We start from the raw sequence: 90,818 nt of genomic DNA, 5'->3' as shown, positions 1-90,818 counted from the left end.
CGGCCCGCGGCCTAAATGTTGGGGGCCCTCGCATGGGGGGCGGAGGCCAGGGGGGGGGCCATGCATTCTCGGCCGCGCGAGCGCTGCCCCCCGGGGGCCGCCGGTCCCCGGGGGGGCGGCCGGGTTGGGCCTGCGCCGCGCGCTGCTGCAGGCGCTGCGCGAGGCACCGGCCGGCGACTTCGACTTCCTCGAATGTGCGCCGGAAAACTGGATCCACGTAGGCGGCCCGGCAGGCGATGCACTGGCCGAACTGGCGGCGCGGCATCCGCTGAGCTGCCACGGCCTGTCGCTGTCGCTGGGCGGCAGTGCACCGCTGGACACGCAGCTGCTGGCACAGGTTGGCCGGTTCCTGGACGAGCACCGCGTGCCGCTCTACAGCGAGCACCTGAGCTACTGCAGCGACGACGGCCATCTGTACGACCTGCTGCCGATTCCGTTCACCGATGAAGCCGTGCGCCATACCGCCACGCGCATTGCCCGTGTGCAGGACCTGCTCGGCCGGCGCATCGCGGTGGAGAACGTGTCCTACTACCTGGCACCGGAACCGTCCATGGACGAACTGTCCTTCACCAACGCGGTGCTTGCCGAAGCGGACTGCGACCTGCTGCTGGACGTCAACAACGTCTACGTCAACGCCTGCAACCATGGCTACGACGCCGACACGTTCATCGCCGGCCTGCCGGCACAGCGCATCGTCTGCCTGCACGTGGCCGGGCACCTGGATGAAGCGCCGGACCTGAAGATCGACACCCATGGCAGCGCCGTGATCGATCCGGTCTGGGAGCTGCTTGCACGTACCTATGCGCGCATCGGCCCCCGCCCCACCCTGCTCGAACGCGACTTCAACTTCCCCCCATACGCCGAGCTCCAGAGCGAGCTGCAGACCATCCGCCGCCTGCAGGCCGACCCAGCCGGAGGCAGCACGCATGGCTGAAGCGCCGGAACGGCTGCGTGCGCAGCAGCACGCGTTCACCGCCCATCTGCGCGACCCGGACACCGTGGCCGCGCCGGCCGGCATGGAGCCGCGACGCGTAGCGGTGTACCAGCGCCTGCTGTTCAACAACCTGCTGGGTCTGTTGAGCAACGGGTTCCCGGTCTGCGTGCGCCTGCTCGGTGAACCGGGCTGGAGTGCCCTGGTGCGCAGCTACTTCGCGACGCATCGCTGCCGCAGTCCGCTGTTCACCGAGCTGGCTGCCGAGTTCGTGCAGTGGCTGCAGGCACAGCCGCAGCTTCCGCATCCGGCGCTGGCCGAGCTGGCCCACTACGAGTGGGTGGAAACGGCGTTGTACCAGTTGCAGGCCGAGCCGCTGCCGGTGGCCGGCGCGATCGATCCGCGGGTGGTCGCCCTGCAGCGTTCGCCGCTGGCCTGGCCCTTGCTGTATCAATGGCCGGTCCACCGGCTTGGCGCGGACGATGCGCCGCGCACGGCTCCGGCCGAGCCGACCGGCCTGCTGGTCCGGCGCGATGCTGACGGTGAGGTGCGTTTCGCCAGCCTCAGCCCACTGGCGGTGCATCTGCTGGCCCGCATCGGCGAGCAGCCCGGCGCCGATGGCAACACCTACCTGCGGCAGCTGGCACTGGCACACGGGCTGGAGGAGCACGCGTTGGACGAGGCCGGTGCCGCCCTGCTGCAACAGTTCCTGCAAGCCGGCGTAATCGGCCCGATTACGCCGCCGCCCTGACGCCCCACTCCCGGAGATTCCCGATGAACTACCCGATCCTGGCCACCGCGCGTGGCCAGCTGGACCGTCTCGCCCCCTGGTTGGCCCCGCTGGGCCTGCGCGTACTGCTGGCCTGGGAGTACTTCGAATCCGGCCTCGAGAAACTGCACGGCCAGAACTGGTTCGCTGACCTGCAGCAGGCCTTTCCGTTTCCATTCGACCACTTGCCGGCCGCGCTGAACTGGCAACTGGCCACCTGGTTCGAACTGCTGGGTGCCGCCTGCCTGCTCGTCGGTTTCGGCACCCGCTTTGCCGCTGCCAGCCTGCTGGTGCTGACCGTGGTGGCGACCCATGCGGTGCACTGGCCGATGGAATGGCACTCGCTGGGCGACCTCGCCATGGGGTATGCAATCAGCGACCAAGGCTTCGGCAACTTCAAACTGCCCGTACTATTCATGGCGATGCTGCTGCCGTTGCTGTTCGCTGGCGCCGGCAGGCTGAGCGTCGATGCACTGCTGGCCCGGCATGGCGCTGGCGGGGGCACCTGGGCGGGAGCCGGTCCGCGATGCCGCTGATTGGCGCGCCGCCCGCAACGCCCCATCCGGCTGCGCGCACCGGGCGCTCAGGAACGCTCTGCTAGAATCCACGCATGACCGACCCCACCCCCGCACCTGACGTCGCCCCCGTTTCCGCAGTACCGCAGGCGCAGCGTGCGATGTCACAACGCTTCCGTGGCTTCCTGCCGGTGGTGGTGGACGTGGAGACCGGCGGCTTCGACGCCCAGCGCAACGCGCTGCTGGAGATCGCGGCGGTGCCGATCGAGATGGACGAGAACGGCCTGCTCTTCCCCGGGCAGACCGCCAGCGCGCATGTCGTGCCGGCCGAAGGGCTGGAAATCGATCCGAAGTCGCTGGAAGTCACCGGCATCATCCTGGATCACCCGTTCCGGCTGGCCAAGGAAGAGCGCGCCGCGCTGGACCATATCTTCACCCCGGTTCGCGCCGCGATGAAGAAGTACGGCTGTCAGCGCGCAATCCTGGTCGGCCACAACGCGCATTTCGACCTCGGTTTCGTCAATGCCGCCGTCGCCCGGACCGGGCACAAGCGCAATCCGTTCCACCCCTTCAGCGTATTCGACACGGTGACGCTGGCCGGCATCGCATACGGGCAGACGGTGCTGGCACGTGCTGCCAATGCGGCGGGACTGGGCTGGGATGCCAACGAAGCGCATAGCGCGGTGTACGACACCGAGCAGACGGCACGGCTGTTCTGCACGATCGCCAACGCCTGGCCGCGGTAACCGTCAGCGCCCCTCTCGCCGCGCAGGCGTGGGTGCCGACCGTGGGCCGGCACCGCCGGCGCGTCAACCGATGCTCGTGCGATCCCGCCCGTCGCTCTTGGCACGGTAGAGCGCGCGGTCGGCGCGCTGGTACAGCAGGGCCGGGGTGCGGTCTTCGGCCTCCAGTTCGACCAGTCCCGCACTGAAGGTCACCCTCAGTCCATCCACGCCCGCCCAGTCCGGGTGGTCATGGAACAGCCCCCGCAACCGCGCGCACAGCTGCGCGGCTTCCTCCAGCCGGGTGTCGTTGAGCAGCAGCGCGAATTCTTCGCCGCCTGTGCGCGCAGGCAGGTCCGAGTCACGACAGGCCGTGGCGATCACCCGCGCCACCTCGACCAGTACCGCATCACCGGTACTGTGGCTGTAGCGATCGTTGACAGCCTTGAAGTGATCGATATCCAGCACCACCAGGCATAGCGGGTGGCCGCTGCGCTGGGATCGTGCGAAGTCACGCGCCAGGGTTTCATCAAAGCCGCGGCGGTTGGCCAATCCGGTCAGCGCATCCTCCCGCGCCTGGCGCTCGAACGCTTCGGCCTGCCGTGCGAGGCGTTCGGCCAGCTCGGTCTTCTCCTGGTTCACCGCCTGCAGATGGACGGTCTGGGCCTGCAGGTCGAAGGTGGCCTCGTCCACGCGGCGAGCCAGACGCAGGTTGCTGGCCTTCAGCTGCTGCAGCAGGAAGCGGTACAGCGCCACCAGCCCGGCCAGCAGCAGGATGCCGCCCAGCGCCTGCACGCTGCGCCGTTGCCACCAGAACGGCTCCACGCTGAAGCTCCATACGGCTTCCTGCTGGCCCCAGGCGCCACTCGGGTGCGCGGCGGCCACGTGCAGCGTGTAATCGCCCGGTGGCAGGCCAACGAACTCGACGCTGCGCTGTGGACCGCGCTCGACCCAGCCGCTGTCCAGTCCATCCAGGCGCGTGCGGTAGCGGATCCGGTCCGACATCAGGTAGCTCAGGCCGACATAGCTCACCGCGAGGCGACGACCACCGGGAATCAGATTGCGTTCGGCGCCCTCCCAGTGCACCGGCGCGCCGTCCACCTGCACGTTCTCGATCGCCGCTGGCGGTGCCCGCCGTTCGCGGAAGCGCTGCAGGCGCTGCGGATCGACCGTACTCAGGCCCCCCGCGGTGACCACCCAGAAGGTGCCATCCTGGCGCAGGATCGCCGAGGGGCCGGAGCTGCCGTTGGCCTGTGCATTGGCCATGCCGTCGATCTCGTTGTAGCGCTCCACGCTCACCCGCGGCGCGCGGCCGTCGGCCACGGCATTGAGAGTCGCCATGTCGGTGCGCAGCACGCCACGGTTGCTGCTGATCCATACGTTGCCCAGCCGGTCGGGTACCAGCTGGAACACCGCGTCGACCGGCATGCCCTGCTCCAGGCCGACGCGGGCCAGCCGCCCGCCCTGCCAGCGGTACAGGCCACGATCACTGCTGATCCACATCGCGTCACCGAGCTGGTGGAAGCCGAACACACTGCGTCCGCCCCCCAGCGGCGCCAGATCGATCGCCTGCACACGGTTGCCGCGCAGCACGCGGATGCCCTCGATCGTGCCGATCCACAGGTTGCCCTGGTGATCGTGTTCCAGCGCTGTGATCAGCCCGGTCGGCATGCCCGCCACCGGCGACACCTGCACCCGGTCGCCGTCGATGCGCACCACTCCCTTCTGCGTTCCGGCCCAGACCGCCCCGCTCGAATCCACGCTGATCGCGCGGATGTTGCCACCCGGCATGCCATCGTCGGCGGCGTAGTTGTGGCGCAGGCGGCCGTCCCGGGACAGGCGGTAGACGCCGTCACCGAAGGTTCCCACCCAGAGATCGCCGTCCGGCCCCTGCGCCAGGCTCAGCACCGACGGCGCCTTGCCACCGCGGTTGTGCAGCGGCATGGCCTGGAAACGGCCATCGGCATTCTGTCGATCCAGGCCACTGGCACTGCCCACCCACAGCTGGCGGTCACGATCTTCCAGCACGGTGCGCACGTAATCGCCGCTGAGCCCATCGCGCTCGGTGTAGCTGCTGAACAGGGTCTCGCGCAGGCGGTACAGGCCGCCGTTGGCCCCCACCCAGATGCTGCCCTCGTCATCCTCGCGCAGGCTCACCACGCGCCCGCCCGGCAGGCTCAGGCCCGCAGGCAGCCGCTCCAGTCCATGCGAGGAAATCCGCAGCAGCCCCTGGTTCTCGGTGCCCAGCCAGAGATCACCGTGGCGGTCCTGCAGCATCGAGGTCAGGTGCAGCTGGCCCGGCAGCCGGTGCACCAGCACCAGCCGGTCATCCTCGACCCGGTACAGGCGCTCGCCCGCCACGATCCACAGCGCACCGTCCGGCGCCCGGTACGGCCAGGACAGGCCACTGCCCGCGCCCAGCCCCCAGGCGGCGGGCGCGCGCTTCAGCACGCCATCGTTGTCACGCAGTACCAGGCCATCGAGCGTGCCGACCCAGACCCGATCCTGCGCATCCACCACCAGTTTGGTGAAGCTCATCGCCATCGGCAGATCGGCAGCCGGCGCCTGATAGACAAGGCCTTTGTCCGGCGCGAGATAACCCAGGCCCTTGCCTTCGTAGAGCAGCCACAGGCGCCCCTGGCTGTCCATCTGCATCGACTGGATCAGTACCTGCGGGGTATCCGGCTGGTGCTCCCACACACGCCACTGGCCATCACTGCCACGTCGGCTGACATTGCCGCGCGAGTCGCTGATCCACAGCCCGCCCTGACGGTCGACGAACAACGCGCCGATGCCGTTGTCGCGCAGCCCGGGCCGCGTGCTGCGGTCGTACACGGTGAAATCCAGGCCGTTGTAGCGCACCAGGCCTTCCCAGGTGGCAAACCAGAGATGGCCTTCCGGCGTCTGCGCGATGTCGCGCAGCGAGTTGTGCGGCAGGCCGTTGCGCGAGGTCCACACATCGATGGCGTAGTCGCGCAGCGGCGGTGCACCGCTCTGTGCATGCAACGGCAATGCAGCAGCCAGCAGCAGCCACAGAAGGCTGTGTCGCAGCACCGCCCTCCAGTCCCACGCGTGACGCTCCACCCAGCGCCCGTCGTCCCCCTGCCCGCCCATCACCGCAGCAGTGGCGGCCGGGTACTGCGGCCAGGCGGGGCGGCAGGTGGAAATGCCCAGGCAGCGCGGGGCGGCGTGCCGACGGGAACAGGCTGGCTCATCGGGGGGCGTCTGGGGAGATGCGCGAATGATAGGGCAAACGCCAGCCCGCCGCGCCTGCCCAGCCGTGCCCCCCCCTCCCCCGGGCAGCAACGGCGGGCTTTCTGGCTCACCCGTGCAGGCGGTACGGATTTCTGGCGGAAGGGCGTGGTCCGGCACACCTTCCCGAGCCCAGGCGGTGACCACAGGCAGGACCAGAAGACCCCTCGCCTGGCGCCTCTGCGGAGGGACAGCTACGTCCTGTCGCCAGCACGACGCCTGTAATGGGCCACCAGATCCGCCGGGTAGTACTCGTGGTCGCGGAAGCTCGCATCGTCGATGTCGAACAGCATCACGACCAGCGCGGCCTCGAAGGCCCAGTAGCCCCATGTAGCCGCTGTCGTCGTCACGGTGATTCCCGTGCCAGTACACGTTGCGGCTGCCTGCATACCAGCCGTCCAGGAACTTCTTTACGAGCCCGGGCCGGTCCGAGGGTGAGGCGATTGCTTCCATGAGCGGAAGGTAGTGCCGATACAGTAATTGATCGGGGATGGACCTTTTTACTCCGCCCGAAGCAACGGCAACGCTGTCGAGAAGTTTGTCCTTCCCCGTATTGCCTATCAATACCCACATTTCATGCAGATAGTCGCGCGAAGCTCCAACTGCAACCGTGAATGCCAACCACCAAAGGTACTGGACGTATCTATCCAGTCGCAGATCCTCCCACAGAGATCGGATTGCTTGGCCTTCCAAAGGAAGTCCGTCTGCGCATCGCCTGATCCTGACTCTAGCGGCGAGAACCTCGTCCAGATCCGCAGACAGGCCACCGATGTCATCACCCCTCGAGTAACGCATCACCATCACTTGAAGCTGCTTGGTAAAAATGCTGCCTGAGCACTTGAGCGCCCCCTCAGTAGGGTAGCGCCCTGCTCGAATACCAGACACGAAGTCAAGAATGGATCGCGACTGAAAAGCTATTTTTTCCGAGAAGTAGTCATATGACTTCTTGGTATCCCGCAACATCGTAAGCCACCGATTAGATTGATGCTGGACCGACAACGCGTCCGCAGGCTGATCACATCGCCGCCGCGCTCGATTCGTCCCCGCACGCGGTGCAAACATCTGAGCCGCCTGACCATCAGATTCCTGCGCCAGCACGACGCCTGTAATAAGCCACCAGATCGGCCGGGTAGTACTCGTGGTCGCGGAAGCTCGCATCGTCGATGTCGAACAGCATCACGACCAGCGCGGCCTCGAAGGCCCAGTAGCCCATGTAGCCGCTGTCGTCGTCACGGTGATTCCCGTGCCAGTACACGTTGCGGCTGCCTGCATACCAGCCGTCCAGGAATTTCTTTACGAGCCCGGGCCGGTCCGAGGGTGAGGCGATTGCTTCCATGAGCGGGAGGTACTGGCGATACAGCACCTGCCTCCCCGGAACTCTTCCGTCTTCAACCAGCAGTATCGCGATTTCGTCAAAGAGTCGATCCTTTCCCGCATTCCCAATCAGCGTTAGGGCCTTCGCAAGGTAGGTCGAACCCATACCGGCGCTGACCGCGATCGCCAGCCACCAGAGGTGATCGACGTAGTGATCTTCACGAAGATCCTCGAACTGTGCACGATAGTTCTGGTCCTCCAAAGGCAATTGATCACACTGATGCAGAAGCTGCGCACGCGAAACAAGCAGCTGGTTCAGCTCATCATGAAGCAAAACAATAGCGTCGCCCCTTGAGAATCGCATGACCAACCGACGAAGGATGCGACCGGACACGTCCGACGCGCCGAGAACACATCCCTTGGGAGGATAGGCTCGAGTCGCGATTGAATGATCAATACGCGCCACCTCCACGGAGTCATAATCGATCCAATCCGTGAAGTACGGCTCCAGCATCCGGGTGTCACGCTGCGCACTCATGCGCCATCGTCCCACGGGCCGATCAAAGAAACGGTGTCGCCGATTTTTTCCTCACCAATGTATGTCAGGCGGCGGATCCGGGTAGCTGTAGGCCCCATCGATGCCATTCTCTCCCGGACGATACACGCCATCGGTCTTTCCCACTGGCGTCAGGCCCTTGCCCAGCATCGCCTGATGCGCCATCGCCTCGCCGAACGCGGCGCCTGCGGCACGCGTGCGCCGCCCTCGCCATCCATGTGGCCGCTGAGCACTCGGTATCGGGTAGGGGCGCCGTAGTGGCGATGCAGCACCACCTCACCTCCGGCGACCGCGTCGCGGGCGACGAAGCCGCTGGCTGATCGCATCGCCGCCGCGCTCGATTCGTCCCCGCACCCGGTGCAAGCATCTGAGCCGCCTGACCATCAGATACCTGCGCCAGCACGACGCCTGTAATAAGCCACCAGATCGGCCGGGTAGTACTCGTGGTCGCGGAAGCTCGAATCGTCGATATCGAACAGCATCACGACCAGCGCGGCCTCAAAGGCCCAGTAGCCCATGTAGCCGCTGTCGTCGTCACGGTGATTCCCGTGCCAATAGAGGTTGCGGCTGCCCGCATACCAGCCATCCAGGAACTTCTTTACGAGCCCCGGTCGGTCCTGGATCGATGCGACGGCCTTTGCTAGCGGAAGGTACTGGCGATACAGCACGTGATTGGCAGCGGGTCGGCCTGTGTCTCCCAATGCAATCGCAACTCTGTCGAAAAGCTCGTCTTCCCCGGCGTGCTTCATCAAGCCAAGTGCACTTCGCACATAAGAGCCCTCCATACCCGCGGCAACCGAGAATGCCAACCACCAGAGGTACTTTGTGTACCTGTCCGGCCGAAGATCCTCCCACACTGCACGAATCATCTGATCCTGTGCGCCCAAGGCATCGGCGCACAGATCAACGCGCCGCCTTGCAAGCAGCAATTCTTCCAGCCCCCCCAGTACTTCAACCAGATCGTCGCCACGCGAGTAGCGCATGACCATTATCTGAAGGAGCAGGGAAAACACGGAACTCGATGCATTGGCGCGTCCGACGTCGGTGTACCTGTGTGAATCAATACGATCAACGACCTCTGCAACCTCATCCAGCCGGAACTCGATGATTCCAGAGAAATATGCCTTGGATTTCCTGCTATCGCGCATCATCGGTCCAGTTCAACTGGCGTCAGGCCCTTGTCCAGCATCGCCTGATGCGCCCTCGCCTCACCGAACGCGGCACCTGCGGCGCGCGTGCGCGGCCCTCGCCATCCATGTGGCCGCTGGGCACTCGGTATCGGGTAGGGTCGCCGTAGCGGCGATGCAGCACTACCTCACCTCCGGCGACCGCGTCGCGGGCGACGAAGCCGCTGGCTGATCGCATCGCCGCCGCGTTCGATTCGTCCCCGCACGCGGTGCAAACATCTGAGCCGCCTGACCATCAGGTTCATGCGCCCGATTGACGCCTGTAATAGGCCACCAGATCGGCCGGATAGTACTCGTGGTCGCGGAAGCTCGAATCGTCGATGTCGAACAGCATCACGACCAGCGCGGCCTCGAAGGCCCAGTAGCCCATGTAGCCGCTGTCGTCGTCATGGTGGTTCCCGTGCCAGTACACGTTGCGGCTGCCTGCATACCAGCCGTCCAGGAACTTCTTTACGAGCCCGGGCCGGTCCGAGGGTGAGGCGATTGCTTCCATGAGCGGGAGGTAGTGCCGATACAGTAATTGATCGGGGATGGACCTTTTTGCTCCGCCCGACGCAACGGCAACGCTGTCGAGAAGTTTGTCCTTCCCCGTATTGTCTATCAATACCCACATTTCATGCAGATAGTCGCGCGAAGCTCCAACTGCAACCGTGAATGCCAACCACCAAAGGTACTGGACGTATCTATCCAGTCGCAGATCCTCCCACAGAGATCGGATTGCTTGGCCTTCCAAAGGAAGTCCGTCTGCGCATCGCCTGATCCTGACTCTAGCGGCGAGAACCTCGTCCAGATCCGCAGACAGGCCACCGATGTCATCACCCCTCGAGTAACGCATCACCATCACTTGAAGCTGCTTGGTAAAAATGCTGCCTGAGCACTTGAGCGCCCCCTCAGGAGGATAGCGCCCTTCTCGAATACCAGACACGAAGCCAAGAATGGATCGCGACTGAAAAGCTATTTTTTCCGAGAAGTAGTCATATGACTTCTTGGTATCCCGCAACATCGTAAGCCACCGATTAGATTGATGTTGGACCGACAACGCGTCCGTTGACGTCAAGTTCGTAGAAGTCTGCCGTGCCATCCTCCGAAGTGCGGATCAATACGCTCTTGACCCTCCCACGCGCCGTCGAATCTCTGATTCTGTCCCCTTCCACTTCACCCACTTTTGCATCCAAGCGTTTATCGATCCATTCACTATCCATCTGCCGCGTACCGTCCCTGTACGGTCCACCCAACCGGCCCGTGTTGTACTTCGCTTCGGTGATCACATAGTCGGGCGGCGGATCCGGGTGGCTGTAGACCCCATCGATGCCATTCTCTCCCGGACGATACACGCCATCGGTCTTTCCCACTGGCGTCAGGCCCTTGTCCAGCATCGCTTGATGCGCCCTCGCCTCACCGAACGCGGCACCTGCGGCGCGCGTGCGCGGCAGTCGGGTTTCCACCACCCTATCGGCGTCCGGCGCCCGGCTTTCCGTGTGCCGACGCTTGCGCAAGCGCAATGCCCGCGCCAATGCGGTGAACGCCTCGCCCAGCTCGTCCAGCAGCGCTGCCAGACGCTGCCCCAACCGCCCGATCCGGGCCGCCCAGGTTGCGCCGCCATAGGCGGTTCCGGCCGTGCCTGCGCTGAACGCGCCCAGCAGCACGCTGATCACGACATCGAGCGCAAACTGGCTGCCGTAGCGCTGGGTCAGCTCCTGCAGCTCGTCTGGCGGCACCGCCTTCGCCCAGTCCGCGGGGAACGCCGCCAACAGCTGCCAGGTCGGGCCGTCGTCGAACAGCAGGATCAGCTGCTCCTTGATCGCACTGGCCTTGTCCAGCACCTGCTCGCCTGCTGCACGATGCCCCGCGATGCGTGCATCCAGCCCGTCCCAGTCGCCCGTCAGCAGCAGTCCGCTCAGTTCGCGCAGTTCCGCATCGGCCTTGAAGCGCAGCACCGCCAGCCGCCACACCGCTTCCACGCTGCCGCTGGCCCAGTCCCATGTGCCTCTGGCCTGGCCTTCGATGCGATTCAGTTCCATCAGGAAGGCCTGATGCGCAGCGCTGGCACTGTTCCATTGCCGCCAGTCCGCAGCAAAATCCTGCCGGGTCTGCTGCACGATGCGCTGCAGGGCCGCGCGAAGGCGTTCGCGGCAGGCCTCGATCTCAGCCGAGTCGGTGCTGTCGGCCTCGTGCTGGTAGATCACCTGCACCGGCCCCACGCTTACCTGCGGCAGGCGTGCACGACCTTCGTCATCGAGATGGCCGCTGAGCACGCGGCCATCGGACAGGGTCGCCCGGTAACTGACACCGCGCGCGGGCGTGCAGTCCAGGTCGCCGTAGTGGCAATGCAGCACGACCTCGCGCGTAGCGACCGCATCGCGGGCAACGAAACCGCTGGGCGGCGGCGTGGCGTTCCACAGGTTCACTGCTGCCGGCGCGGCCGGCGCCGCGGAGACCGACGCACCGCCACCGCCACCGCCGTCAACCACGTACACCAGCGACTGAGCGCCTCCGAGCAGCCTGCAGCCACAGGCCAGCGAATCGCCTTCGCGCGCGATCGGCTTGCCGTCGAGGATCAGCGTCGGGTCACCGGTGACGATCTCGAACGCGCCGCCATGCTTCGGGCACGTTGCCTTGTCGCCCACGCAGGCGACGGCCTTGCCTTCGATATCCGTATTCGACGATCCGGTCAGCACCCGCCCGCCGCCCGTGGTGGCGTCGCCCACCACGATCCACATCCGTGCCATCTGCCATCCGCAAGGAACTTCGATGGCTTCAGGTGACCGGCCGCACGCAGCGCAGGCAATTCAACGCTGACGCAATTGCCTCGACTGCCTGTAAAACGCCTTGCAGCGCAGGCAATTACCGTGGGTGACGCATTCGCCCTATCGTGCTGCAGGCAGGGCTATCGCGTCAGTTTTGCGTGGGGCCTGCCGGAACGCAGCCCCCACCGCGTCTGCTCAGCCTGCCCGACCCGGCGCCACCACCTGTGCACTGGCCGGCCATTGCACCACGGCTTCCAGTCCGCCCTCGGCACGGTTGCGCAGCCACAGCCGCGCGCCGTCCTTCTCGGCCAGAGCGCGCGCAATGGTCAGGCCCAGCCCGGCCCCACCGGTTTCGCGCGAACGCGAGGTCTCCACCCGCACGAACGGGTCGAACACGGCTTCCAGCTGGTCGTCGGCCAGGCCGGGGCCATCATCGGCCACCACCACGGTGATGCTGCCGCCGCCCCGCTCGATGCGCACCCGCACGCGCTGGCCGTACATCACCGCGTTGTCCACCAGGTTCGAGAACAGGCGGTGCATCGCCAGTGGCCGCAGCATCAGCACCGCATCGCTCCTGCCCTCGAAGACGACATCGGCACCACCTTCTGCGGTGTCCTCGACGATGCTCTCCAGCAGCGAATCCAGGTCCAGTGCAGCGCGCTGCTCGGCGCTCTCGGCACTTCGGGCCAGTTCCAGGCCTTCGCGGACCAGTGCCTGCATCGCAGCCAGATCGCCGATCAGGCGCTCGCGCAGTGCCTCATCGGTCACGTTCTCCAGCCGCAGGCGCAGGCGGGTCAGCGGTGTCTGCAGATCGTGGGTGATCGCCGCCAGCATCTGCGTACGCTCGGCCAGGTGTCGCTGCAGGCGGTGCTGCATGGCATTGAAGGCCTCGGCGGCGCGCTGCACTTCACGCGGACCGCGCAGCGGCAGCGGATCGCGCTGCAGGTCGTCGCCAAGATCCTCGGCGGCGGCGGCCAGCTCCTGCAGCGGTGCGCTGGCCATGCGGGCCACGATGTAGGCCAGTACCGCGATGGCCAGCACAAGCAGGGTCAGGAACAGCGGGTCCACGGCCAGGATGCCGTTGTGGGCCACCGCAGGGGAATCCAGTGCCAGCTTCAGCAACGTACCGTCGTTGAGGGTGACGTCCACCGCGCGGCATTTGGGCGGGATGAACGCCGGATCGCGCTCGCGAGGATGCTTGCGGTAGCCGGGCGGCGGCGGTGGCAGCAGTTCCTGCAGCCTGGGAATGCAGGAGCGGAACGAAGTGAAGTGCACCTGCGCCCGCGCGACCGGGCCCGGGCGGTCCTCCAGCACTTCCATCAGCGCAGCATCGGCGCGTCCCACGCGCGCACCGGACTGCAGCGCGCGCACGCTCGGCCCGCCCACTTCCAGCAGGCGCTCGCGCAGCTCGGGATTGCCGTCGAGCAGATTGACGTAGCCCTGCAGGCGATCGGCGATGCGGTTGAGGTTCTGCCGCTCGAACTCCTGCTGCCGCTTGGAGGTGGCCAGCATGGTCGCGCCGATCGCCGCCACCGACATGCCCAGCAGCAGGATCACGAACAGCCGCCCGACCATCGAGGACAGAAAGTGGCGCAGGCGATTCATCGCGGCTTATTCCAGGTTGACGGCCGAGGCGAGGACATAGCCTTCGTTGCGCACGGTCTTGATCAGCCCATCGGGACCGCCATCGTCACCCAGCTTGTTGCGCAGGCGGCTGACCTGCAGGTCGATCGCGCGATCCTGCGCCTCATAGTTACGGCCGCTGCTGAGCGCGACCAGCTGCTCGCGCGACAGGACCTTGTTGGCATGTGCGATGAACACCCGCAGCAGGCGGAACTCCGCGCCGGACAGCACCACCACGCGCCCGTCCGGATCGACCAGGTGGCGGTGCTCCAGATCGAACACCCAGCGCGAGAATCGTGCACGGCGCACCGCCAGTGGCTCCAGATTGGCCGGCAGGGCTTCGGTACGGCGCAGCACGTTGCGGATGCGCGCCAGCAGCTCGCGCGGCTCGAACGGCTTGGCCAGATAGTCATCGGCGCCCATTTCCAGGCCCAGCACGCGATCGATCGGTTCCGCGCGGGCGGTCAGCATGATCACCGGCGTGTTCGAGCGAGCGCGCAGGTCACGGCACAGGGTCAGGCCATCCTCGCGCGGCAGGTTGAGGTCGAGCACGATCAGGTCCACGTGTTCGCGCTCCAGCAGCTGGCGCATGCTGGTGCCGTCGGCCGCCGTGCTGACCTGGTAGCCGGCGCGGCCGAGCTGTTCGGCCAGCAGGGTGCGGATGTCGTTGTCGTCGTCGACGATCAGCAGTCGATGCATCGGGTTTTCAGTCTCCATGTCGCGGATCATCCCGTGTCGGGAGCTGAACCGCATCCTGGCCAATGCGTACCACTGTATCCACCCGCGGGCCGGATACCTGTCGATACGCGCTTTCGCCGACAGTGTTACACACAGACACACCCTGAGGATTGAGCGGTTGATCGCCCGGTCTTCACAATGCCCACCATCGCCGCCATCGCGGCACCGAGAGTGAAGCCACCACGTGATCCGCCGCCTGTTGCCCGCAACCCGCCGGGGCCGCCTGATGCTGGCCGCCCTGCTCGTCCTGATCGCTGCCGTGGCCGCCTGGTGGCTGCTGCGCAAGCCGGCCGCTCCGGCCCTGGCCACCACCCCCGTAGGCCGTGGCGACATCGAACAGACCGTTGAGGCGACCGGCGTGATCGACGCCTACAAGCTGGTCAGCGTAGGTGCGCAGGCCTCCGGCCAGATCAAATCGCTGAAGGTGCAGCTGGGCGATACGGTGAAGGAAGGCGACCTGATCGCCGAGATCGACGCCACCACCCAGCAGAACCAGGTACTCAACGCACAGGCCTCGCTGGACCAGGTGATCGCGCAGCGGGCGGTGCAGCAGGCGACACTGCGCCAGGCCGAGCTGGAATTCGCACGCCAGCAGCAGATGCTGGCCGCCGAGGCCACCTCCCGCCAGGAGTACGATGCCGCCGAAGCACAGCTGAAAACCGCGCGCGCCCAGCTGCAGTCCTACGAGGCACAGATCAAGGGTCGCGAAACCGAGCTGGGCACCGCCCGGGCCAACCTGGCCTACACCCGGATCACCGCGCCGATGGACGGCACCGTGGTCGCCGTGGTGGCCGAGGAAGGCCGCACGGTGAACGCCAACCAGACCGCGCCGACCATCGTCATGCTGGCGCGCCTGGACGTGGTGACGGTCAATGCCGAGGTGTCCGAGGCGGACGTTGTGAAGATCAAGGCCGGCATGCCGGTGTACTTCACCACGCTGGGCGACCCGGACCGGAAGTATCACGCCACGCTGCGGCAGATCAATCCGGCACCGGCATCGATCGCCAATGAAAGCTCGTCCAGCTCCAGCAGCTCTTCCAGTTCCAGCTCCAGCAGCGCGGTGTACTACAACGCCCTGTTCGACGTGGAGAACCCGGACGGCACCCTGCGCATCGACATGACCGCGCAGGTGTCGGTCCTGCTCAAGCAGGCCAAGGGCGTGCTGATGGTACCGGCGGTGGCACTGGGGCCGAAGACCCGCGACGGCGAGCGCGTGGTACGGGTGGTGGATGATCGGGGCCAGCCACAACCGCGCAAGGTCAAGGTCGGCATCAACAACGGTGCATCGGCTGAAATCCTCTCAGGCCTACAGGAGGGCGAACGCGTGGTGGTCGGCGAGGCCAGCGCCGCAGCAGCGTCTGCGGGCGGCGGCAACCGGGGAGGCATGCAGATGCGCGTCGGCGGCCCGGGCATGGGCCCGCGCCGATGAGCACGACGGCGCCGTTGCTGCGCCTGCGTGACCTGCGACGCGAGTTCCCGGCCGGCGACGACGTCATTGCCGTACTGCGCGACGTCAACCTGGACATCCACGCCGGCGAAATGGTCGCCATCGTCGGCCAGTCCGGTTCGGGCAAGTCCACCCTGATGAACATCCTCGGCTGCCTGGATCGCCCCACCCGGGGCAGCTACCAGGTGGCCGGCCGAGAAACCGGCCGGATGCAGCCGGACGAGCTGGCCGAACTGCGGCGCGGGCATTTCGGCTTCATCTTCCAGCGCTACCACCTGCTCGGTGACCTGGATGCACGCGGCAACGTGGAAGTGCCGGCGGTATACGCGGGCAGCCCCGGCCCGGTACGCAACGCGCGGGCCGAGCAGCTGCTGCAACGGCTCGGGCTGGGCGATCGCATGCATCACAAGCCGGGCCAGCTGTCCGGTGGCCAGCAGCAGCGCGTGTCGATCGCGCGTGCACTGATGAACGGCGGGGAGGTGATCCTGGCCGATGAACCCACCGGCGCCCTGGATACGAAATCCGGCGAAGAGGTGATGGCAATCCTGGGCGAGCTGCATGCCGAGGGACATACCATCATCATCGTCACCCACGACATGAGCGTGGCCGAGCATGCCCAGCGCATCATCGAGATCCGCGATGGCGAGATCATCGCCGACCGCGCCAATCCTGATGCGCCGTCCTACCGCGCGCGACGCGAGGCCAGCACCGGTGTTGCCCACGGCAACAGCTGGCGCGCAGCGCGCGACCGATTCACCGAAGCGTTCCGCATGGCCCTGCTGGCGATGAACGCGCATCGCCTGCGCACGTTCCTGACCATGCTCGGCATCATCATCGGCATTGCTTCGGTGGTCTCGGTGGTCGCGCTCGGCAACGGCTCGCAGCAGCAGATCCTGCAGAACATCAGCGCGCTGGGAACCAACACCATCGATGTGTATCCCGGCCGCGGTTTCGGCGACATGCGCTCTGCACGGGTGCAGACGCTCAAGGCCAGCGATGCCGATGCGCTCTCACGGCAGAGCTACGTGGACAGCGCCACGCCCAGCGTGTCGACCTCGGTCACCGCGCGTTACCGCAACCAGTCCTCCACCGCCCAGGTCAGCGGCGTTGGCGAGCAGTTCTTCCGGGTGAAGGGCGTGACCCTGCTCAGTGGCAGCTTCTTCGATGCCGATGCGGTGCGAGGGCTGGCCCAGGTCGCGATCATCGACGAGAACACCCAGACCCAGTTCTTCCCCGGCGTCGATCCTGTCGGCCAGGTCATCCTGCTCGGCAACGTTCCGGTGCGGGTGGTCGGTGTCGCCAAGCGGCAGAGCTTCGGTTTTGGTGGCAGCACCAGTCTCAGCGTCTGGGTGCCGTACACGACCGTGATGTCACGCATGCTGGGCCAGAGTCACGTCTCCAGCATCACCGTGCGCGTGGATGACGCCACACCGATGGACGCCGCGCAGGAGGCGATCACCCGCCTGCTGACGATGCGCCATGGTACCGAGGATTTCTTCCTCAGCAACAGCGCCGAAATCCGCGAGACCATCGAGCAGACCACACGCACGATGACCCTGCTGATCGGCGCGATCGCCGCCATCGCACTGCTGGTCGGTGGCATCGGCGTGATGAACATCATGCTGGTCTCGGTCACCGAGCGGACCCGCGAGATCGGTGTGCGCATGGCCGTGGGCGCCCGGCAGAGTGACATCCGCCAGCAGTTCCTGATCGAGGCGGTGCTGGTGTGCCTGCTCGGAGGCCTGCTCGGCGTCGGCCTGGCGCTGCTGCTGGGCTCGATGATCGGACGTTTCGCCAGCGACTTCCAGGTGCTGTTCTCCACCGCTTCGATCATCGCCGCATTTGCCTGTTCCACCCTGATCGGCGTGGGCTTCGGCTTCCTTCCCGCGCGCAATGCCGCGCAGCTCGACCCGGTGGAGGCCCTGGCCCGCGAATGAAGACGATGCCCATGCTCCCCTTTCCTGCTCCCTCGCGCCTGCTGCTGGCCGGCGCCGTACTGATTGCCCTGTCCGGCTGTGCCTCGGTCGGCCGTTATCCGGTTGCCGATCCCGACGTGGCTGCTACTTATGGGCGTGGCAATGCCGCACTCAACGCACCGGTGGACGCTCCGCGCAGCAGCCTGGATACGCCTGCCCGCGACATCCGAGAGGATGTCTGGTGGAGCGGTTTCGGCGATGAACGTCTGGACCGGCTGGTAGCCCGGGCGCTGGCCGCCAACAGTGACCTTGCCGCCGCCGGCCTGGCCGTGCAGCGTTCCCGCCTGCAGGCCGGGCTGGCCAGCAACGCGCTTTGGCCACAACCGTCCTCGTCGGGCGTCAGTGGCAGCGGCAGCCGTGCCACCGACCAGGCCGACGACTGGCGCCGCAGCTATTCCACCGGCGTTTCGCTGGCCTGGGAAGTCGATCTGTGGGGCCGGCTGAGGACCCAGCGCGACATCGCACGCTGGGAGGCTGAAGCCACCGAGGAAGATCGACAGAACACCGCCCTGCTGGTGATCGGCGATGCCATCAGCCAGTACTGGGCGTTGGCGTATCTCAACCAGTCGATCAGCACCGGCCAGGCCAACCTGGAGCGGCTGGAACGCACCCGCGAACTGGTCCAGGCCCGTTTCGACGCCGGTGCGGTTTCGCGCCTGGAAGTACGCCAGGCCCTGCAGAACCTGCAGTCGCAGCGCGCTGCGCAGAGTGCGCTGGAACAGCAGCGCGTGGAAGTGCGCAATGCGCTGACCGTGCTGCTCGACGGCACCCCGTGGCCGCAACAGGACGAGCCGCAGAACCTGCTGCAGGCACGCAGCCCTGCCATCGCTGAAGGCCTGCCGGCGGACCTGCTCGCTCGCCGTCCCGACCTGCGCGCGGCCGAGCTGCGGCTGCGCAACAGCCTGAAGACGATCAGGGTCACCGCCACCCAGTACTACCCGGCGTTGAGCCTGACCGGCAGCCTCGGTTCCAGCGCGACCTCGCTGGGCGATGTCCTGCGCAATCCGGTGGCCACGCTCGGTGCCGGCCTGTCCCTGCCCTTCCTCAACCTGCAGCGCGCACAGCTGGATACCGACGTGGCCGGTACCAACTACCAGATCGCCGCGACCGGGTTCCGCAAGACGCTGTACACCGCGCTGTCGGAAGTGGACAACGCGCTGTCGGCACGCGAGCAGCTGGCGCGCCAGGTGGCGGCGTCGCAGGCCTCGTATGACGAGGCGGTGGAAGTGGAACGCATGCAGGAAGTGCGCTACCGCGTCGGTGCCACCGACCTGCGGACCTGGCTGGAAGCCCAGCAGACCCGGCGCGATGCGGAGTTGTCACTGGCCCGCGTCCGGCAGAGCCAGTTGACCAACGATGTGACGCTGTTCAAGGCGCTGGGCGGCAGCGCGGGGTAGCGCCGGGCCATGCCCGGCGGCGTGGAGCGCGGCACGCCATGAGCGTGGTCGGACTGGATCCGCCGGGCATGGCCCGGCGCTGCCACGGGACGATCAGCCGCGCTGGCGCACGGTCTCGAACAGGCTGACGCCCGCGGCGACCGATACGTTCAGGCTCTCGATCTCGCCCGGCATCGGGATCTTGACCAGTCCATCGCAGTTCTCGCGGGTCAGGCGGCGCAGGCCGTCGGCTTCACCCCCCAGCACCAGGGCGATGTTGCCCTTCAGGTCCAGATCGTACAGCGACGCGGTCGCTTCACCGGCCAGGCCGTAGATCCACACGCCCTGCTTCTGCAGATCCTTCAGGCAGCGCGACAGGTTGGTCACGGCCACCACCGGGATACGGTCGGCGGCGCCGGCCGAGGTCTTGCGCACGGTGGCATTCACCGTCGCCGACTTGTCCTTGGGAATGATCACCGCAGTGGCACCGGCCGCCGCGGCCGAACGCAGGCAGGCGCCCAGGTTGTGCGGGTCCTGTACCTCATCCAGCACCAGCAGCAGGGCCCGGCCTTCAGCGGCAGTGACCAGGCCTTCCAGTTCATTCTCGCTGTAGGTGCGCGCAGCGGCATAGCGCGCGGCCACGCCCTGGTGGCGGACCGCACCGCCAACGCCGTCCAGCGCCTGCGCGGTGACCCGGCGGACATCGATCCCCTTGCGGCGCGCGTTCTCTTCGATTTCGGTCAGGCGTGGATTCTTCGCACCGGCCTCGACCAGCACTTCGCGGACGTTCTCGGCGTCGTTCTCGATGGAGGAGGCGACGGCGTTGACGCCGACGATCCACTGGCTGTTCTTGCTCATGCGGGCGGGACCGGAAAGGGGGTGGCTATGGTAGAGCATCGGCGACGGCCGCGCTTCGCGCTCGCCGGGCAGGCCCGGCGCTACCCGCCGTTCACCCGTCGGCTGAACGGCTGCGCGGCGGCCAGTGTGGCGTGTCGTGGTCGGGATGCTGGTGGGAAACGATCGCAGCCAGGAAGTCCAGTGCCGCCACGTCCTCCTCCGTCCGCCGTGCCGGCAGGCTGCCCAGGGCATCGACGAAGGGCAGCTTGCGCTCGACACCGTACTGGATCGTCGGCGGCAACCGGTCCGGCTGGTCAAACGCCCCCGCCGCCACGGCCATGCCGTCGGGGGCTTCATAGGTCAGCGGCGTGCCGCAGTCGCCGCAGAAACCGCGCCGGACCACATTGGAGGACTGGAAGTAGCGCGGCTGGCCGCGGGTCCAGCTGAACTGCACGCCGCGCACCGAGACCAAAGGCGCGTAATACGCGCCAAAGGCCTTCTGGCACATCCGGCAGTGGCAGATCGAACTGTCGGACAGCTCACCGCGCACCTGGAAGCGGATGGCACCGCACTGGCAGCCGCCGCTGTACTCGGGTTGGCCCTGCATGCTGCTTTCCTCCGGAACGGGCTCTACGGATCAGTACTTCTCTTTCCTGCGCTTGGCCGGTTTGCCGCGTTCGGGCAGCGGCGACAGTCCTGCCTCTTCTTCCTCGCCCTTGTGTTCGACCAGCCGGAAGTCGATCTTGCGCTCTTCCATGCTGGCCTTCAGTACGAGGATGCGCACGCGGTCACCCAGCCGGTAGCTGCTGCCACGACGTTCACCGGTCAGTGTCTTGCGGGTCGCATCGAACTTGTAATAATCCTGCGGCAGCTGGGTGACATGGACCAGGCCCTGCACCTTGGAATCGTCCAGTTCCACGAACAGACCGAAGCTGGTCACGCCACTGATCACGCCATCGAACTGACCGCCGACATGCTTCTCCATCCACGCGGCCCGGTAACGCTCGTCGACCTCGCGTTCGGCCTCGTCAGCGCGGCGCTCGCGCTCGGAGCACTGCAGCGCCAGCGCTGCCATCTCGCGTGCGGTGTAGGTGAACTTGTCCAGCGGCTTGCCCGACAACGCATGCTTGATCGCGCGATGCACCAGCAGATCGGGATAGCGGCGGATCGGCGAAGTGAAGTGCGCGTACGCCTCCAGCGCGAGCCCGAAGTGACCGTGGTTGTCCGGACTGTAGACGGCCAGGCTCTGGCTGCGCAGCAGCACCGACTCCAGCAGGGTGGCATCGGGACGGTCGCGGATCTTCTTCAACAGCTTGGTGTAGTCACCGGGGCGCACCTTCGACCACGGCGGCAGACTCAGCTTGAACTCCTTGAGGAATTCCAGCAGGTCGGCGTACTTGGTCTCCGGCGGCTTCTCGTGGACGCGGTACGGCGCCGGCACATGGTGCGACAGCAGGTACTTCGCCGCCTCCACGTTGGCGGCGATCATGCATTCCTCGATCAGCTTGTGCGCGTCGTTGCGCACCAGCATGCCGGCCTGGGTGACTTCGCCACGGTTGTCCAGCACGAAGCGCACTTCGCTGCTCTCGAACTCGATGGCCCCCCGCTTGGCACGTGCCTTGGCCAGCACCTTGTACAGCTGGTGCAGGCGCTGCACCTGGGGCAGCAGATCGCCGATGACGGCCTTTGCGCCGGCATCGTCCTCGCCCACGGCCTGCCACACCTGGGTGTAGGTCAGGCGTGCGTGCGAATTCATCACCGCTTCGTAGAAGCGCGAGTGGACGACCTGGCCATCGCGGTCGATCTGCATGTCGCAGACGAAGCACATGCGGTCGACCTTGGGCATCAGCGAGCAGATACCGTTGGACAGGGTCTCCGGCAGCATCGGTACGACGAAGCCCGGGAAGTACACCGAGGTAGCGCGCTTCTGCGCCTCCTCATCCAGCGGCGTGCCCGGACGCACATAGTTGGAGACATCGGCGATGGCCACCACCAGACGGAATCCCTCCGCGTTCGGCTCGCAATACACCGCATCGTCGAAGTCCTTGGCATCCTCGCCATCGATGGTCACCAGCGGCGTGCGACGCAGGTCGACGCGGTCGCCGATCATCGCCGGCTCGACCACCAGCGGCACCGCGGCGGCCTCGTCCAGCACCTCCTGCGGAAACTCGAACGGCAGCTCGTGGCCGTGGATGGCGGTCTCCACCACCAGCGAGGCGGTCAGCTTGTCACCCAGTACCGCGATGATGCGGCCGATCGGCGGACGGCGGCTGTCCGGCGCCTGCGTCAGCTCGCAGACCACCAGCTGGCCATCACGCGCACCTCCGGTCTGATCAGGCGGCACCTGCACGTTGCGCTGCACGCGCTTGTCATCAGGCACCACGTAATTGATGCCCATCTCGATGCTGAAGCGACCGATCAGGCGGGTCATGCCGCGCTCGAGCACGCGGGCGATGCTGCCTTCGCGGCGGCCGCGATGATCGATGCCGGTGACACGCGCCAGCACCTTGTCGCCGTGCATCACCTTGCGCATTTCATAGGGCGGCAGGAACAGGTCGTCGCCGCCCTCGACCGGGCGCAGGAACCCGAATCCTTCCGGATTGGCGATCACCACACCGGTGACCAGGCTCAGCGCCTGCACCGGCGCGAAACCTCCACGGCGGTTCTGCACCAGCTGGCCATCACGGACCATCGCACCCAGCCGGCGCGACAGCGCTTCGGCCCGGTCCGGCGCGGTCAGGCCCAGGCGGGCACCCAGCTCCTCGGCAGTCTGCGGCCCTTCGCAGCGCTCCAGCAGGGCCAGAATGGCCTCGCGGCTGGCGATGGGCTGTTCGTATTTCTCGGCTTCGCGGGACGCGTAGGGATCCTCGATCACCTTGCCGGCCGGCGGCAGCTTGCGGCCCGGCGCCGGTCCCGGGGCGTCGCCACCACGGCCCGGGCGACCGCGCGGCGGTGCGCCGCCCCCCCCCAGTTCCGGGAACCAGCCCGGCAGTGGCTTGCCCGGCTGGGAGGTACGGGCTGCACCCGTCTTGGCGCCCTTCTTCGGGGCCTGGCTGCGGGACTTGCTCCCGCCCTTGCTTGGTTTTTTGGTAGTCATCGCCCTCCATGGTAGCCGCTGACGGCGTGCAGAACCGGTCAGCGACCCGCTTGCAGGCGCCACGTGAAAAAACTCCGCGAAGTCGTTGACAGCCTGCGGATTCATCTTCACAATTGCGCCTCTGGAACGCCCAGGTGGCGGAATTGGTAGACGCACTAGTTTCAGGTACTAGCGGGTAAAACCGTGGAGGTTCGAGTCCTCTCCTGGGCACCAACGAAAAATCTCCTCGCCTCGGCGGGGATTTTTTTTGCCCGCGTTTCCTGCCGTCGTTCCGCAGCGTGGCCGGGCGTTCACAAGGGTGTTGACACCCCCGTCACGGCACCCCATAATCTCGCTCCTCGACGCCCAGGTGGCGGAATTGGTAGACGCACTAGTTTCAGGTACTAGCGGGTAAAACCGTGGAGGTTCGAGTCCTCTCCTGGGCACCACGTCGAGACTGAGAAAAACCCGCGAAAGCGGGTTTTTTCATGTCCGGGCGCCAGCCAACGGGATCAGAACAGCGGTCGCAGCACCAGCTCCAGGCCCAGCAGCAGCAGGAAGCCCAGGAAGCACACGCGGAACACCCGCGCACTGATCCGCTGCCGGATCACCTGCCCCAGCCACATGCCCGCCAGCGCCGGCAACACCGCCAGCGCGCTCAATCCCAGCTGCTGCACACCGAATGCGCCGTGCAGCACCAGCCCGCCCGTCAACGAGAGGGTCGACACCGTGAACGCCAGGCCCAGCGCCTGCACCAGCTCTTCGCGTTGCAGCCCCAGCGACTGCAGGTACGGCACCGCCGGCATCACGAACACTCCGGTCGCCCCGGTCACCACGCCGGACATCGCCCCCACCAGCGGGCCCAGCCAGCGCTCACGCCGCTGCGGCACACGGAATACCGGCGCAACCAAGGCGTACAGCGCATACACCACCAGCGCCACGCCCAGCGCCACGCGCGACCACGTGCGGTCGACCCGCACCAGCAACGTCGCCGCGCCCAGGGTCACCACCACCACGGCCAGCATCATCGGCCACAGGCGTCGCACGATCGGCCCCAGTGATGGCCCGGCCAGCAGTTGCCAGGCGTTGGTGACGAAGGTCGGAATGAACAGCATCGACGCCGCCGCCACCGGCGACAGCGCCCCTCCCAGCAGGCCCATCGCCACGGTCGGCAGGCCCATGCCGGTCACGCCCTTGACCACCCCCGCCAGCATGAACACGGCGACCAGCAGACCATAGAAGAATGTCGTCTCGCTCATGCCGTCATTGGAACCGGCGCGCCTTCCGCGCACAATGCGGCTTATGCGCCTCACCCTTCGGCTGACCCGAAGGCAGGCGGCACGCAACGAGGGCCGTGACATGCGGATGGACATCGCCGACCTGCGCCTGTTCCTGGCCGTGGCCGACGCCGGCAGCATCACCGCAGGCGCCGCGCAGGCGAACCTGGCGCTGGGCTCTGCCAGCGAACGCCTGCGGGCGATCGAGAACGACGCGGGCACCGCGCTGCTGGTGCGTCACCCGCGCGGCGTGAGCCTGACCGAAGCCGGTGCCGCCCTCGCCCACCACGCGCGCCAGATCCTGCATCAACAGGCACAGCTGCGGGGCGAACTGCAGGCCTTCGCGAAGGGCGCGCGCGGCACCCTGCACCTGTATGCCAACACCGCCGCACTGACCAGCTACCTGCCTTCCCGGTTGGCTCCCTGGCTGGCCGAACGCCCACGCCTGCACGTCGAACTGCACGAACGCACCAGCCCTGAAGTGGTCCGCGCCCTGACCGCTGGCCAGGCCGAAGCGGGAATCATCAGTGATGCGGTCGAGGCAACCGGCCTGCAACGCCATGTCGTTGCCGAGGATCCCCTGGTGATGCTGCTGCCCGCAGGCCATCGTTTCGCGGCCCGTCGCACGCTGGCCTTCGCCGATGTGGCCAGCGAAACCTTCGTCGCGCTGGCCGATGGCAATGCGCTGCAGACCTACATCGAAACGCAGGCACGCGACATCGGCCATCGGTTGGACGTGCGCATCCGCATGAAGACCTTCGAAGGCGTGTGCATCATGGTGGGTCACGGCATCGGCGTGGGTATCGTGCCGCGCACCATCGCGCGCCAGCACCGCCGCGCGACACAGGCGCTGGCAGTGCCCCTCGCGGATGCGTGGGCACAGCGCCGCCTGTGCGCCTGCTTCGCCGACTGGACACGGCTGTCGACAGCGATGCGCAGCCTGCTGCTGCACCTCGGCGTGGAAGCGGAGAAAAAAGCATGAAATGGTGTTGACACATCCGATGCCGTACCGCAGAATTCCCCTCCTGAGTCGCCCAGGTGGCGGAATTGGTAGACGCACTAGTTTCAGGTACTAGCGGGTAAAACCGTGGAGGTTCGAGTCCTCTCCTGGGCACCACGACTCATGATGATGAAACCCGCGAAAGCGGGTTTTTTCGTTTCCGGAATCCGCAGCGTCAACGCAAGGGCGACGCCTTCCGCGCGTTGCGCGAACGCCGCCTGGCAGAACTCACCACAGACAAAAACCCCGCCTTGCGGCGGGGTCGACATACGGCGCCGTGTTTGCGGGCAGTTTCAGTGCCCGCCACCGGCCGCTGCACCAGCACCGGCACCGAACGGCGGCTTGGCCAGCCACAGGAAGGTGATGATGGCCAGGAAGATCCAGCCCAGCAGGAAGAAGATGTCGTTGAAGCCCATCTGCGATGCCTGGTGGTTGATCATGGTGTTGAGCACCGCTGCACCATGCTGCAGGTCACCCTGCCCCATCGCCGCAACCTGGTCCTGCATGCCCGGCTGATAGGCCGAAATGTGTTCGGTCAGATCGGCGTGGTGCACCTGCGTGCGACGTGCCCACAGCCAGGTGGTCAGCGATGCTGCAAAGCTGCCGCCCAGCGTGCGCAGGAACGTGGCCAGGCCCGAACCCGCGGCAATTTCGCGACCATCCAGATCCGACAGCAGGATCTGCAGCACCGGCATGAAGAACAGCGCCACGCCGATGCCCATGATCAGCTGCACGCCGGCCACGTGCTGGAAGTCCACCTGCAGATTGAAGCCCGAGCGCAGGAAGCTGGTCATCGACAGGAACACGAAGGCGATGGTCGCCAGCATGCGCATGTCGAAGCGCGAGGCATACTTGCCCACGAACGGCGTCATGATCACCGGCAGCACGCCGATCGGCGCCGTCGCCAGCCCTGCCCAGATCGCCGTGTACCCCATGTCGCGCTGCAGCCACTGCGGAATCAGCAGGGCCACGCTGAAGAATGCGGCATAGGCCACCACCATCGCCAGCGTGCCGGCGCGGAAGTTGCGGTGGCGGAACAGTTTCAGGTCGACGATCGGGTCCTTGTCGGTCAGTTCCCAGATCAGGAAAACTGTCAGCGCCACGACCGCCACGCAGGCCAGCACCACGATCCGGGTGGAGGAGAACCAGTCCTCGTCGTTGCCCAGGTCGAGCACCAGCTGCAGTGCGCCGACGCCGATCACCAGCGTGATCAGGCCGACGTAGTCCATCTTCGGCTTCTCCACGTGTTCCGGACGGCCCTTCAGCTGGTTGCCCACCACCAGCGCGGCGAAGATGCCCAGGGGCACGTTGATCAGGAAGATCCATTCCCAGCTGTAGTTGTCCGTGATCCAGCCCCCGAGGATCGGCCCGCAGATCGGCGCGACCACGGTGATCATCGCCAGCAGCGCCAACGCCTGCCCGCGTTTCTCGCGTGGATAGATCGAGACCAGCAACGACTGCGTGATCGGATACATCGGGCCGGCCACGAAGCCCTGCAGGGCGCGCGATACCACCAGCATGCCCATGCTCTGCGCCAGGCCACACAACAGCGAGGTGATGACGAAGGCCAGCGTGGCCCAGACGAACAGCTTGCGCTCGCCGAAACGGCGGCTGAGCCAGCCGGTCAGCGGCAGTGCGATGGCCGTGCTGACCGCGAACGAAGTGATGACCCACGTCGCCTGCTGCGAACTGGCGCCGAGATTGCCGGCGATGGTCGGCAGCGAGACGTTGGCGATGGTGGTGTCGAGCACCTGCATGAAGGAGGCCATCGCCAGGCCCACGGTGCACAGGGCCACGCTAGGCGGCAGGAACCCGGCGGCCGCACCCGGCGCCGCCGGTGCGCCCGGGCTTCCGGGCGCGGCTGGAGCTTGGGCGGACATGGCGACCTCAGCCCACCTTCGACTGCTGCGGCACGTTGCCCTGGATGATCGAGTGGATCACCTCGTCGGCATCATGCAGCTGCTTGGCATAGACGTCGGTGTCGAACACCGTGCCCTTGGCCGGGGCGCTCGGCAGCACCTCGCCCTTCTGGTCGCGCAGGCTCACCTCGGCCTTCATCGACAGGCCGATACGCAACGGATGTTCGGCAAGCTGCTTGGCATCGATGGCGATGCGCACCGGAACGCGCTGCACGATCTTGATCCAGTTGCCGCTGGCGTTCTGCGCCGGCAGCAGCGAGAACGCCGAGCCGGTCCCCAGACCCAGGCTCTGCACGCGGCCCTTGTACTTCACATCGCCGGCGTACAGGTCAGACTTCAGCTCCACTTCCTGGCCCAGGCGCATGTGGCGCAGCTGGGTTTCCTTGAAGTTGGCCTCGACCCACATCTGCTCGGTCGGCACCACGGCCATCAGTGCGGCACCCGGCTGCACACGCTGGCCCACCTGCACCGAGCGACGGGCCACATAACCGGTGACCGGCGCGACGATGCCGGCGCGGGCATTGTTGAGGTAGGCCTGGCGCAGCTGCGCGGCGGCCGCCTGCACGTCGGGCTGGGTGGCGATCACCGTATCGTCGACCAGCGCACGGTTGCGCTCGACGGTCTCGCGCGAACCGGCCACCGCTGCTTCCGCCGCCGCCAGCTCATCGCGGGCATGGGCGAGTTCTTCGTTGGAGATGGCACCGGTGGCGGCCAGATCCCTGCGGCGTGCGAAGTCCTCGCGCACGCGCTTCAGGGTCACCTGACGGGCATTCAGGTCTGCCTGCGCGCCTTCCACGCTGCGATACAGGCCACGGGTCTGGCGAACGGTCTTGGCCAGGTTGGCTTCAGCCTGCTGCAGGGCCACGGACGTATCGGCCGGGTCCAGCTGCACCAGCAGCTGGCCACGCTCCACGCGCATGCCGTCATCGGCATTGATGGCGACCACGGTGCCTGCCACCAGCGGGGTGATCTGTACAAGGTTGCCCTGCACGTAGGCATCGTCGGTTTCTTCGAACCAACGGCCGAACATGAAATACCACAGCGCCAGTGCGGCAAGCAGCAGCACGACGATGACGAACAGGCCCCGCAGCAGGTTGCTGCGGCGGTTGGAGGCGGCCGGGGCCGCAGTGTCTTGGGTCTGGCTCATGGCGGGGATCTTCAGGAATGCGAGGAATCGGAATGGGAGGCAAGCGGCGCGCGATCGGCATCACTGGGCTGGAAGCCCCCGCCCAGCGCTTTGCTCAGGCGCACCGAGGTCTGCACCTGCTGCGACTGCAGGCTGGCCAGCTGCTGTTGTGACTGCAGCAGGGTGGACTGTGCGGACAGCACATCCAGGTAGCTGCCGATGCCGGCGCGGTAACGCTGCCCGGCCAGGTCGAACGCTGCACGCGCCGTGTCCACGGCCTGCTGCTGCGACTGCGCCTGCTGCGCCAGCGAGCGCACCGCATTGACCTGGTCGGCCACGTCGCGCAGTGCGTCAAGCACCGCCTGGTTGTAATTGGCCACCGCCAGGTCGTACTGCGCATCGGTGTCGGCCAGGTTGGCGCGCAGCTTGCCGCCTTCGAAGATCGGCAGGCTCAGCGCCGGGCCGATGTAGGCGAAGGTGGAACTGCTCTGCAGCAGATCGCCGACATTCGGCGCAACCACGCCGGCCAGGGCGGTCAGGTTGAGGCTCGGGTAGAACTTCGTCCTGGCGACCTTGATCTGCTTGTTGGCCGCTTCCACGCGCCAGCGTGCGGCGACGATGTCAGGACGACGGCCGAGCAGCTCGCTGGGCAGCACGCCTGGCAGCTGCAGGGCCGTCGGATTCAACGGATGCGGACGCTCGATCGTCAGGCCACGGTCGGGGCCCTTGCCGACCAGGGCGGCCAATGCGGTGCGGGCGGCGTCGATACGTTGCTGCGCGGCCTGCACCTGCTGTTGCGCGGCGGGCACGCGGGCTTCGGCCTGGCGCACCTGCAGATCGCTGTCGATGCCAGCGCGGCGACGCTGCCGGGTCAGTTCCAGCGACTTCTGCGACCGCGTCAGTTCTTCCTCGGCGACATCGTCGAGCTGCCACGCGTAAGCAAGGTCCGCATAGGCCTGGGCGATGCCGGTGGACAGATTCAGGCGTGCGGCCTGGGCCTCCACGGTGGCGGCATGCGCGCCATCCACGGCCGCTTCCCAGGCGGCGCGCTTGCCGCCCCACAGGTCGATGCCGTAGCTGAAGTCGAAAGCGACCTGGCTGCTGCCTGCGTAGTGGCCACCGATCTCGTCGCCGGCCATCGACTCGGGCAGGCGAAGCCCGGTATAGCCGCCGGAAACGGAGAGACTGGGCAGGCGGTCAGCGCGTGCGGTACCGACCTTGGCCTGCGCCTGGCGCAGACGTGCGTCGGCGGCGTCCAGGCTCGGATGACCGGCCAGGCCTTCGGCGATCAGCGCGTCCAGCTGCGCATCGCCCAATGCCTTCCACCAGTCCTGTGCGGGGAAGCCGGTGGCACTGAGATCGGTGTCGGCCAGGGTGCGCTCGCTGTGCAGGCTGTCCACATCGAGCAGGCGGGCCTGCGGTTCGAGGCCGCGGCTGCTGGCACAGGCGGCCAGCGCCAGCGCCAGCGCCGACAGCAGCAGCGCGCGCCCGGACCGGCGGAATGAGGAATGCGGGATCGGGTTCATGGGGTCGTCAGGGAATCACGGATTCGGGTCAGGAGGGACAACAGCAGCGTGCGCTCGTCGGCGGACAGATCGCGCAGGGCGTAATCCATCACCGCGTCGCCGCGCAGCTTCAAGCGCGCCCACAGTGCGCGGCCTTCATCGGTCAGCACGATCTGCAGCGCACGGCGGTCCTGCGCATGTGCCTCGCGGCGAACGCAGCCCAGGGCTTCGAGCTTGTCCAGCAGGCGGGTGACGGCACTGGGTACCTGGTCGATGGCCTGGGCCAGTTCGTTGGCGGTACAGGGGGCCATGTTCGAGAGCACCTTCAACCCGATGTAGTGGGTGAAGCCGATGCCCAGGTCTTCTTCGGCCATGGACGCGTCAAGCTGGCGGACCAGGCCGTCGCGCACCTGGCGCAGCAGCAGGCCGAAGCTGGGGGGAGTGGTTGCAGGACAGATCATGGGAGTGCATTCTCTTCCAAAAAAAATATTTCTCAATGGAAATATTCGATCTGGCATCGAATGCTGTGTTGCAGCAGCGGGCTGGATCAGTGAAGGCGCCTACCTTAATGGCGCCCCAGGATGGCCCGGTAGTACCATCAAGCCAATGAATGACACATTCCAGCCAGCGGACAGGATGAACAAGGAGCACATCGCGCCGGCCCGGCAGCTGCTGCACAACGAGGCGCTGGACTGGTTCGAGCGCAACGATGGCCCGCCGGTCGTCGGTTTCCGCTTCGACAGTCCGCAGGGGCTCGCCCGTGAAGTCGACTGGCACCATCACCAGCGTGCGCAGCTGATCTGTGTCGAGCGCGGCCTGCTGACCACCCGCACCTCGCATGGAACGTGGTCGCTGGCGCCCGGTTCGGCCGGCTGGATGCCGCCCCTGGAACCGCACACGGTCGCCCTGGACGGCCCGCTGCGTGGCTGGGGCATGGCGCTGGCCGCGCCGGCCTGCACTGCCCTTCCCGCCGCCCCCTGCGTGCTGGGCCTGTCCAGGCTGGCGCAGGCACTGGCGGACCGGATCTGCGGCTGGTCGCTCGACCAGGTCGCCACGCCCGAGCACCAGCACATCATCGAGGTTCTGCTGGATGAGATCCGCACCGCACCGCGCCAGCGCATGCACCTGCCGATGCCGCACGATCGGCGCCTGCTGAAAATCGCCTCGCAGCTGCTGGCCGATCCCTCCGACGAGCGCAGCCTGGCCGAATGGGCGCATTGGGCCGGGCTTTCGCCGCGCAGCCTGACCCGCCACTTCCGCGACGAGACCACGCTGAGCTTCGCGCAGTGGCGCCAGCAGGCCCGTCTGTCCGAAGCGCTGCGGCAGCTGACCGATGGCCGCAGCGTGGCCGATATCGCCCATGCGCTGGGCTTCAGCAGCGCCAGCGCCTTCGTCACCGTGTTCCGCCGCCATTTCGGCCTGCCGCCCGGGCGCTACCTGGCGCGGGCCGGGAATGGGCTCGAAACCGGCCTGGACCCTGCGCGCGGCTTGGCATCCCCGGCCGCATCCGGATAATCACAGGATTGCGAGCGGCGACCGCCGTCGCCGCCTCCCGACATAGGTAACAACGCCGCATGACCGAACTTGCCCGCCCCGTGTTCCACGGATTCGAACAACTGCCGTTGCGCGAGTACGCCGAACGCGCCTACCTCGACTACTCGATGTACGTGGTCCTGGACCGCGCCCTGCCGTTCGTCGGCGACGGCCTGAAGCCGGTGCAGCGCCGCATCATCTATTCGATGAGCGAGCTGGGGCTGAATGCCGCGTCCAAGCCGAAGAAGTCCGCACGTACCGTCGGTGACGTCATCGGTAAATACCACCCGCACGGCGACAGCGCGTGCTACGAGGCGCTGGTGCTGATGGCCCAGCCGTTCTCCTACCGCTATCCGCTGATCGAGGGCCAGGGCAACTTCGGCTCCAGCGACGACCCGAAGTCGTTCGCGGCGATGCGCTACACCGAATCCAAGCTGACCCCCATCGCCGAAGTGCTGCTGGGCGAACTGGGCCAGGGCACCACCGACTGGGCGCCCAACTTCGATGGCACGCTGCAGGAGCCGACGTGGATGCCGGCCCGCCTGCCGCACCTGCTGCTCAACGGCACCACGGGCATCGCCGTGGGCATGGCCACCGATGTGCCGCCGCACAACCTCAACGAGATCGTCAGCGCGCTGCTGCACCTGCTGGACGATCCGGACGCCACCGTGCGCGACCTGTGCGAGCACGTGAAAGGCCCGGACTATCCCTCCAGCGCCGAGATCATCACGGCCGCCAACGATCTGCGCACCCTGTACGAGACCGGCAACGGCAGCGTGCGTGCGCGCGCGACGTTCAGCCGTGAAGCCGGCAACATCGTGGTCACCGCACTGCCGTTCCAGGTATCGCCCTCGAAGGTGATCGAGCAGATCGCCGCGCAGATGCGCGCCAAGAAGCTGCCGTGGCTGGAAGACATCCGCGATGAATCCGACCACGCCAATCCGGTGCGGGTGGTGCTGGTGCCGCGCTCGAACCGCGTCGATGCCGAGCAGCTGATGGGCCACCTGTTCGCCACCACCGACCTGGAGCGCAGCTACCGCGTCAACCTCAACGTGATCGGGCTGGACGGCCGTCCGCAGGTGAAGAACCTGAAGATGCTGCTCAGCGAATGGCTGACGTTCCGCAGCAACACCGTCACCCGCCGCCTGCAGCATCGCCTGCAGAAGGTCGAACGCCGCCTGCACCTGCTGGAAGGTCTGCTGGTGGCCTTCCTCAACCTGGACGAGGTGATCCATATCATCCGTACCGAGGACGAACCGAAGGCCGCACTGATCGCGCGCTTCGGCCTGTCCGAAGAACAGGCCGAGTACATCCTGGAGACCAAGCTGAAGCAGCTGGCCCGCCTGGAGGAAATGAAGATCCGCGGCGAGCAGGACGAGCTGGCCAAGGAACGCGAGAAGATCATCGGCATCCTCGACAGCAAGGCCAAGCTGAAGAAGCTGATCCGCGACGAGCTGCAGGCCGATGCGAAGAAGTTCGGCGACGAGCGCCGCTCGCCGCTGGTCCAGCGCCAGGCGGCGCAGGCCATCGACGAGACCGAGCTGGTGCCAAGCGAGCCGATGACGGTGGTGCTGTCGCAGAAGGGCTGGATCCGCGCCGCCAAGGGTCATGACGTGGACGCGTCGGCCCTGTCCTATCGCGATGGCGATGCGCTGCAGGGCGCCGTGCGCGCGCGCAGCACCCAGCAGGTCGCATTCCTGGACAGCGAAGGCCGGGCCTATTCAACGGCGGTGCACACCCTGCCTTCTGCGCGGGGCAACGGCGAGCCGCTGACCGGCCGTTTCTCGCCGGCGCCCGGCACCAGCTTCGTCACCCTGGCCAGCGCCGAGCCGGACGCACGCTTCGTGCTCGCGTCCAGCCATGGCTACGGCTTCGTCACCCGCTTCGAGAACCTGATCAGCCGCAACAAGGCCGGCAAGGCGATGCTGAACCTCTCCGCCGGCTCATCGGTGCTGCCGCCGGCGGTGGTCGCCAATGTCGAGAGCGACCGCATCGTGGCGGTGACCAGCTCGGGCAACCTGCTGGCGATTCCGGCCAGCGATCTGCCCGAACTGGACAAGGGCAAGGGCAACAAGATCATCGAGATCCCCAAGGCCAAGCTGGCCACGGAACGCGTGGTCGCCATCGTGGCGATCGGGCCGGGGCAGACCCTGCAGGTGCGCGCCGGCCAGCGCACGATGGGCCTGAAGTTCAACGAGCTCGATGCCTACCTCGGCGCGCGGGCGACCCGCGGCCACCTGCTGCCGCGTGGCTGGCAGAAGGTCGAAGGCCTGTCAGTGGAATGACGCAGCGGGGTCGGATCCCTTTCCAACGGAAAGGGCTCTGACCCCAGCTCTGCCCGCCGGGCATGGCCCGGCGCTACCGAAACGCAGCACCAGACACGAAAAAGCCGGGGCATTCCCCGGCTTTTTCGTTGTCGGCTGGCGGGCGGTGGAGCGGCTGGCGGGCGAAGGCTGGCGAGCGATGCTCCGGTGCTGGCGGGCGACGGTACCGGTTCAGTGCGCCGGGGCGCCGCTGCCGTCGATCTTGCTCAGCTGGTACAGCTCCAGGCCGATGCGCTTGATCAGGCCCAGCTGCTGCTCCAGCCACCAGGCGTGGTCCTCTTCGGTGTCCTTCAGCTGCGCCAGCAGGATGTCGCGGCTCACGTAGTCGCCCTTCTCTTCGCACAGCTTCATGCCGGCGGCGAGGTTGTTGCGCACGGCGTACTCGGTGTCCAGATCCTTCTGCAGCATCTCCTCCACCGTCGTACCCGGCTCGGTCAGGTGCGGGCGCATGTCAGGATCACCGCCAAGGAACAGGATGCGGCGCAGCAGCGCGTCGGCATGCTGGGTCTCTTCCTCCATCTCGTGGTTCAGGCGCTCATACAGCGCGAACAGGCCCTGGTCCTCGTAACGGCGGGAGTGGATGAAGTACTGGTCACGCGCGGCAAGCTCGCCGCGCAGCAGTTCCTTCAGGCAGGCGATGACGTCCGGGTTGCCTTTCATGGGGGGCTCCTTTGAATCGATGCGGCATAGGGTGCCCCATTTCGGGATACGGTGATCTAATCGGAATCAGTCGCAGTTGCGCCTGCGGCTACAATCGGCCCCGGCGTTCGGAAAGGACCTGCAATGCGACGTACATGGCGTTGGCTGCTCGGCGTGCTGATCGCCATCCTGCTGGTGGTGGCCCTGGCAGCGTGGCTGCTGCTGCGCGGCAGCCTGGCCGATCTGGAAGGTGAACATGCCCTGCCCGGCCTAAGCGCAGCAGTCACTGTCGAGCGCGACGCGCTGGGTGTGGTCACCATCACCGCGGGCAGCCAGGCCGACGCCATGCGTGCGCTCGGCCGTGTCCACGCGCAGGAGCGCTACTTCGAGATGGACCTGATGCGGCGCAGCGCGGCCGGCGAACTGGCTGCGCTGTTCGGCCCGAAGGCCATCGAGGTGGACAAGCGCATGCGGGTTCATCGCCTGCGCGCGCGGACCGACGCCCATCTGGAGGCCGCCCTGGGCAGCAACGCCGCGGCGGTGAACGCGTATGTCGATGGGGTCAACCAGGGCCTGGCCGATCTCTCCGTGCGCCCGTGGGCCTACCTGCTGCTGCGGCAGGCGCCGCAGCCGTGGACCGCCAGCGACAGCGTGCTGGCCGGGCTGGCCATGTACGCCGATCTGCAGGATCCGGGCAACCGGACTGAACTGGCGCTCAGCCGCATCCAGGCGGTGGTGCCACCGGCGCTGCATGCGCTGATCGCGCACCAGGGCAGCGAATGGGATGCGCCCCTGTTCGGCGAGCCGCGCGGCAATGCCCTGCTGCCCGATGCAGGGCAACTGGATCTGCGCACGCTGGCCGCCTCGCCCGCCCCCGTGCCGGTGGAAGCCGGCGCAGTGGGCAGCAACAACTTCGCCGTGGCCGGCGCCCTCACTGCCGATGGCCGTGCGATCGTTGCCGACGACATGCACCTGGGCCTGCGTGCACCCGGCCTCTGGTTCCGCGTGCGCCTGCGCTATCCCGATCCGCAGGCGGCCGGTGGCCAGGTCGACATCAGCGGCTTCTCGCTGCCCGGTCTGCCAGCCGTCATCGTCGGCAGCAACGGGCATGTCGCCTGGGGGTTCACCAACAGCTACATCGACACCGCCGATTTCCGCAACGAACCGGCCACGGCCCCGGTGACGGTGCATGAAGAGCGCATCGCCGTGGCCGGCCAGGATGACGTGGTGTTCCCGGTGCGCGAGACCGCCTGGGGGCCGATCCTGCACACCCACGCCGATGGCAGCGGCGACGCACTGCGCTGGGTCGCACATCTGCCCGGCGCGGTGCGCCTGGATTTCGCCGACATGGCCCGCGCGGGCGACCTGGACCAGGCCCTGCGCGTGGCCGACCGCGCCGGCATTCCTGCACAGAACCTGGTGATCGGCGACCGCAGCGGGCGCATCGCCTGGCGTCTGATCGGCGCCCGTCCGGACCGTGGCCCCGGATGTGCGGCGGCCGGCTACGCGCCAGCGCGCAATGACGCCTGCGCACCCTGGTCGCTGCGCAGCGACGCTGCTCCCGCACTGATCGATCCCGCCAACCACCGTCTGTGGACCGCCAATGGCCGCGTGCTGGACGGCGGCGCACTGGCAGTGGCCGGCAATGGCGGCTACGACCTTGGCGCCCGCGCGCGGCAGATCCGCGACCTGCTGGCGGTCCAGGACCGTTTCGATGAGCACGACCTGCTGGCGATCCAGCTCGATGACCGCGCGGTAATGCTGCAACGCTGGTGGGCGCTGCTGCAGCAGATCACCGCACACAGCAGCGACCCTGCACTGCAGCGCCTGCATGCAGCCAATGCGCACTGGGAAGGACGGGCATCGGTGGACTCGGTGAGCTATCGCATCACCCGCGGCTTCCGTGGCAAGGTGCTCGATGCGGTGGAAGGTGCGCTGCTCGCGCCTGCCCGCGCACAGCTGGGCGCCGATTACCTGCCGCCGCGGCTGCCCGAGCTGGAAGGCGTGGTCTGGCCGATGCTGGAACAGCGCCCGGCACATCTGCTGCCACCCGGTATCGACAGCTGGGATGCGTTGCTGGCGAAGGCCGCACGTGAGCTGGAAGCAGATCTTGCCAGCCAGGGACCGCTGGCCCAGCGCCGCTGGGGAGAGCGCAACACCGCGTCGATCTGCCACCCGGTCAGTCGCGCCCTGCCCGCCTTCGCACGCCGCGCGTTGTGCATGCCGGCCGAGCCGTTGCCCGGCGACCGCGACATGCCACGGGTGCAGGCCCCGGATTTCGGTGCTTCGCAGCGGATGGTGGTCTCCCCCGGTCACGAAGCCGACGGCATCGTGCACATGCCCGGTGGCCAGAGTGGCCACCCGCTGTCCCCCTACTGGGGCGCGGGCCACGAAGACTGGGTGCATGGCCGCCCCTCGCCGTTCCTGCCGGGCAAGGCCCAGCACGTGATGACGCTGGTGCCGGCGAGATAGAGGGGTAGCGCCGGGCCATGCCCGGCGAGCGCGCAGCGTGGACGGACAGCAAAGCCGCCGGGCATGGCCCGGCGCTACCGGCTCAGGTGCGGCGGCGCTCGATCAGGTTCAACAACGGCCCGGTCATCGCAGTGGTCACCAGTGCCATGATCACCAGCACCGCGAACAGGCGATCCCCGAGCAGGCCCAGCTCATAGCCCAGGTTGAGCACGATCAGTTCCATCAGGCCGCGCGTGTTCATCAGCGCTCCCAGCCGCCATGCCTCGCGGGCCGGCAGGCCGGTGCTGCGGGCGGCACTGAATGTGCCCAGCAGCTTGCCGGCCGTGGCCACCGCGATCACCACCAGGCACAGCACGATGTCGCCGGCGTGCAGTGCGTCGGCGCGCATGCGCAGGCCGGTCATGGCGAAGAACAGGGGCAGCAGCAGGGTCACCGCGAACGGCTCGACGCGGGCCATCAGCAGTGCGCGCAGCGGCGCATTGGATGACACCGCCACGCCCGCAGCGAATGCACCGAACAACGCATGGATGCCCAGCATCTCGGTCACCAGCGCACTGGCCAGCGACAACAGCAGGATGCCCAGCAACCACCGTCCTTCGCGTCCTGCCACGACCTGCTGGCGGGCAAACCACGGTCTCACCAGGCCAAGCATCAGCGCCACGAAGGCCACCACGCCCAGCAGGTTGAGGCTTGCCGGCAGCCAGCCACCGGCCTGTGCAGCCGCCACGATCAGCGCCAGCAGGCACCAGGCCGTGGCGTCGCCGAGTGCCGCGCAGGCAATGGCGGTCTGTCCCAGCGGCGTATGGGTGATGCCGCGATCGGCGAGGATCCGCAGCAGCACCGGGAATGCCGTGATGCTCATCGATATCCCGACGAACAGCGCGAAGGACGTGAAGCCCACGCCCTGCGGACCGTGCTGCGGGTACAGCCAGATGGCCAGGGCCACGCCCAGCACGAACGGCACGGCGATACCGGCGTGGCTGACGGTGAACGCGAACCGCCGTCGTCCGCGCAGTGCGGCCAGGTCGAGTTCGGCACCGGCCACCAGCAGAAACATCAGCACACCCAGCTGGCTGAGCAGGCCCAACGGCGCCAGCGACGCCGCCGGGAACAGCGCGCCATGCAACTGCGGCAACAGGCTGCCCAGCACCAACGGGCCCATCATCAGGCCTGCCGCCATTTCGCCGATCACCGCCGGCTGGCCGAAGCGCTTGAGCAGCGCTCCCGCGCCCTTGGCCACCAGCAGCAGGACCAGCAGCTGCAGCAGGAACAGGCCCAGCGGCGATGACAGATGCCGGGCCCAGCTGCCTTCGTCGGCAACCGTGGCGCGTGCGACCGCTTCAGGCGCCGCCGGCCCGGCATACCGCGCCAGCAGCAGGCCGGCCAGCAACGGCAGCCCGGCCCAGGCCACGTAGCGCCACCCCCACTTCATCGGCGGCGCCCGGCCCTCGCTCTGTACGTCCATGAACATTCCCCAATGTGCAGGGGGGCGATGATACGTCCTTGCCTGCGCCGACGCTGCGCGCCCGCCGGGCGTAGCCTGGCGCTGCCGGTCACGCCAGGGCCTGCTCGTGTACCCCGGCAATCGCCCGGCCGGACGGATCGGCCGCTGCGGCGAAACTCGCGTCCCAGGCAATCGCGGCCGGCGAGGAACAGGCGATCGATTTTCCACCCGGGACCGTTTCGGCCGCGGCCCTGCTCGGGAAGAACTGTTCGAACAGGTGGCGATAGTAGTACGCCTCCTTGGTCTGCGGCGGGTTGTGCGGGAAGCGCTTGTCGGCGGCGGCCAGTACCCGGTCGCTGACCTGCGCCTCGGCGTGCGCCTTCAATCCATCGATCCAGCCATAGCCGACGCCATCGCTGAACTGCTCCTTCTGGCGCCACAGGATGCTGTCCGGCAGATAGCCATCGAACGCTTCACGCAACACCGCCTTCTCGATACGGCGACCGCCGAAGCCGCTGCCGACCATCTTGTGCGCGGCGTCGATGCGCATCGCCACATCGAGGAAGTCGCGGTCCAGGAACGGCACGCGAGGCTCCACGCCCCAGGCCATCATTGACTTGTTGGCACGCAGGCAATCGTAGTTGTGCAGGGCATCGAGCTTGCGCACCAGCTCCTGGTGGAATTCGCGCGCGTCCGGTGCCTTGTGGAAGTACAGGTAGCCGCCGAAGATCTCGTCGCTGCCTTCGCCGGACAACACCATCTTCACCCCCATCGCCTTGATCCGTCGTGCCAGCAGGAACATCGGCGTGGACGCGCGGATGGTGGTGACATCGTAGGTTTCGATATGGCGGATCACCTCGGGGAGCACGTCGAGGCCTTCCTCGAAGGTGTACTCGAAGCCGTGGTGCACGGTGCCCAGCGCTTCGGCGGCGACGGCGGCGGCGGCCAGATCGGGCGATCCCTTCAGCCCGATCGCGAACGAATGCAGGCGCGGCCACCAGGCTTCGCTCTGGCCGCCATCCTCGATGCGGCGGCGGGCATAGCGGGCGGCGACGGCGGCCACCAGCGACGAATCCAGTCCACCAGACAGCAGCACGCCGTACGGCACGTCGCTCATCAGCTGGCGTTCCACCGCATGTTCAAAGGCCTGTCGCAGCTCGGCCAGATCGGCTTGGCGCCCTTCAACGTCCGCATACTCGCGCCAGGGCTGCTGGTAGTAGCGCACCAGTTCGCCACTGGCACTGTCGTAGTAATGACCCGGCGGGAACTGGGCAACGTCGGCACAGGTATCCACCAACGCTTTCATCTCCGAGGCCACACGCAGGCGCCCCTGCGCGTCGTGCCCCCAGTACAGCGGCACCACGCCGACCGGATCGCGCGCCACCAGTACGCGACCGGCATCGCGGTCCCACAGCGCGAAGGCGAAGATGCCGTTGAGCTGCTCCAGCCAGCGGGACGGCGAGCCTCCCTGCCGGTACAGCGCGTTGATCACCTCGCAGTCCGAGCCGGTCTGGAAGTCGTAGGGGTGGGCCAGCGCGGCCTTGAGCAGCTGATGGTTGTAGATTTCGCCGTTGACCGCCAGCGCCAGCTGACCGTCCGCCGACAACAGCGGCTGCGAGCCACCCGCCGGATCGACGATGGCCAGCCGCTCGTGCACCAGCAGTGCACCTTCATCAAGGTAGACGCCGCTCCAGTCCGGGCCACGATGACGCTGCCGCTGCGACAGCTCCAACGCATGCCGGCGCAGGGCGGGAAGATCATCACCGGCCTGCAGGCCGAAGATTGCGAAGATCGAACACATGGGGGAACTCCTGTTGTCGGTTCTACGAGGGGCAAGGTGTTCGACCGGCCATCCAGGCCCGGGTAGCGCTGCGCCCGGGCACAAAAAAACCCGCATCGGCCGATGCGGGTTTTCTGGTGTCCGGGCGTGTGTTGCTGTCTATCTACCCAGGGCGCAGTCCCGCATCGGCCGCGCACGATTATTCGCGCGCAGATTATTGCGGTTGTTGTTGACGGCGGTGGCCAGGCGGATCGACATGACCCGACCCTAACCCGGTTTCCGGGGCCGCGCAACAGTTGCGTTGGCAACCAGGGGGGGGGTCCGCCGGGGCTGGCCCGGGCGAACCCGTCGCCAACGGGGGGCGCCGGGCCTGGCCCGGCGTCGTGCCTCACACCAGCAGGCGCTCGACCAGCCGCAGGTACAGGCCCGGCAGGGCCTCAAGCTCGTCCACACGCACGTTCTCGTCCACCTGGTGAATGCTGGCGTTGACCGGTCCCACTTCGATGCACTGCGCGCCCAAGGGCGCGATGAAGCGGGCGTCGGACGTTCCGCCACCGGTGCTTTCTTCCGGCGCACCGCCGATGTGATCGGCCAGCACGGCGCGCGCGGCGGCACGCAGCGTGCCTTCGGGCGTGTAGAACGGCTCGCCGCTGCGGTGCCACTTCAGCGTGTACTGCAGGCCGTGACGGTCCAGCACCGCGATGATCTCCGCTTCCAGTTTCGGCGCATCCCAATGCGGGTTGTAGCGGACGTTGAAATCCACTTCCAGCTCGCCCGGAATCACGTTGTTGGCACCGGTGCCGCCATGGATGTTGGAGATCTGCAGGCTGGTCGGCGGAAAGCTCTCGTAACCCTCGTCCCAGCGCCGCGCACTCAGTTCGGCCAACGCCGGCGCCGCCTGGTGGATCGGGTTGCGTGCCTTCTCCGGGTAGGCCACATGGCCCTGCACGCCCTGCACGCGCAACTTCGCCGACAGGCTGCCGCGGCGGCCGACGCGGAGCAGATCGCCCAGCGTTGCGGTCGACGAGGGTTCGCCGGTGATGCACCAGTCGATGCGCTGGCCACGCTCTGCGAACAGGCGCGCGACATGGCGCACGCCGTCGATCGCATCGCCCTCCTCGTCACTGGTCAGCAGCACCGCCAGCGTTCCCGCATGATGAGGGTGGGCTGCGGCGAACTGCTCGGCCGCGATCACGAACGCGGCTACGCTGCCCTTCATGTCGGCCGCGCCACGGCCGTACAGCACGCCATCGCGGATCTTCGGGACGAACGGATCGCTCTGCCAGGCCTCGCGCGGTCCCGGTGGCACCACGTCGGTGTGGCCCAGCAGGACCAGCACCGGCGCACCGCTGCCATGGGTCGCCCAGAGGTTGTCGACGTCGCCCAGGCGCAGGTGCTCGCAGTCGAACCCTGCACGCTGCAGCCGCGCCGCAAGCAGCGCCTGGCAGCCGGCATCGTCCGGCGTGACCGATGGCCGTGCGATCAGCTCGCAGGCCAGGTCCAGCACCGCGCTCACGCGCCACCCACGCCGAAGCGCGCCTTGAACCCGTTGTCGCTGAATCCCTGGCTGACCTTGCCGTCGGACGTCACCACCAGCGGGCGCTTGATCAGCTGCGGGTACTCGCGCAGCAGCAGCTTCCACTCGGCATCGGAGGCGGCCGCCTTGCGGTTGTCCGGCAGTTGCCGCCAGGTGGTCGATGACCGGTTGACCATCGCGGACAGGCCGCCCAGCTGCGCGGCCCACTCGACCAGCGTTTCCGGGCCGGGCTTGGTCTCGCGGTAGTCGACGAAGGTGTATGGCACGCCGAAGCGGTCCAGCCACTTGGTCGCCTTCTTGCAGGTATCGCAGTTCTTCAATCCGTAGACAGTGGTGCTCATGGCCATCGGCAATGCTGGAAAACAGAGGGTCAGAATCTCACAACAGACGCTCGGACACGACCCGGAACAGCACGCGTGGCAGGTGGAAGGCCAGCCCGTCGGGCAGCGCAACGCCCATCGCCTGCAAGCGTGGGCACTGCAGCGTACCCTGCAGGTGCAGCGGCCGCAGATGGGTCAGCTCCACCGGCAGGTCGATGCGGGTGCTGGCCCAGTGCCCGTCACAGGTACGGGCGATGGCCTCGTCCTGGCAGGTCAGGAAACGCAGCAGGGCGTGATGGCCGCCAAAGGCCGCCGACCACGTGGCATCGTCCCAGCCTGCGGCAACCTGCCACTGCAGTCGAAGCGCCGGCGCGCTGCCGTGCCCACCTTCGATCAGGGTATGGCCGCCGCCATCGGCCTCGAGCACATGCGCGAAGCGCACGGAGAGGTGAGGTTGCATGGCATCGCTGAAGGCACGCGCACCGGCGACGAAGGCCAGCTGATCCATCACGTTGCGGTCGAACAGCACGACCGGCGTGCCGTCCGGATCGTCGTCGCGGCGCAGGTACCAGCGCCAGTTGCTCTGCTGCGGCGATGGCATCAGCGCCCGCAGAGGGCCGGCCAGGGCCGGCCCGAAGTGACCGTGCCGATAGCTGAGGATGGTGTAAGGCGTACGACCGGCATGGACCACGTAGTGATGGCCAGGTGGCGGTGACGGCGCATGGCGCACATCGACCCACCAGCTGGCGTAGATCACATCGCGCACATCGCTGGCCAGCGCCGGCATCGGCCAGCGCCGCGACAGTGCGCGGCGCAGCCGGGTCCAGCGCGGTGCGTGCAGCAGGCGCGGCAGCATCCGCGCGAACACGTTGTCGAACGGATGCCGGTAGATCGCGGACTGCGCCAGGTCGTCCGGCGCAGTCATCGTCAGTCCGCCAGGCCGCGCAGAAGATCGTTGACGCTGGTCTTGCTGCGGGTGCGGGCATCGACCTGCTTGACGATCACCGCGCAGTACAGCGAGTGCGTGCCGTCCTTGCTCGGCAGCGAGCCCGACACCACCACGCTGTACGGCGGGATGTAGCCGTAGGTGATCTCGCCGGTGGCGCGGTTGTAGATGCGGGTGCTCTGGCTGAGGAACACGCCCATGCCGATCACGCTGTGGTGGCCGACCACTACGCCCTCCACCACTTCCGAACGCGCGCCGATGAAGCAATGGTCTTCGATGATGGTCGGGCTGGCCTGCAGCGGTTCGAGCACGCCGCCGATGCCGGCGCCACCGGACAGGTGGCAATGCTGGCCGATCTGCGCACAGGAACCGACGGTGGCCCAGGTATCGACCATGGTGCCCTCGCCGACATGGGCGCCGATGTTGGTGAAGCTCGGCATCAGCACCACATCCTTGCCGAAGTAGGTACCCCGGCGCGCGATCGCGCCCGGCACCACGCGTACCCCGGCACGACGGAACTTCGCTTCGTCGTACCCGGCAAAGCGCGATTCGACCTTGTCCCAGAACGGGGCCGGACGGGCGTCGACCACTGCCATGTCATTGACACGGAAGTACAGCAGCACCGCCTTCTTCAGCCATTCGTTGACTTTCCAGCCCCCCTGCCCGTCCGGCTCGGCGACACGGAACTCGCCGCTTTCCAGGCCGTCGATCACGCGGTTGACCAGCACCCGGGTCGAGCCCTCCAGTTCATGCAGGGTCAGCGTCGCGCGGCGCTCGAAGGCGCTTTCGATGCCGAACTTCAGTTCTTCCACGCCCGGCGCGGCCGGCCTGCGCAGCGACTTGCGGGCGATGGTCTCGGCGCGCGCGGCTTCCGCGCTCTTGGCCGGGGCCTTCTTCGGCGCCGGCTTCTTCGCGGCAGCCACCTTCTTCACCGGGGCAACGGTCTTCTTTGCGGCCGTCGCGGCAGTGGTCTTTCGGGCCGCCGCGCTCTTGGCGGTCGCGGCGGTCTTCTTTGCAGGCTTGGTGGCCATCAGGTGGGGTCTCCGGCGTTTCGATCAGGGTCCAGGCAGGCCAGCATCGCGTCATGCAGCTGCTGCCGGGCGGGTTCGGTCAGGGGGAGGTCGTGTTCGTCACTGATCACGAAGGTGTCTTCGGCGCGTTCGCCGAACGTGGCAATGCGCGCGTCATGCACGCGCAGGCCCTGGTTGCGCAGCACGAACGCCACGTCGGCCAGCAGGCCGGGGCGGTCGGGTGCGACCAGGGCGAATCGGGTTGCGCCGGGCTCATCGCGGAACTCGATGCGCGGCACGAAGCGGAAGTGACGCAGCTGCCGCGGCACCACCCGCCGCGACGGGCGCAGACGGCCCAGGTCACCGGCCAGCGCCTCGCGCAGCGCAGCTTCCAGGTTGGCGCTGCTGCCATCGGCGAAGGTATCGGCGGGGCTGACCTCAAAGGTATCGAAGATGGTGCCCGCGGGGCCGTCCAGTACCCGTGCGCGATGGATGCCGTAGCCCTTGCGGTCCAGCGTCATCACGATGGCAGCAAACAGGCCGTCGCGATCCGGCGAATGCACGAACACTTCCAGCGCGGGGTCGTCGACGCTGATGCGGCGCACCTTCACCAGCGCCTGGCCCTGCTTCACCGGCACCAGCGCAGCGGCCTGCCAGGCCAGCTGCTCCGGACGCAGGCGGATGAAGCCTTCATCAGGCATGACGGCGAACTGGCGGTCGATCGTGGCGTCGTCATAGCCCTGTTCGCGTACCAGCGCGCGCACGCTGTCACGCGCCTCGGCAACGCGCTCGGCGGCCGGCACCGGATGCTCCAGGCCCTCGCGCAGTGCGCGCCGCGTGGCGAAGTACAGATCGGCCAGCAGCCGGTCCTTCCAGGCGTTCCACAGCTTGGGGCTGGTGCCGGCGATGTCGGCGCAGGTCAGCAGGTACAGGTAGTCGAGGCGGTCGCGGCTGCCGACCAGGGTTGCGAAACGATGGATCACGGCCGGATCGGCGATGTCCTGCTTCTGCGCTGTCACCGACATGCGCAGGTGCTGTTCGACCAGCCACGCCACCAGTTCGGTATCCGAGGCACTGAGCGCATGCGCCTGGCAGAACGCGCGCGCATCCACCGCTCCCAGCTCGGAATGATCGCCGCCGCGGCCCTTGGCAATGTCATGGAACAGCCCGGCCAGCAGCAGCAGTTCCGGCTTGCGCAGCCGCGGCCACACTTCATGCGCGATCGAGAAGCGCTCGTCGGCACGGCTGCTGGCGAACTGGCCGATATTGCGCAGAACCATCAGCGTGTGCTGATCGACGGTGTAGACGTGGAACAGGTCGAACTGCATGCGCCCGCTGACCTGGGCGAACGCGGGAATCCACTGGCCCAGCACACCCAGCCGGGCCATCCGCGAGAGCGTGTCGACGGGGCGCTGGCCACGCAGCAGCGCCATGAACTGCTCACGCGCATCGGCATCGGCCTGGTCATAGGCGGGCAGCAGCGGCAGCGACTCGGCCAGTGCGCGCGCGGTCAGCGAATGCAGGCCACGCACCTGCGGGTTGTTGGCCCAGCCGGCGAACAGGGCGAACACCTGGCCGATGTCGCCGCGCGGCCACGCCGCCTCGTTCGCCGCCAGATAGCCGCGGCGCAGCGAGAAACCCACGGTCAGCGGTTCCGGCAGCGCTTCGCCGTCGAACTGCTCCTCGAAGCGTTGCAGCAGGCGGTCGCTGATCCGGCGCACCACCGAAGCGGCGCGATAGAACCCCTGCATCATCTTCTCGACGCCCAGGTTCTCGGCGTCGTCCTCAAAACCCAGCCGCGCGGCCAGTGTCTTCTGGTAATCGAAGCGGAGGCGCTCCTCCGGCCGCCGTGCCACCAGGTGCAGGCCGAAGCGCAGGCGCGCCAGCACCGCGCGCTCGCGCTGGAGCGCCGCGGCTTCGTCGGCACCCAGATGGCCCAGCCCGACCAGCGCCTCAAGGTCGCGAACGCCGAACGCGCGCAGCGCCATCCACCCCAGCGTATTGAGATCACGCAGCCCGCCGGGGCCATCCTTCAGATCGGGCTCGAGGTTGTCGGCGGTATCGCCGAAACGCTGGTGGCGGTTGCGCAGTTCCTCCAGCTTGGCCAGGAAGAAGGTGCGCGCCGGCCACAGTCCGCTGTCGTCGTCGGTTGCTTCGCGCAGCGCCCGGCGCGCCGCATCGTCGGCCAGGATCGGGCGCGCTTCGATCAGCGCGGTCAGCACGGTCTGGTCGGCGGCCGCCTCGCGGCACTGCGCCGCCGAGCGCACGGCATGGCTGACCGCCAATCCGCAATCCCACAGCAGGGCGAACAACCGCGCCAGGCCCGCTTCGTGGGCGAGCTGCGCTGGCGGCGCGCCGAACACCAGCAGATCGATGTCAGAACGTGGGAACAGCTCCCCACGGCCGTAGCCGCCCACTGCGAACAGGGACAGCCCGCTGTCGGACGGCAGGCAGCGCTGCCACGCCAGCCGGATCAGGTGATCGGCCGCGCGCGCACGCAGCGCCAGCAGGCGCTCGATGTTGTCGCCCTGGTCGAAACGGCGGTACAGCCGCGCATCGGCCTGCTGCAGCGCCTGCCGTGCAGCGGAAGCCCAGTCCGGGTCGTTGAGCGACGCGGCCGGCGTGTCCAGCAGCGAACTCGCCGGCAGCATCCTCAGGAGACCTGCGATTCGCCCGGCGACAGGGTCAGCACGTCAACGCCGGTCTCGGTGACCGCGATCATGTGCTCCCACTGCGCCGACAGCTTGCGGTCCTTGGTCACCACGGTCCAGCCATCCGGCAGCACCTTGTTGTAGCGGGTGCCCTCGTTGATCATCGGCTCGATGGTGAAGGTCATGCCCGGCTGCAGCACCAGGCCCTGCCCCGGGCGACCGTAATGCACCACCTGCGGCTCGTCGTGATAGACCTTGCCGATGCCGTGGCCGCAGTACTCGCGCACCACGCTGAAGCGCTCGCCTTCGGCATAGCTCTGGATCGCGTGGCCGATGTCGCCCAGGGTCGCCCCCGGACGTACCGCGCGGATGCCGCGCCACATCGCTTCGTAGGTGGTCTCCACCAGGCGGCGCGCCATCACCGACGGTGTGCCGACGAAGTACATGCGACTGGTATCGCCGTGCCAGCCATCCTTGATGACGGTCACGTCGATGTTGACGATGTCGCCGTCCTTGAGCACCTTGCCTTCGCTCGGGATGCCGTGGCAGATGACATTGTTGACCGAGGTGCACACGGTCTTGGGGAAGCCGCGGTAGCCGACGTTGGCCGGAATGGCGCCCTGCACGTTGACGATATGGTCATGGCAGATGCGGTCCAGTTCCTCGGTGGTGACACCGGGCTTGACGTGGGGGGTGACGATGTCGAGCACTTCGCTGGCCAGGCGGCCGGCGATGCGCATCATCTCGATTTCCTGCGGGGTTTTCAGATTCACGCTCATGGCGCCCATTATCGCCGATCCGGCCGCAATCTGAACGAACGCCACCCAACTGGACGTTCCCGGCCATGCACAGTTCCGGCAAGGCGAGCGAAAGCGTGATCGCGCCCACATTCCGCAGCCCCTGTTTATCACGGATTACAGACACTTGGCGGTCCTAAGCTGGCGCCAGCGTCGCCGAAGCGGCCCCGAACGTGCCGCCTTCGCCTTGTTCAACGGACCTTCGGGTCAAGGAGGTTGTCCATGCGAATCCCACTGCGCTCCTCCCTTGCCGGGGCCATGACCGCGCTGCTGCTGGCCGGCCCGGCGCTGGCGGCCGATACCACCACCTTCAACGTCACCCTCGTGGTCACCAAGGCCTGCACGATCACGGCCGCGGCCGCCACCAACGTCGACTTCGGTACCGCCGCATCGACCACCGCGATACCTACCCTGGGCCAGGGCACGGTGACCGCCCAGTGCTCTGCGCTGACCCCGTATACGATCGCGCTGAACGCGGGTGCGAACGCCGGTACGGCCGGCGACGTCACCACCCGGCGCATGAAGAACACCGACGCGGCGGTGACCGCCAACAACTACGTCGGTTACCAGCTGTACCGCGACGCGGCACACAGCCTGGTCTGGGGGTCGACGACCGGCACCAATACCCAGGCCGGCATCGGCACGGGCCTGGCGGTCCCCTACATCGTCTACGGCCAGATCCTGAACCTGAGCACCAACAACGCGGCCGCCGGCAACTACCTGGACACGATCACCGCCACGATCACTTATTGATGGAGCACGCCTCCATGTCCAGACCCCGCCTGTGGCGCGCCGCCGGCGTGGCGTTGCTCGCCTGCCTGCTGGCCAGCGCCATGGCCACCTCCGCCGCCACCAGCCTGCAGGTCGCGCCCACCACCCTGCAGCTGGAGCCCCGCCAGCGTGCCGCCGAGCTGTGGCTGACCAACAGCGGGACCGCGCCGGTGAAGCTGCAGGTGCGGGTGTTCCGCTGGGTCCAGCAGGATGGCAATGAGCAGCTGCTGCCTGCCGATGGACTGCTGGCCACCCCACCGATGCAGGAACTGGCCGCAGGCCAGCAGCAGCTGGTGCGGGTGATGCGCACGGACAGCGAGGCACCGGCCTCCCAGCAGCATTACCGCCTGATCGTCGACGAAGTGCCGGACCTGGCCACCCGCGCCAGCGGCATGCAGTTCGTGCTGCGCTATTCGATCCCGGTGTTCATCCAGCCGGCCGGGGGCACGCCGGCGCCGCGCCTGCAGGCACGCCTGCTACGGCTGGACGACGGTCGCAGCGGCGTCGAGATCGGCAATTCCGGCGACAGCTACGCGCAGATCGCCGACCTGGCGCTGGGCAGTGTCGAACGCCCACGTATCGTCCACCCCGGCCTGCTGGGCTATGTGCTGCCCGGCCAGGTGATGCGCTGGCCCGTGGAGCGCACGGCGGTCGACCGGGACAACGACCAGATCACGGCCAAGATCAATGGCGAGTCGACGCAGACACCGCTATCGCCGCCACCGGCTCGCTGAGGCGGTGGTGGGCACGGTGCTCGCTGCCGCGTGGGTTCCCGCGGCTCCGGCCGCCGACGTGTCCGGCATCTCCGGCGTCTCCGCCGATGCCCTGCTGCCTCCCCCGACACCGCTGACGGCCAGCCAGACGCTGTACCTGGACGTCTCACTGAACAGCACGCCGCGCGGCCTGCTGCCCTTCACTGAAGCACGTGGCCGCCTGCAGGCCAGTCCGGAGGTGCTGCGCCAGCTCGGCTTCAGCGCCACCGGCGATGCACCGGTGTTTCTGGATCAGATCAGCGGCGTGGTCGCGCGCTACGACGCCCAGCTGCAGACACTGGCGCTGGATGTGCCGCTGGACCAGCTGACCCTGCCCACCACCCTGCTCGGCCGCCCGCAGGTGCGTACGCCGGCCGGCAGCGCCTCGCCGGGCCTGCTGCTCAACTACGACGTGTACGGCAGCCGCATCGAAGCACTCGGCAACCTTACCCTGAGCTCGGAACTGCGCCTGTTCGGCATCGGCAGCGGCACCTTCGAGAACACGGCGGTCACCCGTCGCTACCAGCAGCCGGACGACCGTCACTGGCGCAGCGAAAGCGTGCGCCTGGATACGCACTGGACACTGGATTTTCCCGAGTCGGCGACCACGCTGGAGATCGGTGATTTCTACAGCGGCTTTGTCGACTGGACCCGGCCGGTGCGCCTGGGCGGCGTGCAGGTCGGACGCAACTACGGGCTGCAGCCCTACCGCGTGCTGACACCGACGCCCGGCTTCCTGGGCGAGGCGGTGGTGCCGTCAACGGTGGAGCTGTACGTCGACGGGTTGCGCCAGTACAGCGGCCAGGTGCCGGTCGGACCGTTCCAGCTGGCGGCACAGCCGGGCATCAGCGGCACCGGCACCGCGCAGGTTGTGGTGACCGATGCCTTCGGCCGCATGCAGACGCTGGATTTCAGCTTCTATGGCACCCAGCAGCTGCTGGCCAAGGGCCTGTCGGACTGGTCGGTCGGTGCCGGACAACTGCGCGAAGCGTTCGGCGAACGCTCCTTCGAGTACGACAGCCGCACGGTGGCCAGCGCCAGCTGGCGTGGTGGCATCAGCGACACCTTTACCGGCGAAGCGCACGCCGAAGGCGGTGGCGGCCTGCTGCAGGCCGGCGTCGGTGGCTGGTGGTTGGCGGGCGAGGCCGGCGTGTTCAATGCCGCCTACGCGCACAGCCGCCTGCAGGGCCTGCAGGGCGGCCAATGGGCACTGGGCTACAGCTGGAACAACCGCCGCTTCAATTTCAATGTGCGCAGCGTACGCACCCACGGCGACTACCGTGATCTCGGCGCGCTGCAGGACAACCTGCCCCCGCGCATCAGCGAACAGGCCACTGCCGGTCTCGATCTGCTGGGGCTGGGAACGCTGAGCGCAAGCTACCTGCGGCTGCGCTACCCCGATGGCGACGACAACCGCTATGCCAGCCTGTTCTGGTCGCGCACCTGGAGCCAGCGCTGGTCGGCCTACCTCTCGGTCAACCAGAATCTGGACAGCAGCGACGACCGCAACATCTACCTGTCAGTGAGCGCGAGCCTCGGCAACAACCGTCAGGCCAGCCTCTCCAGCCAGCGCAACGGCGACAGCCAGGCCTGGGTGGCCGATATCACCCAGCCGGTCCCCGGCGATGGCAGTGCCGGCGGCATCGGCTGGCGCGCGCAGGTGCGCGGGGGTGACGAGGGCACAGGCGGCCTGGCCGAGGTCGGCATCCTCAACGACGTGGGGCGCTACGCGCTCGGCGCATCGCGCCAGGCCGGCATTGACTACGCCTATGCCAGCGCCAGCGGCAGCCTGGTGTGGATGGACGGGCACACCTTTGCTACCCGCGAGGTCTCCGACGCCTTCGCGGTGGTCAGCACCAGCGGCGTCGCCGGTGTGCCGGTACGGCTGGAAAACCGCCTGATCGGCGTCACCGACGACCGTGGCCTGCTGCTGGTCAGCCCCCTGCTGTCGTGGCAGCGCAACCGGGTCTCCATCGACACTCTCGACCTGCCGGCGGACATGCGCGCCGACCGCGTCGAGGACTGGGTGACACCCCGCCAGCGCGCCGGCACCGGCGTGACGTTCCATCTGCGCTCGCGGCCGTCGCTGACCCTGGTCCTGCAGGACATGGCCGGACAACCGCTGGAGGTGGGCAGCGAAGTGCAGCTGCCGCAGGGTCGCCAGGCCACCGTCGGCTACGACGGCCTGCTGTACCTGGAGGACGTGGCGCCGGGCAGCGTGCTGTACATCACCACCAGCCGCAGCCAGTGCCGGGTGAAGGTGCCGGCCACACCGGAAGTGGCTGCCAGCGGCGCCCGGCCCCGCCCGGCACCGGTACCGTGCATTCCCGAGGTGGCGCCATGAAGGTGCCCCTGCTCGGCCTGCTGCTCGTGCTCGGCCTGCTGGCCGTCACACCGGCGCACGCGGCGGCGGTGTGCACGGCCACCGCCAACCCCACCCTGCCGTTCGGCAACGTCAACAGCAATGCCCCCGGCCCCACCTCGGCCACGCTGAACATCACCGTCACCTGCACGACGGCGGCGCTGAGCCTGCTGGCCACTACCGGCGTGCGCGTGTGCGTGGGCATCGGTGCCGGCAGCGGCGGTGGCAGCAGCAGCACCTGGCGGACCCTGCGCACCAGTACCGGCACCCCTCCCGACACCCTGAACTTCCAGCTCTACAACAATGCCGGCTACAGCCAGGTCACCGGCCTGGTCCCCCGCGGTACACCCCCGGCGCAGGAGCTGGCCATGACCTACAACGTGCCGCTGGTGACAGGCGGCAGCGGCGCGCAGGCCACCCAGCTGTTCGCGCAGATCCCGGCCAACCAGGTGCTGGCCGCGGGCAACTACAGCAGCACCTTCAGCGGCGCCGACGTGGTGCTGACCTGGGCCTGGAACGAAGTGCTGCTGGGCAACGCGACCGTGCCGGCCACCTGCAACGGTGGCGCCACCGGCACCAACAGCGCCAGCGCGGCCTTCAGCTTCATCGCGACCGCGACCGTGCTGCCACAGTGCGGCAGCTACCTCACCACCCCCCTGGACTTCGGCAACGTCACCGGCAGCATCACCAGCAACATCGACCGGACCGCCACCCTGACCCTGACCTGCCTGAAGAACACGGCATTCCAGATCGGCCTGGACAACGGCCAGAACAATCCCCCGGCCACCCCGACCCGGCGCATGCGCACCACCATCGGGGGCAGCAGTTACTACCTGGCCTATGAACTGTACCGCGACAGCGCACGCAACCAGCGCTGGGGCAACACGCTCACGGTCGATACCGCCAGCGGAACCGGTACCGGCAGTGCCCAGCAACTGACGATCTACGGCCGGGTGCCGCCGGTCACCGGCCAGCCGCCGGCAGGTACCTACAACGATGTGGTGCAGGTGACGATCACCTACTGACCGGTGCCGCGAGCACCTGCCCCTACAGATCCGGCGCGCCCGGCCGATAGCGTCCAGCAGGTATCCCGGCACGGTGGATGACAGGTGGTTCGCGCAGTTCCGATCCTGGCGATGATGCTCGCCGCCCCCCTGGCATGGGCCGAGCCGGCAGCCCCGGTGCAGGTGCGCCTGGTCGTAGTGGAAGCCTGCCAGGGCGATGCCGGCGGCCGCGCGTGTGCCGTTCCGCACCAGCGCAGCGATGCCCCGCAGCTGCCGGCACAGCTGCGTGAACTCGCCCCCGCGCCAGCCGCGCCCACCGACGACGCTTCCGCCGCGCCGACATTCATCTACTGATGCCGATGCGCGCACTCCTTGCCCTGTTCCTGCTGCTGCCGGGGCTGCCTGCCGCCGCACTGGACCTGCTGCCCACGACCCTGCAGCTGCCCGCCGAAGGGGGCCGCACCGAACTCTGGCTGCACAACCCCGGCCCCGAGCGCTGGCAGGGCGAGGTGCAGATCCTGGCGTGGGAGCAGCAGCTGGACGCCGAACGGCTGCAGCCGAGCGACCGCATCCTGGCCAGTCCGACCCGACTGGATCTGGCGCCCGGCGCCCGCCAGCGGGTCTGGCTGCTGCCCCGCAGCGCCGTCCCGGTCGCCGCCGAGCAGGCCTACCGTATCGTGCTCGCCCCCGGCAGAAGCAGCCTGCCACGCTACTCGCTGCCGCTGTTCCAGGGTGCGGCTGCGTCGTCAGTGCGCCCGGCCGTGCGTGCCCGCGTCGAATCCAACGGGTCGCAGACTCATCTGCGACTGGACAACCCGGGCCGCCTGCATGCGCGCCTGGACGGGCTTTCATTCGAGTCCGTCGGCGGCCATCGCAGCGTGCTGCTGCCGGGCCTGGCCGGCTATGTGCTGGCAGGACGGGAAAGGCGCTGGACGTTGCCGGCACGCCGCGACGGCTATCTCGGCGGCCGCTTCCGGGCCCGCCTGCAGGACGGCCGGGAGGTCGTTCTGGACGCATGGGACCCGTCAATTGCGGTGAACCCGCCCGCCGGGCTATAATCGCCGGGATGTCCTGCCGCCCCGTGCGCGGGACCCCGTCCACACCGGACGTCACCGGTGAATCCACACCTGCTGCCCCCATCCGTGCCGGGGTGCTCCGCAAGGAGTTCGGCCACGGAGGCAACAGGGAAGCCCAACCCCGGAACCGATCGCGCTTCCACGCGTCCCGCATACCTGTCCCGCGGGCGGAATCGCTGGTTCCATATCAGGAGTACTGCAATGCCCCAGGTCACCATGCGTCAGATGCTGGAAGCCGGCGTCCACTTCGGCCACCAGACCCGTTACTGGAACCCGAAGATGGCTCCGTACATCTTCGGCGCCCGCGGCAAGATCCACATCATCAACCTGGAAAAGACCGTCCCGCTGTTCAACGACGCGATGAACTTCATCTCGTCGGTTGCCCAGAAGCGCGGCACCGTCCTGTTCCTGGGCACCAAGCGCAGCGCCCGCGAAACCATCAAGGAAGAAGCCGAGCGTTGCGGCATGCCGTTCATGAACCAGCGTTGGCTGGGCGGCACCCTGACCAACTTCCGTACCGTCAAGCAGTCGGTTGCCCGCCTGAAGGAACTGGAAGCCGGTGAAACCGACGGCACCTTCGAGAAGCTGGTCAAGCACGAAGTGCTGGGCCTGCGTCGCGAGCGCGACAAGCTGGAAGCCTCGCTGGGCGGCATCAAGGACATGAACCGTCTGCCGGACGCCATCTTCGTCATCGACATCGGCCACGAAGACATCGCCATCAAGGAAGCCAAGAAGCTCGGCATCCCGGTGATCGCCGTGGTTGATACCAACTACAACCCGGAGCTGGTCGATTACGCCATCCCGGGCAACGACGACGCCATCCGCGCCGTGCAGCTGTACGCCCGTGCCGCCGCCGACGCCGTGCTGGAAGGCAAGGCCGCTGCTCCGCACGCCGCCTCGGTGCGCGAGGAAGAGTTCGCTGAAGCCGCCGCTGAAGGCGAAGAGAAGCCGGCCCGTCGCGCTCCGGCCAAGAAGACCGCCAAGAAGGGCGACGAAGCCCAGGCCTGATCCAGGCCCCGGGGTGGGCCCCAGCGCCCACCCCTCCTGCATGCCGCCCTCGGCGCGTGACAGGACCATGTCATACGGGCCGGCCACCATGCCGGCCCAACCCCTTTCTTTCGTGAGGTAATCCCGTGGAAATCACTGCTTCCCTGGTCAAGGAACTGCGCGAGCGCACCGGCGCCGGCATGATGGAATGCAAGAAGGCGCTGACCGAAGCCGCCGGCGACATCGACGCTGCGGCGGAACTGCTGCGCAAGTCCGGCGCTGCCAAGGCCGACAAGAAGGCTGACCGCGTGGCCGCCGAAGGCCGTCTGGGCCTGGCACAGGACGGCGGCAAGGCCGTGCTGGTCGAAGTCAACTCGGAAACCGACTTCGTCGCCAACGACGTCAACTTCAAGACCTTCGTCGACGCCGTTGCCGCTGCCGCCCTGGCATCGGGCGCTGCCGACGTCGAAGCGCTGAAGACCGCCAAGCTGGCCTCCGGCGAGACCGTCGAAGAAGCCCGCGCCCTGGCCGTGCAGAAGCTGGGTGAGAACATCCAGATCCGCCGCATCGCCAAGGTCGACGGCAACAACACCGTGGGTGCCTACGTCCACACCAATGGCAAGGTCGGCGTCCTGGTGGACCTGGTCGGCGGCGACGCCGAACTGGCCCGCGGCCTAGCCATGCACGTGGCTGCGCTGAAGCCGCCGCACAACAAGGCCGCCGACGTTCCGGCCGACTTCGTCGAGAAGGAAAAGGAAATCGAACTGGCCAAGATGTCCGAGAAGGACAAGTCGAAGCCGGCCGATATCCTGGAAAAGATCATCAGCGGCAAGATCAACAAGATCGTCAGCGAAGTGACCCTGTACGGCCAGGCCTATGTGCTGGACGGCGACAAGACCGTCGAGCAGGTGGTCAAGGCCGCCGGTGCCGACGTCGCTGGTTTCCAGCTGCTGGTCGTCGGCGAAGGCATCGAGAAGGTGGTGGAAGACTACGCCGCCGAAGTTGCCAAGGCGATGCAGGTCTGAGTCCAGCCTTCCGGCTGTGAAGCGACCACAAGGAGCCGCGGGGGACCGCGGCTCTTTTTTTATGCCGTCGGTGAACTTTGCGTTGCGCGCGAATCAGGCCGATACTCGGCGCAGGGAATCCTCAGTCACATAGCAGGATAGAAAGTCGCAGACTGTGATGAATTCCTAGGTATTCTTGCCCTAATGGAATTGAACGATCCGCCATGCCTCCCGAGCTGACAGCTGCCCTGGCGCTCTGCCGCAACCTTCCCTCGCCACCCGGTATTGCCCTGCGCATCATCGAACTGGCCCAGGATCCGGAAGCGGACATCGCCACCGCCGCCGACATCATCGCCATCGACATGGCGCTCAGCGCCCGCATGCTGCGCATCGCCAACTCGCCGCTGTATGCCAGCCGGCGGCGCATCGAGAATCTCGGCCAGGCACTGACCATGCTGGGCCTCAACGCCACCATCAGTCTGGCGCTGGGTTTCACGGTCACCCAGGGACTGACCGGAAGCGGTACCGATCACGACCTGCGCCAGCGGGCCTGGAAGCGCAGCATCCTCAGTGCACTGGCTGCCAGCCAGCTTGGCCAGGCGCGCGGGCTGCGCCGCCTGGAAGAACTGATGCTGGCCGGACTGCTGCAGGACATGGGCGTGCTGTGCCTGGCCCAGGCCGAAGCCGAGCGCTACCTGCCCCTGCTGCGTGAAGCACGCGACAACCTCGACCTGGTTGCCCGCGAGCGCAACGTGCTGGGCTGCAGCCACGCCGATGTCGGCGCCTGGGTGGCCGAGCAGTGGGGCCTGCCGCGCTACCTGGTGGAGAGCATCAGCCACAGCGAAGACGAGGACGCCGCCGATTCGCCCTTCCAGGCGTGCGTGCAACTGTCCGGCGCGGTCGCCGACATCTGGCTGGACGGCGACGCCGACGCGGCCCGCGAACGGGCGCTGCAGCAGGTGCATGACCGCCTGGATCTGGACAGCGCCCGCTTCGACCAGGTCCTGGCCCGCATCAGCGATGCCCTGCCCGATATCGCCAGCCTGTTCGAAGCCGGCCTGAATTCTCCGGCGCGGGTGCACGAACTGATCGATCACGCACAGGAGCTGGCCACCCTGCGCAACCTGCGCGAACTGCAGGATGCCGACCAGGCACGGCGACGCGCCGATGAATTCGAGGCGCGCGCCAAGCGGCTGGCCGACCAGGCCCACCGTGACGCGCTGACCGGCGTACTCAACCGGCGCCAGCTGGAAGCGGTGCTGGAGCAGGAATTCCTGCGCGCCGGCCGGCATGGCTGGCCGCTTTCGGTGGCCTTCATCGACCTGGACGACTTCAAGAAGATCAACGACGCTCACGGTCATCTGACCGGCGACGAGGTGCTGCGCGCCTTCGCCGGCAAACTGCAGGGCCAGCTGCGCAACAGCGACACCGTCGCCCGCTTCGGTGGCGAGGAGTTCGTGGCGCTGCTGCCCAATACCAGCGAATCGGTAGCGCTGGAGGTGATCCGGCGCGTACTGGCGAACATCGTCGCCACGCCGATGGCCGAACTCGAGGGAGGGCCGCTGTTCGTCACCTTCTCCGCCGGCGTGGCCACGCAGGGGGGCTACGAACGCTTCGCCGACGTGCAGGACCTGCTGCGCGCCGCCGATGACGTGCTGTATCGATCCAAGAACCTGGGCCGCAACCGGGTGATCGCCCGCTCCCCCGGCGCGCTGGGCCACGACGAACTGTCCGCCACTGCCGGCCTCGAAGCGGGCTGAACGGGACGCCCCGATGAGCGGGGCGATCCAGCCGATTTTGCGCCGCAGTGCACAAAACACTTTGGCCGGGCGCCGCATGCGCGTAGAATCGCCCGCGATTTCCACGCACCCGAGGTCCCCATGTCCAAGCTCGCCTATCGCCGCATCCTGCTGAAACTCTCCGGGGAGGCGCTGATGGGAGACGAGGACTACGGCATCGACCCGAAGGTCATCAACCGCCTGGCCCGTGAAGTGATCGAGGCCCAGCAGGCAGGGGCCGAAGTGGCACTGGTGATCGGCGGCGGCAACATCTTCCGCGGCGCCGGCCTGGCTGCCGGCGGCATGGACCGGGTCACCGGCGACCAGATGGGCATGCTGGCCACCGTCATCAACGCGCTGGCCATGCAGGACGCCCTGGAGAAGCTGGGCGCCAAGGCCCGCGTGATGAGCGCGATCAAGATCAACGACGTGTGCGAGGACTACATCCGCCGCCGCGCCATCCGCCACCTGGAAAAAGGCCGGCTGGTGATCTTCGCCGCCGGCGTCGGCAGCCCCTTCTTCACCACCGATTCCGGCGCAGCCCTGCGTGCCATCGAGATCGGTGCGGACCTGCTGCTCAAGGCCACCAAGGTCGATGGCGTGTACGACAAGGATCCGAACAAGCACAGCGACGCGGTCCGCTTCGACAGCCTGAGCTACGACGAAGTGATCCGCCGCGGGCTGGAAGTGATGGACACGGCCGCCTTCGCACTGGCCCGCGACAGCGATCTGCCGATGCGGGTGTTCGACATGGGCCAGCCGGGCGAGCTGCTGAAGATCCTCAGCGGCGAGAACATCGGCACCCTGGTCCAGGGCCGCGACCCGGCCTGAGCCTGAGCGCAAGACGACGCCCGGGCCGATCCAGGCCCGGCAGCGTCCCGTATTCGCCTATAATCGCCCGATTCCAGTTACATCCAGGACCCGGGCGATGCTCAACGACATCAAGAACAACGCGCAGACGCGCATGGCCAAGAGCATCGACGCTCTGAAGCACACCCTCACCTCGATCCGCACCGGGCGTGCCACTCCGGCCCTGCTGGACCGCGTCACCGTCAATGCCTACGGCAATGCCAGCACCCCGCTGAACCAGGTCGCCTCGATCTCCAACGCCGACGCCCACTCGCTGCTGGTCACGCCGTTCGACAAGAGCATGATCAAGGAGATCGAGAAGGGGCTGTACAACGCCGAGTTCACCCCGAATACGCTGGGCACCGCGATCCGCATCAACATGCCGCCGCCGACCGAAGAGCGCCGCAAGGAACTGGTCAAGCAGGTGCAGAAGGAAGGCGAAGGCGCCAAGATCGCGATCCGCAACATCCGTCAGGACGCGAACAAGGAAATCGCCAAGCTGGTCAAGGACAAGGCGATCAGCGAAGACGAGAAGAAGCGCGGCGAAGACGATATCCAGAAGCTGACCGACAGCAACATCAAGGATGTCGACAAAGTCGTCGCGGACAAGGAAAAGGAACTGTTGTCGGTCTGAAGTCGATGCCTTCAGTCCCGCCTCCCCTGCCGGCCGCCCTGCCCCGCCACGTCGCCATCATCATGGATGGCAACGGACGCTGGGCACAGCAGCGCCGCCGCCCGCGCGTGATCGGCCACCGTGCCGGCGCGCGCGCGGTCAACCGCACCATCGAGCGCTGCCTTGAACTGGGCATCCCGGCGCTGACCCTGTTCGCCTTCTCCAGCGAGAACTGGGGCCGGCCGCAGGACGAAGTCGATGCGTTGATGAAGTTGTTCCTGGGCGCGCTCGACCGCGAAGTGGACGAGCTGCACCGCCGGGGCGTGCGCGTGCGCTTCATCGGCGAGCGCGAGCGCTTCGGCGCCTCGCTGGTCAGCCGCATGCAGCTGGCCGAACAGCGCACCGCCGGCAACACCACGCTGACCCTGTCGATCGCCGCCAGCTATGGCGGCCGCCAGGACATCGCCCGCGCGGCGCGCGCACTGGCTGCCGAAGTGGCGGCCGGTCGCCTGCTGCCCGAACAGATCGACGAGGCGCTGCTGGGCCGGCAGATGGCCCTGGCCGACCTGCCGGCACCGGACCTGTTCATCCGCACCGGTGGCGACACCCGCATCAGCAATTTCCTGCTGTGGCAGCTGGCCTACACCGAGCTGTGGTTCACCGAGGCACTGTGGCCGGACTTCGACGCCGCGATGCTGCAACAGGCGCTGGATGCCTATGCGGGCCGTGAGCGCCGCTTCGGCCTGACCAGCGCCCAGATCGCCGCCCTGGCCACTGAGACGTCCAGCCCATGACCAAGACCCGAGTCCTCGCCGCGCTGATCATGGCGCCGGTCGCCATTGCCGCGATCCTGCTGCTGCCGACGCAATGGCTGGCCGCCGCGGCCGCCGCCGTCCTGCTGATCGGCCTGTGGGAATGGCTGAAGCTGGCCGACGTTGAAGACACCCTGGCGCGCACCGTGCTGCTGGTATTGAACCTGCTGCTGATGGTGCTGCTGGTGTGGGCCGACGGCAGTACCCTGGTGCTGTTCCAGATCACCACGCTGGTCGGCGTCGCCTGGTGGCTGGCGGCGCTGGTCTGGCTGCGCTTCTTCAACTTCGGTGCACAGCCGGGCAGCCCCGCGCGCATCCTCAAGCTGCTGGCCGGCACACTGGCCATCGTGCCGGCCTGGGCCGCGCTGGTGCTGATCCACGCCGGCGGCGACCCGCCCGGCCGGCAGGGGCATCTGTGGCTGCTGGCCGCGCTGGCGCTGGTCTGGGCCGCCGATTCGGGCGCCTACTTTGCCGGTCGCCGCTTCGGCAGGCACAAGCTGGCCCCGCGCATCAGCCCGAACAAGACCTGGGAAGGCCTGGTCGGCGGCCTGCTGGCCGGCGTGGCCGTGGCCGTCGGCCTGGGCTGGCTGGCCGGTATCGACCTGGCCCACCTGCCGGGCCTGCTGATCACGTCCGTGGTCGCCGTGCTGGCCTCGGTGCTGGGCGATCTGTTCGAGAGCCTGATCAAGCGCCATGCCGGTGCCAAGGACTCGGGCAACCTGATCCCGGGCCATGGTGGCGTGCTCGACCGTGTCGACGGCGTCCTGGCAGCCGTGCCGGTGTTCGCGCTGGGCAAGGAAATCTTCGGATTCTGACCATGCATGCAGCAGCAGACCTGCGCCGGGTCGCCGTGTTCGGCGCCACCGGATCGATCGGTGCCTCCACCCTGGATGTGATCGCGCGCCATCCGCAGCGCTACCGGGCCACCGTGCTTGCCGCCGGCCGCCAGGTGCAGGCGCTGCTTGCGCTGTGCCGCCAGCATCAGCCCCTGCACGCGGTGATCGCCGACGAGGCCCTGTACCCTGCGCTGCGCGACGGTCTGCGCGAGGCCGGCCTGGCGACCCAGGCCCACGCCGGCCAGGCAGCGCTTGACCAGCTGGCCGCCAGTGACGCCTGCGACACCGTGGTGGCCGCCATCGTCGGCGCGGCAGGGCTGTCCTCGACCCTGGCCGCCGCCGCCGCGGGCAAGCGCATCCTGCTGGCGAACAAGGAATCACTGGTACTGGCGGGCGAACTGCTGACCCGTACCGCCGAACGTGCCGGGGCCGAGATCATCCCGATCGACAGCGAGCACAGCGCCATCTTCCAGTGCCTGCGCTCGCGCGACGCCAGCCTCGAAGGCGCCGGGGTGCGCCGGATCCTGCTCACCGCCTCCGGTGGCCCGTTCCGTGGCCGCAGCCGCGCCGAACTGGCGCAGGTCACCCCGGCCCAGGCCGTGGCCCACCCGAAGTGGTCGATGGGGCCGAAGATCTCGGTCGATTCCGCGACCCTGATGAACAAGGGCCTGGAAGTGATCGAGGCCCACCACCTGTTCGCCGTGCCGGGTGAACGCATCGAGGTGCTGGTCCATCCGCAGAGCCTGGTCCATTCGCTGGTCGAATTCGTCGACGGCTCGACCCTGGCGCAGATGGGCCTGCCGGACATGCGCACCACCCTGGCCGTTGGCCTGGGCTGGCCGCAACGCATCGCCTCGGGCGTGGCCGGGCTGGATCTGCTGGCGCAGGGCCGGCTGGATTTCGAGGCGCCCGATACCGAGGCCTTCCCCTGCCTGGCGCTGGCCTGGCAGGCGATGCGCGCCGGTGGCACCGCCCCGGCGATGCTGAACGCCGCCAACGAAGAGGCCGTTTCAGCGTTTCTTCAGGGCCGGATCGGTTTCCTGACCATCCCGGCGCTGGTTGCTAACGCTCTTTCAACACTGCCGACCGAGCCAGCCGATACACTGGAGGTCCTGTTGTCCGCCGACCAGCGCGCACGCCTGCTGACCCTGAACGCCATCGACGCCGCCTGAACCGCCCGCCTGCCCAGCCCTGCATGACGACGCCGCCCCTGCCCGCCAACGTGAGCCTGCATGACTGACTTCATCGGATCGGTCTGGTGGATGATTGTCAGCCTGGGGCTGCTGGTCACCTTCCACGAGCTCGGGCATTACTGGGTCGGCCGCCTGTGCGGAGTCAAGGTGCTGCGCTTCTCTGTCGGCTTTGGCCGGCCGCTGTGGTCGCGGCGCGACCGGCATGGAACCGAATTCGCCATTGCTGCGATTCCGCTGGGCGGCTATGTGAAATTCCTCGACGAGCGCGAAGTCGAGGTGCATCCGCAGGAACGCGGCCAGGCGTTCAACCACAAGACGGTCTGGCAGCGCATCGCCATCGTTGCTGCCGGGCCGGTCGCCAACCTGCTGCTGTGCATCCTGCTGCTGTGGGCGATGTTCGTGATCGGCAAGCAGGACTATTCGCCCACCCTCGGCCGCACCAGCGGCATCGCGGCGACGGCGGGGCTCAACAGTGGTGACCGCGTGCTGCGCGTGGACGACCGCCCGGTCAGCACCCTGGGCGAGGCCAGCATGGCCCTGACCGCGGCAGCGATGGACCGTCGTGATGTCACGCTGGACGTGATCGACCGCAGTGACCAGGTGCATGCCCGTACCCTGCCGCTGTCGCAGCTGCCGGCAGGCTTCGATGAACGGCGGGTGCCGATCCTGGCGGGCCTGTACTGGCAGTCATGGCTGCAGCCAGCCCTGGTCGACAGGCTCACACCGGATTCCGTTGTTGCGGGCCAGCTGCAGCCGGGCGACCTCATCGTGGCCATCGACGGGCAGCGCATTGACAGCGTCGACCAGGTGATCGGCGAAATCCAGGCCCTGGGCCGCACCGGCGGCCCCGGCATGATCGAAGTCCTGCGTGGCGGCGAGCGGCTGGCACTGGAAGTGACTCCGCGCCAGGGCAAGGACGGCAAGGGCGAGCCGGTCTGGCAGATCGGCGTCGGTTTCCCCACCACCTACAGCCCGGCCTACGACACCCTGCTGCGTTACGGGCCCCTGGACGCGGTCACCGTGGCGGTGCGTGAAACCGGCCGGCTGGCCGCCGACTCGCTGGGCATGATGGCCCGCATCGTGACCGGCAAGGCCTCGCTGCAGAACGTTTCCGGCCCGGTCACCATCGCCCGTGTGGCCAATGTATCGGCCAAACGTGGGCTCGACTGGTTCCTGCAGTTCCTCGCGCTGCTGTCGCTGAGCCTGTGCATCATCAATCTGCTGCCGATCCCGATCTTGGACGGCGGCCACCTGCTGTATTACCTTATCGAGTTGGTCAAGGGCAGCCCGCTGAGCGAGCGTGCCATCGCCGCCGGCCAATACATCGGCCTGGCGTTGCTGGCCGGGCTGATGGGGTTGGCGTTCTACAACGACATCCTCGGCCTGGTCCCGCGATGAACTTTTCCACGTTGTTGCCGTCTACAGCGTCGGCATCCCGCACCAATGAAATCGACCTTCCTACCGGACGTGACATGACGCGACTCCCCAATCGCCGCCTGCTGGCCCTCGCCCTCGCCGCCGTCACCGGCGCTCCCGCCCTGGCCCAGGCAGCCGAGCCCTTCACTGTCAGCGACATCCGCGTCGACGGCCTGCAGCGCATCAGCTCGGGTACGGTATTCACCTACCTGCCGGTGGAGCGTGGCGAGACGGTCACCGACAGCAAGGTCGGCGAAACCATCCGCGCCCTGTACAAGACCGGCTTCTTTGAGGACGTGCAGCTGGACCGCCAGGGCAACATCCTGGTGGTGACGGTCAAGGAACGCCCGGCGATCAACAAGCTGACCGTGACCGGCAACAAGGACATCAAGTCCGACCAGCTGCTGAAGGGCCTGTCCGACATCGGCCTGACCGAAGGTGGCACGTTCGATCGCCTGAGCCTGGACCGCGTGACCCAGGAACTGCGCCGCCAGTACAACGACCGCGGCAAGTACAACGTCGAGATCACCCCGACGGTGAGCCCGCTGGACCGCAACCGTGTGGACATCGCCATCGCGATCAAGGAAGGCAAGGCGGCCAAGATCCGCCATGTCAACCTGGTCGGCACCGAGAAGTACGACAGCAAGGACATCCTGGAAACCTGGGAATCCAAGGAGCACAACTGGGCCTCGTGGTACCGCCGCGATGACCAGTACTCCAAGGAAAAGCTGTCCGGCGACCTGGAAAAGCTGAACTCGTGGTACCTCGACCGGGGCTATGTCGACTTCAGCATCGACTCCACCCAGGTGTCGATCAGCCCCGACAAGCGCGACATGTTCCTCACCGCCGGCGTGACCGAGGGTGAGCAGTACAAGATCTCCGAGATCAAGGTCAGCGGCGACACCATCCTCCCGCAGGAGGACGTGGAGCGCATGGTGATCCAGAAGTCCGGCGACACCTTCTCGCGGGCGCTGCTGGAATTCAGCTCGGACACGATCACCAACTCGCTGTCCAACATCGGCTACGCGTTCGCCAAGGTGAACCCGATCCCGACCACCAACCGTGCTGACCAGACCGTTGCCATCAACATGCAGGTGGTGCCGGGCCCACGCGTGTCGGTGCGTCGTATCGTCTTCCGCGGCAATACCCGCACCTCCGACGAGGTGATGCGTCGCGAAATGCGCCAGTTCGAGAACAGCTGGTACTCGCAGGCCGCGATCGACCGCTCCAAGATCCGCCTGCAGCGCCTGGGCTATTTCGAATCGGTGGATGTGGAAACCCCGGCCGTCAGCGGCAGCAACGACCAGGTCGACGTCGTCTACAACGTCAAGGAAACCACTTCCGGCAGCTTCGTGTTCGGCCTGGGCTACTCGCAGTCCTACGGCATGACCACCTCCGTGCAGCTGTCGCAGAACAACTTCCTCGGCGGCGGCAACCGCGTGTCGGTGGAAGCCTCGCGCAGCAGCTACCTGCAGCGCTATGGCTTCAGCTACACCAACCCGTACTTCACCGATGACGGCGTGTCGCTGGGCTACAACCTGTCCTGGCGCGAACTGGACTACTCCGACTTCAACACCGCGCAGTACAACAGCACCAACGGTGCCGCGCAGGTGGTGTTCGGCGTGCCGCTGACCGAAACCGACTCGGTCTCGCTGATGTTCGGCATCGACAGCAACCAGATCTCGACGTACCAGAACGCAACGCCGCAATCGATCATCGACTACATCAACGCCGTCGGCCGCCGCACCTTCCATGCCTGGCGCACCGAGCTCGGCTGGGCACGCGATTCGCGCAACGACTACTTCATGCCGACCCGCGGTACCTACCAGCGCATCGGCCTGGAGACCACGCTGCCGGGTTCGACCGTCGAGTACTACAAGCTGAACTACCAGATCTCCAAGTACTGGCCGATCATGCCGTCGCTGGTGATCAACACGCGTGCGGAAATCGGCTACGGCGACAGCTATGGCAAGGACACCTCGCGTGATCTCTGCTACACCGCGCCGACCGAGGCCAACCCGAACCCGACCCAGACGGTCAACTGCAACCCGGGCTCACCGGATTACAGGAAGACGGTGACCGCCAGCGGCCTGCCGTTCTACGAGAACTTCTACGCCGGCGGTACCAACTCGGTGCGCGGCTTCGAGGACAACACGCTGGGCCCGCGCGAAGTCACTTCCGGCTATCCGGAAGGCCAGCCGCTGGGTGGCTCGCTGAAGACCGTCGGTTCGATCGAAGCCTACTTCCCGCGTCTGTTCGACAGCCCGTCGGCCCGCGTGTCGGCCTTCGTCGACTTCGGCAACGTCTACAACGGCGCCGACAACTTCAAGGCCAACGAACTGCGTGTGTCCACCGGTGTGGCCCTGCTGTGGCGCGCCCCGGTCGGCCCGATCTCGATCAGCTATGCGTTCCCGCTGAAGAAGGAAGACGACGACAAGATCGAGCGCCTGCAATTCACCTTCGGCGGGCAGTTCTGACGAACCGCCCTGCGGCTCATCAGAACTGCACGCGCATTCCTCCTATCCCCCGCGCCGCTGGCGCGCCCCCCTTAACAGAAGGGGGGCTCTCCACCAGACGGGGTACGAAGCGCCGGGCTCTGCCCGGCGTTTTCGTTTAACCCGGATGGCTGAAGCGCACGATCCGCTTTTGATCTTTTCTGTTTTCCGCGGCTGGCACTCGCGCCACGCTGTCAGAGGTCGGGCGGATCGGGGCTGCGGGGGTGTGAGCCGCATGGATGCGGCGATCAAGGCTACAGGGACGTACTTGCGCCGTCCCCCGCAGCCCCGACCCGTCCGACCCAGCCCATGAGCCTGGCTCTGCCGGCCGCGAGGGGCCCCGCCGTTGGCTGCACAACTGCCCCCCCGCATGACCGCAATGGCGTCACACGTTAAACTCCCGCCGTGAATACTCCCTCCTACACCGCCCAGCAACTCGCCGAGCAGTTCGGCCTGCAGGTCCATGGCGACCCCGCCACCGCCATCCATGGCGTGGCCACCCTCGCCCATGCCGGCCCTGGCCAGCTGACCTTCCTCGCCAATCCGCGCTACCGCACCCAGCTGGCCGACAGCCAGGCCTCGCTGGTGGTACTGCGTGCCGACGATGCCGAGGCGGCTCCCGGCGCCGCGCTCGTGGCCAAGGACCCGTACACCACCTTCGCCAAGATCGCCGCGCTGTTCGACATCGCACCGACACGCCCGCCGGGCATCCATCCCAGCGCCGTCATCGATCCCACTGCCCAGGTCGCAGCCAGCGCCCATATCGGTCCGTTCGTGTCCATCGGCGCCCGCAGCGTAGTCGGCGAGAACTGCATCATCGGCACCGGCAGCGTGATCGGCGAGGATTGCAGCCTGGACAACGGCTGCGAACTGATCGCCCGGGTCACCCTGGTCACCCGCGTCCGGCTGGGCAAGCGTGTGCGCGTCCACCCCGGCGCCGTGCTCGGCGCCGATGGCTTTGGCCTGGCGATGGACGCGGGCAAGTGGATCAAGGTGCCGCAGCTTGGCGGCGTGCGCATCGGCGACGACTGCGAAATCGGCGCCAACACCTGCGTGGACCGCGGCGCGCTGGAAGACACCGTGCTGGACGAAGACGTGCGCCTGGACAACCTGGTGCAGATCGCACACAACGTGCAGATCGGCGCGCACTCGGCCATCGCTGGCTGCACCGGCATTGCCGGCAGCGCCAAGATCGGACGTTACTGCCTGCTCGGCGGCCACGTAGGCGTGGTCGGCCACCTGGAGATCTGCGACAAGGTCGTGATCACCGGCAAATCGGTGGTGCGCAACTCCATCCATGAGCCGGGCGAGTATTCGTCCGGCACCCCGTTGACCGACAACCGCACGTGGCGCAAGAACGCCGCGCGCTTCAAGCAGCTCGATACGCTGGCCCGGCGCATCCTGGCTGTGAGCAAGGAGAAAGAATGAACGACACGCTGCAGCTTCCGATCGATGTCCTCCAGATCCAGGAGCTGATCCCGCACCGCTACCCGTTCCTGCTGGTGGACAAGGTCCTTGAGCTGGACGTGGACGCCAAGCGCATCCTTGCCCAGAAGAACGTGAGCATCAACGAGCCGTTCTTCCAGGGCCATTTCCCGGGTCGCCCGATCATGCCCGGCGTGCTGATCATCGAGGCACTGGCGCAGGCCGGCGGCGTGATGACCCAGCTCTCGCTCGGCCGCGATGCACAGTCCAAGCTGTTCTACATGGTCAAGGTGGAGAACGCCCGCTTCAACAAGCAGGTGGTGCCGGGCGATGTGCTGCTGCTGGACGTGCAGATGAAGCGGCTGATCCGCAACATGGGCTGGTACTACGGCGAAGCCAAGGTCAACGGCGAAGTGGTGGCCTCTGCCGAGGTCATGTGCGCCGGTGCCAAGGGCTGAGCCATAACGGAGCCAGGAATGACTGACAACGCCCCACGGATCCACCCCACCGCCGTCATCGACCCGTCCGCCCGGCTGGCCGACGATGTGCAGGTCGGTGCCTTCACCCTGATCGGTGCCGATGTGGACATCGGCGCAGGCACGGTCGTCGGCCCACACTGCAGCATTCTCGGACCGACGCGGATCGGCCGCGACAACCGCTTCATCGGCCACGCAGCCATCGGCGGCGAGCCGCAGGACAAGAAGTTCGCCGGTGAACGCACCGAACTGGTGATCGGCGACCGCAACGTGTTCCGCGAGTTCGTCACCGTCAACCGCGGTACCGGCGGCGGTGGTGGCATCACCACGATCGGTGACGACAACTGGATGCTGGCCTATACGCACGTGGCACACGACTGCCACGTCGGCAACGCCTGCGTGTTCTCCAACAACACCACGCTGGCCGGCCACGTTACTGTCGGCGACTACGTGATCATCAGCGGCTTCGCCGGTGCCCATCAGTTCTGCCGCATCGGCGCCCACGCCTTCCTCGGCATGGGTGCGCTGACCAACGGCGATGTTCCGCCGTTCACCATGGTGGGCTCCGATTCGCTGGGCCGCCCGCGCGGCATCAACAGTGAAGGCCTGAAGCGCCGCGGTTTCGATGCCGAACGCATCTCCGCCATCAAGCGTGCCTACCGGACCCTGTACGTGGCCGGCCTGCCGCTGGCCGAAGCCAAGCAGCAGCTGGTTGAACAGGCGCGCGACAGCGAGGACGTGAAGTCCATGCTGGAGTTCATCGAACACGCAGAGAGGCCCCTGCTGCGATGAGCAGCACGCCCGGCCAGGCGCCGGCCGGCGCCGCTGTCATTCCGCTGGCCTCCCTGGCCGGCAGCGTGCCTGCACAGCGGGTGCTCAGCGAGCGGCCGTTGCGGATCGCACTGGTGGCCGGTGAGGCCTCCGGCGACCTGCTCGGTGCCGGCCTGGTGCGCGAGTTGAAGGCCCGCTTCCCGAACGCCGAGTTCGCCGGCATCGGCGGCGATGCCATGCGCAATGCCGGTTGCCAGACCTGGCACGACGCCAGCGAACTGGCGGTGATGGGGCTGACCGAAGTCCTGCGCCACCTGCCGCGCCTGCTGAAGTTGCGCTCGGCCTTCCGCCAGCGCGCGCTCGAGTGGCAGCCGGACGTGTTCATCGGCATCGATGCGCCGGACTTCAACCTGGGCATCGAGCGCTGGCTGAAGCAGCGTGGCGTGCGCACCGTGCATTACGTCAGCCCTTCGGTCTGGGCGTGGCGCGAGAAGCGCGCCGAGAAGATCGGCAACAGTGCCGACCTCGTGCTGTGCCTGTTCCCGATGGAACCCCCCATCTACGCCCGGCACGGAATCGACGCGCGCTTTGTCGGTCATCCGATGGCCGATGACATTCCGCTGCAGGGCAACCGCGACGAAGCCCGTGCCGCGCTGGGCCTGCCGGCCACGGCCAAGGTGCTGGCGGTGCTGCCGGGCAGCCGCCTGGGCGAGATCTCGCGCCTGGGCGAGCCGTTCTTCGAGGCCGCGTGGCAGGTTTCCGAACGGATTCCGGGGCTGCACGTCGTGGTGCCTGCCGCCAATGCCGCCTGCCGTCGCCTGATCGAGGAACAGCTGTCGCGTTCGGCGCTGCCGGTCGCCTACTCGCATGTGCTTGATGGCCAGGCCCGCGACGCCATGATCGCCGCCGACGTGGTGGTGCTCGCCTCCGGTACCGCGACCCTGGAAGCCATGCTGGTGAAGCGGCCGATGGTGGTCGGCTATCGCGTCAACGAACTGACCTACCGCCTGGTCAAGGCGCTGGGCCTGATCAAGGTCGACCGCTTCGCCCTGCCCAACATCCTGGCCGGCCAGGACCTGGCACCGGAGCTGATGCAGCACGACTGCACGCCGGACAAGCTGGCCGCCGCCATCCAGCAGTGGTTCGACCATCCGCAACGGGCCGCCGACCTGCAGGGAACCTATTCGCGCCTGCATGAACGCCTGCGCCGCAATGCCTCGGCACGCGCCGCCGACGCTGTCGGCGAGCTGCTGGTACGCGAACTGGACAAGGCATGAGCCGCCGCCACGCCGCCGCAGCCAGCCTGGCCCTGTTCGACGGTTCACTGCGGGTTGAACCGGACCGCCTGGTCGCCGGTGTCGATGAGGCCGGCCGTGGCCCGCTGGCCGGGCCGGTCGCCGTCGCGGCGGTGGTATTCGATCCTGCCCGCCCGCGCATCAACGGCCTGGATGACTCCAAGCAGCTCACCGCCGCGCGCCGCGAGCAGCTGTACGATCGAATCATCGATCGCGCCCTGGCCTGGCATGTGGTGCTGGTGGACGTAGCAGCGATCGACCGCCTGAACATCTACCAGGCCACCCTGCAGGGCATGCGCGACGTGGTGGCGGCCGTGGCCCACGTGGCCGGCTTCGCCCGCATCGACGGCAACGTGGTTCCGAAGGGGCTGGTACTGCCGGCGCAGGCGCTGGTTGGTGGCGATGGCATCGACCGCGCGATCATGGCGGCGTCGATCCTGGCCAAGGTGTCGCGCGACCGGTACATGCAGGACCTGCACGTACAGCATCCGCACTACGGTTTCGACCAGCACAAGGGCTACGGCACTCCGGCCCACCTGGCGGCACTGCGTGAACACGGCCCCTGTGGCGAGCACCGGCGCAGTTTCGCCCCGGTGCGTGAATGCCTGGAAAACCCGGCGGCCGCGGCCATCGCCTGAACAACCGCCGCCGGGCATGGCCCGGCGGCATCGTGCGCCCACATTGCCGCGGTAGCGCCGGGCCATGCCGGGCGGCACCGTGCGCTCACATTGCCGTGGTAGCGCCGGGCCATGCCCGGCGGCATGTTCGCGCAATCGACGTGCCGTCAAGAGCTTGTCGCCTCCCCCTGCCCTCGCTACCCTGACCGGGCATTCCAGCGCTTCCCGACCCCGGCGACGAACTCCCGTCGGCACCCGGGGCCCCCGCGCTCCAACCTGGTCCGGCATGTCCAACTCCCGCTTCGTACATCTCCACGTCCACACCGAGTTCTCGCTGGCGGACTCGACCATCCGTGTGCCGGCCAAGCCGGACCAGGCCGACCCGAAGAAGGCCAAGCAGCCCAACCTGCTGTCACGCTCGGTCGAGCTGGGCCTGCCCGCGCTGGCGGTGACCGACCTCAACAATCTGTTCGCCCTGATCAAGTTCTACAAGGCAGCCGAAGGCGTGGGCATCAAGCCGATCGCCGGCGCCGACGTGATGATCGCCGAGGAGGGCCAGGACCCGTGGCGGATGACCCTGCTGTGCCGCGACCGCGAAGGCTACCTGAGCCTGTCACGGCTGCTGACCCGTGCCTGGATGGAGGGCCATCGTCCGGAAGGCGGCGTCGCCGTGCATCCGGACTGGTTGAAGGCGGGCAACGCCAACCTGTTCGCGCTGGCCGGGCGCGAGAGCCTGGCCGGGCGCCTGGCGCTGGACGGCAAGCACGACCTTGCCGAGCAGCATCTGGCCGACTGGCAGCGGGTGTTCGGCGATGGCCTGCACCTGGAGCTGACCCGCACCGGCCGCGATGGCGAGGAGGCCTTCAACCGCTTCGCGCTGATGGCCGCCGGCCAGCGCGGCCTGCCGGTGGTGGCCAGCAACGATGTGCGCTTCCTTGCACCGTCGGACTTCAGCGCGCATGAGGCACGTGTGTGCATCTCGACCGGCCGCGTGCTGGACGATCCCAAGCGGCCGCGCGAGTACAGTGACCAGCAGTACCTGAAGTCGGCCGAGGAGATGTGCGCGCTGTTCGCCGACATCCCCGATGCGATCGACAACACGCTGGCGCTGGCCGAGCGCTGCAACATCGAGATGCGGCTGGGCACCTACTTCCTGCCCAACTACCCGGTGCCGGACGACGAGACCCTGGATACCTGGATCCAGAAGATGTCGCGCGACGGCCTGGAAGAACGCCTGCAGAAGAACCCGCTGGCGCCGGGCAAGACCCGCGAGGAGTACTTCGAGCGCCTCGAATTCGAGCTCGATACCATCATCAAGATGGGTTTCCCCGGCTACTTCCTGATCGTGGCCGACTTCATCCAGTGGGGCAAGAACCAAGGCATCCCGATCGGCCCGGGCCGTGGTTCCGGTGCCGGTTCGCTGGTGGCGTGGGCGTTGAAGATCACCGACCTGGATCCGCTGCCCTACAACCTGCTGTTCGAGCGGTTCCTGAATCCGGAACGCGTGTCGATGCCCGACTTCGACATCGATTTCTGCATGGACCGCCGCGACGAAGTGATCGACTACGTCGCGCGCAAATACGGGCGCGAACGCGTCAGCCAGATCATCACCTACGGCACCATGGCCGCCAAGGCCGTGGTGCGCGATTCCGGCCGCGTGCTCGGTTTCCCCTATGGCCTGGTTGACGGCGTCTCCAAGCTGATCCCGAACATCCTCGGCATCCACCTGAAGGATGCGCTCGGCAAGGGCAAGGAAGGCCCGGGCTCGGAGATGGCATCGGCCGAGCTGATCCAGCGTTACGAAACCGAAGACGATGTCCGTGACCTGATCGATCTGGCGCTGCAGCTTGAAGACCTCACCCGCAACGCCGGCAAGCACGCCGGTGGCGTGGTGATCGGCCCCGAGCCGCTGAGCGAGTTCTGCCCGCTGTACGCCGAACACGACGAGAACGGCATCGGCAAGAACCCGGTCACCCAGTTCGACAAGAACGACGTGGAAGAAGTGGGCCTGGTGAAGTTCGACTTCCTTGGCCTGCGCACGCTGACCATCATCGACTGGGCGGTGAAGGCGATCAACAAGCGCCACGCGCGCGCCGGCATTCCGCCGGTGGACATCGCGGCGATCCCGCTGGACGACGCGCCGACCTACAAGGACATCTTTGCCAACGGCAACACCGGTGCGGTCTTCCAGTTCGAATCCTCCGGCATGCGCCGCCTGCTGAAGGACGCACGCCCCGACCGTTTCGAAGACCTGATCGCGCTGGTGTCGCTGTACCGCCCCGGCCCGATGGACCTGATTCCGTCCTTCAACGCGCGCAAGCACGGGCAGGAAGAGATCATCTATCCCGATCCGCGCACCGAAGCCATCCTCAAGGACACCTACGGCATCATGGTGTACCAGGAGCAGGTGATGCAGATGGCGCAGATCGTCGGCGGCTACTCGCTGGGCGGCGCCGACCTGCTGCGTCGTGCGATGGGCAAGAAGGTGCCGGCGGAAATGGCCAAGCACCGCGAGATCTTCCGCGAGGGCGCGGCCAAGGGCGGCGTCGACGGCCCCAAGGCCGACGAGATCTTCGACCTGATGGAGAAGTTCGCCGGCTACGGCTTCAACAAGTCGCACGCCGCTGCCTACGCGCTGGTCAGTTACCAGACCGCGTGGCTCAAGCGCCATTACCCGGCCGAGTTCATGGCGGCCACGCTGTCTTCGGACATGGACAACACCGACAAGGTGGTCGGCTTCCTCGACGAGGTGCGCAACCTCGGCCTGACCGTGCTGCCGCCGAAGGTGAACCAGTCCGCCTTCATGTTCGAGGCAGCCACGCCGGACACCATCCAGTACGGCCTGGGTGCGATCAAGGGTGTCGGCCAGGGTGCCTGCGAAGCGGTGGTGGACGAGCGGCTGCGGGGCGGAAACTACACCGACCTGCTCGATTTCTGTACCCGCGTCGGCTCGGCCAAGCTCAACCGGCGCACCCTGGAAGCGATGATAAACTGCGGCGCACTGGATGAGCTGGGCCGCAACCGCGCCTCGCTGATGCTGCAGCTGCCGGAAGTGATCAAGGCCACCGAGCAGATGGCACGCGAGCGCGCCTCCGGGCAGAACTCGCTGTTCGGTGGGCCGGACCCGAGCGCGGCGACGATCCAGCTGGACCTGCCGGAGGCCGAAGAGTGGCCCCTGCTGCAGCGCCTGAACGGCGAGCGCGACACGCTGGGCTTCTACCTCAGCGGCCATCCATTCGATCCGTGGCGCGACGACGTGCGCGATCTGGTCGGCAACGATCTGGGCGCGGTGGAAAAGATCTGGAGCGCCAACAGCGGCGGTGGTGGTGGTGGCGGTGAGAAGCGCTGGCGCCCGGAAGTGCAGACCGTGCTGGCCGGCCAGGTGGTCGGCGTGCGCCGCAAGGGCGAAAGCCAGATCTTCATCCAGCTCGAGGACGGGCGTGGACGCGTGGAGTGCAGCGCGTTCTCCGACACCCTGGCCGAGTTCGGCCACCTGATGACCAAGGACCGCATCCTGGTGGTCAAGGGCGGCCTGCGTGAAGACGAATTCAACGGTGGCTACGCCCTGCGCATCCGCCAGTGCTGGGATTTCGATGAGGTCTGCGCCAACTACGCTACGCGCCTGTCGCTGCGGCTGGACCTTCGCCAGCAACGGCCGGTGTGGGAGCGCATCGATGCCCTGCTCGACCGCCATCGCCCCGGCCGCACGCCCCTGCGCCTGGACCTGCTGCTGAAGGGCCCGCACGGCGGTATCGCCGGCATGCTCGACGTGTCCGGACAGAGCGCCGTGCGCATCGACTCGAAGCTGATGGAAGCGCTGCGCGCCGACCCGGCCGTGCGCACCCTGAAGGTGCGCTACAGCCCGCCCTGGGCCAGCTGATCCCGCCCCGCCAGGTCCCGCGTCCAGCTGGCGCGGCCAAGGCAGCGCGCTGCCTGCCGGCCAGCCCCTCCGTACGCTCCAGACAGGGGCGTACGGGGAATTTCACCGGGTTCGGCTACACTTTCCTCCTTCTTTACACGACGGCTTCCGATGAATCCGAACTACCTCGACTTCGAGCAACCCATCGCCGACCTGGAAGCGAAGATCCAGGAGCTGCGCAACGCCAGTGCCGGTCCGGCGGTCAATGTCGAGGCCGAAGTGCACGCGCTGCAGGACAAGCTGCGCATGCGTACCGCACAGATCTTCCGCAACCTGACCTCCTGGCAGGTGCTGCAGCTGGCCCGCCACCCGTCGCGGCCCTACACCGCCGATTACATCCGCATCATCTTCGATGAGTTCCAGGAACTGGCCGGTGATCGCGCCTTTGCCGACGACAAGGCCATCATGGGCGGCCTGGCCCGCATCAATGGCCGCGCGGTGATGGTCATCGGCCACCAGAAGGGCCGCGACACCAAGGAGAAGATCAAGCGCAACTTCGGCATGCCCAAGCCCGAGGGCTACCGCAAGGCGCTGCGCCTGATGAAGATGGCCGAGCGTTTCGGCCTGCCGGTGCTGACCCTGATCGACACCGCCGGCGCCTGGCCGGGCATCGACGCCGAATCGCGCGGCCAGTCCGAAGCGATCGCGCGCAACCTGATGGAAATGGCCGAACTGAAGGTGCCGGTGATCTGCACCGTGATCGGCGAAGGCGGCTCGGGCGGCGCGCTGGCACTGGGCGTGGGCGACCGCACCGTGATGCTGGAGTACGCGGTGTATTCGACCATTACCCCGGAAGGCTGCGCCTCGATCCTGTGGAAGGACGCCGGCAAGGCCAAGGACGCGGCCGAACAGCTGGGCCTGACCGCCCCGCGCCTGAAGAGCCTGGGCCTGGTCGACAAGGTCGTGCGCGAGCCGACCGGCGGCGCCCACCGCAACCCGACGCAGATGGCCCGGCGCCTGAAGGCCGTGCTGCTGAACGAGCTGGACGCGCTGGACAAGCTGTCCACCGGGGAACTGCTGGAGCAGCGCTACAAGCGCCTGCGCAGCTACGGCACCTACGAGGCGGCGTAATCGCTGCTTCCGCTGCACGGTAACGCCTGAAGCCGGGCAATGCCCGGCTTCAGTGCCACATCCGTGTGGCGATACGTCCCTGTTCCTGCGCGTACGGGCCCGCCGTACGCCGATCTGCTTACCAGTTGTAGGACATGCCCAGCGTGGCGCTGACTTCGCGGTAGCCGGAGTCACCGCGGCTCACGTCCAGACCGCCCCAGCCCGTCCAGCCCTTGGTGAATTCCACCCGCGCGCCTGCACCCAGCGCGTAGCGGTTGCGCGGCGCGTCGCTGTCCATGGCCACGTCATCGAACGCCATGCCACCCGTGCGGGCGTCGCGATACCAGTTGGCGGTCAGGTACGGGGTCACCACGGCGCCATGCGTGCCGGTCGATTCCGCTTCCAGGCGCAGGCCGAGGCGGCCGGACAGGCCACTTTCGCCCAGGCCACGCACCACGGTGCCGTTCTGCTCGGTATGTCGATCCGTGCTGACGTTGGTGTAGACCAGCTGCAGCTCCGGCTGCAGGCTGACCCTGCTGTCGCCCAGCGTGCCGACGCCGAAGCGGTAACCCGCCTCCAGCGAACCCTGCCACAGGTCGCTGTCGTAGCGCTCCGCGGCCAGGCCATCGCCTTCCACCCGGTTGTTGAAGCGGCCGTGCTGCACCCAGCTGTCCACATAGGCACGACCAGTGTTCCAGCTGCCGTACACCCCTGCGGCCACGCCGGCGACCTTGCCGCGTGCCGCAAAGCCGGTCAGCGCCGAGGTGCTGGTGCTGTCAGCACGCCCACTACCGAGCATCACGCCCAGGCGGCCACGCCCTTCATCGAACAGCCCCACGTCTGCGCCCACCTGCACCACATGGCGCTGCGTGCGCAGATCCAGCTGCTCCTGCATGGCCCCCAGGCGCGCCTGCTGGCTGTCCACGCGTGCCCACCCGTGCACACCCTCGGCAACGGCCGCATTGCCGTCGCGATCACTGCGCTGCAGGCGGAACAACTGCCCTGCGGCGTACTGGTTGGCCAGGTACGCGCCGGTCTCCGGGCGCAGCACCGGCTTCGGATCCGGATTGATCGGACCGGTCGGGTCGCAGTCGGGCAGCGACGGATCCAGGTCACAGGGATCCGGCGGCGTCACCGGCAGTTCCGAACGCAGGTACCAGTTGCCGTCGGCCTCATCCTTGAACAGGAAGTACTCGTACTGCCCGCCGACCGCACGGCCGACCAGGTCGAACTGGGCGTCGGACGCGCCGTTGATCTCGATCAGCTCGATGCCCTTGTCGGTCTGCGCGCCCTGGCCGCCGGCGTTGAGCACCCGCACATTGGCCTGCCCGGTCGCATCACCGGCGATCACCAGGCGGTCGGTCTGCGAGTCGTCCTCGCCAAGCACCGTGTTGAATACCAGCGTGCCGCCGTTACCGACGAACTCGTCCAGGGACAGCGTGTTGAAGCCGCCCGCGCCGTCGCCCAGCTTGACCATGCTGCCCGCATCCAGCTGCAGACGGCCGACACTGCTGTCGCCGGTCAGCTGCCAGGTGCTCTGCTCCCCCACCGCCACCGAGCTCGCATCGACGATGCGGCCGATCAGCGTGGCGCGGTTGCGCAGCGAGACATCCAGCTGGCCCGTGTAGGAGGTGCGATCGGCAATGATGTCGCCGGTCAGCGCCGCGTTCTCCACGTTGAAGCGCACAGCAACGTTGCCGACCTGCCCCTCCTCGCCATGCTTGACCAGCAGCAGCGTGCCATCGCCGGCAATCAGGCGCGCACCGTTGCGGATGTTGATCTCGGCGGATTCGCCGTCGACGTCGGCATCGGGACTGCCCCAGTCGACATCGGGATTGACCCAGATCGCCGGGCCGGTCTGCGACTCCAGGGTGGAATTGTCGACGTTCAATACCAGGTTGTCCGCACCCCGATATTCGAAGTACATGACGGCACCGTTGCGGCTGGCCCGGATCGTCGAACCGTTGACAATGTCAGCCCGCCCGGCACCCATCGCCAGACCGACGTTATGGTTCCAACCCGTGCTGTCGCGGTGCGCTACATCCAGGTGGGAGTTGTCCATCAGAAGGTACACGTCGCCCTGTCCACCGCGGAATTCCGGGAACAAGGCGATGGCACCACCGATGGAATCGATCCGCGTGTTGTAGAGGCGTGCCGACGAATCAACCGAGATGTTGAACTGGGTCATGCCCAGGTCGATGCGGCTGTTGCGCGCGATCAGGCTGGAACCCGATTGCACGTGAATGTTCTGATTGGCATTGCGGACCAGCACATCCGCACGCGTGAGCACGACGTTGGAGCCGTAGGTCGCATTGATGCCGTAAGTGGACGCGTCGGTCACCGTCAGGTTGGCCCCATTGGTCAGCTGCCATGCCTCGGTCGGGTCCCCCTGCACGACGTCGTAGTCCTCGTCGTTGAGATAGCCGGCAGAAGCGTGCTGGGCCAACGGCAGGGCCAGTGCCAGCAGCAGGCATTGCGAGAGCGGACGCAGGGCAAGGGAACGCCCGCCTGCGGCGGAACGATGGGCATGTTTCATGATGGATCTCCAGAGGGGACACGTGAGCGGCACAGCGTGCGTGCAGTACCTGGCATTCCCATCCATGCCCACGCGGAGCAATGGCGGGACTGTTGCAGGCAGCCGCTGTGTCGAAGGCGCGCAGTATCTGGAGACGCACGGGCGGGGCCCATGCAATTTGTTGCAAGGCGCGCCGCGCCGCTCGTCAGGTTACGCGGCGATTCATCTGGAGGTGCGCGATGTGCGCCGGCTCAGAAGGGTTTGGCCAGCACCAGCCAGACGATCGGAATGAAGGCCAGCAGCGGGATCTCGTTGATCCAGCGCAGCGCGCGCGAGGACGGCAGAGGCCGGCCCTTGGCGACGCCCTTGAGCAGGCGGCCGGTCCAGCCGAAGTAGACCAGCAGCAGCACCACCAGGCCGAGCTTGGCATGCAGCCAGCCGGCACCGCCCGGCGCGACCATCGTCGGGAAGTCCGGAATGACCCGGTAGCCCAACCACAACACCAGTCCCAGGACGAAGGCCAGGCCGAACATCGAGTGGCCGAAACGGTACAGACGCAGGCCCATCAGCTGCAGGCGCTCGACCACCGCGGATTGTCCCGCCGCCTCGGCCAGGTTCACCAGGATGCGCGGCAGATAGAACACCGTCGCCATCCACGCCACCACGAACACGATGTGGAAGGTCTTGACCCAGTAGTAGCTCTGCATGCGCTCGCTCCAGCGGCTGGCGTAGGTGGCGGCCATTCTCGCATGGCGAGCCGGTGTACCGGCTGCGGTCGGCGCGACCGATCGACGCACGGCGAGCGGCAACGCCGTACGATAGGCACCGTTTTCAACGAAACCTCCTTCTGCGTGGACAAGACCTACGACGCCGCCTACTTCCAGCGCTGGTACCGCCGGGCCGACATCGGCGGCAGCGCCCGCCTCGCCCGCAAGGTGGCATTGGCGGTGGCCACTGCCGAGTACTACCTGGAGCGGCCGATCCGCAGCGTGCTGGACATCGGCTGCGGCGAGGGGGCCTGGCGCGCGCCGCTGCGGAAACTGCGTCCGAAGGTCGAGTATCTGGGCTTCGACAGCAGCGAGTACGCTGTGCGTCGCTATGGCCGGACCCGGAACCTGCATCTGGCCCGCTTCGGCGACTTTGCCTGGCTGCGGCCGTGTGCGCCGGTGGACCTGCTGGTCTGCTCGGACGTGATGCACTACGTGCCCGACCGCGAGCTGCGCGCCGGCCTGGCCGGCGTGGCCGAGCTGACCGGCGGCATCGCCTTCCTGGAGACCTTCGCCGCGGAGGACGCATTCGAGGGCGACCATGAGGGCTTCCAGGCCCGCCCGGCAGGCTGGTATCGCCGGACGCTGGCCCGGCACGGCCTGCAGCCGGCAGGGTCGCACTGCTGGCTCGGCCCCGCCCTGGCAGGCGATGCGGCCGCGCTGGAACGGATGTGAATCCGGATTCATTATTTTCAGCCAACTTAACCTGCGGGACACCCGGATGGGATATGCTGCGCGGCAACATATGACCATACATATTCGGTCGTCATGCTCTATCAACTGCACGAACTGACCCGCAACCTGCTCGCCCCCTGGGTGCACCAGGCCCAGGCCAACGCCAAGTTCTTCGCCAATCCCGGCCACTGGTGGTCGCAGATGCCGGGTGCCGAACGCCTGGCGGCGGTCAACGAACTGTTCCATCGCATCGGCAAGGATTACGAGAAGCCCGAGTGGGGCATCAACGAAATCGAGGTCGAAGGCGAGCGCGTGCCGATCGTCGTGCACGAGGAAGTGAGCAAGCCGTTCTGCAAGCTGCTGCGCTTCAAGCGTCACAGCAACGAAGCCGACCAGCTGCACACCATGCTCAACCAGCCCTTCGTGCTGGTGGTGGCGCCGCTGTCCGGCCATCACGCCACGCTGCTGCGCGATACCGTGCGCACGCTGCTGCGCGACCATCGTGTCTACGTCACCGACTGGGTCGATGCGCGCATGGTTGCGGCCAGCGAAGGTGATTTCGGCCTGGACGACTACATCGCCTACATCCAGGAGTTCATCCGCCACCTTGGCGTCGAGCGCCTGCACGTGGTCAGCGTGTGCCAGCCGACCGTACCGGTGCTGGCCGCGGTATCACTGATGGCCAGCCGTGGCGAGCCCACCCCGCGCACGCTGGTGATGATGGGCGGTCCGATCGACGCACGCTGCAGCCCCACCGCGGTGAACAATCTGGCGACCCAGAACCCGCTGTCCTGGTTCGAGAACAACGTCATCCACAGCGTGCCGGCCGGCTACCCCGGCGCAGGCCGTCGCGTGTACCCGGGCTTCCTGCAGCACGCCGGCTTCCTGTCGATGAATCCCAGCCGCCATTTCAGCTCGCACTGGGACTTCTACGCCGACCTGGTCAAGGGCGATCTGGAAGACGCCGACGCGCACCGCCGCTTCTATGATGAGTACAACGCGGTGCTGGACATGCCTGCCAGGTACTACCTGGATACCATCCGCGTGGTCTTCCAGGACTTCCTGCTGCCGCGCGGAGAGTGGGTGGTCAACGGCGAAAAGGTCGACCCTTCGGCGATCCGCGATACCGCGCTGCTGAGCATCGAAGGCGAACTGGACGATATCGCGGGCCTCGGCCAGACCGAAGCTGCGCAGGCGCTGTGTACGGGCATCCCGGCCGAGCGCCGCGAGCATTTCATCGTCGAAGGCGCCGGCCATTACGGCATCTTCAGCGGCCGCCGCTGGCGCGAGGTGGTGTACCCGAAGGTACGCGACTTCTTCGCGGCGCACGCAGAAGCGCCAGCGGCAAAAGCGAAGAAGAAGAGCAACGTCACCCCGCTGCGCCGCAAGGCGGGCTGACCCTGCGCCGGGGGTCGGATCCCTTTCCAACAGAAAGGGCTCTGACCCCGGCACCCCGCTCGAACGGAGTCAGAGCCCTGTTCTGCGAACAGGGCCCTGACCCCCTTGCTGCTTACAAGCGCACCAGCAGGTTCTTGGCGATCAGGCCATGCAGCTTGCCGATGCCGCGTGCCAGGTGCAGCGTCAGCAGCAGCAGCAGGGCACCCGCCGCGGCGACCACGATCCCGACCAGCGGCGAGGCAGCCATCGGCAGCACGTTCACGCCATCAACGTATACGCCCGGGATTTCCCCGCTGAAGATCGCTGCCACCGGCGCCCAGATCAGTCCCAGCGACAGCGACAGCAGCGTCACCGCGATGGTGAAGTAGACGATGCCCAAGGGCAGCATCAGCACGAAGTACAACAGGGTCAGCCAGGTGCGGCCGTCCGTGAACATGTCGCCGATACGCTGCAGCCAACTGCGGCTGCGGTCGGTATAGCGCGGCCGCCGCGGCATGCGCTCGCCCAGCAGCGCCTCGACCAGGCGCCCCTCCAGCAGTGCCAGCCCGCGCACCGAACCGAAGAACAGCACGGTCAACGGCACGCCGATGATCAGGATCAGCAGGCCGAGCGACAGCGACAGGCCGGTCACCACCCAGGTGAAGAAGAAGATGCCGGTGGCCAGCGACAGCAGCATGTAGAACAGCGCGCCATAGGTGTGCGGATCGGCCACCACGCCAAAGAAGCGCGACAGCAGCGAGCGCGGCCGCGGCACCGGCGGTGCTGCGGCCGGTTCCACACCACTGGCCTCGGCTGCCACACGCAGCACCGGCGCGGTGTCGGCGCGCGGCGTGCGCAATGCGCGGTTCACGGTGACTTCCGTTTCGCGGTAGATCTCCGCCACTTCATCCGGCGCACCGTAGCTGCCGGCCACATCGGCAATCACCTCCGCCTCGCTGCGACCGGGCTGGGCGGCCAGCTCGGAACGCAGGTATTCCTCGGCGTCATACAGCGCGTCCTGCACCATCGCCGGATCGGCGCCCTGCAGCGCCTCGCGCAGTTGCGCCAGGTACTGCGGGATGGTGGTCGGCAGGGCGCGGCCTGCCAGGCTCGGGTCGTTCATTGCGGTACCCCCTCCAACACGGAATCGACGGAATCACGGGTGGCCTGCCAGGCCTGGCGCCACTGCGCCAGCACTTCGCGGCCACGGTCATTGATGCGGTAGTAGCGCCGGGGCGGCCCGCTGCTGGAGGGCTCGACATGGCTCTCCAGCAGGCCGCCGTTCTCCAGGTTGCGCAGCACCGGGTACAGCGCGCTCTGCTTGCCACTCAGCACGCCCTCGCCCACGCGCTCCAGCTCCTTGGCGATGAGGTACCCGTACAGCGGCTCGCCGGTACGGGCCAGCACCGCCAGCAGGGCCAGCGACACGGTTCCGGCGCTGAGCTCCTTCTGGAACTTCTTCAGGTGGATGTCGTCTTCCGACATGCCCGGCCCTCCACTACGTTGAAGTCCACAGTAGTGCGAAGTTCGGTATAGCGAATGTGTCGTTAGTCATCCTGCCGGTTGGCGTGGCCCTGCGGCTCGCGCAGAATCGAGGGCTCGTTCATGTTCCGGGGTTTCCATGCCGCACCGTCGTCGCCTTGCCCTGACCGCCCTCGCCCTGGCCTGCCTGTTGCCCTCGCTGGCCAGCGCAGCGACGCCCTACCGCAGCCCGCAGCAGATCCTTGACGCCTCGGCCGCCAGCGATTGGCGCACCCCCGACCCGGCCAACCTGCTGTACATGGATCTGCCTGCCGGCCGGGTGATCATCGAACTGGCGCCCCAGTTCGCACCACGCCATGTCGCCAACATCCAGACGTTCGCCCACGAGCACTTCTGGGACGGCACCAGCATCTACCGTTCCCAGGACAACTTCGTCGTGCAGTTCGGCGATGCCGACGCCGATGACCCGGCCAAGGCCAGGCCGTTCGGCAGTGCCGCGCGCAAGCTGCCGGCCGAGTTCGAGCGTGCCAGCGCCGGCCTGAAGGTGAGCGTGCTGCCGGACCGCGATGGCTGGGCGGCGCAGACCGGTTTCGTCGATGGCTTCCCGGTCGGACAGGATCCGCAGGCCGGCAAGGCCTGGCTGGCGCACTGCTACGGCATGCTGGGGGCCGGTCGCAACAACGACGAGGACAGCAGCATCGGTGCCGAACTGTACGTGGTGACCGGGCAGTCGCCACGTCAGCTGGACCGCAACATCACCCTGGTCGGTCGCGTCCTGAAGGGCATGGAACTGCTCAGCGCGATCCCGCGCGGCCCGGCGCCGATGGGCTTCTATGAAGACCCGAAGCTGCGCACGCCAATCATTTCGATCCGCCGTGCCAGCGACGTGACGGCCGCCGAACGCACGCCGATCCAGGTGTTGCGTACTGATTCAAAGACTTTCGCCGATACGGTGGAGGCGCGACGCAATCGCGTGGATGATTTCTACAAGCGTCCGGCTGGGCATATCGATCTGTGCAATGTTCCGGTGCCGGTGCGGTGATGGGTTCCTGCACGTGACGCGTGCTGAAGGTGCTTCACTGTTCATGGGCGTTACTTTTCTTTTCGCGCGAAAAGAAAAGTAACCAAAAGAAACGCGCCGCCAGGTCGCGAGCGGCCGTGCTTCGCACGTCGGTCCCTTGCGCTTCTCGGTGAATCAGGGGACGGTGCCGAACTCGCTGCGCTCAGACATCGGCACCTCTTCGCCCCTGATTCCCCTGCGATGCTCGGCTCGCTCAAGGCGGACTCAAGGTCAAGAGCCACAGCTGCACGACGATGTTTGGTAGTGCCGGGCCGGGCCCGGCGAGCGAAGCGACCGCTTTTGCCTTTGATCTTGGGTCCGCCTTGAGCGAGCCGAGCACCGCAGGTCCGGCGAGGGCGAAGAGGCGCGGGTGTCTGAGCGCAGCGAGTTCCCGCGCCGTCCCTCGACGGGCCGAGGAGCGCAGGGTACCGATGCGCAACGCGCATCGGCTCGCGGTCGGCGGAACGTTTCTTTTGGTTACTTTTCTTTGCGTACAAAGAAAAGTAACGCCCATGAACAGTGAAGCACCTTCAGCACGCGTCACGCGCGAAACCGCTCAGCCCTTCTGACTCACCGCCACGCTACCCAGAATCAACGCACCCGCAATCAGCATCTGCAGCGTCACCGGCTCACCCAGGAACAGCCACGCGAACGCCGCACCGAACAGCGGAATCAGGTAGGTCACCGTGGATGCACGCGACGGGCCGATGCGGCCGATCAGACGGTAGAACATCAGGAACGCCAGCCCGGTGCAGGCCACGCCCAAGGCAATCGCCGCGCCCCACGCCTTGAGCGGAATCGCGGCCTGCGGCCAATGGCTCACCGCCATCGGCAGCATCCACAGCGAGGCGCAGGACAGCGTCGCCGCCGCCGCGGCAGCAGACGGCAGGCCCGCCATGTGCCGCTTCACCAGGTTCACCCCCAGTCCGTACAGCAGCGATGCCGCGGCGCCGGCCAGCACGGCCGTGCCGATGCCCAGGCCCGAGACCTTGGCCGTCGCCAGCACCACCACGCCGGCAAAGCCGACCAGCAACGCACCCGCGCGACGCACACCGATCTTCTCGCCGAAGAACAGGAAGGCGATGAGCGCGGCGAACAGGACCGTCATCGCATTGCAGATCGCACCGATCGCCGCCGGTGCGTGCTCGGCGGCGTAGGCGAACAGCACGAACGGCAACGCCGAGTTGACCAGGCCGATCGGCGCCAGCCACAGCCAGCGCCGCGGCGGGAACTGCGCCCGCGCGCGCCACAGGAACGGCAGCAGTACCAGTGCCCCCAGCAGCAGACGCACCTCGACCAGGGCGAACGGGCCGAACGATGGCACCGCCACCCGCATGAACAGGAACGAGCACCCCCAGATGGCGCCCAGCAGGGTCAACTCCAGCGGCGTGCGCCAGTCGCGCTCGGCCGCCTGTGGGACCGCATTCATGCCCTGCCTCCGTCCATCATCCACTCCTCGGTTGGTACAACAGGATCAGACGCAGACGCCCGCCGCACAAGCGCGTAGTATCGCTGCCAGCCACAAATATGGTTTGAGGCTGGACATGCAGCTACGCCCTTCCCTGCTCCCTGCCCTGGCCGTGTTCGCGGTCGCCGCGCGCCACCAGAACTTCGCCCAGGCCGCGCAGGAACTGCACCTGACCGCCAGCGCGGTCAGCCACCATGTCCGCCGCCTGGAAGAGGTGCTGGAAACCCGCCTGTTCCTGCGCCATGCCCGCGGCGTGCGGCTGACCGCCGAAGGCCGGCAGCTGGCCGACGCCGCCAGTGCGGCGTTCACCGATGTCGCCGCCGTCGCCCACAATCTGCATCCGGATGCGGACAGCGTGCCGCTGCGCATCACCACCCTGCGCTCGCTGTCGTACTGCTGGCTGCTGCCACGCCTGCCGCGCTTCACCCAGGCGCATCCGCACATCCGGGTGGAATTGCACACCGGCAGCGGCCTGGACCGCTACGACGACAACGGACCGGAGGTGGGCATCCGCTATGGCCTGGGCCAGTGGCCGGGGCTGCACGCGCAACACCTGATGGACGACAGCCTGTTCCCGGTCGCCTCGCCGGCGCTGCCGGGCGTGGAAGCCCTGCACGATCCGGCGCGCATCGCCGAGCTGCCGCTGCTGACCGATCTCTCGCCGCAGGGCTGGCGCGACTGGTTCCGCCATGCGGGCGTACGTCCGCCCTCGCCGCTGCCGCCGATGCACACCTTCGCCGACAGCACCGATGCGATGCGGGCCGCGGTGTATGGCATGGGCGCGGTGCTGGCGCGCACCCACATCGCCCAACCCTACCTGCAGCGCTACGAGGTGGTGCGGCTGCCTGGGCCCGCCCTGAAGGCCCGCTATGCGTATTACGTGGTGCATGCCGAAGGCCAGCCGCCCAGCCCGGCCGCACGCCTGTTCATCGATTGGCTGCTGGCCCAGGCACAGGACGACCGCACACCGATCCCGGCACTGCCCGACAGTCTGCTCGGCCGCGCGCCCACGCCCGGCTGACCAGGCCCTCACCCGGTCTTTGCCCATCGCTGGCTACGCTGCGGATACCTCCACAACGACCTGCATCTGCCATGGCCCTGCTGCGAATGCGCATTACTGGAACCGAAGACGACGCCCGTGCGATCAGCGACCTGCTGCTGGGCCTGGAAGGCATCGAACATGTCGAGGAAACCGACGATCTGATGCCACACATGGACGACGATGACTCCAGTTCGGCAGGACTGTCCGATGACATCGGTCCGGGCATCCACGAACTGGAGGTGGAGGTGGGCAACGAAAGCACCGCGCAGAAGGTTCGTGACGCGGTGCAGGAGCTTGCGCTGGAGCTGGACGTGTTCGTCGAATACGAGACCGACGAAGGCTGAGCATCGCCGGGCGTGGCCCGGCGAACCCGCGCGTTACGGCGTCCGACGGCGGCGACGCAACCCCGCCCTCACACCCCATCCTGCGATCAATGCCAGTACCGCGACCGGCAGCAATGCAGCCGCCGCACGGATCAGGAAGGCGATACTGGTACTGAGGATGCTGCCCGACTCGCTCAGCGCATCGCCGATCTCGCTGCGGCCGCGCTCGCCGGAGGTGGTACCGAAGTGCAGCGTCAGCAGCTGCGTATCGATGCGGCGACGCTGCTGCGCGGCGTCCTTGCTGGCCTGCTCCACCCCCGCCTCGATCTCCGACAGGCGCGTGCTGATCGCCAGCAGATCCTCGATCTTCAGACCGCCACGGTCCTGGTAGGCGAGCAGGCGTGCGTGTTCCTTCTCCAACCGTGCCTTGGTCAACGCGGTATCGGCCACCTGCTGTGCAAGATCCTCGGCGCGGGTGGTGCGCGACTGCAGTGTGCCGCCCTCGCCCGCCAGGCCGATCAGGGGCTCCACGCCCTTCGGCGCGATGCGCACCCGGACCTCGCCGCTGGGTGAATCGCCACTGCGCTGGTCCACCTGCAGCACCGCACAGTCGCCGAACTTCGCACTCTGGCAGGCCTGCGCGACCTGCTGGATGCGCGGCGCGATCGTTTCCGCGTCCAGCTGCACCTGCACGTCGTGTTCATAGGCCAGGAAGGCGCCTTCGGGCGACGCTACGGCTTCGGCTTCGGCTGCGGCACCACCGGCGCCGGCCGCGTGCTCCACCTTCGCGCAGGCCGCCAGGGCCAGCACGAGTGCCGGCACGGTCAAAGCGCCCCCCCATCCATGCCGGACCGTCACGCTGCGGCTCCGTCGTAGGAGGTCACCGACAGGCCGGCCAGGTCGACCTGCGGCAGGCAGCGTACGTTGACCGCCACCATGGCCGCACCGCTGCGCGGATCCACGGCCTCGCTGTACGGTGCAGTGCCGCACTCGCGGCAATGGTGGTGGTCGATGTGGTGCCTGTTGAACTGGTAGGTGGCCACATCGGCTGGATCGGTCTGCAGCTGGAATGCCTCGCGTGGCGCAAACCACAGCAGGCTGCCGCGGCGGCGGCACATCGAGCAGTTGCAGTCGATGACGTCGCTGATCGGGGCCTCGGCCTGCACCGTGAATGCGATCCTGCCGCAATGGCAGCTTCCCTGGTATTCCATGTCCTTTTCTCCGCTGGCGGGTCCGTGTAGGTGCCAATGGTAATCCTATGGCACGGGGACAAAGCAGCCCTGGCGGCCTATGCTCGGGGTTTGACCCCGTACAGGAATGCCGATGCGCCCGCATCTTCTTGCCCTCGCCCTGGTCGCCGCCCTCGCCGGCTGCCAGCAGGCCGACGCCCCGACCGCCGGTTCCACCTCCGCCGCCAGCCAGCAGGCCGGTGACGCGGCAGCCGATGCGGCCTTTGCCGAACTGTCCAAGCGCGCCCTGGACACCTGGATGCAGTTGTCCCCGGTCAGCGCCACCCAGATCGGCGACCACCGCTACGACAGCGAGATCGACGACCTGAGTGCGGCCGGCCAGCAGAAGACTGTCGCCGCCTACAAGGCATTGCTGGGCGAGCTGGACAGGATCGACGTGGCCAAGCTGGGCCGGGAGAACCAGGTCGATGCCGCCATCCTGCGCAACCAGCTGCAGTCGGAAATCTGGAACGCCGAAGTGCTGCAGTCCGGCAAGTGGGATCCGCAGCTGTACAACGGCATCGCCGGCAGCGCGATCTACGGCCTGATGGCACGCGAGTTCGCGCCGCTGCCGGAACGGCTGAAGTCGGCCACCGCGCGCATGGAAAAGCTGCCGGCGATCTTCGCCCAGGCCCGCGAGAACCTCGATCCGGCGCGTGTGCCGAAGATCCATGCCGAGACGGTGGCCAAGCAGAACAAGGGCATTCTCAGCATCGTCGATACCTTCATCACCCCGCATATCGGCGAACTGCCGCAGGCCGACCAGCAGCGCCTGCAGGCCGCCATCGATGGCCTGAAGAAGGCCGTGGACGAGCAGCAGACCTGGCTGGACAAGACCCTCGTGCCGAACGCGAAGGGTGATTTCCGCATCGGTGCGGAGAAGTACGACCAGAAGCTCAAGTTCGCCCTCAGTTCTTCGCTGTCGCGGCAGGAGATCGGTGAGCGCGCGCGTGCCGAGCTCAAGCGCGTGCGCGAAGACATGTACGGCATCGCGCAGACGGTGCTGAAGGACAAGCCGGGCGCGCCGGAGATGCCGGCGCAGCCGACCGACGAGCAGCAGCAGAAGGCCATCGAGGCCGCGCTGGAACTGGCCTACGCCGACAAGCCGGCACGTGACAAGGTGGTCGACGACGCCAAGGCCGCGCTGGACCAGTCCACCGCGTTCGTGCGCGAGCACGACCTGATGACGCTGCCGGATGCGCCGGTGGACATCATCCTGATGCCGGAATTCCAGCGTGGCGTGGCCGTGGCCTACTGCGATTCGCCGGGCCCGCTGGACAAGAACCTGAAGACCTTCTACGCGGTGTCGCCGATTCCCGACGACTGGAACGACAAGCAGGTCGATTCCTTCCTGCGTGAGTACAACTCGCGCATGATCCACCTGCTGAGCATCCATGAAGGCACGCCGGGCCATTACCTGGAAGGCTGGCATTCGGCCAAGTTCCCCTCCACCCTGCGCGCAGTACTGCGGTCGGGCCTGTTCGCCGAAGGCTGGGCGGTCTACACCGAGCGCATGATGCAGGAGCAGGGTTACCTCGACAACGATCCGCTGTTCCACCTGGTGCAGCTGAAGTTCTACCTGCGCACGATCTCCAACGCCATCCTCGACCAGGGCGTGCACGTGGACAACTGGGATCGCGAGAAGGCGATGCACCTGATGACCCACGACGCGTTCCAGCAGGAGAGCGAAGCGGCCGGCAAGTGGGTGCGCGCGCAGCTGACCTCGGCGCAGCTGCCGACCTACTTCGTGGGCGCGCAGGAGCACTTCGACACCCGCAAGGCGATGCAGGACAAGCTGGGCGACACGTTCAACCTGAAGGCCTACCACGACCAGATGCTGTCCTACGGCGCACCGCCGGTGCGCTTCGCCCGCCAGCTGATGCTGGATCAGCCGATCGAGTAAGCGGCTGCGCTGGATGTGGATGATGAACGGCCCGGGCAACCGGGCCGTTCTTCTTTGCGCCGCATCCACGCCCTGCGCGGAACGGCCGCAGCCGAAACGGCTACTGGTCGGCCGCCACGAACCCGCCGGTCTGCCGTGCCCACAGCCGCGCATACAGACCACCGGCCGCGATCAGCTCGGCATGGCTGCCGGTTTCCACGATCCGGCCCTGGTCCATGACCACCAGACGGTCCATGCGCGCGATGGTCGACAGCCGATGCGCGATCGCGATCACCGTCTTGCCTCCCATCAATTCGTCCAGGCTGTCCTGGATCGCGGCTTCCACTTCCGAATCCAGCGCCGACGTCGCCTCGTCCAGCACCAGGATCGGCGCGTCCTTCAGCAGCACGCGGGCAATGGCGATTCGCTGGCGCTGGCCGCCGGACAGCTTCACCCCACGCTCGCCGACATGTGCGTCGTAGCCACGGCGCCCCTGCCCGTCCACCAGCGTGTCGATGAACGCTTCCGCACGCGCCTTGGCGACCGCAGCACGCAACTGATCATCGGTGGCATCCGGGCGCCCGTACAGCAGGTTGTCGCGGATCGAGCGGTGCAGCAGCGAGGTGTCCTGGGTCACCACGCCGATCTGTTGGCGCAGGCTCTCCTGTGTGACATGCGCGATGTCCTGGCCGTCGATCAGGATGCGGCCGCTTTCCAGGTCATACAGCCGCAGCAGCACATTGACCAGGGTCGACTTGCCGGCACCGGAGGGCCCGACCAGGCCGATCTTCTCGCCCGGCTTCACCACCAGGTCAAGGCCGGCGATCACGCCGCCCTTCTTGCCGTAGTGGAAATGGACATCCTGGAAGTGCACGCCGCCCTGGGTGACCTGCAGCGGCACGGCGTCCTCACGGTCCTGCACGGTCAGCGGCTGGGCGATGGTGGTGATGCCGTCCTGCACCGTACCGATGTCCTCGAAGATGCCGTTGATGGTCCACATGATCCAGCCCGACATGTTGTGGATGCGGATGACCAGGCCCGTCGCCAAGGTGATCGCGCCGACGGTGATGTGGCCACCGTTCCACAGCCACAGTGCCAGGCCACAGGTCCCGGCGATCAGGAAGCCGTTGACGATGGCGATGGCCAGGTCCATGCCGGTCGTCACCCGGGTCTGCGCGCGGTGCTTGACCGCCAGCTCCTGGATCGACTCGGCCACGTAGGCCTGCTCGCGGCCGCCATGGGCGAACAGCTTCAGCGTAGGAATGTTGGTGTAGCCATCGACGATGCGACCCATCGCCTTGGAGCGTGCTTCCGAGGCGATCCATGCCCGCTCCTTCGCGCGCGGCACGAAGTAGACCATGATCACTGCATAGGCAATCAGCCACAGCAGCAACGGCATCATCAATCGCCAGTCGGCCTGTGCGAACAGATACAGCGCGGTGCCGGTATAGACCACGATGTACCAGAGCGAGTCGACCATCTGCACAGCGGATTCGCGCAGCGACGTGCCGGTCTGCATCACCCGGTTGGCGACGCTGCCTGCGAAGTCGTTCTGGAAGAAGCTCAGGCTCTGACGTACCACGTAGTTGTGCATCAACCAGCGCGAACGATTGCTCAGGCCTGGCACGATGGCCTGGTTGACCAGCAGGTTGTGCAGGCCGACCAGCACCGGGCGCGCGATCACGGTGATGAACAGCATCCAGCCCAGCTCATTGGCGTGACGTTTGAAAAAGCCGGCACCGGGCTGCTCGGCGACCATGTCGACGATGCGGCCCAGGTAATCGAACATCGCCACTTCCACCAGCGCCAGCAGCAGGCCAGCGATCAGCGTGGCCAACAGCACCGGCCACACCGGCCGGAGGTAGTGCAGGTAGAACGGCAGCACCCTGCGCGGCGGCATGCGCCCGTCCACGGGCGGGAACACCGGAATCAGGGATTCAAACCAACGGAACATCGCATTCCCTCGCCTCTTGCAACCGACGGAGTATCCCATGCCGGATGTGTACGCCAACCGACGATGCGCGGTGCCGGTAGCGCCGGCCCGTGTTCGCCGGGGGGGGGCCCCCCGGCGCCCGGGGGCGGGGGGGGGGGGGGGAGCCGCGCCGGGGCGGGGGGGCGGGGGGGGCGGGGGGCGGCGGGGGGGGGGGGGGG

Annotated in this window: 72 protein-coding genes, 3 tRNA genes and 2 pseudogenes; 43 read left to right on the top strand and 34 right to left on the bottom strand. The window is 67.3% G+C overall.

What is annotated here, in order from left to right:
• The first annotated feature begins 64 nt into the window (after window positions 1-64).
• The 4 genes from ACVOME_RS08950 (at window position 65) to rnt (ending at window position 2,961) form a co-directional block, all read left to right on the top strand.
• Window positions 65-934: an HvfB family MNIO-type RiPP peptide maturase gene (locus ACVOME_RS08950; RefSeq protein ID WP_481504995.1), complete on the top strand. Its 870-nt coding sequence runs from the start codon at window positions 65-67 to the stop codon at window positions 932-934.
• The gene (locus tag ACVOME_RS08945; protein ID WP_128987826.1) at window positions 927-1,682 is read left to right on the top strand and encodes an HvfC family RiPP maturation protein; all 756 of its coding nucleotides are present in this window, start codon (window positions 927-929) and stop codon (window positions 1,680-1,682) included. The genes ACVOME_RS08950 and ACVOME_RS08945 overlap by 8 nt, the downstream gene beginning before the upstream one ends.
• A gap of 23 nt (window positions 1,683-1,705) precedes the next feature.
• The gene (locus ACVOME_RS08940) at window positions 1,706-2,236 is read left to right on the top strand and encodes an HvfX family Cu-binding RiPP maturation protein (RefSeq protein ID WP_111185747.1); all 531 of its coding nucleotides are present in this window, start codon (window positions 1,706-1,708) and stop codon (window positions 2,234-2,236) included.
• Window positions 2,237-2,376: 140 nt separating this feature from the next.
• Window positions 2,377-2,961, top strand: coding sequence for a ribonuclease T (gene rnt / locus ACVOME_RS08935; protein WP_053518226.1), 585 nt, complete (start codon window positions 2,377-2,379; stop codon window positions 2,959-2,961).
• Window positions 2,962-3,024: 63 nt separating this feature from the next.
• Here the strand turns inward: rnt and ACVOME_RS08930 are convergent, their stop codons facing one another.
• The 9 genes and pseudogenes from ACVOME_RS08930 to ACVOME_RS08890 all read right to left on the bottom strand — a co-directional run bounded on the left by ACVOME_RS08930 (window position 3,025) and on the right by ACVOME_RS08890 (window position 14,333).
• Complete coding sequence (locus ACVOME_RS08930) at window positions 3,025-6,051, bottom strand: ligand-binding sensor domain-containing diguanylate cyclase (protein ID WP_111185749.1); 3,027 nt, start codon at window positions 6,049-6,051, stop codon at window positions 3,025-3,027.
• 332 nt (window positions 6,052-6,383) lie between these two features.
• On the bottom strand, window positions 6,384-6,539 hold the full coding sequence (locus ACVOME_RS08925) for a PoNe immunity protein domain-containing protein (RefSeq protein WP_481504994.1): 156 nt from the start codon (window positions 6,537-6,539) through the stop codon (window positions 6,384-6,386).
• A gap of 55 nt (window positions 6,540-6,594) precedes the next feature.
• A pseudogene (locus ACVOME_RS08920) lies at window positions 6,595-6,762 on the bottom strand (hypothetical protein); the annotation flags it as partial.
• Window positions 6,763-7,267: 505 nt separating this feature from the next.
• Window positions 7,268-8,041 (bottom strand): PoNe immunity protein domain-containing protein, encoded by a 774-nt coding sequence (locus ACVOME_RS08915; RefSeq protein ID WP_197601367.1) that lies wholly within the window; start codon window positions 8,039-8,041, stop codon window positions 7,268-7,270.
• A 401-nt stretch (window positions 8,042-8,442) separates the two neighbouring features.
• Window positions 8,443-9,210, bottom strand: coding sequence for a PoNe immunity protein domain-containing protein (locus tag ACVOME_RS08910; protein ID WP_128987823.1), 768 nt, complete (start codon window positions 9,208-9,210; stop codon window positions 8,443-8,445).
• A gap of 277 nt (window positions 9,211-9,487) precedes the next feature.
• Window positions 9,488-9,859, bottom strand: a complete 372-nt coding sequence (locus ACVOME_RS08905; protein WP_481504993.1) for a PoNe immunity protein domain-containing protein — start codon at window positions 9,857-9,859, stop codon at window positions 9,488-9,490.
• A 403-nt stretch (window positions 9,860-10,262) separates the two neighbouring features.
• Window positions 10,263-11,975, bottom strand: coding sequence for a PAAR domain-containing protein (locus ACVOME_RS08900; protein ID WP_481504991.1), 1,713 nt, complete (start codon window positions 11,973-11,975; stop codon window positions 10,263-10,265).
• Window positions 11,976-12,188: 213 nt separating this feature from the next.
• Window positions 12,189-13,598 (bottom strand): ATP-binding protein, encoded by a 1,410-nt coding sequence (locus ACVOME_RS08895; RefSeq protein WP_053518188.1) that lies wholly within the window; start codon window positions 13,596-13,598, stop codon window positions 12,189-12,191.
• A gap of 6 nt (window positions 13,599-13,604) precedes the next feature.
• Window positions 13,605-14,333, bottom strand: a complete 729-nt coding sequence (locus ACVOME_RS08890) for a response regulator (RefSeq protein ID WP_053518224.1) — start codon at window positions 14,331-14,333, stop codon at window positions 13,605-13,607.
• A 205-nt stretch (window positions 14,334-14,538) separates the two neighbouring features.
• On the opposite strand from ACVOME_RS08890, the gene ACVOME_RS08885 reads away from it, so the two are divergent.
• Genes ACVOME_RS08885 through ACVOME_RS08875 form a run of 3 tightly spaced genes read left to right on the top strand, consistent with a single transcriptional unit; the run spans window position 14,539 to window position 19,174 of the window.
• Window positions 14,539-15,783, top strand: coding sequence for an efflux RND transporter periplasmic adaptor subunit (locus ACVOME_RS08885; RefSeq protein ID WP_111185757.1), 1,245 nt, complete (start codon window positions 14,539-14,541; stop codon window positions 15,781-15,783).
• On the top strand, window positions 15,780-17,738 hold the full coding sequence (locus ACVOME_RS08880) for a MacB family efflux pump subunit (protein WP_111185759.1): 1,959 nt from the start codon (window positions 15,780-15,782) through the stop codon (window positions 17,736-17,738). Before ACVOME_RS08885 ends, ACVOME_RS08880 begins: the two co-directional genes overlap by 4 nt.
• Window positions 17,735-19,174 carry an efflux transporter outer membrane subunit gene (locus tag ACVOME_RS08875; protein WP_481504990.1) on the top strand — a complete coding sequence of 480 codons (1,440 nt, stop codon included), beginning with the start codon at window positions 17,735-17,737 and terminating at the stop codon, window positions 19,172-19,174. Before ACVOME_RS08880 ends, ACVOME_RS08875 begins: the two co-directional genes overlap by 4 nt.
• Before the next feature lie 93 nt (window positions 19,175-19,267).
• On the opposite strand, the gene rlmB is transcribed toward ACVOME_RS08875, so the two are convergent.
• The 3 genes and pseudogenes from rlmB to rnr form a co-directional block, all read right to left on the bottom strand.
• A complete protein-coding gene (rlmB, locus tag ACVOME_RS08870) occupies window positions 19,268-20,011 on the bottom strand; it encodes a 23S rRNA (guanosine(2251)-2'-O)-methyltransferase RlmB (RefSeq protein ID WP_481504989.1) in 744 nt (247 codons plus the stop codon).
• 91 nt (window positions 20,012-20,102) lie between these two features.
• Window positions 20,103-20,597: a GFA family protein gene (locus ACVOME_RS08865; RefSeq protein ID WP_481504988.1), complete on the bottom strand. Its 495-nt coding sequence runs from the start codon at window positions 20,595-20,597 to the stop codon at window positions 20,103-20,105.
• A 30-nt stretch (window positions 20,598-20,627) separates the two neighbouring features.
• Window positions 20,628-22,856, bottom strand: a pseudogene (rnr, locus tag ACVOME_RS08860) (ribonuclease R); the annotation flags it as partial.
• Window positions 22,857-23,215: 359 nt separating this feature from the next.
• Between rnr and ACVOME_RS08855 the strand changes: the two are divergent.
• Window positions 23,216-23,300, top strand: a tRNA-Leu gene (locus ACVOME_RS08855).
• A 130-nt stretch (window positions 23,301-23,430) separates the two neighbouring features.
• Window positions 23,431-23,515, top strand: a tRNA-Leu gene (locus ACVOME_RS08850).
• A gap of 63 nt (window positions 23,516-23,578) precedes the next feature.
• On the opposite strand, the gene ACVOME_RS08845 is transcribed toward ACVOME_RS08850, so the two are convergent.
• On the bottom strand, window positions 23,579-24,325 hold the full coding sequence (locus tag ACVOME_RS08845) for a sulfite exporter TauE/SafE family protein (protein WP_065174710.1): 747 nt from the start codon (window positions 24,323-24,325) through the stop codon (window positions 23,579-23,581).
• A 100-nt stretch (window positions 24,326-24,425) separates the two neighbouring features.
• Here ACVOME_RS08845 and ACVOME_RS08840 point away from each other — a divergent pair, with 100 nt between their 5' ends.
• Together ACVOME_RS08840 and ACVOME_RS08835 are read left to right on the top strand one after the other, a co-directional pair.
• Window positions 24,426-25,325 carry a LysR family transcriptional regulator gene (locus ACVOME_RS08840; RefSeq protein ID WP_279924338.1) on the top strand — a complete coding sequence of 300 codons (900 nt, stop codon included), beginning with the start codon at window positions 24,426-24,428 and terminating at the stop codon, window positions 25,323-25,325.
• Between the two features lie 50 nt (window positions 25,326-25,375).
• Window positions 25,376-25,460 (top strand) — tRNA-Leu (locus ACVOME_RS08835).
• Between the two features lie 176 nt (window positions 25,461-25,636).
• Here the strand turns inward: ACVOME_RS08835 and emrB are convergent.
• Genes emrB through emrR form a run of 4 tightly spaced genes read right to left on the bottom strand, consistent with a single transcriptional unit; the run spans window position 25,637 to window position 30,354 of the window.
• The gene (emrB, locus tag ACVOME_RS08830; RefSeq protein WP_053518356.1) at window positions 25,637-27,223 is read right to left on the bottom strand and encodes a multidrug efflux MFS transporter permease subunit EmrB; all 1,587 of its coding nucleotides are present in this window, start codon (window positions 27,221-27,223) and stop codon (window positions 25,637-25,639) included.
• Window positions 27,224-27,230: 7 nt separating this feature from the next.
• Window positions 27,231-28,409, bottom strand: coding sequence for a multidrug efflux MFS transporter periplasmic adaptor subunit EmrA (emrA, locus tag ACVOME_RS08825; RefSeq protein ID WP_053518354.1), 1,179 nt, complete (start codon window positions 28,407-28,409; stop codon window positions 27,231-27,233).
• 11 nt (window positions 28,410-28,420) lie between these two features.
• Window positions 28,421-29,914, bottom strand: coding sequence for a multidrug efflux transporter outer membrane subunit EmrC (emrC, locus tag ACVOME_RS08820; protein ID WP_459061785.1), 1,494 nt, complete (start codon window positions 29,912-29,914; stop codon window positions 28,421-28,423).
• A complete protein-coding gene (emrR, locus tag ACVOME_RS08815) occupies window positions 29,911-30,354 on the bottom strand; it encodes a multidrug efflux system transcriptional regulator EmrR (protein WP_053518351.1) in 444 nt (147 codons plus the stop codon). The genes emrC and emrR overlap by 4 nt, the downstream gene beginning before the upstream one ends.
• Before the next feature lie 145 nt (window positions 30,355-30,499).
• Between emrR and ACVOME_RS08810 the strand changes: the two genes are divergently transcribed.
• Together ACVOME_RS08810 and parC are read left to right on the top strand one after the other, a co-directional pair.
• Window positions 30,500-31,408 (top strand): helix-turn-helix domain-containing protein, encoded by a 909-nt coding sequence (locus ACVOME_RS08810; RefSeq protein WP_164150816.1) that lies wholly within the window; start codon window positions 30,500-30,502, stop codon window positions 31,406-31,408.
• 59 nt (window positions 31,409-31,467) lie between these two features.
• Complete coding sequence (gene parC / locus ACVOME_RS08805; protein WP_461290407.1) at window positions 31,468-33,711, top strand: DNA topoisomerase IV subunit A; 2,244 nt, start codon at window positions 31,468-31,470, stop codon at window positions 33,709-33,711.
• A gap of 210 nt (window positions 33,712-33,921) precedes the next feature.
• Here parC and bfr read toward each other — a convergent pair whose 3' ends face one another.
• Complete coding sequence (gene bfr, locus ACVOME_RS08800) at window positions 33,922-34,410, bottom strand: bacterioferritin (RefSeq protein ID WP_053518345.1); 489 nt, start codon at window positions 34,408-34,410, stop codon at window positions 33,922-33,924.
• 123 nt (window positions 34,411-34,533) lie between these two features.
• On the opposite strand from bfr, the gene ACVOME_RS08795 reads away from it, so the two are divergent.
• Window positions 34,534-36,861 (top strand): penicillin acylase family protein, encoded by a 2,328-nt coding sequence (locus ACVOME_RS08795; RefSeq protein ID WP_481504987.1) that lies wholly within the window; start codon window positions 34,534-34,536, stop codon window positions 36,859-36,861.
• 82 nt (window positions 36,862-36,943) lie between these two features.
• On the opposite strand, the gene ACVOME_RS08790 is transcribed toward ACVOME_RS08795, so the two are convergent.
• The 8 genes from ACVOME_RS08790 to map form a co-directional block, all read right to left on the bottom strand.
• On the bottom strand, window positions 36,944-38,332 hold the full coding sequence (locus ACVOME_RS08790) for a cation:proton antiporter domain-containing protein (RefSeq protein WP_414488198.1): 1,389 nt from the start codon (window positions 38,330-38,332) through the stop codon (window positions 36,944-36,946).
• Window positions 38,333-38,414: 82 nt separating this feature from the next.
• A complete protein-coding gene (gene asnB / locus ACVOME_RS08785; protein ID WP_053518338.1) occupies window positions 38,415-40,106 on the bottom strand; it encodes an asparagine synthase B in 1,692 nt (563 codons plus the stop codon).
• Window positions 40,107-40,473: 367 nt separating this feature from the next.
• Window positions 40,474-41,601: a succinyl-diaminopimelate desuccinylase gene (dapE, locus tag ACVOME_RS08780; RefSeq protein WP_346475561.1), complete on the bottom strand. Its 1,128-nt coding sequence runs from the start codon at window positions 41,599-41,601 to the stop codon at window positions 40,474-40,476.
• Window positions 41,598-41,969, bottom strand: coding sequence for an arsenate reductase (locus ACVOME_RS08775; RefSeq protein WP_180875666.1), 372 nt, complete (start codon window positions 41,967-41,969; stop codon window positions 41,598-41,600). The genes dapE and ACVOME_RS08775 overlap by 4 nt, the downstream gene beginning before the upstream one ends.
• 31 nt (window positions 41,970-42,000) lie before the next feature.
• On the bottom strand, window positions 42,001-42,867 hold the full coding sequence (locus tag ACVOME_RS08770; RefSeq protein WP_197571304.1) for a hypothetical protein: 867 nt from the start codon (window positions 42,865-42,867) through the stop codon (window positions 42,001-42,003).
• Window positions 42,868-42,869: 2 nt separating this feature from the next.
• Window positions 42,870-43,919: a 2,3,4,5-tetrahydropyridine-2,6-dicarboxylate N-succinyltransferase gene (gene dapD / locus ACVOME_RS08765; protein ID WP_053518332.1), complete on the bottom strand. Its 1,050-nt coding sequence runs from the start codon at window positions 43,917-43,919 to the stop codon at window positions 42,870-42,872.
• Complete coding sequence (locus ACVOME_RS08760) at window positions 43,919-46,531, bottom strand: [protein-PII] uridylyltransferase (protein WP_414488209.1); 2,613 nt, start codon at window positions 46,529-46,531, stop codon at window positions 43,919-43,921. The genes dapD and ACVOME_RS08760 overlap by 1 nt, the downstream gene beginning before the upstream one ends.
• Window positions 46,532-46,551: 20 nt before the next feature.
• Window positions 46,552-47,328 (bottom strand): type I methionyl aminopeptidase, encoded by a 777-nt coding sequence (gene map / locus ACVOME_RS08755; protein ID WP_111185881.1) that lies wholly within the window; start codon window positions 47,326-47,328, stop codon window positions 46,552-46,554.
• Window positions 47,329-47,568: 240 nt separating this feature from the next.
• Here map and ACVOME_RS08750 point away from each other — a divergent pair, with 240 nt between their 5' ends.
• The 23 genes from ACVOME_RS08750 (at window position 47,569) to ACVOME_RS08640 (ending at window position 74,868) form a co-directional block, all read left to right on the top strand.
• Entirely contained in the window at window positions 47,569-48,099 is a 531-nt protein-coding gene (locus ACVOME_RS08750) for a Csu type fimbrial protein (protein WP_053518329.1), read from the top strand.
• Window positions 48,099-48,851 (top strand): fimbrial biogenesis chaperone, encoded by a 753-nt coding sequence (locus tag ACVOME_RS08745; protein WP_065174701.1) that lies wholly within the window; start codon window positions 48,099-48,101, stop codon window positions 48,849-48,851. The genes ACVOME_RS08750 and ACVOME_RS08745 overlap by 1 nt, the downstream gene beginning before the upstream one ends.
• A 7-nt stretch (window positions 48,852-48,858) precedes the next feature.
• Complete coding sequence (locus ACVOME_RS08740) at window positions 48,859-51,213, top strand: fimbria/pilus outer membrane usher protein (RefSeq protein WP_164150838.1); 2,355 nt, start codon at window positions 48,859-48,861, stop codon at window positions 51,211-51,213.
• Entirely contained in the window at window positions 51,210-52,256 is a 1,047-nt protein-coding gene (locus ACVOME_RS08735; protein WP_481504986.1) for a Csu type fimbrial protein, read from the top strand. Before ACVOME_RS08740 ends, ACVOME_RS08735 begins: the two co-directional genes overlap by 4 nt.
• Window positions 52,257-52,340: 84 nt before the next feature.
• Entirely contained in the window at window positions 52,341-52,589 is a 249-nt protein-coding gene (locus ACVOME_RS08730) for a hypothetical protein (RefSeq protein ID WP_231107710.1), read from the top strand.
• Between the two features lie 5 nt (window positions 52,590-52,594).
• Window positions 52,595-53,293, top strand: a complete 699-nt coding sequence (locus tag ACVOME_RS08725; RefSeq protein ID WP_253119017.1) for a fimbrial biogenesis chaperone — start codon at window positions 52,595-52,597, stop codon at window positions 53,291-53,293.
• 219 nt (window positions 53,294-53,512) lie between these two features.
• Window positions 53,513-54,319 carry a 30S ribosomal protein S2 gene (gene rpsB / locus ACVOME_RS08720; RefSeq protein WP_053518321.1) on the top strand — a complete coding sequence of 269 codons (807 nt, stop codon included), beginning with the start codon at window positions 53,513-53,515 and terminating at the stop codon, window positions 54,317-54,319.
• A gap of 125 nt (window positions 54,320-54,444) precedes the next feature.
• Window positions 54,445-55,323 (top strand): translation elongation factor Ts, encoded by an 879-nt coding sequence (gene tsf, locus ACVOME_RS08715; RefSeq protein ID WP_053518318.1) that lies wholly within the window; start codon window positions 54,445-54,447, stop codon window positions 55,321-55,323.
• Window positions 55,324-55,526: 203 nt separating this feature from the next.
• A complete protein-coding gene (locus ACVOME_RS08710) occupies window positions 55,527-57,062 on the top strand; it encodes a sensor domain-containing diguanylate cyclase (RefSeq protein ID WP_481504985.1) in 1,536 nt (511 codons plus the stop codon).
• A 120-nt stretch (window positions 57,063-57,182) separates the two neighbouring features.
• Window positions 57,183-57,911 carry a UMP kinase gene (pyrH, locus tag ACVOME_RS08705; protein ID WP_053518314.1) on the top strand — a complete coding sequence of 243 codons (729 nt, stop codon included), beginning with the start codon at window positions 57,183-57,185 and terminating at the stop codon, window positions 57,909-57,911.
• Between the two features lie 97 nt (window positions 57,912-58,008).
• Window positions 58,009-58,563, top strand: a complete 555-nt coding sequence (gene frr, locus ACVOME_RS08700; RefSeq protein ID WP_053518312.1) for a ribosome recycling factor — start codon at window positions 58,009-58,011, stop codon at window positions 58,561-58,563.
• 5 nt (window positions 58,564-58,568) lie between these two features.
• Window positions 58,569-59,336, top strand: coding sequence for a polyprenyl diphosphate synthase (gene uppS / locus ACVOME_RS08695; RefSeq protein ID WP_065174698.1), 768 nt, complete (start codon window positions 58,569-58,571; stop codon window positions 59,334-59,336).
• Complete coding sequence (locus tag ACVOME_RS08690) at window positions 59,333-60,169, top strand: phosphatidate cytidylyltransferase (protein ID WP_053518308.1); 837 nt, start codon at window positions 59,333-59,335, stop codon at window positions 60,167-60,169. The genes uppS and ACVOME_RS08690 overlap by 4 nt, the downstream gene beginning before the upstream one ends.
• 2 nt (window positions 60,170-60,171) lie before the next feature.
• A complete protein-coding gene (dxr, locus tag ACVOME_RS08685) occupies window positions 60,172-61,362 on the top strand; it encodes a 1-deoxy-D-xylulose-5-phosphate reductoisomerase (protein WP_065174697.1) in 1,191 nt (396 codons plus the stop codon).
• Window positions 61,363-61,422: 60 nt separating this feature from the next.
• Complete coding sequence (rseP, locus tag ACVOME_RS08680; protein WP_053518305.1) at window positions 61,423-62,781, top strand: RIP metalloprotease RseP; 1,359 nt, start codon at window positions 61,423-61,425, stop codon at window positions 62,779-62,781.
• Between the two features lie 74 nt (window positions 62,782-62,855).
• Entirely contained in the window at window positions 62,856-65,276 is a 2,421-nt protein-coding gene (gene bamA / locus ACVOME_RS08675) for an outer membrane protein assembly factor BamA (RefSeq protein ID WP_180875671.1), read from the top strand.
• 423 nt (window positions 65,277-65,699) lie between these two features.
• Window positions 65,700-66,722, top strand: coding sequence for a UDP-3-O-(3-hydroxymyristoyl)glucosamine N-acyltransferase (lpxD, locus tag ACVOME_RS08670; protein WP_180875672.1), 1,023 nt, complete (start codon window positions 65,700-65,702; stop codon window positions 66,720-66,722).
• Window positions 66,719-67,177, top strand: coding sequence for a 3-hydroxyacyl-ACP dehydratase FabZ (gene fabZ / locus ACVOME_RS08665; protein WP_053519893.1), 459 nt, complete (start codon window positions 66,719-66,721; stop codon window positions 67,175-67,177). The genes lpxD and fabZ overlap by 4 nt, the downstream gene beginning before the upstream one ends.
• Before the next feature lie 18 nt (window positions 67,178-67,195).
• A complete protein-coding gene (gene lpxA / locus ACVOME_RS08660) occupies window positions 67,196-67,987 on the top strand; it encodes an acyl-ACP--UDP-N-acetylglucosamine O-acyltransferase (RefSeq protein WP_053519894.1) in 792 nt (263 codons plus the stop codon).
• Entirely contained in the window at window positions 67,984-69,243 is a 1,260-nt protein-coding gene (gene lpxB, locus ACVOME_RS08655; protein ID WP_180875673.1) for a lipid-A-disaccharide synthase, read from the top strand. Before lpxA ends, lpxB begins: the two co-directional genes overlap by 4 nt.
• Window positions 69,240-69,899: a ribonuclease HII gene (locus tag ACVOME_RS08650; RefSeq protein ID WP_065181173.1), complete on the top strand. Its 660-nt coding sequence runs from the start codon at window positions 69,240-69,242 to the stop codon at window positions 69,897-69,899. Before lpxB ends, ACVOME_RS08650 begins: the two co-directional genes overlap by 4 nt.
• Before the next feature lie 265 nt (window positions 69,900-70,164).
• Window positions 70,165-73,758, top strand: a complete 3,594-nt coding sequence (gene dnaE / locus ACVOME_RS08645) for a DNA polymerase III subunit alpha (RefSeq protein WP_481504984.1) — start codon at window positions 70,165-70,167, stop codon at window positions 73,756-73,758.
• A 150-nt stretch (window positions 73,759-73,908) separates the two neighbouring features.
• Window positions 73,909-74,868 (top strand): acetyl-CoA carboxylase carboxyltransferase subunit alpha, encoded by a 960-nt coding sequence (locus tag ACVOME_RS08640; RefSeq protein WP_053519898.1) that lies wholly within the window; start codon window positions 73,909-73,911, stop codon window positions 74,866-74,868.
• Window positions 74,869-74,986: 118 nt separating this feature from the next.
• Here the strand turns inward: ACVOME_RS08640 and ACVOME_RS08635 are convergent, their stop codons facing one another.
• A complete protein-coding gene (locus tag ACVOME_RS08635) occupies window positions 74,987-77,383 on the bottom strand; it encodes an autotransporter family protein (RefSeq protein ID WP_481504983.1) in 2,397 nt (798 codons plus the stop codon).
• A 230-nt stretch (window positions 77,384-77,613) separates the two neighbouring features.
• Window positions 77,614-78,069, bottom strand: a complete 456-nt coding sequence (locus ACVOME_RS08630) for a CopD family protein (RefSeq protein ID WP_065181382.1) — start codon at window positions 78,067-78,069, stop codon at window positions 77,614-77,616.
• A gap of 144 nt (window positions 78,070-78,213) precedes the next feature.
• On the opposite strand from ACVOME_RS08630, the gene ACVOME_RS08625 reads away from it, so the two are divergent.
• Together ACVOME_RS08625 and ACVOME_RS08620 are read left to right on the top strand one after the other, a co-directional pair.
• Window positions 78,214-78,804 (top strand): class I SAM-dependent DNA methyltransferase, encoded by a 591-nt coding sequence (locus tag ACVOME_RS08625; protein WP_414488206.1) that lies wholly within the window; start codon window positions 78,214-78,216, stop codon window positions 78,802-78,804.
• A 93-nt stretch (window positions 78,805-78,897) separates the two neighbouring features.
• Complete coding sequence (locus tag ACVOME_RS08620; RefSeq protein WP_053519900.1) at window positions 78,898-80,202, top strand: polyhydroxyalkanoate depolymerase; 1,305 nt, start codon at window positions 78,898-78,900, stop codon at window positions 80,200-80,202.
• Window positions 80,203-80,314: 112 nt separating this feature from the next.
• On the opposite strand, the gene ACVOME_RS08615 is transcribed toward ACVOME_RS08620, so the two are convergent.
• Together ACVOME_RS08615 and ACVOME_RS08610 are read right to left on the bottom strand one after the other, a co-directional pair.
• Window positions 80,315-81,304: a sensor domain-containing protein gene (locus tag ACVOME_RS08615; RefSeq protein ID WP_481504982.1), complete on the bottom strand. Its 990-nt coding sequence runs from the start codon at window positions 81,302-81,304 to the stop codon at window positions 80,315-80,317.
• Complete coding sequence (locus ACVOME_RS08610) at window positions 81,301-81,666, bottom strand: PadR family transcriptional regulator (protein WP_053519902.1); 366 nt, start codon at window positions 81,664-81,666, stop codon at window positions 81,301-81,303. Before ACVOME_RS08610 ends, ACVOME_RS08615 begins: the two co-directional genes overlap by 4 nt.
• A gap of 136 nt (window positions 81,667-81,802) precedes the next feature.
• On the opposite strand from ACVOME_RS08610, the gene ACVOME_RS08605 reads away from it, so the two are divergent.
• Window positions 81,803-82,705: a peptidylprolyl isomerase gene (locus ACVOME_RS08605; protein WP_180875676.1), complete on the top strand. Its 903-nt coding sequence runs from the start codon at window positions 81,803-81,805 to the stop codon at window positions 82,703-82,705.
• Window positions 82,706-83,279: 574 nt separating this feature from the next.
• On the opposite strand, the gene ACVOME_RS08600 is transcribed toward ACVOME_RS08605, so the two are convergent.
• Window positions 83,280-84,152: a DMT family transporter gene (locus ACVOME_RS08600; protein ID WP_065174688.1), complete on the bottom strand. Its 873-nt coding sequence runs from the start codon at window positions 84,150-84,152 to the stop codon at window positions 83,280-83,282.
• A 115-nt stretch (window positions 84,153-84,267) separates the two neighbouring features.
• Between ACVOME_RS08600 and ACVOME_RS08595 the strand changes: the two genes are divergently transcribed.
• Together ACVOME_RS08595 and ACVOME_RS08590 are read left to right on the top strand one after the other, a co-directional pair.
• Entirely contained in the window at window positions 84,268-85,212 is a 945-nt protein-coding gene (locus ACVOME_RS08595; protein ID WP_053518793.1) for a LysR substrate-binding domain-containing protein, read from the top strand.
• A gap of 71 nt (window positions 85,213-85,283) precedes the next feature.
• Window positions 85,284-85,577, top strand: a complete 294-nt coding sequence (locus tag ACVOME_RS08590) for a hypothetical protein (protein WP_053518791.1) — start codon at window positions 85,284-85,286, stop codon at window positions 85,575-85,577.
• Window positions 85,578-85,610: 33 nt separating this feature from the next.
• Here ACVOME_RS08590 and ACVOME_RS08585 read toward each other — a convergent pair whose 3' ends face one another.
• Complete coding sequence (locus ACVOME_RS08585; RefSeq protein WP_481504992.1) at window positions 85,611-86,378, bottom strand: DUF4349 domain-containing protein; 768 nt, start codon at window positions 86,376-86,378, stop codon at window positions 85,611-85,613.
• A 32-nt stretch (window positions 86,379-86,410) separates the two neighbouring features.
• Entirely contained in the window at window positions 86,411-86,767 is a 357-nt protein-coding gene (locus tag ACVOME_RS08580; RefSeq protein ID WP_053518787.1) for a GFA family protein, read from the bottom strand.
• Window positions 86,768-86,879: 112 nt separating this feature from the next.
• Between ACVOME_RS08580 and ACVOME_RS08575 the strand changes: the two genes are divergently transcribed.
• Complete coding sequence (locus tag ACVOME_RS08575; RefSeq protein ID WP_481504981.1) at window positions 86,880-88,688, top strand: DUF885 domain-containing protein; 1,809 nt, start codon at window positions 86,880-86,882, stop codon at window positions 88,686-88,688.
• Window positions 88,689-88,788: 100 nt separating this feature from the next.
• Here the strand turns inward: ACVOME_RS08575 and smrA are convergent, their stop codons facing one another.
• Window positions 88,789-90,621 (bottom strand): multidrug efflux ABC transporter SmrA, encoded by a 1,833-nt coding sequence (smrA, locus tag ACVOME_RS08570; RefSeq protein WP_128990033.1) that lies wholly within the window; start codon window positions 90,619-90,621, stop codon window positions 88,789-88,791.
• Window positions 90,622-90,818: the final 197 nt, after the last annotated feature.

The organism is Stenotrophomonas sp. STEN008, from assembly GCF_056760435.1.
Note: the sequence above shows the minus strand (reverse complement) of the source record. Positions and strands in the feature narration are given on the sequence as shown.

What these genes read in the sequence shown, in the direction of transcription:
- ACVOME_RS08945 (WP_128987826.1), top strand. Translation starts at nt 927, where the DNA reads ATGGCTGAAGCGCCGGAACGGCTGCGTGCGCAGCAGCACGCGTTCACC.
- ACVOME_RS08940 (WP_111185747.1), top strand. Translation starts at nt 1,706, where the DNA reads ATGAACTACCCGATCCTGGCCACCGCGCGTGGCCAGCTGGACCGTCTC.
- rnt (WP_053518226.1), top strand. Translation starts at nt 2,377, where the DNA reads ATGTCACAACGCTTCCGTGGCTTCCTGCCGGTGGTGGTGGACGTGGAG.
- ACVOME_RS08930 (WP_111185749.1), bottom strand. Translation starts at nt 6,051, where the DNA reads ATGGGCGGGCAGGGGGACGACGGGCGCTGGGTGGAGCGTCACGCGTGG.
- ACVOME_RS08915 (WP_197601367.1), bottom strand. Translation starts at nt 8,041, where the DNA reads ATGAGTGCGCAGCGTGACACCCGGATGCTGGAGCCGTACTTCACGGAT.
- ACVOME_RS08910 (WP_128987823.1), bottom strand. Translation starts at nt 9,210, where the DNA reads ATGATGCGCGATAGCAGGAAATCCAAGGCATATTTCTCTGGAATCATC.
- ACVOME_RS08905 (WP_481504993.1), bottom strand. Translation starts at nt 9,859, where the DNA reads ATGTGGGTATTGATAGACAATACGGGGAAGGACAAACTTCTCGACAGC.
- ACVOME_RS08900 (WP_481504991.1), bottom strand. Translation starts at nt 11,975, where the DNA reads ATGGCACGGATGTGGATCGTGGTGGGCGACGCCACCACGGGCGGCGGG.
- ACVOME_RS08895 (WP_053518188.1), bottom strand. Translation starts at nt 13,598, where the DNA reads ATGAATCGCCTGCGCCACTTTCTGTCCTCGATGGTCGGGCGGCTGTTC.
- ACVOME_RS08890 (WP_053518224.1), bottom strand. Translation starts at nt 14,333, where the DNA reads ATGGAGACTGAAAACCCGATGCATCGACTGCTGATCGTCGACGACGAC.
- ACVOME_RS08880 (WP_111185759.1), top strand. Translation starts at nt 15,780, where the DNA reads ATGAGCACGACGGCGCCGTTGCTGCGCCTGCGTGACCTGCGACGCGAG.
- ACVOME_RS08875 (WP_481504990.1), top strand. Translation starts at nt 17,735, where the DNA reads ATGAAGACGATGCCCATGCTCCCCTTTCCTGCTCCCTCGCGCCTGCTG.
- rlmB (WP_481504989.1), bottom strand. Translation starts at nt 20,011, where the DNA reads ATGAGCAAGAACAGCCAGTGGATCGTCGGCGTCAACGCCGTCGCCTCC.
- ACVOME_RS08865 (WP_481504988.1), bottom strand. Translation starts at nt 20,597, where the DNA reads ATGCAGGGCCAACCCGAGTACAGCGGCGGCTGCCAGTGCGGTGCCATC.
- ACVOME_RS08845 (WP_065174710.1), bottom strand. Translation starts at nt 24,325, where the DNA reads ATGAGCGAGACGACATTCTTCTATGGTCTGCTGGTCGCCGTGTTCATG.
- ACVOME_RS08840 (WP_279924338.1), top strand. Translation starts at nt 24,426, where the DNA reads ATGCGGATGGACATCGCCGACCTGCGCCTGTTCCTGGCCGTGGCCGAC.
- emrB (WP_053518356.1), bottom strand. Translation starts at nt 27,223, where the DNA reads ATGTCCGCCCAAGCTCCAGCCGCGCCCGGAAGCCCGGGCGCACCGGCG.
- emrA (WP_053518354.1), bottom strand. Translation starts at nt 28,409, where the DNA reads ATGAGCCAGACCCAAGACACTGCGGCCCCGGCCGCCTCCAACCGCCGC.
- emrC (WP_459061785.1), bottom strand. Translation starts at nt 29,914, where the DNA reads ATGAACCCGATCCCGCATTCCTCATTCCGCCGGTCCGGGCGCGCGCTG.
- emrR (WP_053518351.1), bottom strand. Translation starts at nt 30,354, where the DNA reads ATGATCTGTCCTGCAACCACTCCCCCCAGCTTCGGCCTGCTGCTGCGC.
- ACVOME_RS08810 (WP_164150816.1), top strand. Translation starts at nt 30,500, where the DNA reads ATGAATGACACATTCCAGCCAGCGGACAGGATGAACAAGGAGCACATC.
- parC (WP_461290407.1), top strand. Translation starts at nt 31,468, where the DNA reads ATGACCGAACTTGCCCGCCCCGTGTTCCACGGATTCGAACAACTGCCG.
- bfr (WP_053518345.1), bottom strand. Translation starts at nt 34,410, where the DNA reads ATGAAAGGCAACCCGGACGTCATCGCCTGCCTGAAGGAACTGCTGCGC.
- ACVOME_RS08795 (WP_481504987.1), top strand. Translation starts at nt 34,534, where the DNA reads ATGCGACGTACATGGCGTTGGCTGCTCGGCGTGCTGATCGCCATCCTG.
- ACVOME_RS08790 (WP_414488198.1), bottom strand. Translation starts at nt 38,332, where the DNA reads ATGTTCATGGACGTACAGAGCGAGGGCCGGGCGCCGCCGATGAAGTGG.
- asnB (WP_053518338.1), bottom strand. Translation starts at nt 40,106, where the DNA reads ATGTGTTCGATCTTCGCAATCTTCGGCCTGCAGGCCGGTGATGATCTT.
- ACVOME_RS08775 (WP_180875666.1), bottom strand. Translation starts at nt 41,969, where the DNA reads ATGGCCATGAGCACCACTGTCTACGGATTGAAGAACTGCGATACCTGC.
- ACVOME_RS08770 (WP_197571304.1), bottom strand. Translation starts at nt 42,867, where the DNA reads ATGACTGCGCCGGACGACCTGGCGCAGTCCGCGATCTACCGGCATCCG.
- dapD (WP_053518332.1), bottom strand. Translation starts at nt 43,919, where the DNA reads ATGGCCACCAAGCCTGCAAAGAAGACCGCCGCGACCGCCAAGAGCGCG.
- map (WP_111185881.1), bottom strand. Translation starts at nt 47,328, where the DNA reads ATGAGCGTGAATCTGAAAACCCCGCAGGAAATCGAGATGATGCGCATC.
- ACVOME_RS08750 (WP_053518329.1), top strand. Translation starts at nt 47,569, where the DNA reads ATGCGAATCCCACTGCGCTCCTCCCTTGCCGGGGCCATGACCGCGCTG.
- ACVOME_RS08745 (WP_065174701.1), top strand. Translation starts at nt 48,099, where the DNA reads ATGGAGCACGCCTCCATGTCCAGACCCCGCCTGTGGCGCGCCGCCGGC.
- ACVOME_RS08735 (WP_481504986.1), top strand. Translation starts at nt 51,210, where the DNA reads ATGAAGGTGCCCCTGCTCGGCCTGCTGCTCGTGCTCGGCCTGCTGGCC.
- ACVOME_RS08725 (WP_253119017.1), top strand. Translation starts at nt 52,595, where the DNA reads ATGCGCGCACTCCTTGCCCTGTTCCTGCTGCTGCCGGGGCTGCCTGCC.
- rpsB (WP_053518321.1), top strand. Translation starts at nt 53,513, where the DNA reads ATGCCCCAGGTCACCATGCGTCAGATGCTGGAAGCCGGCGTCCACTTC.
- ACVOME_RS08710 (WP_481504985.1), top strand. Translation starts at nt 55,527, where the DNA reads ATGCCTCCCGAGCTGACAGCTGCCCTGGCGCTCTGCCGCAACCTTCCC.
- pyrH (WP_053518314.1), top strand. Translation starts at nt 57,183, where the DNA reads ATGTCCAAGCTCGCCTATCGCCGCATCCTGCTGAAACTCTCCGGGGAG.
- frr (WP_053518312.1), top strand. Translation starts at nt 58,009, where the DNA reads ATGCTCAACGACATCAAGAACAACGCGCAGACGCGCATGGCCAAGAGC.
- uppS (WP_065174698.1), top strand. Translation starts at nt 58,569, where the DNA reads ATGCCTTCAGTCCCGCCTCCCCTGCCGGCCGCCCTGCCCCGCCACGTC.
- ACVOME_RS08690 (WP_053518308.1), top strand. Translation starts at nt 59,333, where the DNA reads ATGACCAAGACCCGAGTCCTCGCCGCGCTGATCATGGCGCCGGTCGCC.
- dxr (WP_065174697.1), top strand. Translation starts at nt 60,172, where the DNA reads ATGCATGCAGCAGCAGACCTGCGCCGGGTCGCCGTGTTCGGCGCCACC.
- rseP (WP_053518305.1), top strand. Translation starts at nt 61,423, where the DNA reads ATGACTGACTTCATCGGATCGGTCTGGTGGATGATTGTCAGCCTGGGG.
- bamA (WP_180875671.1), top strand. Translation starts at nt 62,856, where the DNA reads ATGACGCGACTCCCCAATCGCCGCCTGCTGGCCCTCGCCCTCGCCGCC.
- fabZ (WP_053519893.1), top strand. Translation starts at nt 66,719, where the DNA reads ATGAACGACACGCTGCAGCTTCCGATCGATGTCCTCCAGATCCAGGAG.
- lpxA (WP_053519894.1), top strand. Translation starts at nt 67,196, where the DNA reads ATGACTGACAACGCCCCACGGATCCACCCCACCGCCGTCATCGACCCG.
- lpxB (WP_180875673.1), top strand. Translation starts at nt 67,984, where the DNA reads ATGAGCAGCACGCCCGGCCAGGCGCCGGCCGGCGCCGCTGTCATTCCG.
- ACVOME_RS08650 (WP_065181173.1), top strand. Translation starts at nt 69,240, where the DNA reads ATGAGCCGCCGCCACGCCGCCGCAGCCAGCCTGGCCCTGTTCGACGGT.
- dnaE (WP_481504984.1), top strand. Translation starts at nt 70,165, where the DNA reads ATGTCCAACTCCCGCTTCGTACATCTCCACGTCCACACCGAGTTCTCG.
- ACVOME_RS08640 (WP_053519898.1), top strand. Translation starts at nt 73,909, where the DNA reads ATGAATCCGAACTACCTCGACTTCGAGCAACCCATCGCCGACCTGGAA.
- ACVOME_RS08635 (WP_481504983.1), bottom strand. Translation starts at nt 77,383, where the DNA reads ATGAAACATGCCCATCGTTCCGCCGCAGGCGGGCGTTCCCTTGCCCTG.
- ACVOME_RS08630 (WP_065181382.1), bottom strand. Translation starts at nt 78,069, where the DNA reads ATGCAGAGCTACTACTGGGTCAAGACCTTCCACATCGTGTTCGTGGTG.
- ACVOME_RS08620 (WP_053519900.1), top strand. Translation starts at nt 78,898, where the DNA reads ATGCTCTATCAACTGCACGAACTGACCCGCAACCTGCTCGCCCCCTGG.
- ACVOME_RS08615 (WP_481504982.1), bottom strand. Translation starts at nt 81,304, where the DNA reads ATGAACGACCCGAGCCTGGCAGGCCGCGCCCTGCCGACCACCATCCCG.
- ACVOME_RS08610 (WP_053519902.1), bottom strand. Translation starts at nt 81,666, where the DNA reads ATGTCGGAAGACGACATCCACCTGAAGAAGTTCCAGAAGGAGCTCAGC.
- ACVOME_RS08605 (WP_180875676.1), top strand. Translation starts at nt 81,803, where the DNA reads ATGCCGCACCGTCGTCGCCTTGCCCTGACCGCCCTCGCCCTGGCCTGC.
- ACVOME_RS08600 (WP_065174688.1), bottom strand. Translation starts at nt 84,152, where the DNA reads ATGAATGCGGTCCCACAGGCGGCCGAGCGCGACTGGCGCACGCCGCTG.
- ACVOME_RS08595 (WP_053518793.1), top strand. Translation starts at nt 84,268, where the DNA reads ATGCAGCTACGCCCTTCCCTGCTCCCTGCCCTGGCCGTGTTCGCGGTC.
- ACVOME_RS08590 (WP_053518791.1), top strand. Translation starts at nt 85,284, where the DNA reads ATGGCCCTGCTGCGAATGCGCATTACTGGAACCGAAGACGACGCCCGT.
- ACVOME_RS08580 (WP_053518787.1), bottom strand. Translation starts at nt 86,767, where the DNA reads ATGGAATACCAGGGAAGCTGCCATTGCGGCAGGATCGCATTCACGGTG.
- ACVOME_RS08575 (WP_481504981.1), top strand. Translation starts at nt 86,880, where the DNA reads ATGCGCCCGCATCTTCTTGCCCTCGCCCTGGTCGCCGCCCTCGCCGGC.
- smrA (WP_128990033.1), bottom strand. Translation starts at nt 90,621, where the DNA reads ATGTTCCGTTGGTTTGAATCCCTGATTCCGGTGTTCCCGCCCGTGGAC.